A 115,343-nucleotide genomic window follows, 5' to 3' on the forward strand; every position below is an offset into this window, starting at 1 on the left:
ACTTCTGGAATCATGGCTGGGCCGGGGTGCTCAGGGGGGCCGGGGTGGTATTCTTTGCTTTCATTGGTTTTGATGCGGTATCTACTGCTGCACAGGAAACCAAGAATCCTAAAAAGAATATGCCGATCGGTATTCTTGTATCGCTGGCTGTTTGTACCTTATTATATATCCTGTTTTCTTTTGTGCTCACAGGTATTGCACCGTTCACCGACTTCCTGAAAGCAGGTGGTGAAGCTTCTGTAGCTTATGCGATTGATACTTATATGCCTGGTTATTCCTGGTTGTCGACTTTCATCACCGTGGCCATCCTGGCGGGATTTTCCTCCGTTATCCTGGTGATGTTACTGGGTCAGACAAGGGTATTTTACTCTATGAGTAACGATGGACTGGTACCGGCCGTATTTGCGAAACTGCATCCAAAATACCGTACACCTTACCGCTCACAGTGGATGTTCTTTGTTTTTGTATCCCTGTTTGCTGCGTTCATTCCGGACAATGTGGTGGGTGATATGACCAGTATCGGTACCCTGTTTGCCTTTGTGCTGGTGTGTATTGGTATTATTGTAATGCGCAAAACCAACCCGGAACTGCCACGCGCCTTTAAAACGCCGTGGGTGCCATTTGTTCCCTTGCTGGGAGCGGCTTTCTGTCTTACTATGATCATCAGCCTGGGTATTGAAAACTGGGCGCGTTTATTTGTGTGGCTGGCTATTGGCTTTGTGGTTTACTTCGGCTATAGTGTAAAACACAGTAAGGCCCGTAAAATGCTGGAATAGTTTACGGAGATTAACATTTCCGGATATCATACGAAGCGGAGAACAGAACAAAGGGGATTACCCTTGTTTTGTTCTCCGCTTTAGTTAAAATCAGGGGAATCCGCTATTCTGGTACCTGAAAATCCTTATTTTTGCGTTCTGTTTTTAAAAGTCATAATAAATATATACCACTCCAATGGGAAGAATATTTGAAGTAAGAAAATCGACCATGTTTGCCCGCTGGGATAAGATGGCGAAAGCATTTTCAAGAATAGGTAAGGAAATAGCCATCGCCGTGAAGGCCTCTGGTCCTGATCCGGATAATAACCCCGCACTTCGTCGCTGTATTCTCAATGCGAAGAGTGTTAACATGCCTAAAGACCGTGTAGACGCAGCTATCAAGCGTGCTATGGGTAAAGACAAAACCGATTATGAGGAAGTGGTGTATGAAGGCTATGCTCCCCATGGCGTGGCAGTGATGATTGATACCGCTACTGATAATACTACCCGTACCGTGGCCAACCTGCGTATGCACTTTACCAAAGGTGGCGGCAGCTTAGGCAACAGCGGCTCTGTTGGATTTTTATTTAACCGCGTAGGCGAATTCAAAATAAAGAATGCCGGCCAGGACCTGGAAGAACTGGAACTGGAACTGATTGATTTTGGTTTGGAAGAAGTGGGAGAAGATAGTGAGGGCAACATCATTATCCGTGCTGCATTCACCGAGTTTGGCAACATGGCCAAAGCGCTGGAAGAAAAAGGACTGGAAGTGATCAGCTCCGAGCTGAAACGTATTCCGACTACTACCGTGGAGCTGAATGACGAGCAGGCAAAAGAAGTGCTGGAACTGGTAGACCGTTTGGAGCAGGATGAAGATGTGCAGCAGGTTTTCCACAATCTGAAATAGGATATTAATACATATAAAAAAGGAAACGTCCGCCATTACGGTGGACGTTTTCCATTGGATACGGTTAACTTTCCAGAACCAAAAAACAGCTAAACTTTAGCGATGGTGTGTGTGCGCCCCAGGTCATCAGCGATGAACATGAGTCCCTTGCCGTGGTAGGTTTCGAGTTTTACGGCAGGGTCCTGCGCAATGTGTTTACGAAGACGGGTCAGATAAACGTCCATCACACGTGAAGCGAAGAAGTCTTCCTGTCCCCAGATAACAGACAGGATATCATCTTTCTTCAGTTTTTTGTTAGAATTTTCGCACAGAAAGCGAAGCAACTCCGCTTCTTTTGGGGCCATACGAACATGGGAGTCGGCATCTTTATGCCGGATATGATATTGTGAATAATCGAAGATCAGGTTACTGATAGTATATACCACGCGGCGCTCACTTTTCAGCAGGCGGCTGCGTTTCAGGTATACTTCCACGCGACAGATCATTTCCTGCATATTGAAGGGCTTGGTGATATAGTCATCCGCGCCTGCTTCAAATCCCTGCAGCCTGTCCTGTTCCATATAACGGGATGAAGTAAAAATGATGGGAATGTTTTCATCCATTGACCGGATATCTCCTGCAAGGGCGAAACCATCTTTTTTAGGCATCACCACATCCAGTATGCACAGGTCAAACACATGTTTCTGGAATTTTTCCCAACCTTCCTGGCCGTTTTCACAGAAGTTTACGTTGTAACCGGCGCGTTCCAGGTGTCTTTTTACCACTTTGGCAAAAAATACATCGTCCTCTACCAAAAGAATGCTTGATTGCATGTAACGTTGGTTTTAAGCGAATAAATAGATTTTAGTTGTATGCGTACCTTTTAAATAAGTGTAGCAGGTACCTTTATCCAAAAATAAATAACATAATCATAACCCTGGCCATCCATCCCATTCACTTCTGAAGGCATCATTCATTTCAACCATTCAGTTACGCGGTATACCCCAAAGCCTATTATTTTCTGTTTGCATGCTACTTACTAATAACCTGTTTATTCGCTTAACGGGTAATCCTAATTGATAATATTTTTAGGATTTCCTTCGAGGAAGGCTTTTACGTTTTCCACCGATGTATACATGAGTCGTTTCCGGGCCGCCTGGGTAGCCCAGGCAATATGTGGTGTAATAATGGTATTAGGCGCAGTGATCAGTGGATTCCCCGCAGGCGGCGGCTCTGCAGATAATACATCCAGCGCGGCACCGGCAATAATTCCTTTCTCCAGGGCATCCGCCAGATCGGCTTCACAGATCAACGGGCCACGACTGGTATTTACGAGGAAGGCGTTCTTTTTCATGGTACGCAGCAGGGCGGCATTTACAAACTCTTTATTGGCAGCATTCAGCGGGCAATGCAACGAGATAATATCCGCCTCCCGGAAGCAGGTAGCCTGGTCCACAAAAGTAACACCGGGCATCCCGTCCCGGTCAGGATGTTTATGGTGGGCAATCACCTTCATCCCAAATGCCAACGCAATACGGGCCACCGCCTGCCCTATCTGCCCGAGACCTACTATGCCCAACGTATTGCCCGCCAGCTCCGTGAGCGGCGTTTTCCAGTAACTGAAATCGATGCTGCTGCTCCACTCCCCTGCCCGCACACTTACAGCATGCAAACCGGTATGATGACATAATTCAAGGATCAGTGCAAAAGTCAGCTGCGCAACAGATGCCGTGCTGTAGGCAGGTACATTCGTTACCGGGATATGCCGGCTTCTTGCTGCATGCGTATCCACTATGTTGAATCCCGTAGCCGTCACGCCTATATATTCCAGGTGTTCCAGCTGCCGGATGGTTTCCCCGCTTACAATAGCCTTATTGGTTAATATGATATGTGCATCCTTTGATCTGGCAGCCACTTCATGTTCGGGTGTACGGTCATACAATGTAACGTTGCCCAATGCCTGTAACCCGCTCCAGTCGAGGTCGCCGGGGTTTAACGTATGCCCGTCGAGTACTACGATGTTTTTCATGGTCTTCGTTTTGCCGACAAGATACATCATACATGAAATAATCATTAACTCACCTGTAAACACTTTATACATTCAAAATATCCCTGACCTTTGCTGCGCCATAATAAGCCAATACTGCTAAGCCTGCAAACTGCTTAATGTAAGAAGCCACCATATCAGCAGATTGATGCTGTTATAGTGGCTTCGCCAATTAAAGGAAAAGCCGGCTCCTGTTAAGGCAACCGGCTTTTGTATGATTTTGAAATGCAACTATTCCTGCATCATCTCCATAATTACTTTTACTACATCTTCTGTATTGGGCTTGGAGAAATAATCCCCGTCGGAGCCATACGCCGGGCGATGGGCTTGCGCACTCATGGTGCGTGGCGATACATCCAGCCAGCGGTAGCCGCCTTGTTTTTCAATTACCTGCTGGAACATGTAAGCAGTTCCGCCACCGGGTACGTCTTCATCTATAAAGAGGATGCGGTTGGTTTTCTGCAATGATTCCACAATACTGTGATGGATGTCGAAAGGCAGTAAAGTCTGCACATCGATCAGCTCACAGGAGATGCCTGTTTCCGCCAGCGTCACCATTGCTTCTTCCACGATACGCGTCATAGAACCATACGTAACAATCGTTACGTCTGTTCCTTCATGCAGTATTTCCGGGATGCCCAGGGGTACGGTATACGTTTCCAGGTTGGCCGGTAATTTTTCTTTCAGACGGTAGCCGTTTAAAGATTCTATCACCAGGGCCGGTTCGTTGGCCTGTAACAGTGTGTTATACATGCCTGCTGCCTGTACCATATTACGTGGTACGCATACGTGCATGCCGCGCAGGGAATTGATGATCATGCCCATTGGAGATCCGCTGTGCCAGATGCCTTCCAGGCGATGGCCGCGGGTACGTACTATCAGCGGGCAATGCATAATTCCTTTGGTGCGGTATTGCAGGGAGGCCACATCATCGCTGAGTGGCTGCAGGCCGTAGAGGAGATAGTCGAGGTACTGGATTTCAGCAATGGGGCGCAGGCCGCGCAATGCCAGTCCTATTCCCTGCCCCATGATAGTCAACTCCCGGATACCGGTATCGGCTATACGTACTTTACCATGTTTCTGCTGTAATCCGGCAAAGCCCTGGTTTACGTCGCCAATCTTTCCTACATCTTCCCCGAAAGCAAATACGCGGTCGTTGTTGGTAAACAGCTGATCAAAATATTTATTCAGTATTTCGTACCCGTTTACGGTGATGCTGTCTGCTTCGTATGCGGCCGGAACTACCGGTACATTCAGGGCAGAGTTTACGCCGGTGGCGTGAAGCAGTGTATTGTACACTTCTTTTTCGCCGGCCAGGTAGGTATCATAATATTGCTGCAATGCCTGTACGGCGGCATCTGATTTCAGGTGCCGGTGTTTCAGGAGAATCATGGCGCTGGCCTTCAGAATATCGCGGCGGAGCGGCTCGCGGTTATTCTGCAGGTCGCGGATGAAGGTGTTTATCATGTTTGCATCGGCGCCTGCAATAGCAGCTACCGGTGCGGCCAGTGCGGTAAACGACTGTACCTGTTCCTTGATCGGTGATATATATTTTTCCCAGGCAGCTTTCCGGGCGTGCTGTGCTTTTACTTTTGCTTCTGCTTCAACGGCGCGCAGGGTTTCTTCCTCGCACAAAGCATTTTCAATGATCCAGGAACGCATTTTTACGTTACAGTCGAACTCCCGTTCCCAGGAAAGACGTTCCTTGCTTTTATACCGTTCGTGCGAACCACTGGTAGAGTGGCCCTGTGGTTGGGTGATTTCTTCCACATGAAACAGTGCAGGGATGTGTGTTTCGCGGATCTTGCGGATAGCCGCTTCGAACACTTCACACATGCCGGCATAATCCCAGCCTTTTACATTATATATGTCAAAGCCATTGGATTCTTCCGTTTTGCGGAAGCCTTCCAGTGCGGCGCTGATAGACCCTTTGGTAGTCTGATATTTACGGGGTACGGAAATACCATAGCCATCGTCCCATACAAATACGGCCAGTGGCACCTGTAAAACACCGGCGGCATTCATGGTTTCCCAGAAATGACCTTCCGACGTAGAGGCGTCACCGATAGTAGCGAAACAGATTTCGTTACCGTTGTTGGAAAGATTTTTATATTGACGCAAGGCTTCCACCTCACGAAACATTTTAGAGGCATAGGCAAGGCCCAGTGCGCGGGGCATTTGCCCGGCGGTAGGCGCCATGTCGGCAGCAGAGTTTTTCATCTGCGTCAGATTGAGCCAGTTGCCATCCTGATCAAGATTAGGAGTGGCATAATGGGAGTTCATCTGCCTGCCGCCTGAAAAAGGATCATTTTCCAGGTCGGGATCTGCATATAACTGCGAAAAGAATTGTTCGGGAGTGGCGATACCAGTGGCAAATGCAACAGTTTGGTCGCGGTAATAACCGGAACGGAAGTCCCCTGGCTGAAAGTATTTTGACATTGCTATCTGCGCCACTTCTTTTCCATCTCCAAAAATGCCAAACTTTGCCTTGCCTGTAAGCACTTCCTTACGGGCCAGCAGACTAACTTCCCTGCTTTCGCAGGCCAACCTGTAATCATTAAGCACTTCCTTGCGGAACTCTTCGAATGATAACCGGCTTTCTAAATTCATAGCTAGTTCGTTATTTTCTATCATGCCTCATGGTTAAAGTACAAAAGTAAGGTTAATTATACAGTTGAAAAATGCTGTGAATCTTTCATTTAAAATAATCTGATTTTTTTTAATAAGATTTTAATAAATTGTAAGGTTTATAATGCTTTTTGGCTGTAAATTTGTTCTAACCAAGAAAGATATCAATATTTTTTAACCGGTCGCTTTAAAACCATCATATGAAAATGAAAAAATTTATCTTATCCCTGTTTGCGAGCATGCTGCTGACTACAGCGCTGTGGGCCCAGACCGCTCCAGCACAGAATCCGGCAGATACAAAAGTAAAATTTGCCAAAGAAACTGTTGATTTTGGTAAAACTGAATTAAACAAGCCAGTTACTGTTGATTTCGAATTCACTAACATTTCCAAAGAACCGGTGTTGATTGAAGCTGCCCGCGCTAGCTGCGGCTGTACTACGCCTAAGTGGACGCAGGAGCCTATTTTACCTGGTAAAAAGGGTAAAGTAACCGCGAGCTACAGTGCAAACGGTTTAGGTCAGCAGAATAAAACCATCTGGGTAAAGTTCAGAGGCGTGGATCAGGACAAGGAACTGCACTTAACAGGTACAGTTGGTTCCAACAACAAGTAACTCCACACTTTAAAACATACTAAGACCTTACAGCACATGCTGTAAGGTTTTTTTGTTGCCCATCGTATCCCCTATCTTTGCAATGCAAAAGTCAAAACAATTTTATGCCTACCATTAGCCAGAGAGGTGAGCAAATGCCATCTTCTCCCATTAGAAAGCTTGTACCATTCGCCGAAGCAGCCAAGAAAAAAGGGGTGAAAGTATACCACCTGAACATCGGGCAACCAGACATCGAAACACCAAAACCCGTACTGGATGCGGTTCGCCATTCAGAATTCAAGATCCTGGAATACAGCCACAGCGCAGGTTTCGAAAGTTACCGCCGTAAGCTGGTCACTTATTACGACCGGTTTAACATTGCTGTGAACCACAACCAGATCATTGTTACCACCGGCGGTTCAGAGGCGATCATATTTGCCTTCATGGCCTGCCTGGATCCGGGAGATGAAGTAATTGTTCCGGAACCTTTTTACGCTAACTACAACGGTTTTGCCGTAGAAGCGGAAATAAAGATCAAAACCATAACGGCCAGCATCGAAACCGGCTTTGCTTTGCCGGCAATGGCCGATTTTGAAAAGGCGATTACTCCGCGCACCAAAGCTATCATGATCTGTAATCCCAATAACCCCACCGGTTATCTTTACAGCAGGGAAGAGATGGAGGTGTTGAAACAGCTTTGCCTGAAATACAACCTGTTCCTCTTCTCTGATGAGGCTTACCGGGAGTTTTGTTATACAGGAGCGCATTTTTCCGCTATGAACCTGGAAGGCATGGAAAATAATGTGATCCTGCTGGATACTATTTCTAAAAGATACAGTGCCTGCGGAGGCCGTATCGGTGCTTTTGTAACCAGGAATCAACCTGTGCTGGACGCTGTAATGAAGTTTGCCCAGGCCCGCCTGAGCCCTCCTACCTTTGCACAAATCGCTGGTGAAGCCGCTGTGGATCTGCCTGCTGATTATTTTGACGGTATCAAAGCGGAATATTTAAGCCGCCGGGATATCCTGGTAAGGATGCTGAATGAGATCCCGGGCGTATTTTGTCCGAATCCGGGTGGCGCCTTCTATGCAATGGCCAGGCTGCCCATTGATGATTCAGATAAATTCTGCCAATGGATCCTGGAATCCTTCTCTTACGAGGGCCAAACGGTTATGATGTCACCCGCAACCGGCTTTTATGCGACCCCTGGGTTAGGAAAAAATGAAGTGCGGCTGGCTTATGTATTAAATACAACAGACATTAGTCATGCAATGGTCTGCCTGGAAAAGGCATTGGAGGTATATCCCGGGAAAATTGCCAAATAATTTTTATGTCAAAACCAGGTATAAAATCCGACATGAGAGCCGTTAAATACATTACAATAAATTCTATATATGTATTTTTAAAGAAAAAAGCAATTATTTAACACTCAACGCTTGGAATTTTGATATTTTGTTTCGTATATTTGATGTAGAAATAACAACAACGACAAAATTTATTTAATTATAAAAATATTTACAGATACGATGGACTGCAAAATCTAAACTTGTTTAAGAAAAATTTAACCTGCATTATTTCTTATAACGTTTATTTGGTCCGACCTTTGAATTATTAAAACAAGAAGATTTATCAGTCTTCTGTAAAACTCAAAGATTAACTAAAACGTTTTAGCAAAATATCGTATTTTTGTATCAGTTTTTCATAACGTGGAATTTATAAAGGCAAACGGCTCTGATCACAGAGCCGTATTTTTTTGTCCTAACCTTACCTTTTCCCACCACTGACGGCGGAATCCAACAGAACAAACAAAATATTCTGAAAATATTCCCCCTCCTGTTTACCTTTTTTCGATAATATTGTTATGTAATAAAACGGGCGGAGCTACCGGCGCTTTCAGCAATGGTAATATCCGTTTGTTTTCATAACGTGGAATTTTAAAATGCAACGGTCCCGATTCCTCGGGACCGTCTTCATTTCCAGGCAGCATGGCTGCCGTATATAATTCCTTTAGTTATGCCTTATTCGCTTTAATCATCTCAAAGAAATCATCAAACAGGTAACGGCTATCAAACGGACCAGGAGTGGATTCCGGGTGATACTGCACGCTGAATGCAGGTTTATTTTTGATACGGATGCCTTCTACGGAGTGATCATTGAGGTTTACATGGGTAACTTCCACATTTTCACTGGCCGCTACTGCTTTCGCGTCTACTGCAAAGCCATGGTTCTGGGTAGTGATTTCGCACAAACCAGTTTTCAGGTTCTTTACCGGGTGGTTTAAACCGCGGTGACCATGGTGCATCTTGTAAGTTGGGATATCATTAGCGAGCGCCAGCAACTGGTGCCCGAGGCAGATACCAAACATAGGTCTTTCTGCAGCCAGGATCTTTTTCACCGTATCTACTGCGTAAGTCAGCGGAGCCGGATCACCGGGACCATTGGAAATAAAGTAGGCATGCGGTTTAAATTCCTCGCAAACCTCAAAAGTAGTGTCGGTTGGGAATACCTGCAGGTAAGCGCCTTTATCAGACAGGCATTTCAGCATATTTCTTTTCACGCCGTTGTCGAGCACTGCAATACGGATCTCCGCAGCCGGGTCGCCTACATAGTAAGCTTCCGGAGTGGTCACTTCTTTGCAGAGGGCCAGGCCTTCCATTGAAGGCACCTTTGCCAGTTCAACTTTCAGTTGATCCAGGTCCAGGATAGCAGAAGAGATAATGCAGTTCATAGCACCTTTGCTGCGGATGTGGGAAACCAGCGCGCGGGTATCTACGTCATAAATGGCTACCAGGTTATTATCGGTCAGGAACGTATCCAGTGACCCATCGGCCATTTTCCTGGAATAGTTGTACGCAATATTTTTTGCGATCAAACCATTGATCTTCACACTGCTGCTCTCTACGTCGTCCTTTTTGGTGCCGTAGTTCCCGATGTAGCAGTTGTTCATTATAAGTACCTGTCCTTTATAAGAAGGGTCCGTAAACACTTCCTGGTAACCCGTCATACCGGTATTGAAAGCTAATTCACCGGCGGCTGTGCCAATTTTCCCAAAAGCTTTTCCCTGAAAAACCGTACCGTCTTCTAACAGCAGTATGGCAGGTTGGATGGTTCTTGTCTGAGGCATTTCTGGTATCTGTCTTGTTTTATATTTTAAAAAAAACCTTCAAGGGTACAAAAATTGCCCTGAAGGTTCGGATAAAAAACCGTGCAAAGGTATGAAATGCAACAGTTAAATACAGATTTTTTTTACCAGAAAGAAAAGATGTTACTTAATTTTTACAGATTTAAGCACGCGCTGTGCCACCTGGCGGCCAATAGGGTCATCGTCGCGGTAATTAATCTGGATTTGCCAGCGGTTGCTTCCTTTGATCATTACCAGGTTACAAAATGCCAGGCGGATGCCGCCTTTATACAGATAATTCCCTTCTTCCAGCACCCCCTGCATTCCGGAAATGAGTACGGGTATTGATTTACAGTCGATATCCGTAGCGGTTTCCTTCAGTTGCATGCTGTTATGGGAGGCGGCCACAGCATCTTCCAGGCTGTTAGCTACGCTGCTGATATAACTGAACATATTTACCGCGATGCGGATACCTCCCCCATCTTCATTAGTATAGGTTTTCGCGTATTCAATCACTTTAGCTTCTTCCCCTTCCAGCGGCTGGTCGTGTACCCATAATTTTACCGGAGTACTGATTTCCAGTGCCTGACGGCCTATGGTAGCAGTGTGCCAGGTGCTGTACAAACTGGCCAGTGGTACCTTGGGATACAGAAGGGTAAACACGGCTCTTTTACCGAACAGCGTGCCGGTAATAGCTACCAGCAGGAAAACGAGTGAAAAAAAGATGACTATTTTCCTTTTACTGGCGGATTGCAGCTGGTTTTTAATCCAATATAGCGGGCCGGTCGTTTTTTTCTCTCTCAGTGAGATGCCTACTGCCTGGGTATATTCCGGGAATGTGGCCATTGGATGAAGCTTTCGCCATTCGGCGAAGCTTTGTGGCAGCTTTTTTCCGCACGCATCGCAAAAAGTAAGGTATTCAGATTTGAGTGGGTTGGGATGACCACAACTATCACAATGCAGGTATTTCATAGGGATACTCATTAAAACTGCTGTAATATTACGAAATATATGCATTTATTAGCGCATAAAAAAGGACAAAGCCTGGCTTTGTCCTTTTTCGTATCGTTTGATATAAGATTACTCAGCAGATTTTTCTTCTGTTGCAGTATCAGCAGCTTTAGTTTCAGTTGCTTCTTCTGCTTTCTTCTTAGCACCACCGGCACGACGGGTTTTCTTAGCAGCAGCTTTTTCTTCTGATTTACCGTAGATTTCGTTGAAGTCTACCAGTTCAATCAGCGCAACTTCTGCGTTATCGCCCACACGTTTACCCAGTTTAATGATACGGGTGTAACCACCAGGACGGGTAGCTATTTTCTCACTGATCGTGCTGAACAGTTCCTTGATAGCTTCTTTATCCTGCAGGTAGCTGAACACAATTCTACGGTTGTGGGTAGAATCGGTTTTGCCTCTTGTCAGCAGCGGCTCAACATACACGCGGAGGGCTTTCGCCTTTGCCAGTGTAGTGGTGATACGTTTGTGGCTGATCAGTTCGCAAGCCAGATTGGACATCAGGGCTTTACGGTGGGAAGCAGTTCTGCTTAATTTGTTTAATTTAACTCCGTGACGCATGACATTATTTGTTTTAACCCTTACACCGTGTCAGGAATTGCAAGGTACTTGTTAATTATAAAGTAGTTAAGCCAAAGCTATTGCGGATGCAACGGCTTTGGCTTAACAGATAAATACTATTCTTCTTCGAGTTTCAGTTTAGACAGATCCATACCGAAGTGCAGACCTCTTTCGCCCAATACCTGTTCAATTTCGCTGAGTGATTTCTGGCCGAAGTTTCTGAACTTCATCAGTTCTTCCTGTTCGTATTGTACCAGTTCGCTGAGGGAATTGATTTTAGCTGCTTTCAGACAGTTGAATGCACGTACGCTCAGATCGAGATCTTCGAGTGGTGTTTTCAGTATCTTACGCAGTTGCAGTGTTTGTTCGTCCACCACATCTTCTTTTTCAGTGTCTTTGGTATCAAAGCTGATGTTTTCATCAGTGATGATCATCAGGTGCTGAATGAGGATACGGGAAGCTTGTTTCACTGCTTCTTCCGGGTGGATAGTACCGTCGGTGATCACCTCCATAACGAGCTTCTCATAGTCAGTTTTCTGCTCCACACGGGTATTTTCTATGCTGTACTTTACGTTTTTGATAGGCGTAAAGATAGAGTCGATCGCGATGTAGCCGAATACTGCATCCTTGGGTTTATTTTCCTCAGCCGGAACATAACCACGGCCTTTACCGATAGTCAGTTCGATATCCAGCTTGGCAGAAGGATCCAGGGTGCAGATTAACAGCTCCGGATTCATGATCTGGAAAGCACTGGTGGCTTTTTCAATCATATCAGCGCGGAACTCTGTTTTACCCTTAATGGACAGTGTGATCTTTTCGTTCGTTACATCACTCTCTGAAATCCTCTTGAAACGAACCTGTTTCAGGTTCAGGATGATTTCAGTAACGTCTTCAGTAACACCTTTCAGTGTAGCGAACTCGTGATCGGCTCCTTCAATTTTAATACCCACAATGGCATAGCCCTCCAAAGAAGACAACAGTACGCGACGTAACGCATTACCGACAGTCACAGCATAACCTGGTTCTAATGGACGGAATTCGAATTGAGCTTCAAAGTCGGTAGACTTCTGCAATACGATCTTATCAGGTTTCTGGAAATTTAAAATTGCCATTGATATGATAGATTTATTTGTTAAATATGAGGTTAGTCCGTGACCTTTGGCCACGGACTAATTATTTATTACTTAGAGTACAATTCTACGATCAGTTGTTCCTTGATATTTTCAGGAACGCTCTCTCTCTCAGGATAAGCAATGAATACACCTTTCATTTCTTTCTCGTTCCAATCCAGCCAGCTGAACTTAGGATTTTTTCCACGGATAACGCTGGTCAGTGCAGAATTGTTTGCAGTTTTGTTTTTCAGGCTGATAACGTCTCCTGGTTTCAGTTGGAAAGAAGGAGTGTTAACAACGATACCGTTAACAGTAACGTGCTTGTGAGAAACCAGCTGACGGGCAGCAGGACGTGAAGGAGCGATACCAAGACGGAAAACGGTGTTATCCAGACGGGCTTCGAGCAGTTTGATCAATACTTCACCGGCAACACCTTTTCTGCGGGTAGCTTCATCAAACAGGTTACGGAACTGACGTTCCAGCAAACCGTAAGTGTATTTAGCTTTTTGTTTCTCTCTCAGCTGGAGTGCGTATTCGCCTAATTGTTTGCGTTTACGGTTAGCACCATGCTGACCCGGAGGGTTACTGTTCTTACTTAAATACTTGCCATTACCGAGAATGGGCTCACCAAAAATTCTGGAAATTTTGGTTTTGGGACCTGTGTACCTTGCCATGTTTTAAATATACTTTAGATTTTTTAGTTAATGATGCATGCTCTTCAAAAAATCTGAAAACCTGATCATGCATCCATTTATTTAATAATATTACAACGTCCAGATACCAAACTTCTAATGAAATCTGGTATCTGGATGCTGTAAATATATATTACTATACTCTTCTCTTCTTAGGAGGGCGGCAACCGTTGTGTGGTAAAGGCGTAACGTCTTTAATCATGTTCACTTCGATACCGGAGTTAGCGATAGCGCGGATAGCACTTTCACGACCAGCTCCAGGGCCTTTTACAAATACATCTGCTCTTTTCAGACCTGAGTCCATTGCAACTTTAGCAGCATCCTGTGCAGCCAGCTGAGCAGCATACGGAGTGTTCTTCTTAGAACCTCTGAAGCCCATTTTACCAGCAGAAGACCAGGATATAACCTGACCATGCTTGTTGGTGATGCTCACGATGATGTTGTTAAAGCTAGCAGAGATATGAACATCTCCGTAGTTATCTACCTTTACTACTCTCTTTTTATTAGCAGCAGTTTTTGTATTATTTGCTTTTGCCATAATGATTTAAATTCCAAATATGAAATTCCGCATCCCAAATTACACGACTCACGGTCATTGAAACCCCTCAGATTCGGATTTGGGATTTCAACCTGGGATTTTATTTATTATTTCTTAGTTGCTTTTTTCTTACCAGCCACTGTCTTACGTTTACCTTTACGGGTACGGCTGTTGGTACGTGTGCGCTGACCTCTTACCGGTAAGCCTTTCCTGTGACGCAAACCGCGGTAACAAGCGATATCCAGCAGACGCTTGATATTCATTTGCACTTCGGAACGCAGCTGACCTTCTACCTTAAACTCACCGTTGATAATGTTACGGATGGCAGCTTGATCATCATCATTCCAATCACGCACTTTTTTGTTTACATCAATTTCCGCCTTGTTCAGGATATATTGGGCGGTAGAACGGCCTATACCAAAGATATAGGTGAGGCCAATTTCTCCTCTTTTATTTTTAGGAAGATCTATACCGGCTATACGTGCCATATTTCTATTTTAGATTTTATGATTCTGATTAAAAAATCAAATTCCGTTAGGGGAACCGATTAACCCTGGCGTTGTTTAAAACGAGGATTCTTTTTGTTGATCACCAACAAAACACCTTTTCTACGAACTATTTTACAATCCGCACTTCTTTTTTTGATTGCAGCTCTTACCTTCATGATTAATACTTTATAAAAGGTTATGATATTTGTTAAATTATTATTCCAATCCCCTCTACGCTGTTCCCACTTATTTGTATCTGAAAATTATACGGCCTCTTGACAAATCGTATGGGCTCATCTCCACGCCAACCTTATCTCCTGGCAGAATGCGGATGTAGTGCATTCTCATTTTTCCAGAAATGGTGGCCAGGATCTCATGCCCGTTTTCCAATTTTACACGGAACATAGCGTTCGACAAGGCTTCTAATATAATTCCATCCTGTTTAATGAGTGCCTGTTTTGCCATAAAAATTTTTAGGACTGCAAAGATAGCATTTATCTTTTGAAATAGAAAAATTTCCCCTGATTATTATTAATATTGCCAGTTTTTTTACCAAAACCTGTCCTTTTTACCCTCAAAACCCCTGCTATATTAGATAAATCCAAAATCCTATACTAGTAATTTGAATTTAATTCGGGGTTGTTTTTCTCTTCTTTTTCTATATCCACATAGGTAGATAACACATCCGCCTTCCCTTTTCCAACAGCCACCGTATGTTCAAAGTGAACAGACGGGCTTCCGTCGCGGGTAGCTACTGTCCAGCCGTCTTCCAGGTACTCCACGTCTTTCGAGCGGAGATTGATCATAGGCTCGATGGCTATCACCAGTCCTTCCTTCATCACCGGACCACTACCTCTTTTACCATAGTTAGGCACCTGAGGGTCCTCATGCAGGTTCCGGCCGAGGCCATGCCCTACCAGTTCCCTTACTACGCCGTAACCGCGCTCTTTTTCGGTATATTCCTGTATTGCATAAGAGATATCACCTATCCTGTTGCCAACAATCGCTTTTTCGATGCCTTTGTACAGGGAAGCTTTGGTGGCAGTCATCAGGCGGAGTACGTTTTCGGGTACATTACCAATGGCAAAGGTGTAGGCGCTGTCGGAATGGTATCCGTTCATGTAAACCCCTACATCCACGGTGAGGATATCACCGTCTTTCAGCACATATTTATTTGGAATACCGTGTACTACTTCTTCATTTACTGAAATGCAGCAGGCATTCGGGAAACCTTTGTAATTTTTGAAGGAAGGTGTTCCACCATTTTCAACGATAAACTTATCAGCAACAGCATCCACGTCCAGTGTAGTCATCCCCGGTTTCAGGGTCCTGGCTACTTCTGCCAGGGCTGCACTGAGAATCAGGGCACTTTTACGTATCAACTCTATTTCTTCCTTCGTCTTATAGTGAATCATAACATCCTTGTTTCTGTCGCTGTTAGTGATCAGCATCAGCTTTCTGCGTATGCTTTTAACTGAAGCTAAGGACTAACTGTTCTTTATTCAAAAATAATATAGCCACCAAAGCGGGAAAGCTTCTGTGGCTATTTTATTGTTCTTGTAACACTTTTGTGTTCAATTACTTATGCGTTAGCCGGGGCAGTTCTGCCTTTGATACGGCCGGTGCTCATCAGTCCATCGTAATGGCGCATCAGGAGCTGGCTTTCAATTTGTTGCAGTGTATCCAGGATAACTCCCACCATGATCAGCAGGGATGTACCTCCGAAGAAAGTAGCAAAGTTGCTGTTCACTTTAAAGGCGGCAGCCAGGCCGGGCATGATACCCACTATTGCCAGGAAAAATGCGCCGGGCAAAGTGATACGGTCCATTACTGCACCAATATAATCAGCGGTTGCTTTACCTGGTTTGATACCCGGGATGAATCCGTTATTACGTTTCATTTCATCCGCCATTTGGGTTGGATTGAAAATGAGCGCAGTATAGAAGTAGGTGAATACAATAACGAGCACCGCGTAAATGAGGTTGTACCAGCCGTTCGTGTGATCACTGAAGATGCGGATAAAGCCGGACGCACTTTCTGAGGAAGTGGCAAAGCCTATGGCAGTTGCAGGGATGAACATGATCGCCTGGGCGAAGATGATAGGCATTACACCGGCAGCATTCACTTTCAGGGGAATGAACTGGCGTACACCACCATATTGTTTGTTACCTACGATACGTTTAGCGTAATTCACCGGTATTTTCCTGGTACCCTGAACGAGCAGGATGAGGCCCACGGTGATTAAGATAAAGATGGCAATTTCAATGAGGAACAGGATCGGTCCACCCGCTTCACCTGCAACTTTACTGGAAAATTCTGCGACTAAAGCCTGTGGCAAACGGGCAAGGATACCCATCATAATGATGATGGAGGTACCGTTACCAATTCCTTTGTCTGTGATCTTTTCACCGAGCCACATTACAAACAGGGTACCTGCAGTAAGTAAAACGGTAGTAGAGAGCCAGAAGAAAAAGGTGCCATATTCGGCAATAATAGCGCCACCTGACTGATTACGCAGATAAGCAACGTAAGCACTCGCCTGGAAACCTGTTACGATAACTGTGAGGTAACGGGTGAACTGGTTAATTTTTTTGCGGCCGCTTTCACCTTCTTTCTGCATTTTCTGGAATTGCGGAACAGCTATAGTTAATAACTGGATGGCAATGGACGCAGAGATGTAGGGCATAATACCCAATGCAAATATGGAGGCCCTTGAAAACGATCCGCCGGCAAACATGTTAACCAAACCCAGGATACCCTGATTAGAATTTTTCTCAAAGTCGGTGAGCGCATTTGCATCAATGCCGGGCAAAGCGATATAGGATCCTACGCGGTAGATGAGGACCAGGAGCAGGGTGGTCAGGATGCGGTTACGCAAATCCTCAATACTCCAGATATTCTTAATCGTTTCGATAAATTTCTTCACAGGAAGATAAAGGTTTAATAGCGCTATTAAATATGAAAAGACGCACTACTCCGTAGGCGTCTCCTCAGTCGTAAAGTCTTATACCAGTTCTACTGATCCACCTGCTGTTTCGATGGCCTGTTTAGCTTTTTCGCTGATAGCGTTAACTTTAACAGTCACCTTTGTTTTGAGTTCGCCGGTAGCGAGAATCTTAACTTTAGCTGTTCTGTTAATCAGACCGTTCATGAACAAGGTTTCCAGATTAAACTCCTGGAGGCCATATTTCTCAACTAATTGATCCAGCTGACCCAGGTTGAAGATTTTGTATTCTTCACGGTTATTATTTTTGAAACCGCGTTTTGGCATACGGCGTTGGATTGGCATCTGGCCACCTTCGAAGCCTCTTTTGCTCGCGTAACCAGCACGTTGCTGGATACCTTTGTTACCTTTTGTAGAGGTACCACCTTTACCGGAAGCCTCACCACGTCCAAGACGTTTTTCTTTATGTACAGCGCCTTGTGCAGGCTGTAATGAATGCAGATTCATAATTAATTGTTTTTACTTGCGCGGAAATTAACCGCTCGCTTTTATTCTAAAATAAAAATGGTAAAGTCACAAATGTAAAGGTAAGATTATCAACAGACAATCCCACAGCAGTGTTACTTAATTAAGCGTTAACTGTTTCTACCGTTACAAGGTGATTAACTTTACGGACCATACCCAGGATCTGAGGAGTTGCTTCTACTTCAACAGTAGCGTGCATTTTAGTCAGGCCCAGTGCCTTCAAGGTCAGTTTCTGCCTTTCCGGACGGTCTATACCACTTTTCACTTGAGTGATCTTAATCTTTGCCATAAACCCCTATCCGCTAAAAGCGGAGTAATTTAATTGTTAATGAATTATTTTCAAAATTTTCCGGAGGTACCCAGCTTTTCAGCGGGTATAAATCAACCGTTGAAAACTTTCTTCAGGGAAACGCCTCTTGTTTTGGCGATGCTGATTGGTTCGCGTAACATACCTAAAGCTTTGAAGGTAGCTTTTACCACGTTGTGTGGATTAGCAGAACCCAGAGATTTAGCCAGTACGTCGGTTACACCAACGCTTTCCAGTACTGCACGCATGGAACCTCCTGCGATCACACCGGTACCGTGAGCGGCTGGTTTGATCAACACTTTGGCGGCGCCTTCTTTAGCAAACTGATCGTGAGGAATGGTACCGTGCATAACAGGAACCTTGATCAGGTTCTTCTTAGCATCGTCTATACCTTTGGTGATAGCCTGCTGTACTTCTTTGGCTTTACCAAGACCGTGACCAACAACACCGTTTTCGTTACCTACAACTACCAGTGCGGAGAAACTGAATGTACGACCGCCTTTAGTGGTTTTAGTAACACGGTTGATCGCCACTACTTTTTCTTTCAGCTCCAGATCACCAGCCTTTACTTTATTGAATGAATTCTTTGCCATTTTATTTTATAAGAATTACTTGTTCAGAATTATAAGATTCGGACTTCGTGATTAAAACTGAAGACCGCCTTCTCTTGCTCCGTCAGCTACGCTTTTCACGCGGCCATGATATAAATAACCACTTCTGTCGAAAACGCAGGTGGTGAGACCCAGTGCCAGTGCTTTAGCAGCCAGCGCTTTACCTACCAGTACAGATTTTTCGCTTTTATTACCTGCCTGTGCTTTGATATCCTTATCACGGGAAGAAGCGGAAGCCAGGGTAGTGCCATTGGTATCGTCGATCAACTGCACATAGATATCGCTGTTGCTGCGAAATACAGATAATCTTGGTTGCTGTGCAGTACCGGAAATTTTCTTACGGATGCGGTAGCGGATTTTCTGTCTCCTGTTAACTTTTGTGCTCATTTTGAGTTTTATTTTATTACCCCGATGCTGCCGGGGTATCTGTTAAAATCAGCTAACCAGCTATAGTAGCTGATTAGCCAATTAAATATTTTACTTACCGGCTGATTTACCAGCTTTCTTACGTACCACTTCATCGCTGTAGCGAACACCTTTACCTTTGTATGGTTCTGGTTTACGCAGACCGCGGATCTTAGCGGCTACCTGACCCAGCAATTGGTTATCGATACCTTCCAGCATGATCTTAGGGTTCTGACCTTTTTCAGTCAGGGTAGCTACCTTCAGTTCTTTCGGAATTTCGAAAACGATATTGTGAGAGTAACCTAAAGCGAGATCCAGTAACTGACCGTTGTTTGCTGCTTTATAACCAACACCCACCAGTTCCAGTTGTTTTTTGAATCCTTCAGTAACACCCTGAACCATGTTAGCCAGTAAAGCGCGGTATAAACCGTGGAGTGCTTTATGACGGATCTGTTCAGTTGGGCGGATTACTGTTAAAACGCCGTCCTTCACCTCAATCTTCATTTCCCTGTCGATGTTCTTTTTCAGTTCACCTTTAGGGCCTTTTACGGTTACTTCATTGGAAGGGGAAACAGTAACTGTAACTCCGCTAGCCAATTTGATAGGACTTTTACCTATACGAGACATAACTTTAATTTAAAGTTGTTTGATATTGATGTACCGGTTATCCGTGTTCAGCGCCGTATAGAGAGCTTAATTGTCAGATAACTTAAGTGAATGACTGGTTGGGTAACAACCAGTCATTCAATATATTAATAGATGAAGCAAACTACTTCGCCACCTACATTTTGAGCTTTTGCTTCCTTATCGGTCATTACACCTTTGGAAGTAGAGATAATCGCTACGCCTAAACCGTTCTTCACGCGCTTAAACTCTTCTGGTTTAGCGTACTGACGCAGACCTGGGCGGCTGATGCGTTGTAATTCCTTGATAGCGGGTTCTTTAGAGATCGGATCGTACTTCAAAGCGATTTTGATTACGCCTTGTTTAGTATCTTCTTCAAATTTGTACTTCAGGATATAACCTTTGTCGTACAGAATTTCTGTAATGCGTTTTTTCAGCTTGGAAGCCGGAATTTCCACAATCCTGTGGGTGGCCATTTGCGCGTTCCGGATACGTGTCAGGAAGTCTGCTATTGGATCAGTAACCATTGTTGTAATAGTTTGATAAATGTTTACAATGCGATATCCAATCGTAATAAGATGGGAATCAAATAACTTTTTCGGGATTTACACCTCCGGTAGGCCGGAAGATAAACACCTTGAATTACCAGCTGGCTTTTCTAACGCCAGGGATTTTACCTGCGAGAGCCAGGTCACGGAACATGTTCCTGCAGAGGCCGAAGTGACGCATGTATCCTTTAGGACGACCGGTCAGCTGGCATCTGTTGTGCAGACGAACAGGGGAAGCATTTTTTGGAAGTTGATCCAGTGCAGCGTAGTCACCGGCAGCTTTCAGGGCAGCGCGTTTTTCTGCGAACTTAGCTACCATAGCTTCTCTTTTCCTTTGTCTGGCTTTTACGGATTCTTTTGCCATAATTATATTATCGTTTCGATTTACTGATTATCTTTTTTCATACCCTTGAACGGCATACCCATTTCCTTCAGGAGCTCGTAAGCTTCTTCGTTGGTGTTTGCAGTGGTAACGAAGGTGATATCCATACCGGACATTTTCGTTACTTTATCGATATCGATTTCAGGGAAGATGATTTGTTCGGTGATACCCATAGTGTAGTTACCACGACCGTCAAAAGCTTTTTCGTTCACACCTTTGAAGTCACGTACACGTGGGAGGGATACAGCGATCAAACGATCCAGGAAGTCGTACATATTAGTGCTGCGTAAAGTTACACGTGCACCGATAGGCATGTTCTTTCTGAGTTTGAAGTTGGAGATATCCTTTTTAGACATGGTAGCGATAGCTTTCTGACCAGCGATGCGGGTCATTTCGTCTACTGCGATGTCTACCAGTTTCTTATCACCTACTGCACCATTGATACCCTGGTTCAGGCAAATTTTTACCAGGCGAGGAACCTGCATAACACTTTTGTAGTTGAATTTCTTCATCAGTGCAGATTTAACTTCCTCGTGGTATTTAGTCTGCAGTCTCGGAGTATATTTTGTGTTTGACATTATTTAATTTCCTCCCCTGATTTTTTAGCGATACGAATTAATTTACCGTTTTCTCTCTGCCTGTTAACCCTGGTAGGTTTACCAGTTTTAGCATCCCACAGCATTACATTAGAGATGGCGATAGGAGCTTCCTGCTTAACAATACCACCTTTGGTATTCTGGGCAGTTGGCTTCGTGTGCTTGGTAATAATGTTAACGCCTTCTACAAGAATGCGGGCTTTCTCAGGATTCACTTCCAGCACTTTACGCGCTTTGGTTCTATCCTTGTCATCACCGGCAATTACCGCAACCAGGTCGCCTTTCTTAATGTTAAATTTAGGCTTAAATCTAGTTTTCATTACTTTGATTTATTTATAAACGCCAAGCGAAACAATAGTTTCGCTTGATTAATGTTTTTTCTCGTTTTGCAAACGGGCTGCAAAGATAAGAAATATTTTCGGATTTCGGGATTTTGGCTTTTTTTGATAAAAATCATAAAAATTCCAAAATCCCTGTACCGCTATATCTTTATAATACCTCAGGAGCGAGGGAGATAATTTTCATATAACCCTTGTCTCTCAGCTCACGTGCAACCGGACCGAAAATACGGGTACCGCGAGGTTCGTCTGAGTTATTGAGCAGTACAACCGCGTTATCATCGAAACGGATATAAGAACCATCTTTACGACGTAATTTGTTCTTAGTTCTTACGATTACAGCTTTGGTCACCATACCTTTCTTCACACCGCCACCTGGCATTGCGTCCTTAACGGTTACTACAATTTTATCGCCTACGCCAGCGTAGTCCTGACCGGAGTTACCTAATACGCGGATGCACAATACTTCTTTGGCACCGCTGTTATCAGCTACACTCAGTCTTGATTCTTGTTGTATCATCGAAATGAGATTTGATATTGTTTAGTCAGCGGCTGGCACCGGGGTTGCCGGCAGCAGCTTGAAACAAATAAATAATTATTTTACTTTAGCGATTACTTCTACCAGTCTCCAGCATTTGTTCTTGCTCAGAGGGCGTGTTTCCGCGATTTTCACGGTATCGCCGATGCTGCACTCGTTTTTATCGTCGTGCGCCATGAACTTGGTAGTTTTTTTCACGAATTTACCATAGATCGGGTGCTTTACCTTACGCTCCACCTTAACGGTAATGGTTTTATCCATTTTGTTGCTGGCAACCACACCAATCCTGGTTTTTCTTAATTTTCTTTCGGTCGTCATTGTTGAAAGTATTTAACCCTCCGTGAGGAGGTCATAAATTGTATTATACTAATGCTATGTCAGCAGTCCCGGTATCACCGGGACTGAAGAATCAGAAGCCCAGTTGTCTTTTACGCAGTTCGGTATTCATCCGAGCGATATCGCGTCTTACGGCGCGGATGCTCATTGGATTTTCGATTGGCGTAATTGCGTGACCAAAGGTCATTTTTTTCAAGCGGAGTTCTTCTGCAGAGATTTTCTCTTTCAGATCTTGTTCGCTCAGGCCTTTCAGTTCCAGCTTTTCTTTTGCCATTGTATTGAGTTTGATTCGGTTAGCTGCCGGGGCAGTGTTACCGGATTTTTAGTTATTGTGTACCTGTAATTAAGCTACGAAGTCGCGGCTGGTTACAAATTTTACTTTAATGGGCAGTTTCTGTGCTGCGAGTTCCATTGCTTCTTTTGCTACCTGTAAGGAAACGCCATCAGCTTCAAATAAAATTCTACCTGGCTTTACAACTGCTGCCCAATGGTCAGGAGCACCTTTACCTTTACCCATCCTCACTTCCAAAGGCTTAGCAGTGATAGGTTTGTCAGGGAATATGCGGATCCATACGTTACCTTCACGTTTCATGTGCCTTGTCAGCGCAACACGTGCAGCTTCGATCTGCCTGTCGGTGATCCACTTAGGTTCTAATGCTTTAAGACCGAAAGTACCAAAGGAGAGGGTAGCGCCTCTTTTAGCGTTCCCTTTGATGCGGCCTTTGTGCATCTTCCTGTGTTTCGTTCTTTTTGGCTGTAACATCGTCTATGTTGTTAATGTTAATAGTAATTGTTAATGTCTGCTTAACCGCCAGATACTATCTGCGGCCACCGCCACGGTGTTCTCCACCGCCTCTTCTTTCGCCACCACCGCGGTTATCTCTGCGTTCACCGTGATGTTCTCTTCTTTCGCCGCCATGACCAGTACCACGGTTATCACCTTCTTTACCGGTTAAAACGTTCGGGTTCAGATCGCGTTTACCCAGTACTTCACCTTTACAGATCCATACTTTGATACCGATTTTACCATAAACGGTTAAAGCGAACAGGGAAGCGTAATCGATGTCCATACGGAATGTATGTAAAGGCACGCGACCTTGTTTCATTTCTTCGGAGCGGGCAATTTCAGCACCACCTAAACGGCCGCTGATTTTAACCTTGATACCTTCAGCACCCATTCTCAGAGCGGTAGCAATCGCCATTTTGATAGCACGTTTGTAGTTAATACGGCTTTCAATCTGTTTTGCGATTGTTTCAGCAACGATGTTAGCATCCATTTCGGGACGACGGATCTCCAGGATGTTGATCTGTACATCTTCTTTGCCTGTCAGCTTCTTCAGCTCTTCCTTGATGCGATCAACTTCGTTACCGCCTTTACCAATGATGATACCAGGCTTAGAAGTATGAACAGTGATGATTAACTTACCTAAAGTTCTTTCGATCACAACTCTTGAGATGCCACCTTTGTTGATACGGGCATTCAGATAAGTTCTGATCTTGTTATCTTCGATCAGTTTAACAGCAAAGTCTTTTTTGCTGCCATACCAATTAGAGTCCCATCCTCTGATGATACCTAACCTGTTACCAATAGGATTTGTTTTCTGACCCATGTTCTGGTTATTTGTCTATTAGTTTAATAGTTTTGTTTCTATTTTGTTTCCGGTTTGCACTGAATTACTGTGCTTTACCGTCCACTACGATCGTCACGTGGTTACTTCTCTTGCGGATACGGTAACCCCTTCCCTGTGGAGCCGGGCGCATTCTTTTCAGGGTGCGGCCGCCATCAACAAAAACGGTTTTTACGATCAGGTTAGCATCTTCTACCCTTGCACCTTCGTTCTTCACTTTCCAGTTGGCGATAGCGGATATCAGCAACTTCTCTAAAGGTACGCTTGGGTGTTTCGGATGGAATTTCAAAATATTCAAAGCCTTTTCCACATCCAGACCACGGATTAAGTCCGCGAGCAAACGCATTTTGCGGGGAGATGTAGGATTATTATTCAGCTTAGCTACTGCTTCCATTGTTATTAATTTCTTTTATTATTTAATGTCTGACGTCTGGTGTTTGATGTTCCGGTTTGAAACGAATACTTCAAACCTCAAACCTCAGACTATAATTTACATTTTCTTGTTTACGTGTCCTCTGAAGTTACGTGTAGGTGCAAATTCGCCCAGTTTATGACCAACCATAAATTCCGTTACATAAACAGGAATAAATTTGTTGCCATTATGAACAGCGAAAGTGTGACCAACGAAATCAGGAGTGATAGTAGAACGACGGCTCCAGGTCTTGATAACAGAACGCTTGGTACCGGTATTCATCTTTTCAACTTTTGTTTCTAATTTCAGGTCTACGTAAGGACCTTTTTTTATGGAACGAGCCATGTCTTACTGATTTATGATTTTTCAAACCCGGGATCCGGTATTGCTACCGGAGCCCTGATTCAGAAATACTATAATTTTTTACCGTTTTTTCTGCTAATGATCAGCTTATCAGAACTCTTATGCGGTTTTCTGGTTTTCAGACCTTTCGCATATTTACCAGTTCTTGATCTTGGATGGCCTCCGGAAGATTTACCTTCACCACCACCCATTGGGTGATCCACAGGGTTCATAGCCACACCACGGTTGCGGGGGCGGATACCTCTCCAACGGTTAGCACCTGCTTTACCGATGGATTGCAGTGCGTGGTCGGAGTTAGAAACAGTACCTACGGTAGCTTTACAAGTATTTAATACTTTGCGGAGCTCGCCGGAAGGCATTTTCAGTACGGCATATTTTTCTTCCTTGTTGGACAGCTGTGCGTAAGCGCCGGCGCTTCTTGCGATTGCACCACCTTTACCAGGCTGCAGCTCGATGTTGTGCACAACAGTACCCAGTGGCATATTCTTCAGTGGTAAAGCGTTACCTACTTCAGGAGCTACATCGGAGCCGCTTATAACGGTACCACCAACCTGTAAGCCCTGTGGAGCAATGATATAACGTTTTTCACCGTCAGCATAGTTTACCAGTGCGATGAATGCGCTACGGTTAGGATCATATTCGATCGTTTTAACTGTAGCAGGTACATTCTCTTTATCACGTTTGAAATCAATTACACGGTATTGTTTCTTGTGACCACCACCTATGTAGCGCATGGACATTCTTCCTTGCGCATTTCTACCGCCGGTCCTTTTGATGGGCTCCAGCAGGCTTTTCTCAGGGGTATCCGATGTCAGCTCAGCGTAAGCGTTGCCTATTTTCCAGCGGGTACCGGCCGTCATTGGTTTGAACTTCTTCAGTGCCATTACTTCCTAAAAAGTTAAATGTTGTTATTAAATATAAATAGTGATCTGTATATACATCCACATCCCGGCTGTTCAGGCCGGAACGGCACTACATGTTAGCATACAGATCTATAGTTTCACCACTTGCAACGGTAATGATCGCCTTTTTGTAAGACGGTTTTTTACCTGCGATGAAACCGGCTTTAGTAAAGCGGAATTTTGCTTTACCTGGCATTACAGCAGTATTTACTTCTGCTACGGTTACGCCGTAAAATTCTTCTACTGCTTTTTTGATCTCCAGTTTGTTGGCTTTTTTGTCAACAATGAAGTAGTAGCGGTTGAATTTTTCGGTTGCTTTGTTAACCTTTTCGGATACCACCGGTTTGATTAAAACGTCAGAAAGTTTCATCTTCTTTATAGCATTAAGCTGTTGGCGTTAGCCGCAAGCTGTTATTTAATTGGTTTTGACATCCTATGCTTCCGCTTCTGCAGGCTCTTCAGTGAAGATCTTTGCAGCGCTTTCTGTGAACACGATATAATTGCTGTTCATGATGTCGTAAGTGTTTACGTCGCTCAGTACAGTACCGTCTACAGTAGGAATGTTTCTTAAAGACAGGTAAACATTGTCATTGTATTCAGGCGTGATGAACATAGTCTTTCTGCCTTCAACATTGATGTTCAGATTCTTCAGGAAGCCAACGAATTGTTTGGTTTTTGGTGTTTCGAGCTGCAGATCTTCAACAATGATGATGCTGTTTTCTTTAGCTTTTACTGACAGGGCGGAGATCTTTGCGAGATCTTTCACTTTTCTGTTCAGTTTGAAACCCCAACCGTGCGGTTTTGGTCCGAAGATGGTACCACCACCTTTATACAATGGGTTACGGATGTTACCTTTACGGGCGCCACCGGTACCTTTCTGTTTGTGCAGTTTGCGGGAAGCACCTTGTACTTCAGCTCTGGTTTTTACCTTGTGGGTACCCTGACGCTGAGCAGCCAGGTATTGTTTAACAGCCAGGTAGATTACGTGGTTGTTAGGCTCAACACCAAAGATCTCCTCAGGAAGATCAATAGTCCTTCCGGTTTTCTTACCTTCTATATTTAAAATATCGATTTGCATGTTACTTCTGGATTAAAACGATTGAACCAATGTGGCCGGGAACGGAACCACTTACCAGGATATAATTCTTTTCAGGGAATATTTTCACGATCTTCAGACCTTTCACTTTCACTCTTTCGTTACCTGTCTGGCCGGCCATACGCATACCCTTGAAAACGCGGGAAGGATAAGAGGATCCACCAACAGAACCAGGAGCCCTGCTTCTATCGTGCTGACCGTGGGTAGCTTCACCCACACCACTGAATCCGTGGCGTTTTACAACACCCTGGAAACCTTTACCTTTGGAAGTGCCTACAACGTCAATTGTTTCACCTTCTGCGAAGATTTCGCAGGTGATAGATTCACCGAGGGCTTTCTGTACATCCGGGTTGCGGAGTTCTTTTACAAAACGTTTGGGAGAGGTGCTTGCTTTCGCGAAGTGACTGCTTTCTGCTTTAGTGGTGTGTTTTTCTTTCTTCTCACCGAAAGAAACCTGAATTGCATTGTAACCATCTGACTCCAGGGTTTTTACCTGAGTTACAACGTTGGGACCCGCTTCGATAATGGTAACAGCAGTTTGCTTACCATTAGACTCGAAGATACTGGTCATACCAATCTTTTTGCCAATAATACCTTTCATTTTTTATATGATTTTACCCAGCGCCTGGGGGATTTCGTGCTATCCCCAGGATGGGCGGTTTAAATACATTTATTGGGCGGCCGCCCAGAAGGCGCGACCTATGTTTGCTTGTTAAAATTGCTATCCTGCTGGTAATCAACATGATAACCATAAATCAATAAAAGGCCGGCCTTTCGCCCGCCTTGCTGTTGTCCTATGCTTTAATTTCAACTTCCACTCCGGAAGGCAGATCGAGCTTGCTCAGCGCGTCTACAGTTCTGGAAGAAGACGTGTAAATATCCAGTAAACGTTTGTGTGTACACAGTTGGAACTGCTCGCGCGCTTTCTTATTTACGTGCGGAGAACGTAATACTGTAAATATTTTCTTCTCGGTAGGTAAAGGAATTGGACCTGTTACCACGGCACCCGTGTTACGCACGGTTTTAACGATCTTCTCAGCAGACTTGTCTACCAGGTTATGATCGTAGGACTTCAGCTTGATTCTTATTCTCTGAGACATATGCAATGAACTTCTTCTTGTTTTTTCCCAATACAATTTGGGAGGGCAAAGGTAACCCGTTTTTTCTATTTGGCAAATAAATCTCAGGAAAAAATAAAAGAAACCGGGCAAGGGGCTGGCTCCGGCGGCGAAAGAGGTGCGGTAAAATTGCTGTTACCGGGGATGACGGCTTCAGAAACCATTCATTGTGTGTATGTTAAGCCTTAAGGTAACTTCACATGCCCCGTTTTGACAAATATAGGAAAACATATTTCAAAACCAAAAAAAGGAGAATTTCTTTACAATTTTTTTCCCGGGAGATGGAAAACGGAACGGATACCTCTCAACAGTATCCGGGAACGGGGAGCCGGGGAGCGTAAAGCGATATCAGGATTATTTCTTTCCTTGTATAGCCCTGTCAGGACGGGATAGTGCATGGGGAGTGCATGCTTAGTGCATTAAGAGTGCATCAGGAGTGCATGAGGAGTGCATCAGGAGTCCATGCTAACAGTATTCATACTGCATACATAGTCCAGGGTATACGCAGGTTTGAGGCATGGGAGAAATATCAGTAAGGTAACCGCTGCCCTGGAAGGTAACTTCCCCGGTGTAAGGATCAAAAATACCAGCAGCGCGGCTGACAGGTTCCATAAATCCTTACTTCAGGAGGAAGCGGAGCCATCCCTGTCAGATGGCAATAACCCAAAAGAGAAAGGGCTGTTCCCGCTTACCTGGAACAACCCTTTCTGAATAATTGAAATGGTTTGATGACTTGTTGGTCAATCGACCCAACAATGATTAGAGTGGTAAACCACCTAATAATGACTTAACTAATCCTAAGATTAATGCCAGCAGTTGATTCAGTAAATCCATGGAAAAAGGTTTTTATAAGATACTGCCTACTCTATTACCTGGTTTTCGGCGATGCCCAGTTGTTATTCAGTTAACATGTCTAAATTAAAAGCTCTCATTCAATATCCGGCCGTTCATTTTATTCATTCCAATCCAATCGCAATTATTTGTTCATTTAGCCACCATAGCCATGTTACGCGGATACTGCCAACAAAAAAAAGAGGCTGTTCTGGTATTGAACAGCCTCCGGATGATGTTGTAAGGGAAATAGTATCATTTAAGTACGGAAAAATCCCTTACCGAAAGGAGTCCTTATTACAGGCCACCCAGCAGAGATTTCAGCAGGGCAACCAGCGTTGCCAGCAGTTGATTCAGTAAAGCCATAAGATAGTTTTTACTACGGGTGACACCTACTCTCTTTATTTGGTTTTCGGCAATCCCATGTACACTTCTTGTTTTAGTGCCTGTCGAAATTAACGGCTATTCACAGAATTCCGCTCGTTCATTTTGTTCAGTTCGGCATCCTGATATTATACTGTTCAATAGGCTGCCATGGCTCATTTACATTAAAAGAAAAAGCCCCGGCAAAACATACCGGGGCTTTTTGTTCAGAAGTTGTTAAATCAGCTTCCTGTCTGAAGCGCGATTCGTGATTCACCGGTAATAAGCATTGTATTTACATTACGGAACCATATGCAGGTACTTTCATATGTTACAACCTCGGCCGGGGTTAGTGCTAACTAACAATACAGGTTAAATGCCGCCAAGCGCAGACACCAGCAGCGCCAGCAATCCTGTCAGAAATGTGTTTAAAGCATCAAGGATCATAAGGTGTTGTTTTCATTTGTGCCTACTCTTACTTGTGATTTTCGGCAATTTCCATTAATTAATATCCTTGTGTAACAAGGTGTAAAATTTACAGTGCGCCAGCAACGGTTGCCAGGAACTTCAGCACTGCCAGGAGAATAGAGTTTACCATATCCGGAGTTTTATGGATGTAATGCTTACTCTGTTCCGGGTTTTCAGCTTCCCCCTTGTCTGCGTCTTCACAGACAACTACTAAAATAAATGGTTCCGGCTTAAAAGCCTTCGTTCAGTTAATTCATTCCTGCTTCTGCTGTTCATTTTATTCAGCGCCCTTAAAAGACAGGACTCCTTATAACAGCAGCGGCGGCAATAATCATTGCCGCCGCTGCTGTTGAATTGTATTATATACTAAATTATTTTCCTGTTTCTTCCCTGTAAATCTGTTTCGCCTTTGCTGAAGGCAGATAGATCTGGAAACCTACACCCAGATTCAGTCTGTTTGAAGTAGTAGAGCTGCCAAAACCTACTGTGAGATCGTATTTCAGCAATCCTTCCAAACCAATATTAGGGGTAATAAAATAGGAAATGCCAGGGCCTACACCTATATTAAGACCGTTAGTTGAAGCCCCGTTAGCAACATTGGTACCTGCAAAACCAACGTTTCCTTCCACGAAGAAACGGGTACGTTTGGAGAATTCCAGTTTCCTTACATTTTTATCCTCCACAAAATAACGGGCAAGTGCACCTACGCCGTAGTTTGTATTGGTACCCGGGTTGTCAGTTGTCAAACCAAAGTTTACGTAGCCTCCCAATGCAAGACCATCCCTGATAAACCAGGCCGCTTTTGGTGTGAGATCCATACTAAACTGGGTGCTTTCTTTCTGGAAATTTAAACCCAGGTTACCCAAGGTACCACCTACCATAATATTTCCTTTCTGAATCTGGGCGTTAGCAGCAGAACCAAACAATACAGCCGCAAGTGCAAGGGTTAAGAGACGAATTCTTTTCATAGTCTGATTTTTAGTTTTAACAATTTACATGTTGAATGAATAAGAAATTAGCACGCAAACGCTTTCCGTTTGCAACTAAAGCTGCTGATCAGCCGTAAAAAAATAAAGGCAGGGGATAATGGGGAGTAATCTTACCTCGTCAAACAAACATCATCACAGTTAACAATACGTATTGTATCACAAAACTACTGAAAATGAGTCTAATATGTGCGCATCTTTCAAAAAAAATCTAAAAAAACACCTTATCAGATCCCTTCAGATATTATACTTATTCGATTCATTATTACTATAACATCCAGAACTTAAATGTTGTTGTATAAAAACCTGAATCAATAGAAAAGAAAAGGGAGATCATCCAGCCGTAGTCAGTCAGGACATGCCTTTCAGCAGATCGGCGTGTGTGCAGAAAGTTCCGTTTTGTTGCAGGAAATCAAGGAATAAATCCATCTTTTGCTGCATTCTTTTCCCGGATACACGCCTGATATAACCAGGTAATTCATACGCATTGATGTCGCTCAACTCCCAGGGATGGAAGTAAAAAGAAAGGTAGGAGTCCTTCTTCAAAATTCTTTTACTGAAATGCCGGGTTACCCACAGGGGCATATTTTTTACGCTCAGCCAGAACAGGGGATACCTGAGAAAAGGAGATACGGAAGATGGAATGATCCAGGTATCCTGGTCTTTGAACACGGTTCTCGGCAGATGCCGGTTATTGTATCTTCCGGGAAGCCAGGTGGGGTTTACCGAGGCATCATACAGGTAGCCGGCGGCTTTCAGCGCCTGCATATTTACTTTACGGAGGCGCGGCATGCGAAACCCCTGTACCGGCTGACTGCTGATTTCCTGCAGAGCCAGGCGGGAACTTTCCAGGTCCGCTTCTGTAAAAGAGCTATGGTAATAGGCATGAGAGGCTATTTCATGCTTTACTGCCATTTGCCTGATCAGTTCAGGATAATGTTGTGCCCAATAAGCGGTAACGAAAAACGTAGCGCGTACATTGTATTTGTCAAATAAAGCCAGTGTGGCCTGCAACCCGCTCCTGGAAACTTCCAGTTTCTCCTGGAGGGTTACCTGCTGGCCGAATTCTTCGGGGATATCAAATTCCTCCACGTCCACACTGATCAGTATCCTGTTTCTTTGTTCCATAAAAATTTAAGCAGCCGATGAGCCGAAAACAATCCTGCAATAATTCATCATTTCTTTCATTAAAAGTTTCACCCTGAAAGATGAAAACTGGATGCCTGGCCGGCAAGATACTGCGACTGCGCCAATTTTGAGATGGGAACGTTTGCCTGCGTGGTATAAAAATTCGCTGTCGTACAGAAAGCCATTGATGCGGGTGGAGAGCAGGATATTCTTTCCATAGGCATTAAAGCCCTTTAAACCGGCCTGTGCGTCTTCTACTTTGAGGTCCAGCACTACCCGGTTCAACAGGCGGCTGATGCGGGTAATTATACGGCGTTTGCGGGGTAACTCACGGAGGTAGGCTTCTCCCCTTTCCCCGGCTACCACATCCAGGCCCTGCATTAGACGATCGTAGGCTTCTTTTACCGCCGATACGCCAAAGGGGAAATCGAGGTCCGTATACACCTGGAAAGTGTGTTGTGAGCGCTTCACGCCTTCCCTCACAGCGTATCCTTTACCGCGGTTACGGGAATAGCTGACGATAATGATGTCCGGGATAGCTGCCTCCAGCCAGCTGATATGCTGCCGGGTAAAGTTTTTTACAGAGCCGTCGTTCACCAGGATGAGCTGAACGGGTGCGGTTCCCATCAGGGTTGTTATTTCGTGGTAATGCCTGATAAGTGATTCCACCCAGGGGCCCGACGGGTTCCAGCAGGGCAGAATCAAGTCCAGACCGGGAGTTAACGTAACCATTTCTCCCGAGGTATGTACCACAGTTGTAGGAGGTGCTTGTAATAACTCTAATGACATAATTCAAAGGCTATCAGTAAATAATACCGGTTGAGATGGTTTATATGCTATACCTATGACGTCGAAAGAGAAACCTCCCCCTATCACCGGGGTTTAAATAATAAAAAAGGTCCTGTAAAACAGGACCCTGGCAGTTAGCAAAAAGTAAATTGCAGTTGTAGGTTATCGTTATTGTAAAATATCGAATATTCTTGTCATGGCAATAGCATGTTCATGTCAGTTAGTGCTGTAAAAGCAGAAAGGTTGTTCCGCTTTGGCAGAACAACCTTTCCGGTATAAAAGAAACTATGATTAAGCGTTTACTTTGCCTTTCACTTTAGCTACCACTTCTTCCGCTACGTTATTCGGAGCAGGAGCATAGTGGGAGAATTCCATGATAGAGCTTGCGCGGCCGGAAGACAGGGAACGCAGCTGAGTTACGTAACCGAACATTTCGCTCAGTGGCACTTTAGCTTTGATTACCTGAACACCATTTTTGGAGTCCATACCTTCCAGCATGCCACGACGACGGTTCAGGTCACCTGTAACATCACCCATGTATTGATCCGGGGTAAGTACTTCTACTTTCATGATTGGCTCCAGCAATACTGGTTTAGCTTTGCGGGCAGCTTCACGGAAAGCGGATTTAGCGCACAATTCAAATGACATCGCATCAGAATCCACCTGGTGGTAAGATCCGTCGAACAGACGAACTCTGAGGTTCACCAGCGGGAAGTTAGCGAGTACACCCTGGTTGAGGGATTGTTCGAAACCTTTCTGAACTGCAGGGATGAATTCTTTAGGGATGGAACCACCAAAGATATCATTGATGAACTGGAAGGATTTACCTTCGTTTTCTTTCAGCCATTCTGCGTCTGCAGGTCCGATTTCGATCTGGATATCCGCGAACTTACCACGACCACCGGTTTGTTTCTTGAATACCTCGCGGTGTTCAACTTTGGTAGTCAGTGCTTCTTTGTAAGCAACTTGCGGCGCACCCTGGTTAACTTCTACCTTGAATTCGCGACGCATACGGTCAACGATGATTTCGAGGTGAAGCTCACCCATACCAGAGAGGATAGTCTGACCGGTTTCTTCGTCAGTTTTAGCTCTCAGGGTAGGATCTTCTTCTACCAGTTTGGAGATAGCCAGACCCATTTTATCAACGTCTGCCTGAGTTTTAGGCTCGATAGCGATGTGGATAACCGGTTCAGGGAAAGTCATTGATTCCAGGATAATCGGTGATTTTTCATCACACAGGGTATCACCGGTTTTGATATCTTTAAAACCAACAGCAGCACCGATATCACCAGCTTCGATGAAATCGATCGGGTTCTGCTTGTTAGCGTGCATCTGCATGATACGGCTGATACGTTCATTTTTGCCGGTACGGGTATTGAGTACATAAGAACCCGCATCCAGGTGACCGGAATAAACCCGGAAGAACGCCAGACGACCTACGAAAGGATCGGTTGCGATTTTGAAAGCCAGTGCAGACAGCGGAGCTTTAGCATCTGGTTTACGTTCAACTTCTTCACCGGTGTCAGGGTTGGTACCTTTAACCGCTTCAACGTCCATTGGAGAAGGCAGGTAACGGCAAACCGCATCCAGCATTTTCTGAACGCCTTTGTTTTTGAAAGAGGAACCGCACATCATCGGGATGATAGCGATATCGATAGTAGCCTTACGGATAGCTTCGTGGATTTCGTCTTCAGAAATTGAATTCGGATCTTCGAAGAATTTCTCCATCAGTTTGTCATCGTATTCAGCAACTGCTTCCACGAGTTTAGCTCTCCATTCTTCTGCTTCAGCTACCATGTCTTCCGGAATAGGAATTTCCTGGTAAGTAGCACCTTTACCTTCTTCGTCCCAGATAATACCTTTCATGGTAATCAGATCTACCACACCTTTGAAGCTGTCTTCAGCTCCGATTGGTAATGTTAAAGGTACCGGGTTAGCGCCCAGCATTTCTTTAACCTGTTTAACCACGTTCAGGAAGTCTGCACCGGAACGGTCCATTTTATTAACGAAACCGATACGTGGTACACGGTAGCGGTTAGCCTGGCGCCAAACGGTTTCAGACTGAGGTTCAACACCGGATACAGCGCAGAACAATGCCACCAGACCATCCAGTACACGGAGGGAACGTTCTACCTCTACGGTAAAGTCCACGTGACCCGGGGTATCGATGATATTGAATTTATATTGTTTGGTATCAGGTAAGGCTTTACCTTGTAAGGTTGGAAAATTCCAGAAACAAGTGGTTGCCGCAGATGTGATGGTAATACCTCTCTCCTGCTCCTGTGCCATCCAGTCCATTGTAGCAGCACCCTCGTGCACTTCTCCAATTTTGTGGGATTTACCTGTATAATACAGGATACGTTCTGTGGTAGTGGTTTTACCCGCATCGATGTGCGCCGCAATACCAAAGTTCCTTTGAAATTTTAAGTCTGCCATAATATTAAAGTGACTAAATAATGCAATTTGGGGGGCAAAGGTAACTTATTTTTGACAATAAATAAAATGACCTTCTTTTCCAAATTGTTATTTCTTTTTAACAAGCGCGGGCGTTATTCACATTAAATTTAATAACGATAAATAGTTCCCCGAAAACCAGTTTTTAGATGGTAGCGACCACTTGTATATGAAATTCAACCAAACATTAAATTAGCATTTTCCGGGTGCCATAATTCTGTCATATTCGTAGTAAGTTATAAAAAGGATATACCCACTGAAGAAGAATGCTAGTGAAATAGTCCAAAAGTAGAACTGAAATCGATTTCCCTAAAAATGAAAAACAACATGAAATAAAAGTTACTCAACGCGCTTGTATAACAGGCTGATACCTTATTTACTATTGTACCCCTTCCTGTCCCGGCGCTGTAGCGGTTCCCGAACACTTATTTACTTATAACCATACATAATATGAGAACAATTGTACTCAGATGCACTCCAGCACTGTTGCTGCTGATGTGTGCCTGTATTTCGTCCTCCGCCCAGGTAGCGCTTAAACGACAGGTAGTTGCCGTCACAGGTGGTTCCGCCGTGATCCAGAACATCCAGTTCCAGTATACCGTAGGAGAGCCCATTATTTTACCTGTTACAGATGGCAGGGTGTTACTCACCCAGGGATTCCAGCAACCCGAAGATTTTTCAAAGCCGACACCCGGCGTAAACCCGGTAAAGAGCTACCTACTGTTCCCCAATCCTGCTATTACCAATACCAGAATTGTATTTGACCTGCTGTCGAAAGTCAGTGTAACGATCGAACTGATTAACCCCGCCGGTCAGGTGATACATCACCAATTCCTGGAAATGGGTCCGGGTAAAAGCACGGTGGTATTGCCTGTGAACCATTTTGCCGCAGGTATTTACACCGTGATGCTGAACGTAAGCGGGAATGTATTCTTCGAGAAACTCATTGTGCAATAACACTACACAATCACCCTTTAACAGATGACACCATGAAATACGGTTATACAATTGTACTTCTTGCAGGTATACTGACAACCAGTATGCGGCTGTCGGCACAAAAAGCAACCCAAAAGCCTCCGAATATCGGCGCCAGCTTCCTGCTGGTAAACCCCGACGCCAGGAGCAGCGGCACCGGGGATGCAGCTATCGGCTTATCGCCCGACGCCAACTCCCTGTTTTCAAACGCTGCAAAAATAGTGTTTGCGGGCGACTGGGGCGTGAGCGCCAACTACTCCCCCTGGATGTGGGAACTGAATAATAATAAGTCAAATATGGCTTATGTATCCGGCTATAAAACATGGAACGGATCGGAAGGAGTAGGACTTTCCATGAAGTACTTCAACTATGGCTCCGTTACATTCCGGGATGATAACGGCACGGTACTCCAGGACTATAATCCTAAAGAATTTGCGATAGATGGCGCCTATGCCAGGAAGCTGGGAAACCATACATCGCTGGCACTCAGCATCCGGTACGTTCGCAGCCAGCTGGGACAAGGTTCCTACAATAATATTCAGCAGAAACCCGCATCAGCAGTGGCCGGCGACATCGCCTATTATTACCAGAACAGTGTGGATAAACTGGATTTCGGTAACCGCTACTGCTTTGGCGTAAGTATTACCAACATCGGAACAAAGCTGCAATACTCAGACGATAACAACCGGAAAAGTTTTCTGCCGATGAACCTCCGTATCGGTGGCGGCTATACGTTTGTGCATACCCACGAACATGAATTTACCCTTTCGGTAGACATCAACAAGCTACTGGTACCTACCCCACCGCTGTATGCCCTCGATTCCAACGGAATGGAAACCAGCCAGATCCTGAAAGGAAAAGATCCTGACCGGGGCATAGTAGACGCTATGTTCTCTTCCTTCGGCGATGCCCCCGGCGGCTTCCATGAAGAATTAAGGGAATTCACCATTGGCTCCGGTATTGAATATGCTTACAGACAGGCATTTTTTGTACGTGCTGGGTATTTTTATGAACATCCTAATAAAGGCTACCGGCAGCATTTTTCTGCGGGGCTGGGCGTACGCGTATCAAACCTTGCGCTGGATATCGCCTATCAGCTTCCTACCGGAGAAAGCCTGATTCAGAAAAGGACCCTGAAGTTCTCGCTGGTTTATAACATTGGCGGAACGCGGGATGAAGCCATTCAACAACCGTAATTCATCTACTAAAATATCCAACATGAAAAGCGAATTTATAACACCCAATAATATGAAATCACTGATCATACTTGCATTTCTTTTGTTTGCCGGATTCATGCCCGGTGTTTTTGCACAGGAATCTGTAAAACCAGATAACACCGGCGGTAGTACCGGAAGAGTAAAGGACATGCTTTTCCCTACTTTTCAGAAAGATCTTGCTGACCTGAACCAGCGGTCAGCTATACCTCCTGCTGACCGTGCCGTTGTGTCTAAAGACAGCAAATCGCGTCTTTTCACCAAATACCAGGCGCCACGCAGCAATGCTGCTCCACAACTGCGAGCAGCTAAAAGCAGGCCGCTTCCTTCTGACAGTGCAGCAACTGCAAAACCGGATACCCAGGCTCCTAAAATTGTTCCTACACCTAACCAGGATGGCGGATCATCACCCAAAAAGAATTAAGCGCATCGTAAACTATCACAAAAATGATTATTATGAAAAAGATATGTTACCTGACCTTTCTCCTGTTGACGGTATCATTTCATATTGTATGGGCTCAAAGCGGATTAACCGGAACCAACTACCAGGCGGTAGCCCGCAATACAAATGGGACAGTACTCAGCAACCAATCCTTAACGGTGCGTTTTTCTATTTTGGGAGGTTCCGCAGCAGGACCTGTACAATACCAGGAAACACATAGTACTACCACCAATACCCTGGGATTATTCACTTTACAGATTGGTAAAGGAACTCCCTTAACAGGCACGTACAGCGGTGTTCCCTGGGCGAATGCCAATCAATTTTTAAAAGTAGAAGTATCTATAAACGGCGGCAACTTCAGTGAATTGGGTACTTCCCAGTTAATGAGCGTACCGTATGCGTTATTTGCAGCCAATGGTACTCCTGGTCCGGCCGGGGCAACAGGACCAGCCGGCCCTAAAGGCGATCCTGGTGTAGCGGGTCCTGTAGGGCCGATAGGACCAGTTGGTCCCGTGGGACCTGCCGGCGCTAAGGGAGATCCCGGTGTAGCGGGTCCGGTGGGCCCAATAGGACCAGCCGGTGCTACCGGACCACAGGGCGCCAAAGGTGATCCGGGTGTGGCCGGACCAGCTGGACCGATTGGACCTATCGGACCTGCTGGCGCCGTCGGACCGCAGGGGGCGAAAGGTGATCCGGGTGTAGCCGGTCCGGTTGGACCGATTGGACCCGCCGGTGCTACCGGACCGCAAGGTGATCCCGGCGTAGCTGGTCCGCAAGGCATTCAGGGCGTACCCGGCGCCCCTGGACCAGTTGGCCCGATGGGTCCTGCAGGTCCTGTGGGGCCAATCGGTCCGGCCGGTGATATTAACGGCGTAGCCGCGGGTGGTGATCTTTCAGGTACCTATCCCAATCCACTTATCGGGAATGGAAAGGTGACGCTGGCGAAGATTGCCCCGGGTGTGATCCCAACCACCCTGCCTCCCAACGGTCCTGCCGGCGGAGATCTTTCCGGTACTTATCCCAATCCGGTTGTAAATGCCTTACAAGGTAAACCAGTGAGTAACGTAGCCCCCGCAGCAGGACAAATCCTCAAGTTTGATGGTGCCCAATGGTTAGCAGGCGCGCCTCCGGGAGGTGGTCTCACACTGCCATTTGTAGCTACAGAAAACAATGCGGCCACGCTTTTCAGTATTACAAATGATGGCGACGGCACTTCCCTGGAAGGGGTTAACAATACCGCGACCAGCAGCATTGCAGCTGTGAGAGGCATTGTTTCCTCTGCTTCCCCCGGCGGATTTTCCAGCGCGGTAAGAGGTATCAATAACGGCACCGGTGGTTTGGGTATAGGTGTATGGGGCTCCCAGGCTGGTTCAGGCTGGGGCGTGTATGGTGTAACGCCGAACGGGCTCGGTGTATATGGCAATAGCAGCGCCGGTGGTACCGGCCTCTATGGAAACAGTAATACTGGTACCGGCTTAACAGCTACCAGTAACAACGGTATAGCCGCCAGTATTGCCATCTTCAATAATGCCAATAACAATAATGCTTTAAATGCCAGCAGCCTTGGAAATGGTACTGTGGTGAATGTAACTTCCAGCGGTAGTGGGGCAGGCGTACGTAGCAGTACCGGCGCCGGTTTTGCCATTCATGGTATTACCAGTGCGCAAACCTCAGCTGGTGTTATAGGCGATAACAACGGAGCCGGAGAGGCCGTAGTTGGAAGGACCACCAGTGACATTGCGGGGGCCGTAGTTGGACGGAACGACGGTGGTGGATATGGTGTACGCGGTTTTATTTCGACCAACACTTCAGGCACAGCAATAGGCGTATTAGGCCAGGTAGGTTTAAACAACAGTACCGGAAGAGCCGGACGTTTTGAGAATTTCAATGCCACCAATACTACCGGAAATGTGTTGGAAGTAGCGACCAATGGTAACGGTAATATCCCGGATAACACACAGGGTAATGCTTCTTCCTTCCTGGTAGACAATACCAATAGTGTGGGCGCCGCAGTAAGGGGCGAGGTAAAAACTATTTTTGGCAACTTCGGAGCGGCTGCTTTGTTTGGTGTTTCTTCCGGTACTGGTGGATTTGCGGGGTTGTTCCATGCTTCCAATGCTGCAGGAAACGGTGCTGCACTGGTAGCTATAACGGATGGAAATGGTAATGCCATTACCGCCAATGCGAGCAAAAATGGCAATGGGGTAGAAACCAATATAGACGGCGGCGGAAATGCCTTGTATGCCTGGGTACCCACCTTTGCCACTGGCAGGGCAGGCAGATTTAATATCTTTAATGAATCCAATACCAGCGATGCAGTTACCGTTACAACGGTAGGTAACGGCATTGCCGGCAACTTCAAGGTAGACAAAGTAACGGGCACATCTCCGGCAGTAAAAGGAGAAGTAAACTCCCAGTTTTCCAATTTTGGTACGGCAGGTATTTTCGGATTATCGTCTGGTACCGGTGGTTTTGGGGGGCTGTTTTATGCATCAAACCCTTCAGGAAATGCGCCGGCTATTGTGGCGCTTACCGAAGGCAGTGGTAATGGCATTACCGCTAATGCCGGCAAAAATGGTAATGGTGTAGAAGGAAGCTCTGATGGCACCGGAAACGGCGTTTATGGATGGGTCCCTAACTTTGGTACCGGCCGTGGCGCACGCTTTGCCAACTTTAATGCCGCTAACTCCAGGGAAGTGGTATTAATCAGTAATGCCGGTACCGGTACCGGTTTGTTGATCAACCATACCGGTCCTTCCGGCAATTTAGCTGTTTTTCAGAGTGCCAGTGCAAATGTGGCCCGTATCAATAAGGCCGGACGAGGTTTCTTCAATGGTGGTACACAAGCCAGTGGAGCGGATGTGGCGGAATCATTTGCCGTATCAGGCGAACGCAATACTTATGAAGCCGGGGATGTACTGGTGATTTCCACTCATACCGACCGGATGGTGGAAAAGTCATCCGAACCTTATTCTACCCTGGTAGCCGGAGTATTTGCCACTAAGCCGGGTTTGTTATTAACCGAAAAGGATATTGACGCCAATTTAGATGGTGAAGTACCTATGGGTGTGATAGGTGTAATACCAACCAAGGTTTGCAATGAGAATGGCGCTATTCGCCGTGGCGATCTGCTGGTTACTTCCAGCAGGGCTGGTTATGCGATGAAGGCGGATATTGATAAAGTAAAGCCAGGTCAGGTACTTGGCAAAGCGCTGCAGGAATTTAGCGGTGCAGAAGGCAAGATCAATGTGCTGGTGAGTGTAAAATAAGTGATTCCGAAATAGCGAAAGGCGGGCATCTGCGGATGCCCGCCTTTTTGTTTGTGGCCTTCGCCACTTAAATTGTCTTTCGCGGATTTTGTCTTGGCTCAGGATTACGCTGATTATACTGATTAGCTGGATTTTTACTTTTTGGATTTTCTTTGGATTAAGGGAGATGGAAGCGGAGGTTATCTTTCCTTTATCAACACAAAAAGGCAAACAGCTCCAAAAGGAACTGTTTGCCAAATATATTGAGTTGCCTGTGAGGGCTATAACTAGATTCTGAAGTGAGAGAAAGCTTTGTTCGCTTCTGCCATACGGTGAGTATCTTCTTTCTTCTTGAACGCTGCGCCTTCACCTTTGCTTGCTGCTACGATTTCATTCGCGAGCTTGTCAGCCATGCTTTTACCGTTTCTTTCGCCGGCGAAGCGTACTAGCCATTTGATGCTCAGGGATATCTTTCTGTCAGGACGAACTTCCGCAGGAATCTGGAAGGTAGCACCACCGATACGGCGGCTTCTAACTTCTACACCCGGAGTAACGTTGGCCAATGCTTTTCTCCAAACCTCGTAACCGTTTTCACCGGTCATCGTGCTTACCTTATCCACAGCATCGTAGAAAATTTTATAGGCAATGCTCTTTTTTCCTTGTTCCATTACGTTATTAACAAAGCGGGTTACCAGCTTGTCATTGAACCGAGGATCCGGAGCCAGAGGCAATTTCTTTGCAGCTTGCTTTCTCATTTATTGAAAATTACGACTATTTATAATTATTATTTTTTAGCCTTTTCCTTTTTAGTACCATATTTGGAACGGCTCTGCTTTCTGTCTTTCACACCTGCAGTATCCAGGGAACCGCGAACAATGTGGTAACGAACACCTGGTAAATCTTTTACCCTTCCACCACGGATCAGTACGATGGAGTGCTCCTGCAAGTTGTGACCTTCACCAGGGATATAGGCAATCACCTCAACTTTGTTGGTTAAACGCACTTTCGCTACTTTACGCAGAGCGGAGTTCGGTTTCTTAGGCGTGGTAGTGTATACACGAGTACAAACGCCACGACGCTGAGGGCAGCTATCTAATGCCCTGGACTTAGACTTAGCCCGGATAATTTCTCTTCCTTTTCTTACTAATTGTTGTATAGTAGGCATTCTTTACCTAGTTTTTTTATGTCGGTTTACAATGACATCCAAATTCCCCACATAGGGATTTTGGGACGGCAAAGGTAAAACTATATGTGTGAATAACAAAATTGTTTCGAAAATATTTTTGCCGGAATGATCTCCCGGGTAAACAGGGAAAGGTCTTATTATTTTGGTAGCAGCTCAGGATTACCAAAAACCGGATTGCAAAGGTATGATATCCGTTAGAAACTACCATAAAAAAATAGGGCCTTTTTATCGGCCCTATTCTTATCTCTATAATAATATATAAAACGCTTATTTCTTGTCTATTATGTAATTCCAATGCCGGATATCGGTGGTGCGGCCGGTGCGGATATCATCGAGCCGCTGGATTACTTCCGCCCCTACTTCATATTTGGTAGTATCCAGTTTGATCTTCGTATCCAGGTAATCAAGCTGTTCTACATAAGCCACGCTGGAGGCGGTGCCTGTACCAAATACTTCGCGGAGGGTACCATTATTATAGGCAGTTACCACCTCATCGATAGAAATTGGCCTTTCTTCAATTTTAAGTCCCATATCTGCCAGCACGTCCATTACACTGGCGCGGGTAACGCCTTCCAGGATGGTGCCCTGGGTAAGATCGGGCGTGATGGCGGTATTGCCGATAATCGCAAAAACGTTCATGGTACCGCATTCCTGCAGGTATTTATGTTCGTAGCCATCCACCCAGAGGATTTGGTCGTAGCCCTGTTTCCTTGCCTGCATGGTGGGGTACATGGTACCACCATAATTGCCGGCAGCTTTGGCGTAACCAACGCCGCCGGGGAAGGCGCGTACATATTTATCCTGCACCAGTAATTTGATGGGCTTATTGAAATAAGGACCGGAAGGTGAGTTGATGATGGCAAACTTATAGGTATCAGACGGGCGGACGCCGATAAATTCATCTGCCGCAATCATAAAGGGACGCAGGTAGAGGGAACAGCCTTCACCGGTGGGTACCCAGTTGCGGTCCAGGTCTATCAGTAAATCCAATCCGCCTACAAACAACCACTCGGGTACCTGGGGCATGCCCATTCTTTCTGCAGAGGTATTAAAACGTTTATAGTTATCATATGGCCTGAAGATCATGGGATGACCTTCGGGATCTTTATAAGCTTTGATGCCTTCAAAAATGGCCTGCCCATAATGCCAGGCAGCATTGGAAGGACTTACAGACAGGTTCTGGAAGGGCAGTATCTCCGCATTTTTCCATTCTTTACCATCAAAATCGGCCACCAGCATATGGTCGGCGTACATTTTACCAAATGCCAGGTTGTTGAAATCAACCTCACTGAGCCTGCTGTGCGTAGTTTTGGTGACTTTAATCTTCTGAAGTGCCTCTTCCTTAACTGTTGATTTATCTACCATCATGGTTAATCAATTTTATCTCAATATTTTTACATTTTAATCGCTGTGCCACCGGAGCCCTGGTGGAACCGGCAGTGCAAATAAACTGATTTTTCCCCAGAGGGGGTTTTCATATTAAACTAAACGATAATAAACATGTCGCTTGAGCAAACCGAACTTGACCCGTACTTTCTGGCTAAAATCTTTACCCAGCCAATCATTCCCGGGAAAAGCATGCCGGCTGAGGCCGTAGAAAAAGTGACGCCCAAAGTCAAATATTTAGGAGAAAATCAAAAAAACATTGCGCTCTTCATACAAAACGAAAACGAAGCGTATTTAAACGAAGAATTATTCAACCTCCTTACTAATATATTAAATGCCTGTAAACTGGGGATGCAGGATGTATCACTGATTAACGTAATCCACTACCCTTCCCTCACATTTCCCGACTGGCAGGCGGCAGTGAAGATAGAACGGAGCGTTGTATTTGGGATTGCACCGGAACAACTTGGGTTAAATGATATACCACCATATCAGCTGGTAACTGTAAACGGTACCACCTTGTTGTTTTCCGATGAACTATCCTTGATAGGCAGCGATAAAGTACTGAAGGCCAGGCTATGGGCCGGGTTAAAACAATTATTAGGCATTTAAACTTCTTTTCCAATCATATGAAATTGATATTCGCCACCAATAACCCAAACAAAGTAAAAGAGTTCCGGTCGTTACTGGGAAACCAGTTTGAGATCGTTACCCTGCTGGAAGCCGGTATTGATATAGACATTCCGGAGCCACATGATACGCTTGAAGCCAATGCCACCGAAAAGTCGGCCACCATTCACCGCATGACCGGGGAAAACTGTTTCGCTGAAGACACCGGCCTGGAAATAGCGGCGCTCAACGGTGCGCCGGGCGTTTTATCTGCCCGCTACGCCGGGGAACAGAAAGAGGCCGCCGACAACATCGCTAAAGTATTACGGGAACTGGAAGGCCAAAGCGACCGCAGTGCGCAGTTCCGCACCGTTATTTCCCTGATACTGGATGGTAAGGAACACCAGTTTGAGGGAGTGAGTAAAGGTCATATCACCACCACTGTAAAAGGGGAAAAGGGATTTGGCTATGATCCGATCTTTGTTCCGGAAGGTGAAACACGCGCCTTTGCAGAAATGGATCTCACGGAAAAGAACAAATACAGCCACCGGGCACGGGCCTTTGAGAAATTTGTGGCCTTCCTGAAACAAACAGCAAACGTTTAGCATCTCCCTAAAAAATAAATATGGCAAGAGTCAAAATAGATTTACCTGCAACATTCCCGTTCAGCGTACAAATTCCCGTAAGGATACGGGATATTAACTATGGCAACCACGTAGGCAATGACGCCATCCTGTCTATTATTCATGAAGCCAGGATACAGTTCCTCAACAGCCTCGGCTATAAAGAACTGGATCATGAGGCCGGCGATGGTTTTATTATGGCAGATGTAGCCATTGCATACAAAGGCGAAGGATTTTACGGAGATATATTTGACATCGCCATTGCGGCGGGTGAATTTAGTGCCCTGGGCTTTGAATTGTTTTATCGCATCACCACTAACCGTAACGGACAAACGATTACCATTGCAGAAGCTAAAACCGGTATGATATGCTTTGATTACAAAGCACATAAAGTAGCAAAACTGCCAGCCGATATGAAGGCACGACTGGAAACAGGAAAATAAAAACAACAGACTATGGATGAAGCAACCACCTCCACTGCAGTGGAGCAGGCGATTATAGCACGCCGCACGGTGAAACCCACCAGCATGAACGGCCGGAAGATTGCAGATGAAACGGTACAACAGCTGTTGCAGCTGGCAGATTGGGCTCCCACACACGGATATACAGAACCCTGGTACTTTGTGGTATACAGCGGCGATAAGGTACAGCAGTTTTGTGCAGATCATGCGGATATGTACAAACAGTTTACCCCGGCTGATAAATATATTCCAGGTAACTACGACAAACTGAAAACACAGGGCAACCTGGCATCGCATGTACTGGCGATTTGCATGAAACGCGGGAACAATCCGAAGATCCCGGCGCTGGAAGAAATTGCCGCGGTATCCTGCGCAGTGGAAAATATCTGGCTGGGCGCTACTGCCCTGGGTATTGCTGCCTACTGGGGTTCCGGCGGGATGACCTACCACCCTGCCATGCAGGAATATTTTGGTTTGGGAGAAGAAGACCTGGTACTGGGCTTCTTTTATATGGGCTACACAGATGAGCCTGTGCAACCGGGAAGAAGAGTGAAACCTTTTAATGAGAAGTTCAAATGGATGTAATTTTATAGGAAGATGGGGACCTGTTGATCCCCATCTTCCTATAAATTATTTCAACAGATACCCGTTAACTTCGGCTGCAAAGCTGCTGATCTGCGTAGCTACCCAATGTTCATCTTTATGTAATTCTTCTGCCATAATCCGGGCTACGGCAGGGGCTATACGCAGCGCTTCCTTTGCATCGAGGAACAACAAACGCGTGCGGCGGGCCAGAAAATCTTCAATATTGCGGGCCATTTCCTCTCTCACAGCCCATACCACCTGCGCTTTAATGATATGATATTCCCCGCTCAGCACCTCCTGCAGATCCGGCTGACGCGCGACCATCTGGTGCAGGTGCAATACATCACTGCCATAGAAATACCAGGGATCTTCCCAGTTCACCTTATCAGTAGCGCCATGTATTTTCAGGTGATGGGTAACGGAGGATGTTTCCTTCCACTTCAGCACCACTTCCAGCTTATGTATGACGTCTTCCGCCATCCTGCGGTAAGTAGTCCATTTACCACCGATTATTGTAATAAGATTTGACGCAGACACGATTATTTTATGGCTGCGGGAGATTTCCTTTGTTTTATGTCCCTCTGCTTTGGCGGCGGCAAGCGGGCGAAGACCGGCCCACACGCTGCGGACATCCGAGCGTTGCGGCGCCTTTGACAAATACTGACCGGCTGTGCGGAGTATGAAAGCAATTTCCTCCTCCAGTGCGCGGGGTTCAAGGCTGATATGATTCACCGGGGTATCGGTAGTACCCATCACTACTTTATTGTGCCAGGGCACAATAAACAGTACCCTTCCATCGCTGGTAGACGGGATCATCAGGGCGTTATGCCCGGGTAGAAATACGCTGTCGAGTACCAGGTGTACTCCCTGACTTGCCGCAATAGATTTTGGCGCAGCCGGGTTATCCATTTCCAGTACATCATCTGCAAACACACCGGTAGCATTGATGACTGCGCGGGTGTTAAGATATATTTCCTCTCCCCCGCCCAGGGTATCCTTTACCGTTAGTCCGCTGATTTTCCCAAAGCCGTCTTTTCGCAAACCGGTAACACGCATATAGTTCAGCACCGTACCGCCATTATCTGAAATGGACTGCACCAGGTTAATGGCCAGGCGTGAATCATCAAACTGTCCGTCGTGATACAACACGCCACCAGCAAGCCGGTCCTGCTTCAGGGTAGACAACCGCTCCAGGGTAGCCGATCTCGAAATATGTACGGACTTCCCCAAACTGAGCCGGCCTGCCAACCAATCGTACATTTTGAGGCCAACAGTATATTTCAGGTTCTCCCAGAAATTAAAAGTAGGAATAACGAAAGCCAGGTTACGTACCAGGTGTGGAGCATTGGCAGCCAGCAATCCACGTTCCACACTGGCTTCCCTTACCAGCGACACATTGCCCTGTGCGAGATAACGTACGCCTCCGTGTACCAGCTTCGTGCTTTTACTGGAAGTGGATTTTGCGAAATCCACCTGTTCCAGCAGCAAGGTTCTGTAACCCCGTGTTACCGCTTCCAGGGCGGCGCCAAGACCAGTAGCCCCTCCCCCGATCACGATGATATCCCAGGGTTCGAGATCCTTTCTTAATGAGGTAACAAGCATTTCTCTGTTCATAAGCTAGTTTTCATTGGTCTGCCAATCCTATACAAAATACTGAGGAATCGGATACCGGACAAATAAAGCAGCCGATTCCAGAAAACTTAACGGCCGGGAGAGTTAAAAGTTTTAAATTCAGGAACATTTAGGCATTAAAAATGTTCCTCCTAGAGATCATTCAATTTTACAGCTTCATATGTTTACCAGGATTCACCTCAATTACAGATATTTTTTTCAGCTGCTGATACTGCTGGTAGTGATGGCCGGGAGCTACAACGCCGATGCACAAAGCCGTAAGCGTAAGCCCAAAACCGATACCATTCACCTGGTAGCTGTTGACAGTGCTACCATCAGCAAGAATATCCAGGCGTTATCGAAAGATACCAACCGGGTAAGAAAGTCGGACACGTCTGTATCCATCCTGATCAACCGCATTGAGAGTTACACTTTGACGCTGAACGACCTTATGAGTTCCCTCCGCCGTGGGTTTGACACTTCACGGATCACTGCCGGCCTGCCGCTCACAGATACTTCCCTCGCGCTGATCAGGTACAATATTGCCAGTTTGGGCCGCACACCCAATATCAACGACATATATACCAACAAAGTAATGCTGGAGCAGGTGCAACGAAAGCTCACATCGTGGCAGGGCGCCCTTTTTTCCTATTACGAGAAACTGAAAAACATTAACGACACCATCCGTCTTATCCGGGGAGATACCGCCATGCGGAATATCCCTTCTGAAGATGAGCTGTATGGTTTTTACCTGGGCCAGGTGACCAACCTCGTGCTTAAATTCCGTTCCGTAGACAGCGCGAATAAGGCCAGTCTTATTAAGATAGGGCTGCTGCAAAACCAGGTGGCGAACCGGTATATTGAAGCCTCCAATCTTTACGAGGACATGGACTACCGGTTGCAACAATACGCCTCCAACATGTTTGTACGGGATTACCGCTACCTGTGGAAGCCGCACCGCGACAGTATTAACCCGCTTGAATTTTTCCCGGTACTGAAAAACTCTTTGCATAAAAGCACGAAAGTGCTCGACATCTTTTTTTCTATCCAATGGCCTATATTCTTTGTGTGGTTACTATTGGCCATATTATTTTCCTGGTGGGTACACAACAATATTAAACGCATCCGGCACAATCATCCTGAACAGGAAGGGGAAACCATTCTCCAACACGCGCGATACCTGTACCGCAACCCGGTGGCCTGTACGGTGGTACTGATTGCCACTTTATCCTCCGTACTTTCTGTACGTTATCCCATTCTTTTTACGGAAATCACCTGGGGTTTAAATGTGATAGCGCTGACCTTTATCTTTCGCACACATCTTCCTAAAACCTTATTCAAAAGCTGGTTATTACTGGCCGGCCTGCTGTTTATTTACAGTCTGAATAACCTGCTGATAGAGGTCACCTATACCGAACAATGGGGATTATTGATAGGCGCCATTCTTTCGCTACTGCTGGGCAACCGGCTGCTGAAAGAATCGTCGCTTACCACTTTTGCACAACCGAAATTTACCCGGCCGGTACTGATATTATTTATGATGATCAGCGCCTTTTCCCTGATCATGGTAATTTTTGCGCGGGTAGGCACTGCCAAAATCATGGGATCTACCGCTGTTGTGAGCACAGTAATGGCGCTTAGTTTATTTACGCTGGTAAAAATACTGATGGAAGCCGTTTATCTCCAGGTAGAGGCCAATAAAGATTCCAGCACCTTCATTTCTTTTATGGACTACCAGGAAGTACAGAAAAAACTGAGGACATTCCTCACGATCCTGGGCTTTGTAGGCTGGCTGGTAATTTTATCGCGCAGTGTTTATTTATACGATATTATTTACGAGGTTATTACCGATATCCTCTCCTCCAAACATAAGCTCGGCAATTCGGATTTTACTTTCAGCAGCGTCATCATTTTTATCCTGGTAATATGGGTGGCTACTGTGGCTTCGCAGCTGATTGCATATATGTTTGGTAACACCGGTCAAAGCGCCAATCCCAATAAGAAAACAAAATTCGGTTCCGCGCTGTTGCTACTCCGCCTGGCAGTGCTTGCCGGCGGCGTGTTGCTGGCATTTGCTGCCTCCGGTATTCCCATGGATAAGATCACTATTGTAATAGGCGCCCTGGGCGTTGGTATCGGTTTTGGTTTGCAGAACATCGTGAACAACCTGGTATCCGGTATTATCCTCGCCTTTGAAAAGCCCATAGAAGTTGGTGATGTGATAGAACTGGGACCCCGTTCCGGCGTTGTAAAAGAAATAGGCATCCGCTCCAGCAAGATCAATGCCTTCGACGGTTCAGAAGTAATTGTTCCCAACGGCGACCTCATATCCCAACAACTGATCAACTGGACCCGGAGCAACCGGAATAAACGCATAACAATTGCGCTGGGCGTTGGCTATGGAAGTAATATTGACCAGGTGACCGCTATTATCAACTCCGCCTTTACCGATCGTAAAGATGTGCTTACTGCTCCCGCTCCTTTTATACAGCTGACCGACTTCGGAGATAACGCGGTGAATTTCAAGGTCTACTTCTGGGTAGGCGACCTTGATAATGCAGGCAGGCTTCAAAATGAGGTGATGTCGTTTATTTACACCGCCCTTAATCAGGCCGGTATTGAAATCCCTTATCCACAGCGGGATTTGCATATCCGGTCGGTGGATGAGTCGTTGTTGAAAAAATGGGATAAGCCTGCTCCGGGCGATCCCCTTTAAAAAAAGTTCTAAAAAAACGTTGGATTCATTTTGAATTTTCATTTTTAAGCCGTTATCTTTGCACTCCCGTTTTGGAGCAGCAGGCGCTACTGATAGTAGTTATAGCGATCCGGATGGAGAATAAGGCGAGGTAGCTCAGGTGGTTAGAGCGTTGGATTCATAACCCAAAGGTCTCGGGTTCAACTCCCGATCTCGCTACAGATAACGAGCCGTAAATTCTTGATAAAAGAGTTTGCGGCTTTTTTGTTTGGAGAAGTGGTCGATTGATTGGCCACACTATCATTCAAACAAAACATCCATCTTCAAGCTGTTCTGCACGAGTGAATTCGAATAATTATTTTTATTCAATCCAAAAGTTGTTATCATAGTTAGAAAAATAGCTTTGCGTGTTTTTGTCTCCTCTTTAAAAATGCCAATCTTATTTCTCAACTCTTCTGCATATTTTTTGTCGATTGTAAAATTATTAATAGAGAATTTCATTTCGCAAATATTGATCACCTGATCACGCCTGTCAATCACCAGGTCAATTTGCGCACCTGTATCTGTACTGGTACTTATCCATGATGACGTTGTTGTTTGCACACCGCTGATACCTAGTGCCTTTTTTATTTCTTTAGTATGAGCAAGGCATACCTGCTCATAAGCATAGCCGCTCCAGGAACGCTGCTCCGGACTATCCAGCCCATTAATCCAACTATTTTCACCCAATATACTAGCCTTTCTTATAAACTTTAAATAGAACAGTGAGTAAAAATCAGTTAACTGATAAAGACTATTTCTTTCCTTTTTTCCGTATGAGATATATTTGCGAATAAAATCACTTTCCTCCAATTCTTTTAAAATTCTGGTGACGCCCCCGCCCGCGGAGAGCTTAGCCCCTTTGATTAACTCCCCGCGAGTTAGCCCTTTTGCTTTTTTACTCAACGTTTCGATAACCGCAATGTGTTTTTCTGCATTATCGAATAGGGATTGGTAGAGATTATCAAATTCGGAACGAAGCATTTCATCCTTCTCAAAACATAACCTATTAATATTCTGGGCGGCACTTTGCGCTACATCTACCTGTTCCAGGTAAAAGGGGATTCCCCCCATGACCATGTACAATTGTATAATCTGATACCTGTCAAATATAGCTTTCTTATATTTTAAGAAGTCTTCACACTCTTTCAATGTAAAGGACTCTAATCTAATCCGATGAGTCACCCGATTATGCAAACCACCTTTGTTATTAATGAGTTTGTTGATCATCCATCCCGCTGCCGAACCACAAACGATTAATACCACATCATTTCTCGCACTTGCCCAGGAATTCCAAAAATGTTCCAGTGCAAGTACAAAATCAGATTGTGCGGTATCAAGCCAGGGAAGTTCATCCAGGAAAATAACTTTCTTTTTCCGCTTACTGGATTCCAGCAAAATAGAGAGCTGTTGGAATGCATTGAACCAATCGGCAGGAGGTTTTCTTTCATTTGCTGACGAATCATATCTCGTCATTGCAACATGAAAATTGGCTAATTGCTGTGACAAGTTAACATTAGACATACCTGTCAGATAAAAATCAAATTTATTATCGAAAGCCTGCCTGATTAAAAAAGTCTTCCCAACCCTTCTTCTCCCATACACTGCAACAAAAGAGGAAGATTTGCTATCTTTTATTTGATTGAACAAATCAAGTTCTTTTTTACGGCCAATAAGCTTATCCATGTCATTAAATTTGGCCTTAAGTACACAAAAATAAATAGTTAAGGTCAAATTGACGAACCTAGGAGCAGCCAAATTGCATGACAATAAAATAAAATATTAATTGACATTCAATTCATTATCTCCTGTATTTCAGTTAATAATGAAATCCGTAGTTCCAACCCATCTCATTCCCCTACGAATTTTAAAAGGCTATCGGGCAGATTGGGGGTGTGGCAACTGTGGTTACCTTGCCCATGAAGATGAATCCTTTGAAAGAACATATTCAACTTGTAACACCAAAACTGAATCCAGATTAGAAGATGATGAAAAAATTTACTGGTGGTGTTCCCGTGAGGTACCATTAACTTCGGAGAAATGATGTAAATGTTCTTTTAACAGGTTAGATATTCTGCCCGTTCGGGCTACGAGGTCTTTCGTCAGTTGGTCGTGTGCATAAAATATTTCGCTTAATGTTTCATCCAACGCTTTTCCTGACAATGGTATCAACGGGGCTGAACATGAAACACAGGCAAAAAAAAGCTGCCTGCAAGAGTAATGGAACCCTTACTAAAAAAGAGGCTGTCAGTCTAAGACTGCCTCTTCTACTTACATCTGATTAATTTCAGCTAGTGACATTGAAATTATCATCGTACGCCACAACTCCCTCTGATATCCCCCCTGGAAATAACTGTACCTGGAAATACTCAGTAGGAGCATATGTCCATTCACCAAAAATTAATATATTGGAACATGAAAAAAATCATCCTGATTTCTTTTTTACTGATAGCGGCGATAGCACTGAACGCACAGCAACTGACCTACAAAAACCCCCTGGCTGTTGATTTGGGCGATCCTTATGTATTACATGTCGAGGGCGACAAATACTATATGTATGGGACCGGTGGCGCCAGGAACGGCTTCGCCGCCTATTCTTCCACCGATCTGGTTAATTGGAAAAACGAGGGCCAGGTGTATTTTCACGATAACAAAAATGGCTGGAGCGATCCAAAAGCCGCCTGGGAGGGCGCTTATTGGGCGCCGGAAGTATATGCTATAAATGGGAAATACTACATGTTTTATAGTGCCCAATGGAAAGACAATCCAACGAAGGAACTCGAAAACTTTCGCATTGGCGTTGCCGTGGCAGATAAACCAACCGGGCCATTTATCGATGTAAACAACAAACCTGTTTTTGACCCTGGCTATCCTGTCATCGATGCAAATGTGCTATTCGATCCAAGTGGAAAAGTATATCTCTATTATTCCCGTTGTTGCTACAAACATCCGGTACAGAGTGAAATAGCTGCCTGGGCAAAAAATAAAGGCTGGTTCAATGAGATCGAAGAAAGCTGGGTATATGGTGTAGAATTAAAACCAGATTTCAGTGGCGTTATCGGTGAACCGGTGCTGCTATTGCGCCCACCGGTGAGCATGAAAGATAAACAAGCCGAATGGGAAAGCCGCTCGGTTACATCCAAAGAAGTGAATCGCCGCTGGACAGAAGGTTCCTCCATCTTCAAAAAAGGAAATACCTACTACATGATGTATTCGGCGAATTACTTCGGCGGCAAAAATTATGCGGTGGGTTATGCTACTTCTAAAAGTCCTTTAGGGCCTTTTAAAAAGGCTGCTAACAACCCGGTGCTGCAAAAGAACGTTGAGCAAGGCGGTGTGGTAACAGGGACTGGCCACAATAGCATCACGTATTCACCGGATGGTAAAGAAATGTTTTGTGTATACCATGGCCGTACATTGGAAACGGGTGATAAGCGTGTCGTTTTTATCGACCGGATGAATATATTGCCTGGTGGAAAATTGGTGGTGCAGGGCCCAACAACAGCACCGCAGCCATTTCCCGGTGGAGCCAAGTAGCATTGATCTTCAGTAAATTTTTTTAGTTGTAACAAAAACAACTTGTTCACTAAGTCGCCTAAAATATAGCGTTATGGATCATCTTAAGAGAGTCTTTTTACTGGCAGGCATAGGAATGTTTTTCAGCATTCACGGGTTTTGCCAGCAACTAGCCGATGCCAGCTGGCTACTGGGAAAATGGGAACAAAAAACGAATAAAGGGACTATTTATGAAACCTGGAAAATCAGTAGTGATTCCAGCTACGCAGGGAAAAGCTACCTGTTGAAAGAAAAAGATACCGTTGTTTTAGAGACTGTTAGCCTGCTGGAAAAAGATGGCGCTTTGCTTTATATCCCAACGGTGACCAATCAGAATAATAATATGCCGGTATCTTTTAAAGTAACATTTTCTTCAGATAATAAATTAATTTTTGAGAATCCGGCGCATGATTTCCCGCAGAAAATAACCTATACACTTATTTCATCCGATTCCCTGATAGCTGAAATATCGGGGGTAATGAATAATAAACAACAGTTCCGGCAGTTTCCAATGAGAAGAGTACAATAACCCTTACCGGTAAGTCGCCCATCCCAGCCCTAAAAATCCCTTATGCTTTTCAATATGAAAAGTATCTCCTTCTTCAAACTGCGCGTATGCTGATTCCGATATATTTTTAGCCTGAAAAGGACCATTTACCTTCTGCATTAAAAAATAATACTGACGTTTAGCGAATGGCGTTTCTTTTTTAGCCAATATCATATATTCCGCATCCCCAAATTTCATCCTTTTATATTGCTGACCGCCACGATATTGACCATAGGTTTTCTGGTTTACTTCTACCCATTGGGCAGGGTTAGAAATACTGTCTACATGAATGAGATCAAAATAATATTGATCCGATCCTGCATCCCCATGATCATATGGAACGCTTGCATAATACTTGTTTGCCAAAAAATATTTCTCCACCGCAGGATTAGACGAATCAAACGCATAATTTAACGTGAGAAGGAAAGTCAGTATGTAAGAAAGTAATCCACCCCAAAAAATTCCTTTACTCATTACGGGAACAGGTTCCCGGCCAAATAAAAAACAATAAATGATGGCGGGCAGAAAAAGGCTGACGGAAAGCGATAAAAATTCTGACTGATATACGGATAAAACATGAAACAGTATAAAGCCATACAGACACGGCGTGATCAGGTCGAGCAGTAAATTATATATATTATCCGGCCTGGGTTTAATGAAATAGAAAAGCAGATGCCTTGCAACTGAAATAAGGAATAAAATTATAAGGAGATATCTGAACCTGAATGACAGGGGATCAGTGTATAGCAAATTAATACCCAATGCGAGTCTCACCATCGCAAGAAATATACCGCCAATTGAAGCCGCTCCGGTTGGATTAACAAACGCTTTATTTTTTCCGTTACTCATGTATAATACTATAATGGATTCCCTTTCGTAATACAATTTACCATTTTTGTGCAGCATTTGGTTACAAAGAAAGAGGAGCATGTTAACCATACCGGTTACATACAAAAAAGTATATAAAAAGAGTCGCTTCCGGAAAGGATATAGATTTGCCGGATAAAAAATAACGGCTTTTATGAACAAGCTACAAACTAAAAAAGAGTGGATAACAACTCCCATACTCCCCTGTTCTTCCATTGAGGAAACCCTGGCATTCTGGGAGGTACTTGGATACCGTACCACTTATAAACTGACGCGCCCTTACCAGTATGGGATCAGTGAGCGCGGTGGATATGAATTACATTTTGCCCGTGTTAAAGATATGAATACTGCTTACAGTGGTTGCCTGGTAACGGTTGCCGATGCAAGGGCAGTGTACCTGGAGTTTACCGGAAAACTGAAAGCATCGCTTGGAAAGGTGCCTCATACCGGCATTCCCAGAATTTCGAGAATGAAACCAGATGCCACACGCTTTACGTTAACAGATGTTTCCGGCAACTCCATCATCTTTGTTAGTTTTGGGGAGAAGGATGAAGAAGTGTGGCAGCGTGCAGACAACAAAAACCAAAGCATGCTGCAAAAATCTATTGCCGTTGCCGCCAGGTTCCGGGACTACAAAAATGATGATGTGGCGGCTGCGAAAACATTGGATGTCGCATTAGCCCGGCACGGGAATGAATCAAATACTGATATCGCGGAGGCATTGATACTTCGCATTGAACTGGCCGGAGCGCTGAATGAGCCCGAGCGTGCAGCAGCGTGCAGATTACAGCTGGAACTGATATCGCTTTCAAAAGAAGAGCTGAATGTTTTGAAGTTAAAACATTCAGTAGCGGTGTAGTGTCATTTCTTCCATTTTTGCGCAATCTGCATGGCGGTATCAATCATATAAGGTTCCCAGTGCTCAATTTGCCAGGCGGTATGTGCAAGCGAAGAACCCTTGAGCGATCGAATAGCCTCTTCGCAGGAGGTGGCTGATTCCAGTATATCAGAAAGTTCCAGCTGCTGATGGTGTAAAACTTCATCTTCCACAACCTCAGCTGTTACTATGGGGAATGATGGTAAAAAAGACTGGTAAGATGATATACCGGGCATGCTTTTCTTTTTTACAATATTTTCCATCTTTCCAAAATCATTGTAAAAAGTAGTTCTGCTTTCCGCGGTGGTAAGGGCATTTCCAAGTTGTTCCAGCACAACATATTTAAGATGGGGGCAACGCGCTATCGTGTTTTCCAGTAAATGAAATACTTCTGCCGGAACGGCATCATCATGTGTATCCCTCCTGATTCTCTTCACCGGGCTATTGGGAGCGTCCTCCCAGCTACCGCCGGAAATATGTATCTCCCTTACTTTATCTAACGGGTAGCGGGTAATAATTTCTTCGAACGGAATATTAAAATTGTGGATCTGGCAATAGAGGTTGTGCAGATCGAGGATGATAAAACCATTTACAGGTTCCAGGAGTTGTTCCAAAAAGGCGCCGTGACGTTTTACCTCGTCGAGCGAATAGGAAAAGGCCAGGTTCTCCAGTCCTACCGGGCATTCACATGCTTCGTAGATCCGCTTCAGTCTGTCTCTCCCAATGTCGAGTGTGGATTTCGTATAGGGAATATTCAGCGGAGCGCCGTGATGAAAGTCTTTCCCCGTCATGAAGCCAAAATGTTCCGTTACATGATCAAACCGGAATTCTTCCCTGACCCTTTTCAATTGTTTCAGCCAATCGGCTTGCTCCTGGCGCCACTTTCCTGAAAAAAGGGAAAAGAATACGCCATGACCAATCAGTCGTTGTTCATCGCTGTAGGCTGTCAGCAGTTCAAGGAACCAGGATGGGATCTCCTGCACTTTAAACAATGCGTCAAACGACCATTCAATGGCTTGCAGTCTTGATGCTTCCATTAGCGGAAGACATGCTGCCAGTATGTCGGCGTCCAGGTTGCAGGCGGCTGCTGATAGAATTTCCGGCACCTTTTGGAATTAAATGTGAATGATAAACGATGGGCTCAACCCATTCCGCAGGCAGGGCAACCATTTTCATATGGCTTTTTCACTTCTTCCTTCTTTTCCTTTGGTTTAACTGATTTATCCTTGTTACAGGAACTGGTTGTTTGAACGGTGATACCAATCAGGATGGCGCCGAGTAATGATTTTGGCAGTTTCATTTGATATTATTTAAGGGATGAAATGCTACAATATGCTTGTCAAAACAAGATTACCTGTTAAACGAAGGCGAATATGAAAAAGTTACAGGAAAACAGATCCTTAACATTGGGGAGCCGCTGTAATTATCATGAGCCTGAAGGAAGATGACAACTGCAGGAGAGGCCACTACTCCTGCAGTTGTTGCTTAAAACTTAATGGTGAGGTTAGCCGTTACGCGTGTTGGGTTTTGTGCTGCCAGCCGGTTCGACCAGTACTTTTCATTGGTAATGTTATCCACTTTTACCCCGATGCGGTAAACGGGTTTGTCGTAGAACAGGGAGCCATCCAGCACGGTGTAGGAAGGTATGGTAAAGGCGAAGGTGTTGGTGTTGGTTTGAAACGACTGGCTGCCATAGTTGCCGCCGAAAGCAAAGCCCAGTCCTTTGGCTGTGCCACGCACCAGGCGGTAGCTCACCCACAGGTTGGCTGTGGTGGCTGGTCCGGCTGAAGACGGCCGCAGTCCCTGGAATTTAGCATCCGCCTTATCCATTTTACTTTCGTTATAGGCATAGCCTGCAATGATATTTAATCCCGGAACGGGGTTAGCAATTACTTCGGCTTCAAAGCCTTTGCTGAGCTGGGTTCCATCCTGGAGAGAAAATCCGCTGTGAGCGGGATCATCATATACGGAATTGGTAACCGAAATATCGTAGTAGCTAAGCGTAGCATTTAATTTCTCATTAAAAAGATCTGCTTTAATACCACCCTCTATCTGGTTGGCCTGTTGCGGTTTAAACGTGTTGCCGCTGTAATCAGTACCCGACTGATTCTGGAATCCGTTCATATAGTTGGCAAACACGGAAACCCGGTCTTTAATGACCTGGTATACGACGCCGAATTTAGGTGATAAAGCTGTTTGGGTATAATTTCCTGTTGTAAGATCCTTACTGGGATAATAAGCACCGAGATTGTGGTAGTTATCCAGCCTCAGGCTTGCCATCACCAACAGCTGCTCCGTGATATTGATAACGTCTGAGAAATAGGCGCTGTAAGTGTTTTCGCGGTTACTGTCGAACGCCAGGAACTTTAATTTTGCGAACAATGGTGTTACATTATCCTTATTGAAATTATAGTAGGCATCACCGGGAGTTCTGTAATTGATGGCCGGCATATTCACGATGGTATCATTCCGCGAGGCGCGCAGGCTATAAAAATCCACCCCCACCACCAACCGGTTACGCATTTTACCGATATGGAAATCGCCGATAAAGTTTTGCTGGATATCTGTACCGTAGTATGGATAGGTTTGCGAGGTAACTGCCTGCCGCAGGGTGCTATCGCTTAAGATGTTCAGTTGGGTAGTGAATCCGTCGGAGCTGGAGCGGGTGCGGGAAAATACGGTTTGCGACGTCCAGCTTCCGGACAGTTTATATTTGATCTGGCCAAAAACGTTTAACTGCTGGCTGTTATAGCTCATGGTATTGTTGGCATAGGAGAGTTTATAGGGCATGCCCAGTTCCGCTACGCTATGCGCCTTTCCTTTTGTGTAAGGACTCACCCTCATGGGAGAAGTAGCTTTGTAACCGCTCATTTCCACGTCCAGCAAAATGGTGAGCCGGTCGTTTACTTTATAGGAAAAGCTGGGCGCGAGCAAATAGTTTTTGCTGAAGCCGGCATCCTGGAAGCTACGTTCGCTATGGATGGCGCCATTGAAGCGGAACAGCGCTGTTTTTTCCTCATTTACGGGAGTGTTGATATCCAGTGTGAGGCGGTTCAGGTCCCAGCTGCCACCGGAGTAAGCCACTTCTCCTTTGAAGCTGTCGAACGGCTTTTTGGTAACCCGGTTAAACAGCCCACCAAAAGAAGAAAGGGTGCTGCCAAATAATGTGGCGGAGGGGCCTTTGATCACTTCTATGCGTTCCAGGTTAGCGGGATCTACATTGGTATACACAAAACTGCCTACGCCGTTGCGTACCAGGTTGGCGGTGGTGAAGCCTCTTGATGTAGCGGAGCTTCTTCCCTGGTTGTAAACAATGGGAATGCCCGCCCCCGGAATATTTTTGAAGGCGCTATTATAATCTGTTACCAGTTGTTCTTTCATCAGCTCTTTTCCTACTACGCTGTATACCTGTGGGTTTTCGAGATTTTTTAGCGGCAGTTTGGATACATCTTCGCTTTCCTTTTTGGCAAAGCGGTTTCCCCCGGTGGCCACCACCACTTCTTCGAGGTTTTGGGAAGATGTTTTTAGTTCTATTTGCAGCAGTACGCTTTTGCCGTTTACTACAGCAACCGTTCTTCTGATGGTTTCAAATCCCACCATAGATACCTCCAGCTCGTAGTTGCCATCCGGAATATTTTTAAAGAGGAATTCGCCGCTCTGGTTGGTGATCATTCCTTTTGAAATGCCTTTCAGGATAACGGTTACGTTGGTTGCCGGGTGACCGTCTGATGTGGTGATAACGCCCTGAATGGTATTGTTGGCTCCTTCGTCCGGCACGCCAGCATATATCAAGGTAAATGGGAGTAGAAAAAGTGCTAGAAACAGGTATGCCCTTGTCATGTTGGTCTTATCGTTTACCATGCAAAGGTGCATTGAGAAAAGACCAAATTATCTACTGTATCGGGAAAACGATTTACGCAATCGGGAAATAATTATTTATGCACAGCGGCAACCGGTTGACTGGCGGGGTGCGTCAACGCAAAATACGCCACCAGCAAGGTTAGCCACGCTTATCATTCTTCAAAAGCCTTAGATCCCTGGCGGACCCAAAAGGTCCACCAGGATGACCATATAAAGCAAATCCCTGCCACTACCCATTGAAGGGCGGTGGGCAACAAGCGTCAAATTGTTTAAAGTAAGGTTTCCCGGATTACAGGTGGGCAGGTGTAAAATAACCGCGTAAAATCTTTACAGCAGTACCAATCTGGTTTTTCACCGTTTGAATGCTGGTGTTCATCTCTTCCGCTATTTCTTTATGGCTTTTCTGATCGTAGTGTCTTAAACGGAAAGCCGTAGAGGATTTAGGCGGTACTTTTTTCTTCAGTGCGATATTCACCTGGCAGTAAATTTCTTCGCTTTCCAACGGATCGTTTGGTACAAAAGCTTCATCCGGAATAACACAGGAAAATTTCCTTTCCCGCGTAATTTTGTTAAGACAGCGGTTCCGTATGCTCGCATACAGATAACTTTTCATAATACAGGAACTGTCCCGGTTCTGGTAATTAGCATCAATCTTCAGGAACAATTTCTTCTGCCAGAAGTCCAGAAAAAATTCCTGGAGAACATCTTTTGCTTTTTCTTCGTCCTTTAGCATATCTATAGCCAGCAGTAGCAGGATGCGGCTATATTTTTTGTACACACTTGTAAATGCTTCGGTACTACCATCTTTAAGCAGTTCCAGCAGGACGGCATCTTGGTTGTTATGTTGCATTCTCATTTCCTTTTTGAGAGACTGGTTTAGGAAAAATATTTCGACTTTTATTGACAATACAGGTGTTAGAAAATCAAGCTTTCTAATGGTTTACTACGGTGGTTAAAAGTGGTTTATTTTGCATTCCGTTTTTCTAAATCTGGAATAAAAGTAACGTTATAAAACATCCCGACTGGTTAATCCATTGTTAAGCACGAATGTTTTAGAAGTGGTAAGATTCAATGCCATGGCTGCTTGGCAAGGAAAAATTAACATTAATTAAAAATACAATGTAATTTCCGTGGGTGAGGCCTGAGGGAGGGCTTAACGGGCGTAGCAATAGCACCCGGAAGGACGGATTAACCGGCCCGGAAAGAAGAAGAGAAATAAGAGAGGAATTATACGGATAACTTCAGAAAATCACCGTCTATGATCAGGAGTTTAACACCAGTTGTTGAAACTGAACGGTGACTACTCAGATCATCTGTCACCACATAACTCATGCCTTCAGATAATTCAAAGTTTTCACCACTCTGCAACTCGCTTACAAAAGCACCTTGCAGGCAATGTACAATATGCCCTTTTCTGCACCAATGATCAGCCAGATAACCGGGAGAATACTCCACCATCCTTATCCGGAGCCCGGGGAACTGCAATGTTTGCCACCACGCGGTACCGTTTTCTCCTGGGTGGACTGTTTTCGGAATTAATGACCAATCGATAGCTTGAAAGGGAATATTGCTGCTCATGGTAAAATAACTTAACGTACACGGATATACGCTTCCAGGATTTCCTGGTTAACGTTGAGGCTATCAATCTTTTCTATACCACGCTGAATCAGCGTATCATGCTGTAGGCTAAGTGTGAAAGTGAAATGCATGTCTTCCCAGGCGCGGTAGCTGCAATACTGCAAGTGCTCCTCGTATTTGTCGCCCGTTAACTCATAAGTGCCTGCACCGGAATCGAAAACAGCAGTGCTGCTGTCGCTTCCTTTCGAAACATCATGCTTGAAAAACGCAAAATGACTGCCATTAAACATTTTGATCATCTCCTGACCTTTTACGGGATACGTATCAGTGGTATCTCCGTTCTTGATCATCTTACTGTATGCTAATTTCCACGTACCTATTAAAGATAACGCTGTAGCAGCTTCCGGCGCCTTTGCTTCCCCGCAGGAAACAATGGTCCATCCAATAATACCAATAATGGCGGGTAATCGCAGGTTCATAACGTTCAGATGTTTGAGTGAAAAGTTAATAAAAAGATGTTGATTTTAAAATATATGGTAAAATAAAAAGGGAACAACATAGTGATATGCTGTTCCCTTTCTTTCATAAATCTGTTACATCACCGGATTACCTGCAACTGGTCACTCCCTGCGGGCTTATGCAGTAACAGGTTATATATCTTATACTTATTGTCGGTAATGCCAGCCAGGGCCGATTCTCCCCTCAGTTCATCATCCGTGCGGATCAATCCCACTACCCTGCCGTCGCCAAAAAAGCGCAGTTCATAATGCTCCAATGGCAGCATCTCCAGGTGATAAGCCTTGATCTGGTCAAACCGGTTCCAGGTTTCTGCTGCATCAGCAGGCTTGTTCTGAAAATAAGCCTGTTCTGTTTCCAGTTCCCGGTTGTAGATCAGCTCCGCCACGGCATTCATGTTACCATCTGCCATCAGTTTGCGGTACTGGTTGTAAAAGGCCAGCACTTCTTTTGTGAGCTGCGTTTTATCTTCTTTCCGCAGATCCTGGCTCTGGCTCCATCCCTTCAGCTGGTAAGGGGTAGAAGCCTCAAAGGTGCCTTTAAATTCGAGGTAGGGTACATTATCCAGTTTTATCTCCGGCATTTTATAATAAAAGAGTTGTTTGTATTCTTTAGGCTTTTCTTTTTCTTCATCGCCATACAGCACCTTTACCTCCAGGCCGCAGTTCTTTGCCAGTAAAAACGGTTCCATTTTATCATCGTCATCTACTTTTGGGAATACCCTGATAGTAATGGTTTGCTTACCGCTTTTCAGGATATTGGGAGATATTGGCCATACAGCACCGCCCTGGTTCCCGCCGCCAAAGTCCGAATAGGCGGGCATATCGTTAACCAGTATTTCATAGGTACAATTGTAGCTGTTAAAATCCAGGATAAAACGCGGATTATAGTCGTATTTTTTTACCAGTTTATAACTGTTCAGATATTTTTCCTTTATGCCCTGATTCATGCTTTCTTTTTTTGCATTTGTTCCCTGCCCGCAGCTATGCAGGCCGATCAGTAAAATTAATGAGATGATGATTGCTGGTTTACTCATCCGTCCGATTCTTTTTTTGTTAAGTATATTTTTTTCAAAGAGATCTTTTTCTCATCGATACCGATTTCAAAAGACGCTTTGGGATTGGCTTCTACCAGTTTATTGTACTCGGCCGGTTTCTCCGGGGCGCCTTTCTTCTTCTTTACCTCTTTTGTTTTTTCCCCTACGTTCACCTTTGCCTCCACATACCCTTCAATTTTTATGCCTTCAAAAATCAAATCAAATCCTACAAATAATCCCGCGTCATCAGAACCAATCCTGGCCTGCAATCCCAGGCCGGAACTTCCTTCCAGTCCTATTCCCAGCGCCACTACTACTTTTACCTTGAATGCGGTGGCCGTTTTACTCAGATACAGTTTACATTCCAGCTTCACTGACACTGCTGCCCCTCCCTTTATCAGGTCTTCTTTCTTTTCTGATGCACCGGCTGTCCGGGTGAATACATTCCCTCCCACCGTGTTATGTTTAAAGGTGGCTTCCAGGTCTATTTTACCGGAGAGGGTTACACTGATATCCACTTTACTGTCGTCGTCTGCACATATGTACAGCAACGCGTCTACGGCCTTTAAGATGGCATAGGCAATGGGGTGCCGGCGGCAAAGCAGTTCCAGGAAATCCCACTTCAGGTCGATCCCTACCAACGGTTTGGCATCCAGCTTTACCAGCACGGTTTTGCCCGCGCCCCACAACTTGCTGTCGCCTTTTTGTGGCGGCATGGTTTCGTAGTACCACGAAGCGGCCAGCCCCAGCTTTGGAAACTGCAGCTCATAATCAAATGGCTTGCGCTGCATCCGCTGAATAAGCCCCTGGATATTTTTATCGGGGTTCCCTTTGTTTTTATTGATAAACTCGTCGGGGTCTTTCCCGTCGTCACCGGAAGTATCCGCTTTATTGGTATGGTTGCCATGAATAATATTCCTGAACTCCTTTACCAGGTTCCATCCGGCCTTCAGCACATTGTAATATTTGGCGATCATATCCTCAATAGGATCCACGCTCTCGGTATCATTATTCCATTCCACCTTGATGGAGAAATCAAATTCTTTCAGCAGCTCCACCAGCTCTGCAAACTTGCCTTTCGATTTCACCGGGGTTGGCGCCGCCTTTTTATCTTTTGGCAGTGCAAACATTTCACCCAATTCAGTACCTAACTCTTCATTGTGGCGGTCCAGCGTAGGTGTGGGCTTGCTCCAGCGGCCTTTCGCAGCCTCCCCGATCTTTTCCACGCCTTCCAGCCGGTTCATGGTAAACCGCTGCAAGGCATTCTTTATTCCTTTACCATTATTTGCTTCCGCGAATTTGGTTTTCAGCGCATCAAAATCGGCTTTGTCCATGTTAAACGCCAGGGCTGCTGTCCACTTTATATCGGGATACACCGCAAAGTCGATAACATGTTTCCAGCGACAGGTTTGTATAGTTACCGGGAAATGGTCGGCTTGTGCCGCAGGAATCCACAAATAGCCCAGGATCCGCTCAAAAAGCACATGATTGTTTTCATCAAAGAAATTATACTTGTACTGCGCATCAAATTCCAGTTCTTCATCCGATACCTTTATCACACCGGAAAAAGAAGCGTTGGTATCTCTTTTAAACTTATAGTTATTGGCCTTTATTTCAAATTTCCCCTTTGCGGCACTCTCTTTTTCTTTCTCCCGTTTCACACCGGCCTTCACGTCTTCTTTCTTATATCCTTTGGCGCCAAAGCTGCTCAGGTCTATTACATGGTCCTTATGCTTCGGTGACGCTGTACATTCATCTTCATGCGTCACCAGGCTTTGCACGCTGAGCTTGATGGTTTTCTTCGCGGTATCACTTCCTGCCACGATGTTATAGGTAAGATTTTCCGGGGGCTGAAAGTCCAGTACGTTTTCATCAAAGATGGTTTGTGTGCCGTCTTTGTCTTCCACGGTGATCATGCCATACTTACAAGGCTGGAACTTGCGCGTATTGGTAGGAATATCTCCTGCCAGCACCGGCTTATTACCGCCATACATCAGGGGAGATTCTTTTACTTTGGGATCTTCCTTTACATTAAGGAAGCACTTCGACAATGTTTTAGAGAGCTTGCCATCGCGTGTTTTTACGATGGGATATATTTCCAGTACTTCGCCTGCACCGGGCTTCCAGAGGTCATCGAGGAAAACGTCTACCACTATTTTTTGCACAAAGTTCTGGTAGGTGATGGAGCCGGTGGCCACCTTCATATCTTTCCCCGACTTATCTTTTATTACAAAATCACTTGTCTGCAGCGTCTCCCCACGGCTGGTTTCATCCGACAGCATGGGCATTATTTTTACCTGCCGGGTGAAATATTTGATGGCATCATCGGGTGTTTCTTTCCCCGGCTCCTTCTGTGCTTCTCCTGCAACCCGCTCCCAGGGTGGCAGATCATCATCCGCTGTAGCAGTATCATTGTCCATCAGAAAAATCCGTAGTTCCTGCCCGTACAAGGCGCGGGTATAAATATGCAGCTGTACACTTTCCCTGAATTTCTTAGTACCAGCGGTGATAATTTTACCGTCATTATTGGGTGTAAACTCCCGCCACTCGGCCGACATAATCGCCGGCTTTCCGCGCGCAGCAATAAAGTAGCCATGTGCCGCTGAATTGGTAGGTTCATGCCCGTCGAGGAAAGGCTCCAGCCAACCAAGTCCGCCACCTTCCACTATCTTCGGGAAATTGGGATGCACCACCGGCCCGTTCAGTGCTTCGTTCACATCCGTTTTCTTAAATGTAAGTGTGCGCAACATCGACCAGATCCAGCGGTAAGGGGTTTTATCACCTTCCGGCATTTTCATGGGAACGCTGATCTTGGCAGGCACCGGCAGTTTTTCCACCATCGTGGTAATGCGTTTCATTTCTGCCCGCACTGTTCCGGCCTCGTTTAATACGGCGGTGGAAGTTTTTACATCTACCGATCCTTTCGCTGCCGGGATGGTGACTACCAGCTTTTTATTATCAGACATGGCAACTATTTTTAAAACGGTTGTCCCTGTGGAAACCGGATCAGAAATAAATCTTCTTCTACTTTCTGTACATCCATCATGGGATTCAGGTGTGTTTGTACTTCCTTGTCAGCTTTCTCCGCATCCTTTTTTGTCATATCGGCTGTTTGCCCGTGAAAGGTGATAGCGATACAATCTTTTCCACCGGTGGCGCAGGTCGCCTTACTATCTTCCAGCAAAATATAAGCATCTCCCGGTAATACCACTTTATCATAAAAACCGCTCCAGGCCGTAACTGACGGCGTACAGGGAGTATTATTCTTTTTACTGCAACTACCAAAGGTATTGGCTTCAAAAGGCTGACCAATATCTTTGGTATTCCCCAACGGTTTCTCTGCACCGTCTTTGTCGTTGATATAATGCACCTGCTGACTCTTCACTTTCAATTTATCCGGGGCGGTACCAAACTGGCACTTACAAACGGCGCCCTGGCAAACCAGATGTTTTTCGCTCATATCTTTTTAATTTTCCCTGCGGTTGAAAAAGAAGGAAAAAAGGCTTTTCTTCTTCCCGGACAACTCCTTCTCCGGCAACAGCACTGACATTGCCGGAGCCTGCGTTTTATCCTTTTCCCGCAAATGATAGATCGTAAATGTTACTTTTTTATCCTGGTCAGGTGTGTGCTGCAAACTGCATTCTCCTGTGATGGCATTGATCGAATAATCGGTCTGGTATAATTTATAAGTGATATCCACCTGCCCTTTTGCAGGTGTGTGAATACCATGTAACTGCCGGGACAAGGGAATTTCTTTTTCCGCGGAAATGTCTTCCGCACTACGCGGGTCACTGCAACTACCTTTCTGCTGAAGCACCAAACTACCGCTGGCGGTATTGTGCTGTATGGGTTGCTGTGTAACGTTATACAGCACGGGCGCAGTATAAGGCATTACCGGCAATGCTGCAGTGAGCTGGCGTTTCATGATATCGCTGCCGGGCTGATACAGGTCGGCAAAATAAAGGGCCATAAACCAATCGCGACACAGCGACTGGTAAATATGTGGTTCGCTGCTTACTGCCAGGTCCATATATGCTATTATTTCGTCTGTAATATCGCCGGTATAATACTGTTGAATGTCCGGTTTGGCGGCAGCCCAGGCAGCAGCAATCTGTAACTGGTTGGCGATGCCGGTAAATTGCCCGGCTTCGTTCACCTTTATCTGCAATGGATACAATACTTTCCCACATTGCTCTGCAAGCTTATCAATCATTTTTTCCGGCGCCTGGTCATTCATGTACACCTGTCCTTTATTGATTTCAAACAGGAACATATTACCGGGTAATCTTTTGGAGCAGCTCACCGTTATCTCATAACTGATCGCCTGTTCCCTGCCGGCCGATTGAATAATATAGGTTACGCCGTAAGTTCTGCTGAGATGTACCGGGTTAAACCGGAAAGAACGATTACTCATAGGTATGCTACTTTTTTTTATTCCCTTCAGTAATCAGTTGCGATACCTCTTTTTTTACGCTTCCCACGTAATGCCTGATAGCTGCCGGAATGCGGCTGGTGTCGGCATCTATCTGGTACGACATAGGGGGCCTTTTATCTTTAAACCCAACTTCCACTATGACCACCGGCTGCTCTCCGCAATACAGGCAACCCCAGCTATGGGTAGTAGTACCGGCGGTTAACAACAGCGATGGGATGGAATCCAGTACAAAACGGCTTCGTTGCCATTGGCCGGAGGATAAAGTTTGCACGGACGAATCTATTTTTACGCCAGTGGTATCCAGCCAGTATCGCTCCAGTACTTCAGGCGTAACGCGATACTTCACCCGGATGCCGGTGGAGAAAACACCAAAGTGAACCCAGGCCACTGCACCGGTTCCGGGTTTTGTTTGTGCCGGTAGTATATCCATTACCGTTAGCATCAATAAAAGCGTAATCAAACTCCCGCGCATACTAGTAATTTAAAATTAAACTCCGGTCCTGTCTCATGATATCCCACTGGAACTTAAAAAAGGACCGCATATTATCTTTGGCATTGTGTGGATTCAGATTACCGTTTGTTTGCCAGGTATAATCCATGATGTTGTCGGTATGGCCCTGGTAAAAAGTGTAGGGTGGCGGCTTTAGTCCCGCCATAGGCTGGCCGGCGCTGAACGTATGCTGCAGGCCCAGCGAATGCCCCGCTTCATGCAACAGGGTACGCCGTTGATTGAGCCCTTTCAGGAATACAACGAAGGCATTTCCCCAAACAAATTCCTTTATAACGTCTCCGTCGGCGGCAGCAGCGATGCCGTTAAAATCGGCGGGTAAATCCGTGAGGAATATATAGGTGCGTTTGTTGGCATCGGCGTTAATGCGGCCGCCATTGGGTTTGTGCTGCCCGTATTTTTCATACAGCTTCATCACTTCCTCCAGGAACTGTTGCTCATTGAAGGCTGCTGCTCCGCCAAGAACATTGTTCCAATAGCTGGTAACGTCATGGTCGGTTAAAGGGAGTACGCCGGTTTCAAAAATGGTGTCGGTTTTAATTTCGGCGCGGATGAGCGCCTGGTTATATGAACCTCTTTTAAACTGGTATTCTATGTCCTTTACCATTTGCTGATCAATAGCAGGAAGACTGTTTGCCTGTGTGCCTACCTTCACCAGTATCAGCTCCATTTTGGGAATGACGTGATTATTATACACCATCAGCTTGCCCACTTCTTCCTTCTTATTGCCCAGTTTTGCAAACACTTTTATTTCTTCATGCTGTTGCAGCGGAGCATTGGCATTTACTACATTCACGGCGCCTTTCAACGTATAGTACTTAACTTTTACGCCGCCTGGCCGGAAGCGCGTTTGCTGGCCGCTTCCCATTAATGCAGCGATATTTACTTTCTGCGGGGTTATTTTCAGGTTAGGATTTTTTGATTCGAAGATAATCTCGGTACCATCGCTGACTACTTCCTCTATCTCTTCCAGTTCAAGGTCCAGCCGGGCGCCATCTTTATTCATGGAAGAACCGTATTTAAACTGTTGTGAAGTAGTATAAGGAAAAAGTGACAACCAGGCGGGGTAATAGTCAACGCCGTATGGCTTCACCGGGTTCTTTACACCTTTCAGGTATTCGCTTTTTGCGGCGGCTACGTCGCTAACCAGTGGCACTGTGCTGTTACACGGCTGGTTATTATTATCGCGTTCAATGTAAATAAGGGGATAGATATATTCGTCCCGGAGCCAGTCGAACCCATATTCCCCTTTGTAACCCGCCGGCCGCCTGAAGTGTACCAGGAACTTTTTCAGTTCCTTCTCTTTTGCTGGCGGCGCCTTATACTTGTCATAAATAATTTTCTCTGTGCTGCGCAGTTTTACCTGGCTGGCGGCATTCAAGCTGATATCGCCATTGGTGGCATAGGTAGTTGACAGCTCGGAGCTTTCAACAATCGTTTTTGCTACTGAGATCATATTTCCCATCTGTACCTGGTTGTGGGGTTAAAACATTTTCGCCTTGTCGCCGCTTTTGTTCACGATCTGCTTGGCGCTGTGCATTTCAATATTTTCTTTGGTACTGTTCATACTCACTTTCTCGGCGGTCTTCTCAATATTTTTAGCAGTGCGCTGGAGTGTATCATCCGCCACCTCTTTGATATTGGCAGCAAGCAGGCTAAAGTCCTTCACCGCAGTTTGCGACAGGTTTTTACCGGCGCTTACCTGTATATTTTCTTTTGCCGTAAAGCTGATATTTTTAGCATTGATGGTGATGTTTTCCATCGCGGCGATGTTAATACTTTGGGCACTGGTATCCATTGTAACGATGTTACCGGATTTATCGGTGATGGTGATGCTTTCTGCCCCATCGGTATCATCCAGGCGGATGATATGCCCGCTGCGGGTTTTAATGACCTTCAGGTTATTTTGCGCGTCACCGAAGCCCGTTTTCGCGTTTCCATTATACACGGTGCCAAGTACGACTGGCACTTCAGGATTACCTCCTTCAAAATCTACCCATACTTCCTCCCCGTTTTCAGGTATAAAATAGAACCCTTTCTCAGTACCTCCATGCGGGGATACCAATCGTAGCCAGGGCGTAGTTCCTTGTTGCTGCCATTGAAATTTTACCCGTACACGGCCCAGTCCTTTGGGGTCATTATTATCGGTCACCACAGCGCTTTGCGCTTCACATACCGGCGTGCGGTACAGGTCTACCTCCGGCATGGCTGCTGCGGCGGGTATGGCTTCAAAGGTATTTTTATATAATCCGTTTTCTGTGCAGTAGTGCGCGAGTTGAGTTACTACAAACTCGCCATGGTGCTCATTGGAAAGTACCGATTCATTAACGGTAATGATATCCCCGATGCGTAATGCACTTTGCTGGCTGGTGCCTTTCAGGACGGCCATTTGCGAAAGCCTTCCTTTCTTTTGTACCTGCGTATATTTATCCAGTTGCGATTTTGCAGCGGTACCAAACGATTGGTTCAGTTTATACTGCGACGTTTTTTTATACAGCCGTTCACTTACTTCTTTCAGGTGGCTCGTATATACGTCGGTGTTACCTGCGGGCACCGACAGGGTATCGTTGCTTACCGCCTGGTTTTGCCGGTAATCATAGCCATAGAAGCGGCTATTGTTGGACTTCACGGTAAGATCGAGGTTAAACCCGATCAGGTCTACCTGGTGTGTAAGCGTTGTCTTCTGCGGACGGTAATTTCCAAACACCACCTTCTCTCCATCATAAAAAAACCATTCCCCGAAACGGGCGGCGAGCCTGTCTATAAACTCGTAGGTGGTTTCTTTATATTGTACAATATATTTCAGGGCATCGGTATGCGCCGGATCTACCGCGGGCGATTTGGCGTAAGGCCCGCATCCCTTCAGGGCTTCATTCACAATAGCCGACAATGTTTTCTGCTCATAACAGGCAATATGTTCATCATCTTCCAGCAGGATAGTTACACTATGTCCTTTGATCACGCAAAATCCGTGCGTACCATCGGTTTCCTTTCCCATGCTGATACCACTCACAATACCATTAAAATTTAAAGGCTTGTATACGGCATTTGATTCAACAGGTTTTACAGAGATAGAAATTTCTTTTCCCAGGAACTCCTTACCGGCATTAAACAATCCTTTTCCGAGTTTGGTAAGCCAGTCGTACCCGATCATGATCTCAAAGCTATGATGGCCGCGGATAGTCTGATGCAAGGCAAGGGAATGAAAAGAAGTAAACTGATGATCACCAATAGTGAATGAGGTGTGCGTATACAATGACATTTCGCAGCTTTTACGGTTTTAAATATGGTTATACCTTTTTATCACCATAGAAATGATATCGGGTAACTACTTCAAAAAATTGGAATTAATATCTGCTGTTGCCATTAACGGGTTAAAACACGCAACAGGAGATTGACATGGTTACAGTCAGCAACTAATATACAACAAGTGTCACAATTTCAATCATACGCGAACAAAAAAATAACGCTGGCGATGCGATAAAATAAAAGAGCTCTGCCGTTAAATAATAAGCAGGACACCTAATGTTTATAATCAAATGTTCAACAGTGATGAAAGATTAACTTATCTAGCATGCCAACACTCACCAAACGCCAGTACTGTTATTGAAAGCAGCTTTCAGGATACAGCCGGTAATTTATCATGTAAAGTTTATGAAATAACGATTAATTTAACCCCTGCTTCTCCGTACGGAGGAAATTGCATTTTATACAACTTAAAACGGAAATAATGAATCTGAAAGGATGGATGCTTGCCTGGATAGCCATTACAGGAAGCATAGCAGCAGCGGCACAGGAATATACATTGCGTTCGCCCGACGGCAAAATAAATATACGTATAACCGTAAGGGATAGTATACAGTATTCCTTATCCTACAATGGCCAGGTATTGTTGCAGCCGGCCACTATCGGCGTGGCTACCTCTGTTAGCCCTGATGGTAACTGGAAAGTTGCCGGCACTAAAACGTCGTCGGTAACACAAACGCTTCGCCCGGTAGTAAAGCAGAAAAGTACCTTCATTGAAGATCACTACGATCAGTTGCAGCTCAATTTTAAAAACCGCACCTCCCTGCAATGGCGCGCCTACAATAATGGTATTGCATGGCGATGGCTCATTAATAACAAAGGCGCCTGGCAGGTGGTAAACGAGCAGGCCGGCTTCGCCCTCCAGGCGAAAGACAGCGCCTGGTACCCGGTTGAAAGCGGGTTCTTCTCCCATAACGAACGCCTCTATAAAAAACTGACCATAGATAGTATCCGCGGCCCGAAAAGCCTGGCCAGCCTGCCTGCACTGTTCAGCGTAAACGGCGCCAAATTACTGATCACCGAAACCGGTCTCCTTAATCACGCAGGAATGTGGCTTCAGGGAAATGGCAGCAACACACTGGAGGCCGTATTTCCCCACTACCCGATAAAGAAAAAAGTAACCTCCGACCGTGATGAAGAAGTGGAAACCAGGGAAAACTTTATTGCCAAAAAAGAAGGCGCTTCCCAATTGCCCTGGCGCATTGTGATGATAGCACCGGAAGATAAAGACCTGCTGGTAAATGAACTTCCTTATCAATTGGCGGAACCAGCTACCGGCGACTACAGCTGGGTGAAGCCCGGCAAGGCCATCTGGGACTGGTGGAACGATAATAATATTTACCAGGTGGATTTCCGGGCGGGTGTCAACACCGACACTTACAAATATTACATCGACTTTGCCGCTAAATACAAACTGGAATATGTAGTACTGGACGAAGGCTGGAGCGATACCCGCAACCTGCTGAAAACAGTACCCGACATAAATATGGAAGAATTATCGCGCTACGCGGCTTCCAAAAATGTAGGCATCATCCTGTGGACGACGTGGCTGGCACTGGATCAGCAGCTGGACGCCGCAATGGAACGCTTTGCCAAATGGAATATCAAAGGGATTAAGGTCGACTTCATGCAGCGCGATGACCAGCCAATGGTGAACTTTTATGAAAGGGTGGCCAAAGCCGCTGCTGCACATAAAATGCTGGTAGACTTCCACGGCGCGCATAAACCCGCGGGGCTCCAACGTACATACCCCAACGTAATTTCCTTTGAAGGCGTGTATGGACTGGAGCAAAGCAAAGGCGATCAAAGCAAATCCATTGCACCGGATCATAACGTTACCTTTCCCTTTATCCGTATGGCAGCAGGACCGGCGGACTATACACCCGGCGCTATGCTGAATGCACAAAAAAGAGACTGGGCACCACATTACAGCAATCCAATGAGCATCGGTACCCGTTGCCATCAACTGGCAATGTACGTGGTATATGAAAGCCCGCTGCAAATGCTGGCAGATAATCCCACGCACTATTACAAAGAACCGGAGTGTATGCAGTTCCTCGAGGCGGTTCCCAGCGTATGGGATACCACCATTGCCCTGCAGGCCAGCGTTGGCAACTATATCCTTACCGCGCGCAAGGCCGCTAACGGCGATTGGTATGTAGGCGGTATGACAAACTTCACACCACGCACCTTAACACTGGATTGTTCTTTCCTGCCGGAAGGTACCTATATCATGCATGTCTGGAAAGATGGTATCAACGCCGACAGGAACGCACAGGATTATAAAATGGAACAGATAACGGTAGATAAAAACTCGAAAGTACCGGTAGTAATGAACGTTGGCGGCGGGTGGGCCGCAAGGATCGTGAAGCAACAATAAAATAACATTGCCGGTAAACCATTTATATTCACTTTGCAATGATGAACCGTACTTTATTTTTAGCTGTCCTGGGTAGTCTGTTTACCAGTAGCGCAATCGCACAACAACCGATAGATGTACAGGCACATCGCGGGGGAATGGCCCTGATGCCGGAGAATACCATTCCCGCTATGATCAACGCCGTAAAATTAGGCGCCAGAACACTGGAACTCGACTGCATCATTACAGCAGATCAACAGGTAGTCGTATCGCACGATGCGTATATGTCGGCAGAATTTATGCGTAAGCCTGATGGCTCGGATATCTCCAAAGCCGAAGAAAAAAGCCTCGCGTTGTATAAAATGTCTTACGACAGCATCCGGAAATATGACGCCGGTACAAAACCACATCCCCGCTTTCCGCAACAGGAAAAAATGATGGTTCACCGGCCACTGCTAACAGACCTGATAGATAGTGTGGAAACGTATGTAAAAACACATCACCTCAAACCAGTGTTTTACAACATGGAAACCAAAAGCGCTCCCGATGGCGATGGCATCTATAATCCCGGACCAGCGGAATTTGTAGCCCGCGTAATGGAAGTCATCAACAGGAAAAAAATTACGGACCGCGTTATTATCCAGTCGTTCGACATCCGCACACTCCAGGAATTGCATAAAACCCATCCCGGTCAGAAAACCGCTTTGCTGATAGGTAACAAAGACAGCTTCAGCGACAACCTTGAGAAGCTGGGATTCACGCCCACCATCTATAGCCCGAACTACCTGTTGGTAACGCCGACCCTGGTAAAAGAAGCACACGATAAAAAAGTGGCGGTGATTCCCTGGACCGTAGATGACGAAAGCGAATTAAAAAAACTCATCTCCTGGGGAGTAGATGGCATTATTTCCAATGCACCTGATAAACTCATAAAACTGGTGGGCAGCTACCAGAAGTAATACTTACTTTAAAATAAAGCGCGGGCCGACAAATGATGTCGGCCCGCTCTTTACTTTTTATTCTTATCTATGCATTTTCTTTAAACTGTTCCAGCACCTGCCCGATCTGCTTCAGGTACTTCCCATAACTTTGTTTGATCCATATTTCCGTTAAGGCGGTAATCAGTAACACCAGCAAAACAAAAGCTGCAGCTAAACCCAGCGCAATTCCCCGGTGATCAGCAGCCTTTGCCAGCAAGCTGGTCATCTCGCTGCTTTTATGACTCACCATGTACATAACGCCAATGATCAGCGCAAAAGGAAGCAGTGTATAGGTGTAAGCTTTATACATTTCAATATTCAGCCTGGCCTCGTAATACAAAGCATATAGATTGTCTTTTGAGCTGAGGGTATTTGTACCAAGACTCTTATAAAAAGTATTGAACTTATAATAATATTGAACAGAGATGGCGATCACCACCAGGTACACCGCATAAAAAGGCACCACCATCACGGGATCGAGTGGAAAAATTTTAGGTGTAAACGCTATCAGTACCAGGCTGAAAAGCTGTACAAAAAATTCCATTTGCATCGCTTTACGCAGTTTTTCCACCGGCAGTTGTAAAGTTTTTAACTGGTCTACACTGGAAGGAACCACTACATTGCCGCTTTCATTATCGTTGTTCCATGCAGATTTTATATCATCAAAATTCATAACCTTGTTTTTTAATCAGTTCTTTTAATTTGTCTTTTGCCCTGCTGAGCTTAATTCTGGCATTTCCTTCGGAGATACCCAGGTTTTCACCGATCTCTTTGTGGGAATAATTTTCCAGGTGAAGAAAAACCAATGCCTTTTCCAATCTTTCCAGTTTCTGTACCGCCCTGTAAAAGTGTGCCAGTTGCAGTTCTTTTGTAGCTGTTACATTTTCTTCCATGGCCATGTGTTCCGGCATGGTGTCTGTAACAGCCATTTTTCTTTTTTCTTTTTTGAAGAATACCAGTGCGGTATTCAGCGCAACCCTGTACATCCAGGTGGAGAAGCGGCTTTGGTGCTGAAAGGAGTCGTAAGATTTCCATAGCTGGTAGATAATTTCCTGTGTCAGATCCTGCTGATCATCTTCAGCATCCATATACATCCTGGAAATCTTATGAATAATTCCTTTGTGGGCTTCAACCAGTTCAAGAAATTCTTTTTCCTTGTTTTTCAATCGGTGATAGCTTTAGTTCAAAATAGGTGTAACCGTATATCCTTTCTCTCTTAATAATTTAATCAATCCGATAGGGCCTGCAAGATGGGCGCCGCCCACTGCAAAGAAAGTGCTTTCCTGCTGCATCATTCCGGGCATTTTATCAACCCAGTTTTTGTTCCGCACTTCCAGCATCCAGTGAATGGTATTTTCATCCATCTGGTCCGGAGTAGTCATCAGGTTGTACATATTACTCAGCTCTTCTGCTTTATAGGCTGCCACCAGTTTGTTCATGTTTATACTGCTGCTGTCGAAAGCCTTTACCTGTTCAACAATTTGTTTATCGGTATAAGATTTCAGCAGGTATCCCACCTGTTCTTCTAATCCTTCCAGGTAACCGACATGCTTCTTATCTGCCTGCATTGTTTGTATAAAAGTAGTTTCATAAGATTTTAATTCCTGGCAGGGAAATGATTTCATGGCCAGCAGGGAGATAGTAGCGACCAGCTGATAGTTTTCAAATGGCGCCAAAGGCACGCCACATTTACTTTTCAGGATAGAATCCACGTCGTGGTAGTCGGCAGGAGATAATTTTTTACTCAACGGCACATCAGACGCCATGGCTTTAGCCATAATGGTGTTAATATTGGGGTCGAGGATATTGGCTTCAATGACCAGTTGCGCCGACTTACTTAATGCCTGTTTGGTTTTTTCTGTTACTTTAAAATCATTTTCACAAATCATGTGGATGGTGCCATACAAATAAGAGGGCTTCGATAATCCGTTACCGCTGACTTCCCACAATAATGATTTGTCCTGGCTGGTTGGCTGCTGTGCAACCGCTTTACCTGCAAATAAGCCTGTGATTACCAATGTAGCTGCTGCGATATTCCTGAAGATATTTTTCATATGCTTTTGATTTTCTTTTCAGAATTAGTAGGCGATGGAATCACTTCGTTACAGATTATTTCAACTTTTTTTCAAAAAATTCCTAAACCAGCCACCAGTAAGAGAAAGGTCTGCTTTGCAGCAGACCTTTTCCTGTAAAAGAGGTATCCTTATTTATCAGCGGGCAATTCGGCCCTGCGGGTAACGATGTGGTTCAGGTTATGATGGATCATTTTCTCCAGCAGGTCGTAGCCTGCATTAGGCCGGGAGTGCGCATATTCCCTTTCCAGTTTGGTGATGGGGGCCAGCCAGTATAAGTTCACCTTATCGCCATATACCTCCGGCAGCCCGATGGCGGGGCCATTATATAAGGCGGAGGATACCACTACGCTCTCGAAAGGCGCAGGTAGTTCCTCAGAGCTCACCGTATGGCCTTCTCCCAGCCAGGTAACCTGTTTCCAGGGCCTGTCGGCCATATCAGACATCAGGCCGGCCATCGCCATGATCTCTTTATCCGTAAAATCTTTGCTGCTCACTGCCATCGCCAGTTCCATCCGGCGAAACCCGGGTGCCCGGTCGCTGTACAGGAGTTCTACCCATGGCATCGGGCGGATACTAATCCCCAGGGTGAGCAGGTATACCACCTCATCTTTCTCAAATTTACCCAATGCCATCGGGGGCCATTGTCCGCCGTCGATGGCGTAGTACTTCTGGATGGGACCAAACTCGGCTTCATAGGCTTTCAGATACTGGTCCTGCAAAATGCTCCATGCCTGGCTGGTTTCGCCTTCCCAGTCTTTCCAGAAGGCAATGGCCTGGTCTACGCGCTCGTACATGGCGTTGGCGCCCCGTTTGCCCAGTGGCATCAGCCGGTCGTTTTCGCCGGCGCCGGTACAATCAGCAGCATAGGCTACCGCGTGTTCGTCATTATACAAACTCCAGCCCGGTATCACACCCAGTATTTCATTATCATATAATACCGCTGCTCCATCTCCCTCTTCCGTCCATACAATTGTTATACGCTCTTTTTCCAGCGGTTCACGGCCTTCGGGGTGGTTGCAGTAGGCTGCTTCCAACATAGGCGCCATGCCTTCTTTCATGGCTGCAACGTCTTTCGATGCGGGCGCCGGCTGCAGGTTACGTAACCAGCATGGTCGCGGCGAATACTTTGTGGTCAACAATTCCGATGGATACAGGTAAAAATAAGCCACTCTGTCGTCCTGCTCCACTACGGCATATAAAGTTCCCCTGTTATTAGGCTGGTCTATCAACATTACCGGCTCAGACATAATTATTCTTTTAAGATCGAAAAATAACACAATCCCGGCAATACTATAATTCCTGCCTCAATTGCTGTATTTTGTCAGGTATACAATTAATTTTTTATGAAAAGATATTCCACCCTGTTAATGGCACTCATGATGTTTTGTTCAGCTACACTCACTGCCAAAGAACGACAATTTTATCAGATCAAAATCTACCACCTGAAAACAAAAGCGCAGGAAACACTGGTAGATAATTACCTGGAAAAAGCATTTCTCCCGGCATTACACCATGCAGGCATCAAACAGGCCGGCGTGTTTAAACCGGTTACTGCCGATACGGCCGAAATCCGGATCTATGTATTGATCCCATTCCAGTCGCTCGAACAGTTCACCAACCTGGATAAAACCCTGCAGGCCGACAAGTCCTTCCAGGCTAACGGGAAAGACTATACGGATGCAGCCTGGAACAACGTTCCTTTTACCAGGATAGAATCCATCCTGTTACAGGCGTTTCCCGGGATGCCCGTACTGGAGGCTCCCTCATTGAAAGCTCCCAAAAGTGAGCGGGTATACGAACTACGCAGTTATGAAAGCCCTTCCGAGAAATACCACGTCAATAAAGTAAAGATGTTCAATACCGGCGACGAAATCGGCATTTTCAAAAACCTCAACTTTAATGCGGTGTTTTATGCCACTGTCATTTCCGGTTCACGCATGCCCAACCTGATGTACATGACCACTTTCAACAATAAGGAAGACCGCGATGAACACTGGAAGGCATTTAGTGCAGATCCGAAATGGAAAGCCCTGTCGGCGCTGGAAGAATACAGTCACAATGTATCTAAATCAGATATCCTGTTCCTGAGACCAACAGACTATTCAGACCTGTAATACCATGGAGTGGCAGGCATGCACCTGCCACTCCATTTATCATACTGCCACCGTAGCCCTCACTGTTCCCTATTACCGCCATGGCTTTGTTTCCAGGCCGGTAAATGCTGACCCACATTTGTCGTAAAAGTATAAATAATATTTCTACAGACAACACCTCCCCGCGCAGGCGCTTACCTGCCCCGCCCACAGATTAAAAATGTGCGCCGATAATTAAACAAAAAGGCTTAATTTAACTGCTATTACACCCACCGGCGGGAGTGAAAATGAGCCACCACACATTTTTGCTCCCGGTCAATGACACCACAATTATTTAAAATTCAAAAACTGATCCCCACATGGCTGATGAAACTCAACAGAAAGTTCAGACCGCACTAGGCGACGTCGCCGCAAGACAGCTTGCCATTGCCACCCGTACGGTCCCGCAAATGTCTACCATTACCCCCCGCTGGCTCACGCGATTAATGAGCTGGATCCCGGTAGAATCGGGCGTGTACAGGCTTAACAAAGTAAAAGATGAAAGCAATGTAACCGTGGATTGTTCCGGAAGGGATGAACGCGAACTGCCGCAAACCTTTGTGGATTACATTGATAACCCACGTGAGTACAATCTCAGTGCAGTAAATACGGTGCTGGATGTACATACCCGCGTGTCGGACCTCTACAGCAAACCTTACAACCAGATCAGCGAACAGTTGCGGCTGATCATCGAAACCATTAAGGAAAGGCAGGAAAGCGAACTGATTAACAACAAGGAATATGGTTTGCTGAACAGCGTAATAGCCTCGCAGCGTATTAAAACACGCACCGGCGCGCCTACTCCGGACGACCTGGATGAACTTATCACCAAAGTATGGAAGGAGCCCGGTTTCTTTTTACTGCATCCGCTCACCATTGCCGCCTTTGGCCGGGAATGCACCAGACGGGGTGTGCCTCCTCCCACCGTTTCCCTTTTCGGCTCTCAATTTATTACCTGGCGCGGCATTCCGCTGATACCATCCGATAAAGTGCCCATCGAAAACGGTAAATCCAAGATCATTCTTTTACGCACCGGCGAAAGCAGGCAGGGAGTAGTTGGCTTGTACCAGCCTAACTTACCGGGAGAACAGTCGCCCGGGTTATCTGTGCGCTTCATGGGCATTAACCATCAGGCCATTGCTTCCTATCTCGTATCCCTTTACTGTTCACTGGCAGTATTGGTAGACGATGCCATTGCTGTATTGGATGATGTAGAAATAGGCAAGTACCATGAATACAAATAATTTCCAACCCGATGGATTACCGGATATTGCCGCATTGGAAAAACTGGCCAACCAGTTGTTTTCCTCCCTGCAATCCGGTAATGATGCGCCCTCCGCAGGCTACGCATCTGCTGCCCCCATCCAGGACCCGTTACTGCAACAGGGAAGCGTAACGGATGTTACGCAGGCGCCCACCAGTTTACCGGATCCTCACTTTTCCGGTAACGGCGGCATTCCTGCTTCTGTGGCAGGCAGCGGTATTTCACCGGCTGCGCTCACGCATCCAACAACGGCGTATGATCCTTCTTTTGAACAGGAACTGCAACGGGCACTGAAAAGTATACCGTCATCCACCTATACATCGCAGCTGCCTTCCGCAGGCACCTCCTACTATTTCTTACCGGAAAAAGCAGCAGGTATCACCGGCGCTACCCAGCCTCCGTTGGATATCAACCGGGTGAGGGCGGACTTCCCCATATTGCAGGAACAGGTGAACGGCCGCCGGCTGATATGGCTGGATAATGCCGCTACTACGCAGAAGCCGCGGAGTGTCATTGAACGGATCAGCTATTTTTATGAACATGAAAATTCAAATATTCACCGCGCCGCTCATGAACTGGCAGCACGCGCCACAGATGCTTATGAAGGCGCCCGCGAAAAGGTAAGGGCTTTTCTGAATGCTGCCTCCGTGAATGAAATCGTATTTGTTCGCGGCGCCACGGAAGCCATTAACCTCGTCGCCAAAAGCTGGGGCGAACAATTCCTGCAGGCAGGCGATGAAATTATTCTGAGCCACCTGGAGCATCATGCTAACATTGTACCGTGGCAACAACTGGCTGCCAAAAAAGGATTGCTGATAAAAGTAATTCCTGTGGATGACGACGGGCAGATCATACTTTCTGAATACCAGAAACTGCTTGGCGCTAAAACAAAGCTGGTGTCTTTTACACAGGTGTCCAATGCACTCGGTACCGTTACACCGGCCCAACAAATAGTGGAACTCGCCCACCAGGCAGGCGCTAAAGTACTGGTAGATGGCGCCCAGGCGGTATCGCATATGCGCGCTGATGTACAGCGGCTTAATTGCGACTGGTACGTATTTTCCGGGCACAAAGTTTTTGGCCCCACCGGCATCGGCGTATTGTACGGCAAAGAGGCATTGCTGAATGAAACACAACCCTGGCAGGGTGGCGGTAATATGATCAAAGATGTAACCTTTGAACACACCCAATACCACGCCGCCCCCGGGCGCTTTGAAGCCGGTACCGGTAACATAGCCGACGCCGTAGGACTAGGCGCTGCCATTGATTACGTAAATCATATAGGCATTGATGTTATATACCAGTATGAACATTACTTGCTCGTATATGCCACACAGTTATTGAAAGACATACCTGGTTTGCGCCTGATAGGCACCGCTCCCGATAAAACAAGCGTGTTGTCTTTTGTGTTTAAAGATTTCACAACTGAACAGGTGGGTGCGGCGCTCAACCAGGAAGGAATTGCAGTAAGATCCGGCCACCATTGCGCACAGCCCATCCTTCGCAGGTTTGGCGTGGAAAGCACCGTGAGGCCATCACTGGCATTCTACAACAGTTGTGCGGATATTGATACGCTCGTAAATACTTTATTAAGATTACGAAGAAGCAGGATATAATTTTTTTTAGAAAGAAGAGATGGCTGGCAGTTTATTCATATCAAACTATTAGTCATCTCTTCGATCAAAAATATTTTTCATCTCACAGAAAATAAAAAAGAAGCGCAAGACCAATTCCATCAAACGCGCTACGGCACTACATTATACCGGATCTGTTTTTCCACGCAAAAACCTCATTGCCCTGGAACATGCGGCTGTGCTCATAAAAAACAACATTTAAATTTTGTGGTTTAAATTATTTACCTACATTTGCACTCCACAATGCGAGGTAGAGCAGAGGTAGCTCGTCGGGCTCATAACCCGAAGGTCAGTGGTTCGAATCCGCTCCTCGCTACAAAAAGTAAAAGTCCTGTACTGAAAGTGCAGGACTTTTTTTATACCGCAACAGATCGAAAATAAATAGTATTATTACAACAGGCCATCAATACCTGAAAGCAGTTTTTGTTAGCCATCAACCCAATCCCTAAACAAATTTTATTACTCAATGAAACAAAAACCATCAATGGCATTTATTGCCGCCTCCTGGGTAGCGGTATTTGCAGGTATCCTGGGCTTTATCATCGGCCTGTGGAATGCATCCACTATGCAACTGAATGAAAAAGGATATTACTTCACCGTTTTAATGTACGGCCTGTTCGCAGCGGTATCTGTCCAGAAGTGCGTGCGCGACAGGATTGAAGGTGTTCCCGTAACCGACATTTATTATGGTCTCAGCTGGGTGTCCATGTTGCTTACCATCCTGTTGCTTACTATCGGATTATGGAATGCCACCCTTGCACCAAGCGAAAAAGGATTTTACGCATTTGCATTTTTGCTGAGCGTTTTCGGCGCTATCACGGTACAGAAAAATACCCGCGATAGCCAGGCCGCGAAAGCAGGCAACAGTCCCGTTTCCGGCGATATCTAATACTTTCTTTTACAGGGAGGCCGGTTAGTCTCCCTGTTACTCCCCCCCTCTTTTTCCGGAATCTATAAATACTTTTCCTGAATCGTCTTCCACAGCAATTGCTGCGGCGGTACATTTACATTGTCACCTGTGGACATGTGCTTAAACAGGATATCAAATATTATATCTATCCTCCAATCCCTTATAATACATCTCCTGAAGTGATTAACAGTATTCCTGCTAATCACTTTTTTTTGCGCCATATTATAATATATTTGTTGATAGTTAACCTTTTTATCCATATGGGAAACAAAACCTATACTGCTACTATTGTATGTATTGCAGCAATGGTGGTTATTTTTATTACAGTGCGAACTGTGCGTAAAAGCAGCCAGCCGGAATATTTGTCAAATGACAAAGCCGGAGCAGCTGCCGCTGTTGCGCTGGATGAAGCGACAGTACAGGCCGCAGTGGCGGTAGACAGCGTTACCTATGAAATGAAGACCGCTGCAGAATTTCCGCTCAGCGTTTCCCAGCTCCGTGATGCTACTGCCTATCTGTTGCATGAACAGCTGCAACTGGACAGCCATGTGGTGAAAAAAAAGCAAACTTTTGATCTCGCACTGATGTGGCATTCATATGTACAACCGCTGTATTATGAAGGAGAATCGGAAGATCCGTATAACACAACCGCCTATACGAAAAATCACGGGTTAGAGCCCGCTATCCGGCAACTTGCCTGGACTGGCCGCGATGAGGCCCGGCTGCGTGCATCCTTCGCCAGTTATAAAAACCTGTTATACGAAATGCTGCCGTATAATACTTACCAACGTTCCCCGGCACGTTATTATGTGGAAAAATTATTACTCACTTATAGCGCACTCCAGGCAAATGAAAACGTAACGGCACAGCTGGAAAAACTCTATATTAAGATGGCCATCAGTACTGATCATGGCCCCTCAGAAAATTTCATTGGAGAGGTAAGACAGGTGTTAAGTAGCATGATTCGCGTAGATCCTTCACTGAATAACAACGACCTGGATGCACACCGGATGACCGTTTGGCTGGTTTCTTTCTGGGCCCGACGCTATAACGAAGGTAATCAGCAGGCCGTTTATGAAATCCTGAAAGAAATCAGCGATATGTACAGCCGGTGATTGATCCGGTATATCCCTTCGTTTGACCCGGATCTCAAAAAAAAATGTTAAAAATGATTTCATTTAATACAAATAAATATTACTTTTATTCCGGGCAAGAGAAAAAGTGCTGCGTTATTTGACTTGTTATTTAATAAAAGATTCACATGGATCTTTTTTTTGGAACCTATTGCTAAATCGATTTTTTAACGGAGACTATGATAGGCGTCGGGAAATCTATGCATTACACACCGCGTATGAACGAAAAAAATATAGTAATTAAAATATATTCCAGGTAAAAAAGCTAACTGAACTTGTTATTCTTATTGTTTGCTAAATCGATATACTACTGACTAAACAGTACTGTAAGGATCGTACATTTTGCTTATGCGAATATAATGGGAACCATTGCATGCCTGACCGGAAACCAGGCAGCATCTTCATTCAGGAGATATTTTTCACTATTTAAATGATAAAACCAGTATCTGAAAAATTTTAAAAATCAGCCTGTAGGCTTATTGCTAAATCGTTTTTCCTAATAAGCAACCCGGCTTTTCTTTATTAACCAACTTCAATTAACGTATATGCACAAACGATCCACGTTTTGGGCACGGACCTGCTTTGCCAGTATGGTACTGATGCTCTTCTCGCTGTTTGCCTTTTCACAAGGCAAAACCGTATCCGGAAAAGTAACGGATGCCAATGACAACACCGCAATTCCCGGTGTATCTGTTCAGATAAAAGGAACCAGCAGCGGAACCATCACCAAACCCGATGGTACCTTTACCCTGCAGGCGCCGGAAAATGCCGTGCTGATATTTACTTTTGTTGGTTACCTCCCCCAGGAAGTACCGGCATCAGCTAACGCCATGAATGTAAAACTGGCAGCTTCCGTAAAGTCGCTGCAAGACGTAGTGGTAGTGGGTTACGGTACCCAAAAAAGAAATGAAGTAACCACTTCAGTAGCTACTGTAAAGGCGGAAAACTTCAACCAGGGCGGCTCCCGCTCTCCAATGGATCTGATCCAGGGTAAAGTAGCCGGCTTATCCGTTACCAGGACCCAGGGGAATAACCCCAACAGCGGCGCTTCTATACAGATCAGGGGTATCAGCTCCATATCCGGTGATATGAAGCCGCTGATCGTTGTGGATGGTATTCCCGGAGGCAACCTCGACCTGCTGCAACAGGATGATATCGCTACTTTCGACGTTTTGAAAGACGGTTCCGCAGCTGCTATTTATGGTACCCGCGGTAACAACGGGGTAATCCTCATCACTACTAAAAAAGGTAAAGCAGGTGATCCGCAGTATACTTACTCTACCTACCTGCAACGCGAAGCTGTGGCCAAAAGACCCAGCATACTCAGCGCAGCAGAATATGTAAAAGTGGCCGGCGCCACCAACGACCAGGGCGCCGATGTGGATATGTATGATCTCCTGCTCGACAAAAACAATCTTAGTCATTACCACAACTTCGCAGCCTCCGGTGGTACTGCAAACAGCAACTACCGCGCATCCCTTTATTACAACGATGCCAATGGTATTGCCCTCGAAAACGGCCGTAAACAATACGGCGGAAGGGTGAATGTAAACCAGACCGGCTTACAGGGCATGCTCACCATGCAGTTCAACCTGGCAGGCAATTTCAGTAAAGCCAACTTAAACGGTGGAAACAGCGGTGACGGTGATAACAAAGCCGGCAACCCAGGCGCCGATTTTGAGCAGGCAGTACAACGGAATCCTACTGCGCCGATTTTTGGACCTGATGGTAAATATGTTGAAACAAACGGTTTCAATAACTACAATCCACTGGCCCGCTTACAGCAGGAATTATACGAAAGGGATCAGAAAACCTATTCAGGAGATGCACGTATAACGCTGGAGCCTATTCAGGATTTGAAATTTTCTGCCTTCGGCGCTATTGTCCGTGATGAGTATACTGACCGCCAGTATAAAATGAAGGCTTCCCGCTCTTCCATCCAGGACTTCCAGGGTGGCGGTTATGCGTATAAAGCCAATTCCGCCGCTATGGATAAAACTTTTGAAGCTACGGTAGACTATACAAAGACAATCAATTCAGACCATACATTCAATGTGCTCGGCGGCTACAGCTATCAGTACAGCACCCTGGAAAAGTATGCCATGGATAACAACGGCTTCCTCACCGATGCGTTTGAAGACTGGAACATCTCTGCAGGTAACGCCTTAAATGATCCAAAACTGCCACGCCCTACACAGAGCAGCAACAAGGTAGACAATACCCTCATTGCATTCTTCGGCAGGATAAACTATAACTACAAACAGAAATACATGTTGCAGGCTATCCTGCGCCATGAAGGTTCTTCCCGCTTCGGTGCCAACTACAAATGGGGTAACTTCCCTGCAGTATCCGCCGGATGGGTGATTTCAAAAGAAGCCTTCATGCAGGACCTCACTGTTATCAACCACCTGAAACTGCGCGCCGGCTATGGTGTTACCGGTAACCAGGGTATTCCTAACTACCAATCCCTGATCACATTGGGAACAGGGGGCGCTTACCTCCAGTATGGTAAATGGATCCAGACTTATGGCCCCAATAAAAATCCAAACCCGGACCTGAGATGGGAAAAGAAGAAAGAGTTCAACGTGGGTCTTGATTTCTCCCTGCTGAAAAACAGAATCGGCGGTTCCGTTGATGTATACAGCCGTAGAACAGAAGACCTGTTATTCAACTACACGGCACAGCTGCCCTCCAATATCCTGGATAATATCTTCACCAACGTAGGGGAGATCTCCAACAACGGGGTGGAAGTAGTGATCAATGCGGTACCGGTAAGAAGCAAAGATTTTTCCTGGAACAGTGATCTCGCCTTCAACTCCCAGCGGAATAAAATGGTGTCATTCTCCAACCAGATTTATAAAGCCACTGAACAGTTTTATGGAGATCTCCCATCTCCGGGTAATCTTGGCCAGGCCATCCGCGTAGTAGAAGGCGGTCCGCTCGGCACTTTCTATGGCTACCGCTACGCAGGTCTTACTGACGACGGCAAATGGCAGTTCTATAAAAAAGATGGCAGCAAAGCCACTACTTCTGAAATCAATCCGGACGATAAAACAGTGATCGGAAATGGTATTCCCAAGTACATGGCTTCCTGGAACAATACTTTCCGTTACAAGAACTTTGACCTGAGTATCCTCTTCCGCGGCAAATTCGGTTTCGATATCCTGAACCTGCAGGATATGTACTTCGGTAATAAAAAATGGAAACCGAATAACATGTTATCATCTGCTATCGGTAAAAATGATAAGCTGAATGACGATCCACAGTTCTCTGATTACTACCTGGAAAAAGGCGATTTCGTGAAACTGGATAACATCACCCTCGGTTATAATTTCAAACTGAAAACCAAATATATCCGCAACCTGCGCGTGTATGCGAGCGGCCGTAATATCGCTACCATCACCAAATACAGCGGTCTTGATCCCGAACTGCAGGATACTGCGCTGGATTCCGGTATAGATGGAAGAGGATTTTATCCACGCACCCGCTCCTACACTATCGGATTGAACCTTGGATTTTAAAAGCAGCAAAATTGTAACGTATGAAAAAAAATAAAGCATATATCAGCGCAGCCTTGCTGGCCCTCGGATTGAGCGCCTGTACCAAGCTCGATGAAAAACCATACAGCGAAATTATTTCAGATAATTTTTATCATAATAAAGAAGAAGTACTGTCTGCCGTACTGCGTCCGTTTACGCATGCCGGCGCATGGGCCGCTCCTACCGGTCAAACCGGCTACTGGCGCCTGCAGGAGCTTTCCGCCGATCAGCTGGCATGGCCGCAGAAAGGCAAACACGGTTATGATGGCGGCAACTGGATCCGCCTGCATAACCATACCTGGATTGCCAATGAAGACAATGCCTGGAACCCGTGGAGACTGATGTACTGGGGAATGGGGTTCTGTAACAATACACTGGTAGATCTGGCGGCTATGGACTTCACTAAAATTGGTATGACCAATGAAGACAAAGCCTCCTTTATTGCAGAAACAAAAGTGGTGCGCGCCTGGCATTACCTGAAACTGATGGACCTCTATGGTAACATTCCCATCGTAACAGAAGTAGGTACACCGGCATCTCCGGCTACCAAAACCCGCAAAGAAGTATTTGAGTTCGTTGAAAAAGAACTGAAAGAAAATGTGGAACTGCTGAAACCATTATCCGCAGACATGGTAGGCCGCGCCACCAAAGCGGGCGGCTATGCGATGCTGGTAGAGCTCTATCTCAACGCACAGGAATGGACAGGCACCCCACGCTGGGACGACTGTGTTAACTATTGCAATAAGATCATTGCAGGCGACGGCGGCTCCCTCAGCGGCGCTGTACCCGCACTGGAACCGGATATTTTCCGCGCTTTTGCCAACAACAACAATACCTCCCCGGAAGACCTATTCCAGCTCGCCTATGACCTGAGAGCCGGTAACTCCCGCTTCGGATGGCAAGGTGATTTTTGGCACTACCGTCAACGCCAGGTCTACAACGCCGACGTAGATGGAAACAATAGTATCGTTGTAGTTCCTACTGCTTATGATGCGTATAAAGACAATGACCTCCGCAAGCAAAAGTGGATGCTGATCGGACCACAGAAAAAAGATCCGGCACTACGCACCAGCGTTGCAGACAGTTTGGTACTCGGCACAGAGGAATACAATGGAAAACCGCTTGTATTTGTGAAAGAAATCCGCAGAAACACAGAAGGAGAAAGCGGCGCCGGTGGCATGACGCAGGGTGAAGAGAACAGCGGCGCACGTTTCGCAAAATATGTTCCCGGCACACAAAACGATCCTAACTACTGGGGCAACGACTTTGTATTATACCGTTTGACAGAAATTTATTTCAACAAGGCGGAAGCACTGATGAGAAAAAATAACGGCATCGCAACACAGGATGCAGTAGATCTTATCAACACCTGTAAAAAGCGTGCTTTCAAAGCGGAAGACTGGGCAGCAGAGGCTTATACCCCTACTACGCTCACCATGAATGAACTGCTTGCTGAAAGAGGCCGTGAGTTCATCTTTGAAGGTAAACGCCGTTCGGATCTGATCCGCTTTGGCAAATTTACCACCGCCACCTGGTGGGATCATCAGCCATCTGCTGATAAGTACAAGTTGTTCCCGATTCCTTTCAAACAAACAAGTATTAATCCTAACCTGGTTCAAAACCCTGGTTACTGATAAACTGGTTGGGTAAAGTAGTAAACGACTTTAACCTGGATGCGGAAAACCCAAAACGGCCGTCTCTTAATTGAGATGGCCGTTTTCAATTTAGTATCGTGATGGTCAATAGGCTAGCAGTTCGCTGATAGCAGCTGCTACTTTTGCAGGCGTGGGCAACATGGCTGCTTCCAGGCCGGTGTTAAGCGGCACTGCCGGCAAATCCAGCGCCCCCACCGTAAATACAGGAGCATCGAGGAACCGGAAGCATGTTTGCTGAATGCGTCCTGCCAATGCCTGTGCAAAAGAATTATTGAGTTGTTCTTCTGTAAGGATCAGGCATTTCCCATGTTGCTTCACCATGTCAAATACCAGTTCTTCATCCAATGGGAAAAGGGTGCGCAGGTCCACTATGGTTACCTGGCCAGGATAGGCCTTGGCAGCAGCTTTGGCCCAGTAAACGCCCATTCCGTAAGTAATTATGCAAAGCGCATTGCCCTGAGCAGTATCTTTTGGATGTGCGCGTTGTATTATATTTCCCTTCCCTAACGGCAGCAGGTAATCAGCTGCAGGTTCTATGGTCATGGCATCGAGTGTACCGGGTACTTTGCTCCAGTACAGTCCTTTATGCTCCAGCATCACTACCGGGTTGGGATCCAGGAATGCAGCTTTCATCAGTCCTTTCATATCGGCAGCATTGGAGGGATACACCACTTTGATTCCCTTAACGCTTAACAGTGTGGATTCCACACTGCCGGAATGATAAGGACCGCCACCGCCATAGGCGCCCACCGGAACGCGGATAAGGGTTTGTACGGGAAATTTACCATTGCTCAGGTAACACGACTTTGATATTTCTGTAACCAGTTGATTGAATCCAGGGTAGATATAATCGGCAAACTGTACTTCCACAATGGGTTTTACGCCTACGGCAGATAGACCTGCAGTAGCGCCAATAATGTACGCTTCCTGTATCGCGGTGTTATATACGCGGTGTGGTCCGAATTTTTCGCCCAGGGTGGCCGCTTCGCGGAACACGCCTCCCAACCTTACGCCTACATCCTGCCCAAATAAAATAGCTTCCGGATACTGCTGCATAATCTCTTCCACAGCGTGAAGGGCTGCATCTACCATTACTACTTTGGTCTTACCGGCTGGTGTGCGGGTACCACTTTCAGCTGTTACCGCAGCAGGCGCAAATACGTGCTCCTGCACCGTTTCCGGCAATGGTTCCGGGGCATGTACAGCCTTGTCAAATGCTGCCTCAATATCGGCCGCGGCAGTCTGCTCAATTTTGTCCAGCTCCTCCGGAGTAATGCCGTGTTTCAACAGCAGCGCTCTCATTTTAGGAACCGGATCATTGGCTGCATGCTTTTCCAGGTCTTCCGCGGAGCGGTACCATTCTTTTCGCACGCCGGAAGTATGATGTCCCAGCAGGGGTACATTTGCCTGTACCAGTATAGGCCGTCGTTCTTGTCTTACATAACTGATAGCGGTTTCCATCGCAGCATAGCTGGCGGTGAAGTCGCTGCCGTCTACCCGCATGCGTTCCAGGCCTTTAAACCCGGCAGCATATTCATATGCATCCATTGTTCTTACTTCTGCCGCCGTGGCGGAGATACCCCAATCGTTGTCCTGTACCAGGTAAATTACCGGCAGCTGTTTCAGAACGGCAAATTGCAGGGCTTCGCTCACCTCTCCTTCCGTTACGCTGCCATCTCCGAGTGAACAGATCACTACCGGCAATTCCCCATCCGGCCCTGTTTTCAGCAGGGGAGAATGTATTTGTTCCAGGTATTGCAGTCCCTGCGCCATGCCGGTGGTGGGGATCACCTGCATACCGGTGGCGCTGCTCTGGTGGGGTATCTGCGGTTTATCGGCCGCTCTGTTGTTAGGGTGACTGTAATAAGATCTTCCGGCGGAAAAAGGGTCTTCTCCTTTCGCCAGCAATTGGAGCATTAGTTCATAAGGGGTAAAACCGATGGCGAGCAACATGCTCTCATCCCGGTAATAGGGGCTTACAAAGTCCCACGGCCGCAATTGCAGTCCGGTGGCTATTTGTATGGCTTCATGTCCGCGGGAAGTAGAATGCACATATTTGCAGATTTGCCGGTTTGCCTCATAAATGGCGGCCATACTGCCGGCTTCACACATCAATCGCCAGGCTGTTAATAACTCCGCCCGTTCGCCGGCGTTACTACCCCTGTTGGAGGCCGGCGTTTTTAAAGTTGAAACGCTTGTGTTATCTTTAAACACAGTAAGACTGTTTTGGTGATGATGGTAATTTAAAAACAATAGTTGCCATAGCAACAGTTGCTAATGCAAATTAATTAATATGCCTGATACTTTCGTCAGTAATCCCTCTTTTTTTAAGTTGGATGCTACGCTCAAAAAATTGCGCAACTATTGGCAAAAAACGTTTGATGCCCAACAGAAGGACATTACAGTGGATCAGTGGTTGCTGATTGAGAACCTGTATAAACACAAAAAAACTACCCATAACGAGCTGGCCCGTAATACCTCAAAGGATATTACCACCATTTCCCGCATCATTGAGCTGCTGGTAAAAAAAGGGCTGGTAAAAAGGGAGGCCGATGTGTACGATCGCCGGAAGGTATATTTACAGCTCACCCCGGACGGAGTGGAAAAATATAAAGATGTAAAGTCGCTGGTATACGATATGCGTAAAATTGGCTGGAAAACGCTGACAGAAACGGATTATGCCGAGTTAACCCGGATCCTGGACACGATTTATGCAAATATTCCGTAGCGTAGGTTGTCTTTCTCAGGATTACGCTGATTTTACTGATTAGCTGGATTTTTACTTTTGGATTTTTTTTGATTTTTAGATTTAATAATAATTATGGGAGATAAGAGCGAATATATCCGCTTCTATCTCCCATAATCCTTTATAAAATCCAAAAGTAAAAATCCAGCTAATCAGCAAAATCAGCGTAATCCTGAGAAAGACAACCTACGCTATCTAACAGAGAATTCCAGCAGGCTGTCGTTTTCAATAAATGCCTCGAAGTCGTCTCCGATTTCCGTTGGTCCTACGCCGGCGGGGGTGCCTGTAAAAATGAGGTCGCCTATGTTCAGGGTAAAGAAGCGGGAAATATAGGCTACCAGGAAATCGAAGGAGAACAAAAGATCCTGTGTATTACCGGATTGCGCCAATGCCTTGTTTTTATACAGGCAGAAATTGATATCTTTTTTATCCATTTCCGGGGTAATAGGGATGAAATTACCCACCACTGCGGAATTATCGAAAGCTTTGGCTATTTCCCAGGGTAATCCTTTCGCTTTTTGCTTATCCTGCAAATCCCGGGCGGTAAAATCGATACCTACGGAGATATGATCGTAGTACTTATCTGCAAATTTTTCCTGGATATGTTTACCGTTTTTACTCACCCTGAGTACCAGTTCGCATTCGTAGTGCAGGTTGGTAGTAAATTCCGGGTAATAGAACGGGTGCCCGTTTTGCAGCAACGCATTCTTTGGTTTCATAAATAACACCGGTTCTGTGGGCACTTCATTCTTCAACTCCCTGGCATGGTCGGCATAATTCCTGCCTACGCAAATAATTTTCATAATGCGTTTGTTTTAAAGTATAAAAAAAGCAGATAGGAACCAGATGAACAAATTTATTTCACAGACGGGAAGGTCAGTTTATTACTGTCGTTCATAGTACGGGCAATGCCGATACTGGCAAAACTTTCAATGATATCCGAACATTTCCATATTTTCTCTTCTACAATCCGTTCTTCTGTATTTTTCCATTTACTGAGTACAAATTCCACCTGGCGGCCCTTGGGATAATTATTACCTACCCCGAAACGCAGGCGGGGATACTGGTTGGTACCCAGGGATTCCTGGATACTTTTCAGGCCGTTATGCCCGGCATCACTGCCGCCGGGGCGTAAGCGGAGCACATCCAGCGGAAGGGCCAGGTCGTCGAGGATCACAAGCAGGTTTTCCACGGGTATCTTTTCCTTGTCCAGCCAGTATTTGATAGCCTTACCGCTCAGGTTCATGTAAGTGGTGGGCTTAATAACAATAAACGTTTTCCCTTTCCATTTACATTCCGCCACATCAGCGAGCCGGTCGTTCCGGAAGGAGGCTTTATGCCTGGCAACAAAATCATCTACCACATCAAAACCTATATTATGACGGGTATGCCGGTATTCCTCGCCGATATTGCCTAATCCTGCTATTAAGTATTTCATACGGGTCGTTTTCGTACCTGGAGATTTCCAAAATTAAAAAGCCCCTCTAAAAGTAGAGAGGCTTTTTGGAAAAATATATCTAAAAGATTATTTCTTTTTAGCATCTTTTTCAGCAGTTGCTTCTTCCTGACGCAGCTGACGGGTCATTACCACAGAAGCGATTGGAATACGCGGAGAGTTGGTGATTTCAACACCTTCAATTTTCACGTCTTCTACACGGATGTTCGCGTTCAGTTCCAGGTTATCGATGTTAACTTCGATATTTTCAACCAGGTGCTTAGGTAAAGCTTTTACTTTCAGCGCTTTCAGTTTGCTAACCAGTTTACCGCCGGCTTTAACACCTGCAGAAGAACCAACCAGTTTAATTGGAATGGTAACAGCAACCTGTTTGTCTTCTACCAGTTCCATGAAATCGATGTGAGCAAGTGCATCAGTAACTACATCAAACTGCATATCTTTCAATACGCATCTGTAAGTTTTAGCACCCAGTTTAATTTCTGCAATCTGGAAAGCTGCAGTGTAAACCAGTGTTTTGAATGCTTTGGCAGGAGCTGAAAAATTAACAGTTTCTGCACCCCCGTAAATAACGCAAGGCACTTGTTCCTCAGAACGGATCTGGCGGGTGGCTTTTTTGCCGAATTCGCTCCTGAGTTGTCCTTCGATGGTTATTGTGTTCATTGTTTAGACAATTTATATTGATTATTAAAATACTATGTTATCAATCTCCCCGGCGGTGACTGTGAATAAACAGGCTGGTGATTGATTTGTTTTCGTGCATGTTACGGATGGCTACCGCAAAAAGCTCTGCAACAGATATCACCTTGATCTTGGAACCGGCTCCCTGTGGTTTGATAGGAATGGTATCACATACCACTATCTCCTGCAGTACTGATTTTTCGATATTTTCGTACGCATTTCCGCTGAAAACGGGATGGGTACAAAAAGCACGTACACTCCGGGCGCCTTTTTCCATTAACAGGTTGGCGGCTTTTGAAAGTGTGCCTGCAGTATCGCAGATATCATCAATGAGCACAATGTCCCTGTTTGTCACATCTCCTATCACTACCATTGATGCTATTTCATTGGCTCGTTTACGATGTTTGTCGCAAATAACCATTTCAGCATTAAAGTAAGACGCTACTTCACGTACCCTATTGGTACTTCCTACGTCAGGGGACGCAAAGGTAAGATTTTCCAGCTTTAAATTCTCTATATAAGGAATAAAAATAGCTGAACTATCAAGATGATCTACCGGGATATCAAAGAACCCCTGGATCTGAGGTGCATGCAAGTCCATGGTTATCACCCTGTTAGCCCCTGCAGAAGTAAGCAGATTGGCCACCAGTTTAGAGCCGATAGCCACGCGGGGCTTATCTTTTCTGTCCTGGCGGGCGTATCCGAAATAAGGAATTACTGCGGTGATATAGCCGGCGGAAGCCCGCTTGGCAGCATCAATCATCAACAGCAGCTCCAGCAGGTTGTCTGAAGGCGCACTGGTTCCCTGAATCAGGAAAACATAGTCACCCCGGATACTTTCCAGGAAAACAGGCTGGATTTCCCCATCGCTGAATTTCTGAATCTTTACTTTGCCAAGACCGCCATTAAGACCCTTGCCATATTTCTTGGCAATTTTCTCGGCCAAGGCCGGATTACTGTTGCCTGTGAAAATTTTTACTGAAGGTTGCATACTAGATACTAGTGGAAAAGAGGTTGCAAAACTAGGATTTTTTGGGAGTACCCGCCTGATTTTTTTTGAAATACAAATTATATAGCTGTTAAAAACCAGCTATAATTATCACATTATCATAACGTTTTAAGAGATAATAGGTCCCGAAAAATTCCTATAACGATCGGTACCGAATATAACGATTTTATAACGATCCACTGGTAAAAGGAAAAGAAAAATGTGGTTGGAAGAACAGGTGTGTCATGATAGGTTCGTATATTTGGATAAATGGAATAAGTCATGTTTGTTGATGTTAACCCGGCTCCCCACCTGGCTATTCATAAATGGCCGGATAATGAAAAGCCAAGAGAAAAACTGATCAATATAGGCCCCACTGCGCTAAGCGATGCAGAGTTACTGGCAATCCTGTTGCATACAGGGCATAAAAGCAAATCCGCCCTTGAGCTGGCAAAGGAAATCCTCCGCCTGGCCAATAACAACCTCTCCGAACTGGGAAAAATAAACGTAAAAAAGCTGCAAAAAATCCGGGGAGTGGGTTATGCCAAGGCTGTTACCATACTGGCCGCTATGGAGCTGGCCCGCAGGCGGCAAGCCGGCACCATCCATAAAAAAACAGTGATCAACAACGGATCGGATGCAGCCATGTTTTTCAAGCCCATGCTTGCAGACCAGCCCTATGAAACCTTCCATGTCCTGTTCCTCAGCCACGCCAACAAAGTGCTTCATTACCGCCACCTCAGTACCGGCGGCATCACCAGCACTGTCGTGGATCCCCGCATTATTTTCCGGGAAGCACTGGATACAGGCGCCACCAAGTTATTACTCTGCCATAACCATCCTTCCGGCAGCCTCCGCCCCAGCCAGGCCGATCTCCGGATTACCAGCCGCATAAAAGATATGGGAATGCTCTTCGATATCCAGGTAATGGATCATATCATTGTATCCGAAACCGGGTATTACAGCCTCGCGGAAGAAGGGATGATATAAATCCCGAAATGTGTTTTACTTTCGCACATATTTATTCATTTTCCATATGCTCAAAATAGGACTCTTCGGCGTAGGACATTTAGGTAAGATACACCTCTCTCAACTGGCCACTATGAAAGACGTAGAAGTGGTAGGCTTCTATGATCCCAACAATGCAAATGCAGCCAGCATCTCCGAGCAATATAATATTCAGCGGTATACAACCGCGGAAGAACTGATACAGTCGGTAGACGCCATTGATATTGTGGCGCCAACCACCCTGCACTTCAAATTATGCGAACTGGCCATCCGCAACGGCAAACACATATTCGTGGAAAAACCCATGACCAACACCATGGACGAAGCCAAAACACTGGTTAAACTGGTGGAAGAAGCGAATATAAAATTCCAGGTAGGCCACGTGGAAAGATTCAATCCCGCTTATCTCGCACTCCGGGGATATGATCTCAAACCCATGTTCATTGAAGTACACCGCCTCGCAGAATTCAATCCCCGCGGTACAGACGTAAGCGTTATCCTCGACCTGATGATCCACGACATCGACATCGTGCTGAGCATCGTGAAATCTACCGTGAGCCGCATCTCCGCCAGCGGAGTTGCTGTTATGAGCGACACCCCGGATATCGCCAACGTACGCATCGAATTCCATAATGGCTGCGTAGCCAATCTCACTTCCAGCCGTATCTCCCTGAAAAAGATGCGCAAAATGCGCCTCTTCCAGAAAGATGCTTACATCGGCATCGATTTCCTCGATAAAAAAACAGAGATCATCAAACTCAAAACACCGGAAGACGAAGGCTTGTTTACCCTGGATATTGAAACCAACAGCGGCAGAAAAACAATCGCCATCGATAACCCGGAAATAAAACAATCCAATGCCATCCGTATGGAACTGGAAATGTTCCGCGACAGCATCCTGCAAAATAAACCGGTTGCCGTAAATGCGATCGACGGCCTGCAGGCAATGGATGTAGCCCACCAGATCCTCGCAAAAATAAATAAAGGCCTGTCTGAAACGGCCTCCGCTAAATAGTTATGCTGGTAACCCGGCGCAGGTAATTATGCCGGCAGTGATACACTTACCAATCGCCGGGTTACTGCATTCGTCGTTTTTGTCAATACTGCAAAAGCAGCAGGCTTTACCGGCAGGTAACGTTATCTCCTATAACAGGCACTTTAGCTGCGCTCTTTCAGCAACACTTCTGCAATAGCAAGATCAAGCGGTTTCGTAATTTTAATATTGGACTCTTCTCCCGGCAGCAGATGCACAGGATACCCCAGCCGTTCCACTACGGTGGCTTCATCCGTAAACAACGGATCATAGGGCAGTTCAAAGGCAGGCAGGATCAACTCCGAAAGAAATGTTTGCGGCGTCTGGATAATCCTGAAACGGTCGCGGTCCACAGCAGCATTGCTGCCGCCTGATATCTCCCGGATACTGTCTTTCATATCAATCACCGGGATAGCGCTACCATGGATAAGTGCGGCTTCATAACAGGCACGGATCAACGTAGTAGATACCAGCGGGCGCACCCCATCGTGTACAAATACCACCGACGGGTGTTTTACCTGCTGCAATCCATTCTGTACAGAATGAAAGCGGGTATTTCCTCCTTTTATAATGGTGATGTCCGGCAGTTTATCAAAAGCCTGCAGGATGTGGTTGGCGAAAGTAAAATGAGCTTCAGGAAGCACCAGCACAATTTCCATATCCGGAAAGGCGGCCGAAAAAGCGGCAATAGTGTGGTACAATACAGGTTTACCGGACAGTTCCAGGAACTGTTTGGGAACAGCGCTCTGCATCCGGGTACCGGACCCGCCGGCAACTATGATAGCCACTTTTTTATATTCCATAAAAAAAGATCGGGGATTTTCTCATCCAGTTGGCTGAATAAGAAAATCCCCGAAAAGTGCTTTGTAATTAAACGATCAGCATGGCATCGCCATAGCTGAAGAAACGGTATTTCTCTTTAATCGCCTGCTGGTAAGCCTCCATGACCAGGTCATATCCTGCAAAAGCGCAGGTCATGATGAGCAGGCTGGTTTTAGGCAGGTGGAAGTTCGTTACCAATGAATTTGGAATAGCAAAATCATATGGCGGATGAATGAACGTATTCGTCCATCCTTCTGCTGCTTTCAGATGGTTTTGCGCAGTTACGGAAGATTCTACGGCACGCACAGAGGTAGTACCAATAGCGCAGATCTTGCGGTTTTCTTCTTTCGCTTTGTTTACCACTTTCACTGCGTGTTCTTCAATATGAAAATACTCCGCATCCATTTTGTGTTTGCTCAGGTCTTCCACTTCAATAGGGCGGAAAGTACCCAAACCCGTGTGCAGCGTTACTTCTGCAAACTTAACACCTTTAATTTCCAAACGTTTGATCAACTCACGGCTGAAGTGCAAACCTGCAGTAGGTGCAGCTACAGCGCCTTCGTACTTGGCATACACGGTCTGATAACGCTCTTTATCTTCGTCTTCCGGTTTGCGTTTGATATACTTAGGCAATGGCGTTTCTCCCAGCTGATCAAGCACCTGTTTGAACTCTTCATCATTACCTTCGAATAAAAAACGGATGGTACGGCCTCTTGAAGTAGTGTTATCAATTACCTCTGCTACCAACGTCTCGTCGTCGCCAAAATACAACTTGTTGCCTACGCGGATTTTACGTGCCGGGTCAACAATTACATCCCACAGGCGGTTTTGCTTGTTCAGCTCACGCAGCAGGAATACCTCAATTTTTGCTCCTGTTTTTTCTTTACGGCCATATAACCTTGCCGGAAATACCTTTGTATTGTTCACAATCATTACATCCTTGTCGTTGAAATAACCGAGGATGTCCTTGAATACTTTGTGCTCAATTTTGCCGGTATTACGATGTACCACCATTAAACGTGATTCATCTCTTGTCTTGGTAGGGTGCTGGGCGATCAGATTTAAAGGAAGATCGAATTTGAACTGTGATAGTTTCATATTACGGTATGAATAAATTTTAGAGGTGCAAAGTTATCAATTATTATCTACATCATCAAAAAATGATGTATAACGTATAATAACCAGATAATTATATATTATATTCCTTTAGGAATGGCTGCTATCAGTTGTTGCGTATACGGGTTTTCCGGATGGTTATACACCCTGTCGGCTGCGCCCTGTTCTACAATCTTTCCTTTCTGCATCACCATCATCCGGTCGCTGATAAACCTTACCACGGAAAGATCGTGTGAAATAAAAATACACGTAAAGCCCAGCTCTTCCCGTAAACGGATCAGCAGGTTCAGCACCTGCGCCTGCACACTTACATCCAGCGCAGCTACCGATTCATCACAGATGATAAAAGAGGGCTCCACCGCCAGGGCACGCGCTATCACAATCCGTTGCCGTTGACCGCCGGAAAATTCATGCGGATAACGGTTAAAATGTTCCGGCAGCAGATTCACCTTCTCCAGTAATTCCTGCACTTTTGCTTGCTGCTGCCGCTCCGTACCATACAAACCATGCACTTTCATTGGCTCCAGGATAGCGGCCCCAATGGTTTTCCGGGGATTCAACGATGCATATGGGTCCTGGAAAATCAGTTGCATATCCTTCCGCAGCGCACGCATCCCGGTGGCCGACAAACTTCGTATATCCTGTCCTTTATAAATAATACTTCCGGCGGTTGGTGCTGCAAGTCTTAGCAGCGACCGGCCCAAAGTGGTTTTACCACAACCAGACTCGCCTACCAGCCCAAGCGTTTCACCGGTGATTACCCGGAAACTCACATCGTCTACGGCTTTGGCCCATTGCAGTACTTTACCCGTGATACTTCTTTTCACGGGAAACCACGTTTTCAGCTGATGCACCTCCAGCAGAGGTGGCGCGGCTGCCAGCTGTTGCTCCCGCTGCCGCAGCGCTGCGTCGGGGATTACCAGCGACTGCATCACATCCCGGATGGCGCCTGCTTTTTCGTGTATCTGTCCCCGTGAGTCCGTCTCCATAAAATCCCGGATCACGGGCAATCTCACCAAACGTTTATCCAGCGGGGGCCGGCAAGCCAGCAGTCCCTTTGTATACGGGTGTTGCGGATGCAGGAACACCTCTTTCACAGTTCCTTCTTCCACAATATTCCCTTTATACATCACCACTACCCTTTCCGCTATTTCAGCTACCACGCCTAAATCATGGGTAATAAAAATAACGCTCATCTCCATCTGCTGTTGCAGTTCCCGGAGTAGTTCCAGTATAGCTTTTTGCACGGTAACATCCAACGCTGTAGTGGGCTCATCGGCGATGAGCAGGCGGGGATGGCAGGAGATGGCCATCGCGATCATAACCCGTTGTTTTTGTCCGCCGGAAATTTCATGGGGATAACGGTCCATGATCGCTGCAGGATCAGGGAGTTTTACCTTTTGGAAGAGGGCGATCACTTCCTCGCGGGCGGCCTTGCGGCTTATGCCGGTATGCAACCGGATAGCTTCCGCCACCTGCTCTCCGCAGGTATGCAGCGGATTCAGCGCCGTCATGGGTTCCTGAAAAATCATGGCAATTTCGTTGCCGCGGTAGCTACGCATGGTAGCATCGGGCAACTGCAGCAGGTTTACTGCTGTTTCATCCGCAGCCTGGTAAAGGATCTTTCCACCGGAGATGGTACCAGGCATATCAATGAGTCGCATGAGCGAAAGGGCAGTAACGGATTTTCCGGAACCGGATTCTCCTACTACGCCTACAATTTCACCCTTTCCTATGGAAAGGGAAATCTGATTAACAGCTGTTGTTGTTGTTTGTCCGGACCTGAATGTTACCTCCAGGTCCTGTATCTCTACCCGCGTGGAAAGCATACCCGGAAGATACAACAATTCTAAAAACGCAGGTGCTTCACGGTCTGGTGACTTTCAATCAGCTTCTGTAAGGAGTCGATGCCTACTTTAAGATGGCGTTCCACAAATTTAGTGGTCACCTTTTTGTCGCTTTCTTCCGTTTTTACGCCTTCCGGCACCATCGGCTGATCAGATACCAGCAATAAAGCACCGGTAGGGATCTTGTTAAAGAAACCAACAGAAAAGATGGTGGCTGTTTCCATATCCACTGCCATTGCTCTTATCTTTTCCAGGTATTGTTTAAATGCGGCATCATGCTCCCATACACGCCTGTTGGTGGTATAGCAGGTGCCTGTCCAGTAATCGTAACCGGAATCACGGATCGTGGTGGAAATGGCTTTTTGCAAAGCAAATGCAGGCAGTGCGGGTACTTCCGGGGGGAAATAATCGTTGCTGGTACCTTCCCCGCGGATAGCGGCGATAGGCAGTATCAGGTCTCCGATGTTATTCTTCTTTTTTAATCCGCCGCATTTTCCGAGGAATAATACTGCTTTCGGGGAGATGGCAGATAACAGGTCCATTACGGTAGCAGCACCCGGACTTCCCATACCAAAGTTGATAATGGTAATATCACCTGCCGTAGCGCATTGCATAGGCCGGCCAACGCCAACGATTTCCACGTTGTTCCATTCGGCAAACATTGTTACGTAATTACTGAAGTTGGTGAGGAGGATGTGGGAGCCAAATTGATCCAGTTTCTCACCCGTGTAGCGGGGCAGCCAGTTAGCTACAATTTCGTCTTTTGTCTTCATAGCTTTTTGACAAGCAAATATAAGGTTTTGTTCGCTAACCTCAATATTATCCTAATGTAACTATCTTCGCAACGGTATTAAATCAGTTATATCTTGATCGCGATCAGCTTCCCTCCACCCGATTTCAAAATTATGAAAGAAGGCAGCAAAGAACTCATCTTTGACCGCTTCCGTAAAAAATATGTGGTACTCACACCGGAAGAGTGGGTACGGCAAAATTTCCTGAACTACCTGGTGAAAGTGCTGAATTACCCGGCATCCCTGATAGGTATTGAAAAGGAAATTTTTCTGGGAGAGATGAAGAAGCGATTCGACATCGTGATCTACAACCGTGCAACACAACCCTGGATGCTGGTGGAATGCAAAGAAATGAATGTACCGCTCACCGAGCACACCATGCAGCAGGTGATCCGCTATAACATGGTAATTCCCGCCACCTACCTGGTGATCACCAACGGCCTGAACACCTTCTGCGGCAATTACGTGGCGGCCGAAAATAAATGGCGGTTCCTGCGCGAGTTGCCGGGGTTTGCTTAGCGCGCCTTCGGCGCGGGAAATTGTCTTGGAGCAGGATTACGCTGATTATACTGATTAGCTTGATTTTGATTTTGTTTGATTTTATAAAGGATTAAGGGAGATAGAAGCGGATATTTTCGCTTTTATCTCCCTTAACTATTATAATTAATCAAAAAAAAATCCAAAAAATCCAAATCAAGCTAATCAGTATAATCAGCGTAATCCTGCTCCAAGACAATTTCCCGCGCCGAAGGCGCGCTACGCGCATCAAGGGAAAATGCCCAGTTGCTCGTAAGCCGCACCTACTTTGTTAATGGCTACTACGTAAGCGGCTGTACGCATATCATGGATCTGCGGGTTTGCCATCATTACGTCGCGTACTTCGTGGAGTGCAGCGTGCATGGTTTCTTCCAGGCCGGAATATACCAGGTCTACTTCATCCGCACCATGGGCAATGAATTTTCTTTCTTTATCAGAAACAGTTTTGCCGGTCAGCTCTTCGATGGTTTGCAGGATATGAATGTTCATATTTTCATCGAAGCGTTTGCCCAAACGGCCGTAACGCACGTGGCTGAGGTTTTTCAGCCATTCGAAATAAGAAACGGTTACACCGCCGGCGTTCAGGAACATATCCGGCACCACGATCACGCCTTTCTTATTCAGGATTTCATCCGCTTCCGGTGTTAAAGGACCATTGGCAGCTTCACCGATGATCTTTGCTTTAACGTTGGGAGCATTGTGTTTATCAATTACATTTTCCAGGGCAGCAGGAATCAGGATTTCACAATCCAGTTCCAGGCCATCTGTATTTTTATTGAGGTTGGTAGCACCGGCGAAGTTTACGATAGAACCGGTGGCTTTTTTGTGCATCAGTACTTCATCAGGATTCATACCCTGTTCGTTATAGATGGCGCCATCCCACTCGATCAGGCAGATTACTTTGGCGCCTGCTTCATGGAAGTATTTAGCAGCGTGGTAACCCACGTTACCCATTCCCTGTACAATCACTCTTTTTCCTTCGATGCCGGTAGTAAGACCAAGGCGGTCCATGTCTTCCTTGATGTTACACAGTTCGCGTAAACCGTAGAACACACCTAAACCGGTTGCTTCTGTACGACCGCGCACACCGCCCTGTGATACAGGTTTACCGGTAACGCAACCGTAGCCGTCAATTTCTCCCGGGCGCAGGCTCATGTAAGTATCCAGGATCCAGCTCATTTCTCTTTCACCGGTACCGTAATCAGGAGCAGGAACATCTGTACCTGGTCCGATAAAGTTTTTCTTTACCAGTTCCGCAGTATAACGACGGGTAATCGCTTCCAGCTGAAAGGGCGTATAGTTGCGGGGGTTGATTTTCAAACCACCTTTGGCACCACCAAACGGCACGTTCACAATGGCGCATTTGTAGGTCATCAGGGATGCCAGGGCCATTACTTCGTCCTGGTTTACTTCATCGCTGAAGCGGATACCACCTTTGCAGGGAAGTTTATGATGTGAATGTTGTACGCGGTAAGCTTCAATCACCTGTACAGAATCGCCTATTCTCACCGGGAATTTAATCTGGTAAACGGCGTTGCAGGCCTTGATCTGCTCCAGGATACCTTTGTCCCATTTAGTGAATGCAGCTGCTTTGTCGAAGCTTTTCTCCACACTCTGGAAGAAGCTATAATGCTGATCTTGCGACATAAATTATTGTTTTGGTATAACGATTAGATTTTAAATTTTCGGGTTACTGATTTTTATCTTTTTCTTCCAGCTTACCGATCTTTCTGTCCAGATTGATAAGAAATAACACAATTCCCAGGAAGATGATCACTAAAACACCGACAATGACATAAATTTTATCGTTGCTGCGGAAGAATTCGTTGACCGCTCCTTTCTCTGTATTCTGCTGTTGTGCATTTGCCAGTACCGAAATGAATAGCAAGGCCAGGGTCAGGCAAAATGAAAACGCTCTATTGATCATTTAAAAATATTTTTAAGCTGTAATTTCCTGTAACGTACTACCAGTGTGAATATCCACACACTCAGCAGGGTCCAGCCAATAAAGGCGGGATACAACACCAGTTTCATGGAGCCATCGGTATCTTTTGACGCAAAGCCTGGTGTGGTAGCGCTTCCCGGATGCAGGGAGTCCACCATGCGGGGAATAATATAGGTTAAGGGTATCAGCAATGCAAACGCAAAAATGTTGAAAACTGCGGATATCCGTGCCCGTTTGTCGAGATCGTGTATGCTCATGCGCAGCACCAGGTAAGCCATATAGATAAGAATGGCGATGGCGGTGCACATCTGTTTGGGATCGTCTGTAAGCGTGCCGCCCCAGGTATAGGTAGCCCAGAGCGTACCTGTTGCGAAGCCCAATACGCCGAAGAAGGTACCCACTCCTGCAGCGCTGGAGGCAATCACATCTTTCTTTAAATCGTATTTCGACAGATAAAGCAGCGAGTTGATAATAGATATGGTGTACATGGTATACATACATATCCACATCGGTACGTGAAAGAACAATCCGCGGGATGATTGTCCGTTGGTTCCTATTATAGGTATTTTAACAGTGAACCCGGCGATAATTACATATAAAAGAAGCAGTATCGCTAATGCTTTCCACCAATGTCTGGCCATTTTTTAATAGCTATATTCGGGGGCAAACCTACACGTTTTAAACCTAATCACAAAGATTTTCGGGGATTTTAAGTTTATCCAACGGCAGTAATTCCCCGTTAAATATCCTTTACAGAAGTGAGCTTTTTGTTTGATATTTCTAATATCAGTCTTTCCACAAAAATGGGAAAAGGATCATTGTCAGGGCAATAACCAGTATATCCATTCCCCCGAGCAACAGGAACATTTTAGGCAGTTCCGGCTGATATACGGTTACAAAGGCAGATAAAGAGATGTTGGCCAGCAGCATCAACACCGGCATAATCAGGGGGAAACCCATCACGGCCATCAGTGCGGCATTGTGATTGGCCTGGGCGGCAATAGCCGCCAGCATAGTAAATAGCAGGGAGATACTGGTACCGCCCAGGAGCACCATCCCCACAAAATAAACGGGGTTGATAATGGGATTGCCCAGGAAAGCAATGCTGCAAACCAAAGCAATAATGCTCATGAGGGTCATTAATATCACATTGTAGATCAGCTTGGCCGCAATAAAACAGCGCGGATTCACCAGGGAATAGAAATACAGGAGCCGTCCCCTGCTTTCCTGCATAAAACTTTTAGCGACGGCATTTACTGCCACAAACAGCTGTATCACCCAGAAAAGGGCATTCCATACTTTGTCGTCCGGTCGTCCCATCATCAGGTTGATGACAAAAACAGTAGACACAATATAGAGCAGTACCCCATAAAAAGCATACTGCTGGCGTAATTCCAGCGTAAGATCCTTTTTCACAAGGGTAAGTGTCTGATGTATGGGATTGCTTTTTTTCATGATCAGGCGCAAAGATAGTTATTCACAATTAGCTTTCAGCCGTTACCCATTTTTAAGTATATTTAGCCCCTCATTAAAAAATGACATCCCCATAGCAAAGGGGCCTTGTTAAAAGCAAACTGCTGATGAAGAAAATTCTGGTTGCCAATCGGGGAGAGATTGCATTACGCATTATGCGTTCTGCACATGAAATGGGTATAAAAACAGTGGCGGTATATTCCGAAGCGGATCGATCCATGCCCTTTGTACAATATGCAGATGAAGCCGTTTGCATTGGTCCCGCACCTTCCAATCAATCTTACCTGCTGGGCGAAAAAATAATTGCCGTGGCTAAAGAAAAAGGAGCGGATGGCATTCACCCGGGATATGGTTTTTTAAGTGAAAATGCCCGTTTTGCACAGCAGGTAACGGATGCCGGTATTACTTTCATTGGTCCGTCTGCCGCTTCCATTGAGGTAATGGGCAGTAAGCTGGCTGCCAAACAGGCGGCGCAGAAATTCGGCGTCCCCATGGTTCCGGGCACAGAAACGCCTTTACGCAGTGTGGAAGAGGCCAGGGAAGTGGTAAAGAAAACAGGCTTTCCTATCCTGATCAAAGCTTCCGCCGGTGGTGGTGGTAAAGGAATGAGGGTGGTTAATGCCCCGGAAGAACTGGATGAGCAGATCAGGATGGCTAAAAGCGAAGCCCTCAGCGCCTTTGGTGACGACGCCGTATTTATAGAAAAGTATGTGGGTTCGCCACGGCATATAGAAATACAGGTATTGGGCGACCGCCACGGTAACTGTGTATATTTATTTGAAAGGGAGTGTTCTATTCAAAGACGCCACCAGAAGCTGATTGAAGAGGCGCCGTCGTCCTGCCTCACACCGGCCATCCGCGCCGCTATGGGCCAGTGTGCCGTAGATGTGGCCAAAGCCTGCAACTATTATGGCGCCGGCACCGTGGAATTCCTGGTAGATGACCAGTTGAACTTCTACTTCCTGGAAATGAATACCCGCCTGCAGGTGGAGCATCCGGTTACGGAACTGATCACCGGTCTCGACCTCGTAAAAGAACAGATTAAGGTGGCCCGGGGAGAAAAATTATCTTTCACCCAGGAAAGCCTGAAAATAAACGGCCATGCCATTGAACTGCGTATCTGCGCTGAAGATCCGGGCAATAACTTTCTGCCGGACACCGGTAAGCTGGAAACCTATATCCGTCCGCAGGGTTATGGCGTGCGGGTAGATGACGGATATGAACAAGGCATGGATATTCCCATTTACTACGATCCGATGATTGCCAAGCTCATCGCCTGGGGCAGCAACCGGGAAGAAGCCCGGCTTCGCCTGATCCGCGCCATTGAAGAATACCAGGTAAAAGGGATCAAAACCACCCTGCCTTTCGGTAAATGGGCACTGCAGCAGCCCGCCTTCATTGAAGGAGATTTTGACACCAACTTTATCAATAAATATTTTACGCCACAGTCGCTGCTTACAGACGAAGCAGACCTCAATAAACTGGCGGCAATCCTGGCTGCATACGTATGGCAGCAAAACAATATAAATTTACAGGAAGCGGCTATCAGCAATCATCCACGTGAATCGGCCTGGAAAAAAAGGAATATGTTAAGATAAGCCAAAACAGTTGTTAACTTTCGTTAAAGTGTTTCCTGAAAACCCGAAAACGCATAACTTTGCGCCAATTTTAATTATGTTACGTAACGTCATCTTACAGATCCTTCAGTTCTTTTACCAGGCACTTCCAAAGGTGGTTCCCTGGCAAACCTTCCGCTACTTAGCATGTGGCGGGGGCAATACGGTATTGGATATATGCCTGTATTATGTGTGTTATAATTTTATACTGCACCAGCAAATGGTGCACCTGGGGCCGGTTAGCATGAGCGCGCATATCGCCGCCCTCTTTATGTCAATGGCGGTTACCTTTCCTACCGGTTTCCTGCTCAGCAAATATGTAGTGTTCTCTGAATCCAATTTACGCGGACGCGTACAATTGCTCCGTTACTTCATGCTGGTAGGCATCTGTATTGTACTGAACTATTTATTAATGAAGATATTTGTGGACCACCTGCACTTGTATGCCACCGTAGGTAAGATCTGTACCACTGTGCTGGTAGTAACTTTCAGCTATCTGACCCAGAAGAAATTTACCTTTAAAGTGAAACAACAGGCATAAAGTAAAAAGGAAGGTCGCTGACCTTCCTTTTTACTTTATCATACATTTTCGTAATAGCAATGCCTGCATCTCGGTTCATACAGATCCTTCTCTCCCAGCAACAATGTTTCTTTTGATGCCGATTTACGGTAAGAGTAATTGGCAATATGACCGCACTTCACACAGATGGCGTGCAACTTAGTAATATAATCTGCTTTTGCCAGCAGGAAGGGCATCTGACCAAATGGCTTGCCTGTGAAATCCATATCCAGCCCGGCAACGATTACACGCACCCCACGAAGCGCCAGCTGATCACATACATTGGGTAACTCATCATCAAAGAACTGCGCTTCATCAATACCTACCACATCTACTTCCTGGGCCAGCAACAGGATTTGCTGGGAATTTTCTATTGGTGTGGAAATAATTTTATTGTCGTCATGCGACGTAAGGCTTCTTTCATCAAACCGGGTGTCTATGGCAGGCCCGAATATTTCTACCTTTAAATTGGCGATACGTACCCGTTTGAGCCGGCGGATCAGTTCTTCGGTTTTCCCCGAAAACATAGAGCCGCAAATTACCTCGATCCAGCCCCTCCGCCCTCCTGCAAGAGAAGGTTCAATAAACATATTATACTAATTTGATTATTAATTAATTAAAATATTCTAATTTTATGAAAATAAAATAATTCTATCACTAACCCGTTAACAATTAAGGCATGGAAAAAATTAATGCATTAATTGAAAAACTACAGGAATTAAAAAATTCCGGGGCTGAGCTTTCTGCAATTTCGTACTACGCGCAATTGCTCCAGGCAGAGGTGTTGCATGCGCGTAACAAGCTGCATCAGCAACAGGTGCAATCTACACAAGGAAATATCGCGGTGATCATGCCTGCGCAACAACCGATAACGGTACCGGCGCCGGCAGCAACTGCGCCGCAAACTACAACATTACCTTCAAATAAACCGGCGGAAGCGCCAATTGCCACCGCTGAGCCTGAAGATATCAATACCCGCGCAGCCAGGCTAAATGATACGCCTACCCGTAATACGGTAATACTTACTGAAGATATTAATGGCCGCGCCTCCAGGACAGAAGAACCTTCAGCCACCAAACCTGTGGAAATGCCTAAAGCCACGCCGATGGAAACGCCGATAGCGGCTGTGCCTCCGGCGGCCGACCTGGTACCACCCAAACCGGAACCGGTTGTCACTGCCCAACCCATTCCCACGCTGGCAATTAATCAATCTCCTGTTGAAAAAACAAAACCCGCGCAGGCTGCTACCCTGTTCGACGATATACAACCTGTAAAAAACACGCCGCCGGTGGCCACCAACGGCGAACTCCGAAAAGATCTCAACGAACTTGCCGGCAGCAACGGTACTTCACTAAACGACCGTTTGCGGCAACAACAGGTAGAAGTAGCGCAGAAACTTGGTGAGATGCCTATTAATGACCTGCGGCAGGCCATTGGTATCAATGAAAAATACCAGTTCATTCAGGAGCTGTTCCGGGGCGACCGTGACCTGTACGAACGTTCTATTAAAACCATCAATGAATGTAGTAATCTCCAGGAAGCGGATTACTGGATCCAGCGTGAAATAAAAATTATACAGGGATGGGAAGACGACCATCACCTGGTGCAGCACTTCTATTCGTTGCTCAAAAAGCGTTTCTCCTGAATATAATCTAACACCTTTTGGGTAGCTCCGGTATTGGCGGCTACATAATTTCCAGCGATGGCGGCTACTTCAGCATAGGCTACCTTGTCTGCCAGGAGCATCTCCATACAGGTGTGGAGGTTTCTGTAATTATGCACTACCAATGCGCCACCCGCGGCCACCAGCTCCACTGCTTCGAAGTATTTCCCGAATTCCGGTCCTATGATCACCGGCTTGCTGTAAACGGCCGGCTCCAGTATATTATGTATGCCGTCCTTGCCAAAGCCCCCTCCTACATAAGTGATAGCAGCATAACGATAGAGCGTAGTGAGCATGCCGATATTATCTATGATCAATACATCCCCCTGCCTGTTATTTCCTTGCTTTAGTTCAGAGAAGCGCTGCGCATCCGGAAACAAAGCCAGTATCGACTGGATATGGTGATCATCAATTTCATGGGGTGCAAGGACCAGCTTTACGTCTGTTTCTTCCTTTTCTTTCCACCAGTCGCCCAGGATTTTTTCATCGGATGGCCAGGTACTACCGGCTACGACTAATCGCTTTTCGCCGGCAAAAACGGAAATTTCAGGCAATTCCCGGTATTCATTGAGCAGGGCGGCCACCCGGTCGAACCGTGTGTCCCCGCTGATGCTGCTATTTTGCAACCCTATTCCGCGAAGTAATTGAAGTGATGCCTCATTCTGTACAAAAATATGCGTCAGGTGGCGCAGGAGCCCCCGGAACATGTTGCCATATCCCTTAAAAAATACCTGATCGGGCCGGAAAATGCCAGATACCAGCAGGGTCGGGATATTCCTTTGATGGAGGGTAGTCAGGTAATGATACCAGAATTCGTATTTTATGAAGATAGCCAGGGCGGGCTGAACAATATCTATAAAATCCCGGGCGTTGCTGCGGGTATCCAGGGGCAGGTAATAAACATGGTCCGCGCCTTTATAGTCTTTCCGGACCTCATACCCCGAAGGCGAAAAAAATGTTAACAAAATTTCATATGAGGGCCAGGCAGCGCGGATTGCCTCCAGCACCGGCCGTCCCTGCTCAAATTCCCCCAGGGAGGCGGCATGGATCCATACTACCGGACGGGAGCCGATTCCGTCCTTCCGCATACGCGATTGCCAGTTCTGCCGGCCTTCCAGCCAGCGCCGGGCTTTGGTTTTGCCTGCCAATGCGGCCAGGTGAACTCCCGCTTTATACAATTGAAGCCCTGCATTATAAATTCCTGTTGCTATCATTCGCCTGCGTACTTTTACTTAATTTTCAGCTGAATGCAAAGATAATCCCCAGCCAATCCCAAAATTTGTAAATTTGCACACTTTAAACAAAATAAAAATATACGATCATATGGTTCCTATTCAGATGGTAGACTTGAAACGCCAGTATACGAAGATTAAATCACAGGTAGATGCAGCCATCGGCGAAGTGCTGGATAGTTCCGCTTTTATTAATGGTGGCGCGGTTCAGAAGTTTAGCACTGAATTGCAGTCATACCTGGACGTAAAGCATGTGATTCCCTGTGCAAATGGTACAGACGCGCTTCAAATTGCCATGATGGCGCTCGGACTGGAACCAGGCGATGAGGTAATAACTCCCTCATTCACCTTTATAGCCACCGCGGAGGTAATCGCCCTGTTACAACTGAAACCCGTTTTTGTGGATGTAGATCCTCAAACCTACTGCGTGGATGTAGCTGCCATAGAAAAAGCAATTACCCCCAGAACCAAAGCCATCGTGCCGGTACATTTATACGGTCATGTAACGGATATGGAACCGTTGATGGCGCTGGCGGCAAAACATAAACTGTACGTGATTGAAGATAATGCCCAGGCTATTGGCGCCGATTATACTTTTAGCGACGGCACAAAGAAAAAAGCCGGTGCTATTGGTCATATTGGCTGCACTTCTTTCTTCCCTTCAAAAAATCTGGGTTGTTATGGAGATGGTGGCGCCATTTTTACAAATGATGATGAACTGGCGGCGAAGATTCGCATGGTTGCCAATCATGGCCAATCTGCCCGCTATTATCATGATGTCGTAGGCTGCAACTCCCGTCTCGATTCTGTACAGGCAGCCGTATTGCGTATTAAACTGCCATTACTGGATCAATATATTACTGCACGCCGTAAGGTGGCAGACGCATATGATGCTGCATTTGCAGATATGCCACAAATAACAACACCTTATCGCGCTCCGTACAGCTACCATGTATTTCATCAGTATACACTGCAGTTAAATGGCGCTGACAGAAATGAGCTGCAGAAATACCTGGCAGAAAAAGAGGTACCTGCAATGATATATTATCCTGTTCCTGCCCACCGCCAGAAAATGTTCGAGCATTTTGGTGGCGCGGCCTTTGATCTTCCCGTAACCGATAGTCTCACCACAAAGGTGATTTCCTTGCCAATACACACTGAAATGGATCCCGATCAATTGGAGCACATTATCCAATCCGTTAAATCATTTTTAAAATAATCACCCCGCATGAAAATTACAGTAGTAGGAACTGGTTATGTAGGTCTTGTAACCGGGACTTGTTTTGCCGAAACAGGAAATGATGTCACTTGTGTAGACATTGATGCCAACAAAGTAAAAAAGCTTTCGTCAGGTCAAATTACTATTTATGAACCTGGCCTGGAAAAATTATTTGAGCGCAACCTCAAAGAGGAACGTTTGTTCTTTACCACTAGTTTGGAAGAGGGCATTAAAGATGCTGAAGTAATTTTCCTTGCATTGCCTACCCCTCCGGGAGCAGACGGAGCTGCAGATCTTTCCTTTGTGCTGAATGTAGCAGAGCACCTGGGTAAAATCATGACTGACTACAAAGTTATCGTAGACAAAAGCACCGTACCTGTGGGTACCGCAGAAAAAGTAATCGCTGCCATCGCGAAAAATTGTAAAACCCCATTTGATGTAGTTTCCAACCCGGAATTTTTACGTGAGGGGGTGGCAGTAGACGACTTCATGAAACCAGACAGGGTGGTGATTGGCACTATGTCTGAAAGGGCACGCAAAGTAATGGGAGAATTGTATGCTCCTTTTGTGAGACAAGGAAATCCTATTCTTTTCATGGATGAAAAATCGGCAGAACTCACCAAGTATGCTGCCAATTCCTTCCTGGCCACAAAGATTTCCTTCATGAATGAAATTGCGGTATTATGTGAAAGACTCGGCGCTGATGTAGATATGGTGCGCAAGGGTATTGGTAGTGATGACCGTATTGGTAAACGCTTCCTTTTCCCGGGTATCGGATACGGCGGCAGCTGTTTCCCCAAGGATGTACAGGCATTGGTAAAGTCATCACAGGATGCACAGTACGAATTTAAGATACTGAATGCCGTAATGGATGTAAATGAAAATCAGAAGCTGTTTCTTCTTCCGAAAATAAAAAGTTTCTTTAAAAACGATCTGAAGGGCAAGCATTTTGCGCTCTGGGGACTTGCCTTCAAACCAAATACAGATGACATCAGGGAAGCACCGGCATTGTACATTATTGAAGCATTGCTGGCAGAAGGCGCCACTGTAAGTGTTTTTGATCCGGAAGCTATGGCAAATGTAAAACAGGTAGTGGGAGATAAAATCATCTACGCCGAACATCAATACACTTGCCTGGAAAACGCAGATGCGCTGATTATTGCTACAGAATGGAGTGTATTCAGGACTCCTGACTTCCATAAAATTTCGGCCAGTCTTAAAAATCAGGCTATTTTTGACGGCAGAAATCTTTTCGAAGTCTCCCGCATGAAAGAACTCGGTTACCATTACGAAAGTGTAGGACGTATACCAGCAACATTGTAATTACTTATAACAACAACATGGAAAAGAAAAAAATACTTATTGCCGGTGCAGCTGGATTTCTTGGCTCCCACCTTTGTGATCGTTTTATAAAAGAGGGTTTTCATGTAATTGGCATGGACAACCTCCTTACCGGCAATATCAAAAATATAGAACATCTTTTTCCGTTACCGGAATTTGAATACTATCACCACGATGTTACCAAGTTTGTGCATGTTCCGGGAAAACTGGATTATATACTGAACTTTGCTTCCCCGGCCAGCCCCATTGATTACCTCAAGATGCCTATCCAGACGCTGAAAGTAGGATCATTGGGAACGCATAACCTGCTGGGACTGGCAAAGGAAAAAAAAGCACGTATCCTCGTAGCTTCCACTTCTGAAGTATATGGTGATCCAAACGTACATCCGCAACCGGAAGAATACTGGGGTAATGTAAATCCCGTAGGTCCCAGGGGAGTATATGATGAAGCCAAAAGATTCCTGGAGTCTATTACCATGGCTTATCATAATTTCCACGGTGTAGACACCCGTATCATCCGTATCTTCAACACTTACGGTCCGCGTATGCGACTCAATGACGGCCGTGCACTGCCCGCATTCATGAGCCAGGCGCTGAATGGTCAGGATCTCACCGTATTTGGCGACGGCAGCCAGACCCGTTCCTTTTGTTATGTAGATGACCTCGTGGAAGGTATCTATCGTTTATTATTAAGCGACTACCACCTGCCTGTTAACATCGGCAATCCACAGGAAATCACATTGAACCAGTTTGCTGAAGAGATCATTGCATTAACAGGTTCAAAACAAAAGATTGTTTACCATCCGTTACCAAAAGACGATCCGAAACAACGTCAGCCCGATATTACCAAAGCACGTACACTGTTAGGTTGGGAACCAAAAGTAGGCAGACAGGAAGGATTAAGGATCACATATGAATATTTTAAAGAAGCCTTATTAAAATAAACTTTTCTCCGGAATGAAGCGAAAACTATTAATTACCGGTGGTGCGGGATTCATCGGTTCACATGTGGTAAGGCTATTTGTCAATAAATATCCCGACTACCAGATCGTAAATCTTGATGCTCTTACCTACGCCGGTAATCTGGAAAACCTGACAGATGTAAAAGATAAACCGAATTACATTTTTGAGAAAGGTGATATCACGGAAGAATCTTTTGTTGATGACCTTTTCACCAGGTATCAGTTCGATGGTGTGATCCACCTGGCTGCGGAAAGCCATGTAGACCGCTCCATTATGGACCCGCTGGCGTTTATCAAAACAAATGTTTTAGGTACTGCAGTATTGCTGAACAATGCACGGAAACACTGGAAAGATAACATGAACGGGAAACTTTTCTATCATGTATCCACGGACGAAGTGTATGGATCACTGGGAGAGGAAGGTTTTTTTCTTGAAACTACCGCCTACGATCCGCGTTCTCCTTACTCCGCTTCAAAAGCAAGTTCGGATCATTTTGTAATGGCCTATTATCATACTTATCACTTACCTGCTGTTATATCCAATTGTTCCAATAACTACGGTTCTCATCATTTCCCTGAAAAGCTGATACCGCTGGCTATTCACAATATCAAAAACAATAAGCCGGTACCCGTTTACGGAAAAGGGGAAAATATACGCGACTGGTTATACGTAAATGACCATGCCCGCGCAATTGACACTATTTTCCATCATGGGAAAGTGGGAGAAACCTATAATGTAGGCGGATTCAACGAATGGAAAAATATTGACCTGATTCAATTATTGTGTAAAATCATGGATAAGAAGCTGGGGCGGCCGGAAGGCGCCTCTGCGCAGCTGATTACTTTTGTAAAGGACAGGGCCGGGCATGATCTCCGCTATGCTATTGACGCTACCAAGCTCAATAAAGAACTGGGCTGGGAACCCTCTCTCCAATTTGAAGAAGGCCTGGAAAAGACGGTCGACTGGTACCTGGAGAATGAAACCTGGCTCAACAATGTTACCAGCGGAAACTACCAGCAATATTATAACGAACAATATCAAAAAAGATAGCTGCCGGCGGTTGGCTTTTATAAGCTAACCGCTCACAGCTTTTAGTTATTACACATGCCTTTTCAACAAACCGGAATACCTGACCTGTTAATTTACGAGCCAAAAGTTTTTGGCGATCACCGTGGTTACTTTTTCGAAAGCTATAACGCCAACACCTTCAGTGCAGAAGGTATTGAGTATAAATTCGTACAGGACAACCAGGCACGTTCCACCTATGGTGTGCTCCGTGGACTGCACTACCAGTTGGAGCCTTATGCACAAACAAAACTGGTAAGGGTACTGGAAGGAAGCATCATAG

Annotated in this window: 117 protein-coding genes and 2 tRNA genes (1 of these 119 running past the window's edge); 42 read left to right on the forward strand and 77 right to left on the reverse strand. The window is 45.7% G+C overall.

Annotation, left to right across the window (positions count from 1 at the left end; all coding sequences use genetic code 11):
- The coding region (locus ACLHR0_RS24005; RefSeq protein ID WP_436490075.1) for an amino acid permease at positions 1–776 on the forward strand (776 nt) is incomplete at its 5' end.
- A 175-nt stretch (positions 777–951) separates the two neighbouring features.
- On the forward strand, positions 952–1,662 hold the full coding sequence (locus ACLHR0_RS24010) for a YebC/PmpR family DNA-binding transcriptional regulator (RefSeq protein WP_370912460.1): 711 nt from the start codon (positions 952–954) through the stop codon (positions 1,660–1,662).
- Positions 1,663–1,751: 89 nt separating this feature from the next.
- Here the strand turns inward: ACLHR0_RS24010 and ACLHR0_RS24015 are convergent, their stop codons facing one another.
- The 3 genes from ACLHR0_RS24015 to ACLHR0_RS24025 all read right to left on the reverse strand — a co-directional run bounded on the left by ACLHR0_RS24015 (position 1,752) and on the right by ACLHR0_RS24025 (position 6,298).
- Positions 1,752–2,474 carry a response regulator transcription factor gene (locus ACLHR0_RS24015; RefSeq protein ID WP_429051228.1) on the reverse strand — a complete coding sequence of 241 codons (723 nt, stop codon included), beginning with the start codon at positions 2,472–2,474 and terminating at the stop codon, positions 1,752–1,754.
- Between the two features lie 239 nt (positions 2,475–2,713).
- Entirely contained in the window at positions 2,714–3,670 is a 957-nt protein-coding gene (locus ACLHR0_RS24020) for a D-2-hydroxyacid dehydrogenase (protein ID WP_436490077.1), read from the reverse strand.
- A 249-nt stretch (positions 3,671–3,919) separates the two neighbouring features.
- Entirely contained in the window at positions 3,920–6,298 is a 2,379-nt protein-coding gene (locus tag ACLHR0_RS24025; RefSeq protein ID WP_436490079.1) for an alpha-ketoacid dehydrogenase subunit alpha/beta, read from the reverse strand.
- Between the two features lie 218 nt (positions 6,299–6,516).
- On the opposite strand from ACLHR0_RS24025, the gene ACLHR0_RS24030 reads away from it, so the two are divergent.
- Together ACLHR0_RS24030 and ACLHR0_RS24035 are read left to right on the forward strand one after the other, a co-directional pair.
- Complete coding sequence (locus ACLHR0_RS24030) at positions 6,517–6,927, forward strand: DUF1573 domain-containing protein (protein WP_370912464.1); 411 nt, start codon at positions 6,517–6,519, stop codon at positions 6,925–6,927.
- Between the two features lie 104 nt (positions 6,928–7,031).
- Entirely contained in the window at positions 7,032–8,231 is a 1,200-nt protein-coding gene (locus ACLHR0_RS24035) for a pyridoxal phosphate-dependent aminotransferase (protein WP_436490081.1), read from the forward strand.
- A 686-nt stretch (positions 8,232–8,917) separates the two neighbouring features.
- Here the strand turns inward: ACLHR0_RS24035 and carA are convergent.
- The 32 genes from carA to rpsJ form a co-directional block, all read right to left on the reverse strand.
- Entirely contained in the window at positions 8,918–10,030 is a 1,113-nt protein-coding gene (carA, locus tag ACLHR0_RS24040; RefSeq protein ID WP_436490082.1) for a glutamine-hydrolyzing carbamoyl-phosphate synthase small subunit, read from the reverse strand.
- A 141-nt stretch (positions 10,031–10,171) separates the two neighbouring features.
- Positions 10,172–10,999, reverse strand: a complete 828-nt coding sequence (locus tag ACLHR0_RS24045; RefSeq protein ID WP_429062912.1) for a hypothetical protein — start codon at positions 10,997–10,999, stop codon at positions 10,172–10,174.
- Between the two features lie 108 nt (positions 11,000–11,107).
- Positions 11,108–11,599: a 50S ribosomal protein L17 gene (gene rplQ / locus ACLHR0_RS24050; protein ID WP_079470749.1), complete on the reverse strand. Its 492-nt coding sequence runs from the start codon at positions 11,597–11,599 to the stop codon at positions 11,108–11,110.
- Between the two features lie 116 nt (positions 11,600–11,715).
- Complete coding sequence (locus ACLHR0_RS24055; protein ID WP_079470750.1) at positions 11,716–12,711, reverse strand: DNA-directed RNA polymerase subunit alpha; 996 nt, start codon at positions 12,709–12,711, stop codon at positions 11,716–11,718.
- Between the two features lie 68 nt (positions 12,712–12,779).
- On the reverse strand, positions 12,780–13,385 hold the full coding sequence (gene rpsD, locus ACLHR0_RS24060) for a 30S ribosomal protein S4 (RefSeq protein ID WP_079470751.1): 606 nt from the start codon (positions 13,383–13,385) through the stop codon (positions 12,780–12,782).
- 154 nt (positions 13,386–13,539) lie between these two features.
- Complete coding sequence (gene rpsK / locus ACLHR0_RS24065) at positions 13,540–13,941, reverse strand: 30S ribosomal protein S11 (RefSeq protein WP_079470752.1); 402 nt, start codon at positions 13,939–13,941, stop codon at positions 13,540–13,542.
- Between the two features lie 107 nt (positions 13,942–14,048).
- Positions 14,049–14,429, reverse strand: coding sequence for a 30S ribosomal protein S13 (rpsM, locus tag ACLHR0_RS24070; protein ID WP_089903187.1), 381 nt, complete (start codon positions 14,427–14,429; stop codon positions 14,049–14,051).
- A 59-nt stretch (positions 14,430–14,488) separates the two neighbouring features.
- Positions 14,489–14,605 carry a 50S ribosomal protein L36 gene (gene rpmJ / locus ACLHR0_RS24075; protein WP_073083232.1) on the reverse strand — a complete coding sequence of 39 codons (117 nt, stop codon included), beginning with the start codon at positions 14,603–14,605 and terminating at the stop codon, positions 14,489–14,491.
- 70 nt (positions 14,606–14,675) lie between these two features.
- Entirely contained in the window at positions 14,676–14,894 is a 219-nt protein-coding gene (gene infA, locus ACLHR0_RS24080; protein ID WP_012789309.1) for a translation initiation factor IF-1, read from the reverse strand.
- A 149-nt stretch (positions 14,895–15,043) separates the two neighbouring features.
- Positions 15,044–15,844 carry a type I methionyl aminopeptidase gene (map, locus tag ACLHR0_RS24085; RefSeq protein WP_370912468.1) on the reverse strand — a complete coding sequence of 267 codons (801 nt, stop codon included), beginning with the start codon at positions 15,842–15,844 and terminating at the stop codon, positions 15,044–15,046.
- Between the two features lie 167 nt (positions 15,845–16,011).
- Entirely contained in the window at positions 16,012–17,355 is a 1,344-nt protein-coding gene (gene secY / locus ACLHR0_RS24090) for a preprotein translocase subunit SecY (RefSeq protein ID WP_079470755.1), read from the reverse strand.
- A 78-nt stretch (positions 17,356–17,433) separates the two neighbouring features.
- The gene (gene rplO, locus ACLHR0_RS24095) at positions 17,434–17,880 is read right to left on the reverse strand and encodes a 50S ribosomal protein L15 (RefSeq protein WP_429051242.1); all 447 of its coding nucleotides are present in this window, start codon (positions 17,878–17,880) and stop codon (positions 17,434–17,436) included.
- Positions 17,881–18,001: 121 nt separating this feature from the next.
- Positions 18,002–18,187 carry a 50S ribosomal protein L30 gene (gene rpmD, locus ACLHR0_RS24100; protein ID WP_079470757.1) on the reverse strand — a complete coding sequence of 62 codons (186 nt, stop codon included), beginning with the start codon at positions 18,185–18,187 and terminating at the stop codon, positions 18,002–18,004.
- Positions 18,188–18,279: 92 nt separating this feature from the next.
- Entirely contained in the window at positions 18,280–18,798 is a 519-nt protein-coding gene (gene rpsE, locus ACLHR0_RS24105; protein ID WP_079470758.1) for a 30S ribosomal protein S5, read from the reverse strand.
- Positions 18,799–18,849: 51 nt separating this feature from the next.
- Positions 18,850–19,203 (reverse strand): 50S ribosomal protein L18, encoded by a 354-nt coding sequence (gene rplR / locus ACLHR0_RS24110; RefSeq protein ID WP_079470759.1) that lies wholly within the window; start codon positions 19,201–19,203, stop codon positions 18,850–18,852.
- Positions 19,204–19,293: 90 nt separating this feature from the next.
- Positions 19,294–19,848 (reverse strand): 50S ribosomal protein L6, encoded by a 555-nt coding sequence (rplF, locus tag ACLHR0_RS24115; protein ID WP_079470760.1) that lies wholly within the window; start codon positions 19,846–19,848, stop codon positions 19,294–19,296.
- A gap of 125 nt (positions 19,849–19,973) precedes the next feature.
- A complete protein-coding gene (gene rpsH, locus ACLHR0_RS24120; RefSeq protein WP_089903208.1) occupies positions 19,974–20,372 on the reverse strand; it encodes a 30S ribosomal protein S8 in 399 nt (132 codons plus the stop codon).
- Between the two features lie 115 nt (positions 20,373–20,487).
- Complete coding sequence (rpsN, locus tag ACLHR0_RS24125) at positions 20,488–20,757, reverse strand: 30S ribosomal protein S14 (protein WP_079470762.1); 270 nt, start codon at positions 20,755–20,757, stop codon at positions 20,488–20,490.
- Positions 20,758–20,777: 20 nt separating this feature from the next.
- A complete protein-coding gene (rplE, locus tag ACLHR0_RS24130; protein ID WP_079470763.1) occupies positions 20,778–21,353 on the reverse strand; it encodes a 50S ribosomal protein L5 in 576 nt (191 codons plus the stop codon).
- Positions 21,353–21,691, reverse strand: coding sequence for a 50S ribosomal protein L24 (gene rplX, locus ACLHR0_RS24135; RefSeq protein WP_370912472.1), 339 nt, complete (start codon positions 21,689–21,691; stop codon positions 21,353–21,355). Before rplX ends, rplE begins: the two co-directional genes overlap by 1 nt.
- 169 nt (positions 21,692–21,860) lie before the next feature.
- Positions 21,861–22,229 (reverse strand): 50S ribosomal protein L14, encoded by a 369-nt coding sequence (gene rplN / locus ACLHR0_RS24140; RefSeq protein WP_079470765.1) that lies wholly within the window; start codon positions 22,227–22,229, stop codon positions 21,861–21,863.
- A 75-nt stretch (positions 22,230–22,304) separates the two neighbouring features.
- Positions 22,305–22,565, reverse strand: coding sequence for a 30S ribosomal protein S17 (gene rpsQ, locus ACLHR0_RS24145; protein ID WP_079470766.1), 261 nt, complete (start codon positions 22,563–22,565; stop codon positions 22,305–22,307).
- 91 nt (positions 22,566–22,656) lie between these two features.
- A complete protein-coding gene (rpmC, locus tag ACLHR0_RS24150; protein ID WP_079470767.1) occupies positions 22,657–22,857 on the reverse strand; it encodes a 50S ribosomal protein L29 in 201 nt (66 codons plus the stop codon).
- A 69-nt stretch (positions 22,858–22,926) separates the two neighbouring features.
- Entirely contained in the window at positions 22,927–23,346 is a 420-nt protein-coding gene (gene rplP, locus ACLHR0_RS24155) for a 50S ribosomal protein L16 (protein ID WP_106527847.1), read from the reverse strand.
- Between the two features lie 55 nt (positions 23,347–23,401).
- On the reverse strand, positions 23,402–24,193 hold the full coding sequence (gene rpsC, locus ACLHR0_RS24160) for a 30S ribosomal protein S3 (RefSeq protein ID WP_079470769.1): 792 nt from the start codon (positions 24,191–24,193) through the stop codon (positions 23,402–23,404).
- A gap of 64 nt (positions 24,194–24,257) precedes the next feature.
- On the reverse strand, positions 24,258–24,605 hold the full coding sequence (gene rplV / locus ACLHR0_RS24165) for a 50S ribosomal protein L22 (protein WP_079470770.1): 348 nt from the start codon (positions 24,603–24,605) through the stop codon (positions 24,258–24,260).
- Positions 24,606–24,701: 96 nt separating this feature from the next.
- Positions 24,702–24,968, reverse strand: coding sequence for a 30S ribosomal protein S19 (gene rpsS, locus ACLHR0_RS24170; RefSeq protein WP_079470771.1), 267 nt, complete (start codon positions 24,966–24,968; stop codon positions 24,702–24,704).
- Between the two features lie 68 nt (positions 24,969–25,036).
- Entirely contained in the window at positions 25,037–25,870 is an 834-nt protein-coding gene (rplB, locus tag ACLHR0_RS24175) for a 50S ribosomal protein L2 (protein WP_079470772.1), read from the reverse strand.
- An 88-nt stretch (positions 25,871–25,958) separates the two neighbouring features.
- On the reverse strand, positions 25,959–26,258 hold the full coding sequence (gene rplW / locus ACLHR0_RS24180; protein ID WP_079470773.1) for a 50S ribosomal protein L23: 300 nt from the start codon (positions 26,256–26,258) through the stop codon (positions 25,959–25,961).
- Between the two features lie 63 nt (positions 26,259–26,321).
- A complete protein-coding gene (rplD, locus tag ACLHR0_RS24185; RefSeq protein ID WP_370912473.1) occupies positions 26,322–26,966 on the reverse strand; it encodes a 50S ribosomal protein L4 in 645 nt (214 codons plus the stop codon).
- Between the two features lies 1 nt (position 26,967).
- Positions 26,968–27,585: a 50S ribosomal protein L3 gene (rplC, locus tag ACLHR0_RS24190; RefSeq protein WP_079470775.1), complete on the reverse strand. Its 618-nt coding sequence runs from the start codon at positions 27,583–27,585 to the stop codon at positions 26,968–26,970.
- A gap of 193 nt (positions 27,586–27,778) precedes the next feature.
- Positions 27,779–28,084, reverse strand: a complete 306-nt coding sequence (gene rpsJ / locus ACLHR0_RS24195) for a 30S ribosomal protein S10 (RefSeq protein WP_012789286.1) — start codon at positions 28,082–28,084, stop codon at positions 27,779–27,781.
- 528 nt (positions 28,085–28,612) lie between these two features.
- Here rpsJ and ACLHR0_RS24200 point away from each other — a divergent pair.
- On the forward strand, positions 28,613–28,813 hold the full coding sequence (locus ACLHR0_RS24200; RefSeq protein ID WP_436490094.1) for a hypothetical protein: 201 nt from the start codon (positions 28,613–28,615) through the stop codon (positions 28,811–28,813).
- A 198-nt stretch (positions 28,814–29,011) separates the two neighbouring features.
- Positions 29,012–29,293: a hypothetical protein gene (locus ACLHR0_RS24205; RefSeq protein WP_436490096.1), complete on the forward strand. Its 282-nt coding sequence runs from the start codon at positions 29,012–29,014 to the stop codon at positions 29,291–29,293.
- Between the two features lie 842 nt (positions 29,294–30,135).
- Here ACLHR0_RS24205 and ACLHR0_RS24210 read toward each other — a convergent pair.
- The 4 genes from ACLHR0_RS24210 to fusA form a co-directional block, all read right to left on the reverse strand.
- Complete coding sequence (locus ACLHR0_RS24210) at positions 30,136–30,732, reverse strand: hypothetical protein (RefSeq protein ID WP_370912475.1); 597 nt, start codon at positions 30,730–30,732, stop codon at positions 30,136–30,138.
- Positions 30,733–31,101: 369 nt separating this feature from the next.
- On the reverse strand, positions 31,102–31,878 hold the full coding sequence (locus ACLHR0_RS24215) for a polysaccharide deacetylase family protein (protein ID WP_429062906.1): 777 nt from the start codon (positions 31,876–31,878) through the stop codon (positions 31,102–31,104).
- A gap of 6 nt (positions 31,879–31,884) precedes the next feature.
- A complete protein-coding gene (locus tag ACLHR0_RS24220; RefSeq protein ID WP_429051257.1) occupies positions 31,885–32,667 on the reverse strand; it encodes a glycosyltransferase in 783 nt (260 codons plus the stop codon).
- Between the two features lie 291 nt (positions 32,668–32,958).
- Entirely contained in the window at positions 32,959–35,103 is a 2,145-nt protein-coding gene (gene fusA, locus ACLHR0_RS24225) for an elongation factor G (protein WP_370912478.1), read from the reverse strand.
- Positions 35,104–35,571: 468 nt separating this feature from the next.
- Here fusA and ACLHR0_RS24230 point away from each other — a divergent pair, with 468 nt between their 5' ends.
- The 4 genes from ACLHR0_RS24230 to ACLHR0_RS24245 are packed head-to-tail and all read left to right on the forward strand — an operon-like array spanning position 35,572 to position 41,021.
- Positions 35,572–36,078, forward strand: coding sequence for a T9SS type A sorting domain-containing protein (locus ACLHR0_RS24230; protein WP_436490099.1), 507 nt, complete (start codon positions 35,572–35,574; stop codon positions 36,076–36,078).
- Between the two features lie 32 nt (positions 36,079–36,110).
- On the forward strand, positions 36,111–37,292 hold the full coding sequence (gene porV / locus ACLHR0_RS24235; protein WP_436490101.1) for a type IX secretion system outer membrane channel protein PorV: 1,182 nt from the start codon (positions 36,111–36,113) through the stop codon (positions 37,290–37,292).
- Positions 37,293–37,314: 22 nt separating this feature from the next.
- On the forward strand, positions 37,315–37,734 hold the full coding sequence (locus tag ACLHR0_RS24240) for a hypothetical protein (protein WP_436490102.1): 420 nt from the start codon (positions 37,315–37,317) through the stop codon (positions 37,732–37,734).
- 32 nt (positions 37,735–37,766) lie between these two features.
- Positions 37,767–41,021, forward strand: a complete 3,255-nt coding sequence (locus ACLHR0_RS24245; protein WP_436490104.1) for a hypothetical protein — start codon at positions 37,767–37,769, stop codon at positions 41,019–41,021.
- A 266-nt stretch (positions 41,022–41,287) separates the two neighbouring features.
- Here ACLHR0_RS24245 and rpsG read toward each other — a convergent pair whose 3' ends face one another.
- The 3 genes from rpsG to ACLHR0_RS24260 all read right to left on the reverse strand — a co-directional run bounded on the left by rpsG (position 41,288) and on the right by ACLHR0_RS24260 (position 43,554).
- Complete coding sequence (gene rpsG, locus ACLHR0_RS24250) at positions 41,288–41,755, reverse strand: 30S ribosomal protein S7 (RefSeq protein WP_079470783.1); 468 nt, start codon at positions 41,753–41,755, stop codon at positions 41,288–41,290.
- A 29-nt stretch (positions 41,756–41,784) separates the two neighbouring features.
- Complete coding sequence (gene rpsL, locus ACLHR0_RS24255) at positions 41,785–42,165, reverse strand: 30S ribosomal protein S12 (RefSeq protein WP_012789278.1); 381 nt, start codon at positions 42,163–42,165, stop codon at positions 41,785–41,787.
- A 288-nt stretch (positions 42,166–42,453) separates the two neighbouring features.
- Positions 42,454–43,554: a branched-chain amino acid aminotransferase gene (locus tag ACLHR0_RS24260; RefSeq protein WP_370912483.1), complete on the reverse strand. Its 1,101-nt coding sequence runs from the start codon at positions 43,552–43,554 to the stop codon at positions 42,454–42,456.
- A 132-nt stretch (positions 43,555–43,686) separates the two neighbouring features.
- Between ACLHR0_RS24260 and ACLHR0_RS24265 the strand changes: the two genes are divergently transcribed.
- Genes ACLHR0_RS24265 through ACLHR0_RS24280 form a run of 4 tightly spaced genes read left to right on the forward strand, consistent with a single transcriptional unit; the run spans position 43,687 to position 45,850 of the window.
- On the forward strand, positions 43,687–44,184 hold the full coding sequence (locus ACLHR0_RS24265; protein ID WP_436490106.1) for a hypothetical protein: 498 nt from the start codon (positions 43,687–43,689) through the stop codon (positions 44,182–44,184).
- A 17-nt stretch (positions 44,185–44,201) separates the two neighbouring features.
- On the forward strand, positions 44,202–44,786 hold the full coding sequence (gene rdgB / locus ACLHR0_RS24270) for an RdgB/HAM1 family non-canonical purine NTP pyrophosphatase (protein WP_436490108.1): 585 nt from the start codon (positions 44,202–44,204) through the stop codon (positions 44,784–44,786).
- 20 nt (positions 44,787–44,806) lie between these two features.
- On the forward strand, positions 44,807–45,247 hold the full coding sequence (locus tag ACLHR0_RS24275) for an acyl-CoA thioesterase (protein ID WP_370912486.1): 441 nt from the start codon (positions 44,807–44,809) through the stop codon (positions 45,245–45,247).
- A 12-nt stretch (positions 45,248–45,259) separates the two neighbouring features.
- Positions 45,260–45,850, forward strand: a complete 591-nt coding sequence (locus ACLHR0_RS24280; RefSeq protein WP_429051268.1) for a nitroreductase family protein — start codon at positions 45,260–45,262, stop codon at positions 45,848–45,850.
- A gap of 45 nt (positions 45,851–45,895) precedes the next feature.
- Here the strand turns inward: ACLHR0_RS24280 and ACLHR0_RS24285 are convergent, their stop codons facing one another.
- Complete coding sequence (locus ACLHR0_RS24285; RefSeq protein ID WP_436490111.1) at positions 45,896–47,464, reverse strand: glycerol-3-phosphate dehydrogenase/oxidase; 1,569 nt, start codon at positions 47,462–47,464, stop codon at positions 45,896–45,898.
- A 178-nt stretch (positions 47,465–47,642) separates the two neighbouring features.
- On the opposite strand from ACLHR0_RS24285, the gene ACLHR0_RS24290 reads away from it, so the two are divergent.
- Positions 47,643–50,177, forward strand: coding sequence for a mechanosensitive ion channel family protein (locus tag ACLHR0_RS24290; RefSeq protein WP_436490112.1), 2,535 nt, complete (start codon positions 47,643–47,645; stop codon positions 50,175–50,177).
- A gap of 124 nt (positions 50,178–50,301) precedes the next feature.
- Positions 50,302–50,375, forward strand: a tRNA-Met gene (locus ACLHR0_RS24295).
- An 81-nt stretch (positions 50,376–50,456) separates the two neighbouring features.
- Here the strand turns inward: ACLHR0_RS24295 and ACLHR0_RS24300 are convergent.
- A complete protein-coding gene (locus ACLHR0_RS24300; protein WP_436490114.1) occupies positions 50,457–51,881 on the reverse strand; it encodes an AAA family ATPase in 1,425 nt (474 codons plus the stop codon).
- A 729-nt stretch (positions 51,882–52,610) separates the two neighbouring features.
- Between ACLHR0_RS24300 and ACLHR0_RS24305 the strand changes: the two genes are divergently transcribed.
- Both ACLHR0_RS24305 and ACLHR0_RS24310 read left to right on the forward strand, forming a co-directional pair.
- The gene (locus tag ACLHR0_RS24305) at positions 52,611–53,732 is read left to right on the forward strand and encodes a glycoside hydrolase family 43 protein (protein ID WP_436490116.1); all 1,122 of its coding nucleotides are present in this window, start codon (positions 52,611–52,613) and stop codon (positions 53,730–53,732) included.
- Positions 53,733–53,805: 73 nt separating this feature from the next.
- Positions 53,806–54,279, forward strand: a complete 474-nt coding sequence (locus tag ACLHR0_RS24310) for a DUF6265 family protein (RefSeq protein ID WP_436490118.1) — start codon at positions 53,806–53,808, stop codon at positions 54,277–54,279.
- Positions 54,280–54,282: 3 nt separating this feature from the next.
- Here ACLHR0_RS24310 and ACLHR0_RS24315 read toward each other — a convergent pair whose 3' ends face one another.
- Positions 54,283–55,146: a hypothetical protein gene (locus ACLHR0_RS24315; protein ID WP_436490120.1), complete on the reverse strand. Its 864-nt coding sequence runs from the start codon at positions 55,144–55,146 to the stop codon at positions 54,283–54,285.
- 172 nt (positions 55,147–55,318) lie between these two features.
- On the opposite strand from ACLHR0_RS24315, the gene ACLHR0_RS24320 reads away from it, so the two are divergent.
- A complete protein-coding gene (locus tag ACLHR0_RS24320; protein ID WP_436490121.1) occupies positions 55,319–56,023 on the forward strand; it encodes a hypothetical protein in 705 nt (234 codons plus the stop codon).
- Positions 56,024–56,025: 2 nt separating this feature from the next.
- On the opposite strand, the gene ACLHR0_RS24325 is transcribed toward ACLHR0_RS24320, so the two are convergent.
- The 13 genes from ACLHR0_RS24325 to ACLHR0_RS24385 form a co-directional block, all read right to left on the reverse strand.
- Positions 56,026–57,147, reverse strand: a complete 1,122-nt coding sequence (locus ACLHR0_RS24325) for a multinuclear nonheme iron-dependent oxidase (protein WP_436490123.1) — start codon at positions 57,145–57,147, stop codon at positions 56,026–56,028.
- A 35-nt stretch (positions 57,148–57,182) separates the two neighbouring features.
- Positions 57,183–57,341 (reverse strand): chryseobasin-related MNIO class RiPP peptide, encoded by a 159-nt coding sequence (locus ACLHR0_RS24330; RefSeq protein ID WP_370912502.1) that lies wholly within the window; start codon positions 57,339–57,341, stop codon positions 57,183–57,185.
- A gap of 185 nt (positions 57,342–57,526) precedes the next feature.
- On the reverse strand, positions 57,527–59,833 hold the full coding sequence (locus ACLHR0_RS24335; protein WP_436490126.1) for a TonB-dependent siderophore receptor: 2,307 nt from the start codon (positions 59,831–59,833) through the stop codon (positions 57,527–57,529).
- Positions 59,834–60,191: 358 nt separating this feature from the next.
- The gene (locus tag ACLHR0_RS24340) at positions 60,192–60,752 is read right to left on the reverse strand and encodes an RNA polymerase sigma factor (protein WP_436490127.1); all 561 of its coding nucleotides are present in this window, start codon (positions 60,750–60,752) and stop codon (positions 60,192–60,194) included.
- 377 nt (positions 60,753–61,129) lie between these two features.
- Positions 61,130–61,480, reverse strand: coding sequence for a DHCW motif cupin fold protein (locus tag ACLHR0_RS24345; protein WP_429051304.1), 351 nt, complete (start codon positions 61,478–61,480; stop codon positions 61,130–61,132).
- An 11-nt stretch (positions 61,481–61,491) separates the two neighbouring features.
- On the reverse strand, positions 61,492–61,959 hold the full coding sequence (locus ACLHR0_RS24350) for a hypothetical protein (protein WP_436490128.1): 468 nt from the start codon (positions 61,957–61,959) through the stop codon (positions 61,492–61,494).
- Between the two features lie 119 nt (positions 61,960–62,078).
- Positions 62,079–63,032, reverse strand: a complete 954-nt coding sequence (locus tag ACLHR0_RS24355) for a hypothetical protein (protein WP_436490130.1) — start codon at positions 63,030–63,032, stop codon at positions 62,079–62,081.
- On the reverse strand, positions 63,029–65,998 hold the full coding sequence (locus tag ACLHR0_RS24360; protein ID WP_436490132.1) for a hypothetical protein: 2,970 nt from the start codon (positions 65,996–65,998) through the stop codon (positions 63,029–63,031). Before ACLHR0_RS24360 ends, ACLHR0_RS24355 begins: the two co-directional genes overlap by 4 nt.
- A gap of 11 nt (positions 65,999–66,009) precedes the next feature.
- A complete protein-coding gene (locus ACLHR0_RS24365; protein WP_429051315.1) occupies positions 66,010–66,492 on the reverse strand; it encodes a DUF4280 domain-containing protein in 483 nt (160 codons plus the stop codon).
- Between the two features lie 6 nt (positions 66,493–66,498).
- The gene (locus tag ACLHR0_RS24370) at positions 66,499–67,446 is read right to left on the reverse strand and encodes a hypothetical protein (RefSeq protein WP_436490133.1); all 948 of its coding nucleotides are present in this window, start codon (positions 67,444–67,446) and stop codon (positions 66,499–66,501) included.
- Positions 67,447–67,453: 7 nt separating this feature from the next.
- Entirely contained in the window at positions 67,454–67,939 is a 486-nt protein-coding gene (locus tag ACLHR0_RS24375) for a hypothetical protein (protein ID WP_436490135.1), read from the reverse strand.
- Position 67,940: 1 nt separating this feature from the next.
- The gene (locus tag ACLHR0_RS24380) at positions 67,941–69,440 is read right to left on the reverse strand and encodes a zinc-dependent metalloprotease (RefSeq protein WP_436490137.1); all 1,500 of its coding nucleotides are present in this window, start codon (positions 69,438–69,440) and stop codon (positions 67,941–67,943) included.
- Between the two features lie 18 nt (positions 69,441–69,458).
- Positions 69,459–71,237: a type VI secretion system Vgr family protein gene (locus ACLHR0_RS24385; RefSeq protein ID WP_436490138.1), complete on the reverse strand. Its 1,779-nt coding sequence runs from the start codon at positions 71,235–71,237 to the stop codon at positions 69,459–69,461.
- A gap of 468 nt (positions 71,238–71,705) precedes the next feature.
- Between ACLHR0_RS24385 and ACLHR0_RS24390 the strand changes: the two genes are divergently transcribed.
- Both ACLHR0_RS24390 and ACLHR0_RS24395 read left to right on the forward strand, forming a co-directional pair.
- Entirely contained in the window at positions 71,706–73,661 is a 1,956-nt protein-coding gene (locus ACLHR0_RS24390; protein ID WP_436490140.1) for a glycoside hydrolase family 97 protein, read from the forward strand.
- A 38-nt stretch (positions 73,662–73,699) separates the two neighbouring features.
- Entirely contained in the window at positions 73,700–74,599 is a 900-nt protein-coding gene (locus tag ACLHR0_RS24395) for a glycerophosphodiester phosphodiesterase family protein (RefSeq protein WP_436490142.1), read from the forward strand.
- Positions 74,600–74,666: 67 nt separating this feature from the next.
- Here the strand turns inward: ACLHR0_RS24395 and ACLHR0_RS24400 are convergent, their stop codons facing one another.
- The 4 genes from ACLHR0_RS24400 to ACLHR0_RS24415 all read right to left on the reverse strand — a co-directional run bounded on the left by ACLHR0_RS24400 (position 74,667) and on the right by ACLHR0_RS24415 (position 77,942).
- Positions 74,667–75,293, reverse strand: a complete 627-nt coding sequence (locus tag ACLHR0_RS24400; protein ID WP_370912515.1) for a hypothetical protein — start codon at positions 75,291–75,293, stop codon at positions 74,667–74,669.
- Entirely contained in the window at positions 75,283–75,786 is a 504-nt protein-coding gene (locus tag ACLHR0_RS24405) for an RNA polymerase sigma factor (RefSeq protein WP_436490145.1), read from the reverse strand. Before ACLHR0_RS24405 ends, ACLHR0_RS24400 begins: the two co-directional genes overlap by 11 nt.
- Before the next feature lie 12 nt (positions 75,787–75,798).
- A complete protein-coding gene (locus ACLHR0_RS24410; RefSeq protein WP_436490147.1) occupies positions 75,799–76,674 on the reverse strand; it encodes a TraB/GumN family protein in 876 nt (291 codons plus the stop codon).
- 149 nt (positions 76,675–76,823) lie between these two features.
- A complete protein-coding gene (locus ACLHR0_RS24415; RefSeq protein WP_436490149.1) occupies positions 76,824–77,942 on the reverse strand; it encodes a suppressor of fused domain protein in 1,119 nt (372 codons plus the stop codon).
- A gap of 96 nt (positions 77,943–78,038) precedes the next feature.
- On the opposite strand from ACLHR0_RS24415, the gene ACLHR0_RS24420 reads away from it, so the two are divergent.
- The 9 genes from ACLHR0_RS24420 (at position 78,039) to ACLHR0_RS24460 (ending at position 88,941) form a co-directional block, all read left to right on the forward strand.
- Complete coding sequence (locus tag ACLHR0_RS24420) at positions 78,039–78,809, forward strand: NIPSNAP family protein (RefSeq protein WP_429062864.1); 771 nt, start codon at positions 78,039–78,041, stop codon at positions 78,807–78,809.
- A gap of 4 nt (positions 78,810–78,813) precedes the next feature.
- Positions 78,814–78,936, forward strand: coding sequence for a hypothetical protein (locus ACLHR0_RS24425; protein ID WP_429051342.1), 123 nt, complete (start codon positions 78,814–78,816; stop codon positions 78,934–78,936).
- A gap of 211 nt (positions 78,937–79,147) precedes the next feature.
- Positions 79,148–80,071, forward strand: coding sequence for a family 2A encapsulin nanocompartment shell protein (locus tag ACLHR0_RS24430; RefSeq protein ID WP_429051343.1), 924 nt, complete (start codon positions 79,148–79,150; stop codon positions 80,069–80,071).
- Positions 80,058–81,707, forward strand: a complete 1,650-nt coding sequence (locus tag ACLHR0_RS24435; protein ID WP_436490151.1) for a family 2A encapsulin nanocompartment cargo protein cysteine desulfurase — start codon at positions 80,058–80,060, stop codon at positions 81,705–81,707. The genes ACLHR0_RS24430 and ACLHR0_RS24435 overlap by 14 nt, the downstream gene beginning before the upstream one ends.
- A 262-nt stretch (positions 81,708–81,969) precedes the next feature.
- Positions 81,970–82,041 (forward strand) — tRNA-Met (locus ACLHR0_RS24440).
- 150 nt (positions 82,042–82,191) lie between these two features.
- Entirely contained in the window at positions 82,192–82,614 is a 423-nt protein-coding gene (gene yiaA / locus ACLHR0_RS24445) for an inner membrane protein YiaA (RefSeq protein WP_429051345.1), read from the forward strand.
- 281 nt (positions 82,615–82,895) lie between these two features.
- Complete coding sequence (locus tag ACLHR0_RS24450; RefSeq protein ID WP_436490153.1) at positions 82,896–83,750, forward strand: hypothetical protein; 855 nt, start codon at positions 82,896–82,898, stop codon at positions 83,748–83,750.
- Between the two features lie 563 nt (positions 83,751–84,313).
- A complete protein-coding gene (locus ACLHR0_RS24455) occupies positions 84,314–87,289 on the forward strand; it encodes a SusC/RagA family TonB-linked outer membrane protein (protein ID WP_436490155.1) in 2,976 nt (991 codons plus the stop codon).
- 20 nt (positions 87,290–87,309) lie between these two features.
- A complete protein-coding gene (locus ACLHR0_RS24460; RefSeq protein ID WP_436490157.1) occupies positions 87,310–88,941 on the forward strand; it encodes a RagB/SusD family nutrient uptake outer membrane protein in 1,632 nt (543 codons plus the stop codon).
- Between the two features lie 105 nt (positions 88,942–89,046).
- Here ACLHR0_RS24460 and ACLHR0_RS24465 read toward each other — a convergent pair whose 3' ends face one another.
- The gene (locus ACLHR0_RS24465; RefSeq protein WP_436490159.1) at positions 89,047–91,176 is read right to left on the reverse strand and encodes an alpha-ketoacid dehydrogenase subunit alpha/beta; all 2,130 of its coding nucleotides are present in this window, start codon (positions 91,174–91,176) and stop codon (positions 89,047–89,049) included.
- 79 nt (positions 91,177–91,255) lie between these two features.
- Between ACLHR0_RS24465 and ACLHR0_RS24470 the strand changes: the two genes are divergently transcribed.
- Positions 91,256–91,690 (forward strand): MarR family winged helix-turn-helix transcriptional regulator, encoded by a 435-nt coding sequence (locus tag ACLHR0_RS24470; protein WP_370912527.1) that lies wholly within the window; start codon positions 91,256–91,258, stop codon positions 91,688–91,690.
- Positions 91,691–91,899: 209 nt separating this feature from the next.
- On the opposite strand, the gene ACLHR0_RS24475 is transcribed toward ACLHR0_RS24470, so the two are convergent.
- The 4 genes from ACLHR0_RS24475 to ACLHR0_RS24490 form a co-directional block, all read right to left on the reverse strand.
- A complete protein-coding gene (locus ACLHR0_RS24475) occupies positions 91,900–92,511 on the reverse strand; it encodes a fumarylacetoacetate hydrolase family protein (RefSeq protein ID WP_370912528.1) in 612 nt (203 codons plus the stop codon).
- Between the two features lie 53 nt (positions 92,512–92,564).
- Positions 92,565–93,146, reverse strand: a complete 582-nt coding sequence (gene pth / locus ACLHR0_RS24480) for an aminoacyl-tRNA hydrolase (RefSeq protein ID WP_370912529.1) — start codon at positions 93,144–93,146, stop codon at positions 92,565–92,567.
- Between the two features lie 87 nt (positions 93,147–93,233).
- Positions 93,234–93,824 carry a 50S ribosomal protein L25 gene (locus ACLHR0_RS24485; protein WP_370912530.1) on the reverse strand — a complete coding sequence of 197 codons (591 nt, stop codon included), beginning with the start codon at positions 93,822–93,824 and terminating at the stop codon, positions 93,234–93,236.
- Positions 93,825–93,864: 40 nt separating this feature from the next.
- The gene (locus tag ACLHR0_RS24490) at positions 93,865–94,833 is read right to left on the reverse strand and encodes a ribose-phosphate pyrophosphokinase (protein WP_079470848.1); all 969 of its coding nucleotides are present in this window, start codon (positions 94,831–94,833) and stop codon (positions 93,865–93,867) included.
- A gap of 279 nt (positions 94,834–95,112) precedes the next feature.
- On the opposite strand from ACLHR0_RS24490, the gene radC reads away from it, so the two are divergent.
- Positions 95,113–95,820, forward strand: coding sequence for a RadC family protein (radC, locus tag ACLHR0_RS24495; RefSeq protein WP_429051358.1), 708 nt, complete (start codon positions 95,113–95,115; stop codon positions 95,818–95,820).
- A 46-nt stretch (positions 95,821–95,866) separates the two neighbouring features.
- Positions 95,867–96,853 (forward strand): Gfo/Idh/MocA family protein, encoded by a 987-nt coding sequence (locus ACLHR0_RS24500; RefSeq protein WP_429051360.1) that lies wholly within the window; start codon positions 95,867–95,869, stop codon positions 96,851–96,853.
- A gap of 143 nt (positions 96,854–96,996) precedes the next feature.
- On the opposite strand, the gene ACLHR0_RS24505 is transcribed toward ACLHR0_RS24500, so the two are convergent.
- From ACLHR0_RS24505 to ACLHR0_RS24520, 4 genes are all read right to left on the reverse strand, one after another.
- Positions 96,997–97,674, reverse strand: coding sequence for a 2-C-methyl-D-erythritol 4-phosphate cytidylyltransferase (locus ACLHR0_RS24505; RefSeq protein WP_436490165.1), 678 nt, complete (start codon positions 97,672–97,674; stop codon positions 96,997–96,999).
- Between the two features lie 67 nt (positions 97,675–97,741).
- The gene (queA, locus tag ACLHR0_RS24510) at positions 97,742–98,791 is read right to left on the reverse strand and encodes a tRNA preQ1(34) S-adenosylmethionine ribosyltransferase-isomerase QueA (RefSeq protein ID WP_370912534.1); all 1,050 of its coding nucleotides are present in this window, start codon (positions 98,789–98,791) and stop codon (positions 97,742–97,744) included.
- 98 nt (positions 98,792–98,889) lie between these two features.
- Positions 98,890–100,638, reverse strand: a complete 1,749-nt coding sequence (locus ACLHR0_RS24515) for an ABC transporter ATP-binding protein (protein WP_436490168.1) — start codon at positions 100,636–100,638, stop codon at positions 98,890–98,892.
- 20 nt (positions 100,639–100,658) lie between these two features.
- Complete coding sequence (locus ACLHR0_RS24520) at positions 100,659–101,429, reverse strand: AMP nucleosidase (RefSeq protein WP_370912536.1); 771 nt, start codon at positions 101,427–101,429, stop codon at positions 100,659–100,661.
- Positions 101,430–101,522: 93 nt separating this feature from the next.
- Between ACLHR0_RS24520 and ACLHR0_RS24525 the strand changes: the two genes are divergently transcribed.
- Entirely contained in the window at positions 101,523–101,966 is a 444-nt protein-coding gene (locus ACLHR0_RS24525) for a type I restriction enzyme HsdR N-terminal domain-containing protein (RefSeq protein ID WP_370912537.1), read from the forward strand.
- A gap of 246 nt (positions 101,967–102,212) precedes the next feature.
- Here the strand turns inward: ACLHR0_RS24525 and ACLHR0_RS24530 are convergent, their stop codons facing one another.
- The 4 genes from ACLHR0_RS24530 to ACLHR0_RS24545 all read right to left on the reverse strand — a co-directional run bounded on the left by ACLHR0_RS24530 (position 102,213) and on the right by ACLHR0_RS24545 (position 105,384).
- A complete protein-coding gene (locus tag ACLHR0_RS24530) occupies positions 102,213–103,631 on the reverse strand; it encodes a Glu/Leu/Phe/Val family dehydrogenase (protein WP_079470855.1) in 1,419 nt (472 codons plus the stop codon).
- Between the two features lie 43 nt (positions 103,632–103,674).
- Entirely contained in the window at positions 103,675–103,911 is a 237-nt protein-coding gene (locus tag ACLHR0_RS24535) for a CcmD family protein (RefSeq protein ID WP_370912538.1), read from the reverse strand.
- Positions 103,908–104,570: a cytochrome c biogenesis protein CcsA gene (ccsA, locus tag ACLHR0_RS24540; protein ID WP_370912539.1), complete on the reverse strand. Its 663-nt coding sequence runs from the start codon at positions 104,568–104,570 to the stop codon at positions 103,908–103,910. Before ccsA ends, ACLHR0_RS24535 begins: the two co-directional genes overlap by 4 nt.
- 145 nt (positions 104,571–104,715) lie before the next feature.
- The gene (locus tag ACLHR0_RS24545) at positions 104,716–105,384 is read right to left on the reverse strand and encodes a heme exporter protein CcmB (RefSeq protein ID WP_370912540.1); all 669 of its coding nucleotides are present in this window, start codon (positions 105,382–105,384) and stop codon (positions 104,716–104,718) included.
- Positions 105,385–105,509: 125 nt separating this feature from the next.
- Here ACLHR0_RS24545 and accC point away from each other — a divergent pair, with 125 nt between their 5' ends.
- Positions 105,510–107,000: an acetyl-CoA carboxylase biotin carboxylase subunit gene (gene accC, locus ACLHR0_RS24550; protein WP_429051371.1), complete on the forward strand. Its 1,491-nt coding sequence runs from the start codon at positions 105,510–105,512 to the stop codon at positions 106,998–107,000.
- 76 nt (positions 107,001–107,076) lie between these two features.
- Positions 107,077–107,559 (forward strand): GtrA family protein, encoded by a 483-nt coding sequence (locus tag ACLHR0_RS24555; RefSeq protein WP_436490171.1) that lies wholly within the window; start codon positions 107,077–107,079, stop codon positions 107,557–107,559.
- A gap of 38 nt (positions 107,560–107,597) precedes the next feature.
- On the opposite strand, the gene ACLHR0_RS24560 is transcribed toward ACLHR0_RS24555, so the two are convergent.
- Positions 107,598–108,167: a thymidine kinase gene (locus ACLHR0_RS24560; RefSeq protein ID WP_370912543.1), complete on the reverse strand. Its 570-nt coding sequence runs from the start codon at positions 108,165–108,167 to the stop codon at positions 107,598–107,600.
- A gap of 89 nt (positions 108,168–108,256) precedes the next feature.
- Between ACLHR0_RS24560 and ACLHR0_RS24565 the strand changes: the two genes are divergently transcribed.
- Positions 108,257–109,222, forward strand: a complete 966-nt coding sequence (locus ACLHR0_RS24565) for a hypothetical protein (protein ID WP_436490173.1) — start codon at positions 108,257–108,259, stop codon at positions 109,220–109,222.
- Here ACLHR0_RS24565 and ACLHR0_RS24570 read toward each other — a convergent pair.
- Entirely contained in the window at positions 109,192–110,454 is a 1,263-nt protein-coding gene (locus ACLHR0_RS24570) for a 3-deoxy-D-manno-octulosonic acid transferase (RefSeq protein ID WP_436490175.1), read from the reverse strand. The two genes, ACLHR0_RS24565 and ACLHR0_RS24570, sit on opposite strands and share 31 nt — an antisense overlap.
- A 109-nt stretch (positions 110,455–110,563) precedes the next feature.
- Here ACLHR0_RS24570 and ACLHR0_RS24575 point away from each other — a divergent pair, with 109 nt between their 5' ends.
- The 5 genes in view from ACLHR0_RS24575 to rfbC are tightly spaced (at most 54 nt apart) and all read left to right on the forward strand, a layout consistent with a single transcriptional unit that may run on beyond the window.
- Positions 110,564–111,691, forward strand: coding sequence for a DegT/DnrJ/EryC1/StrS family aminotransferase (locus ACLHR0_RS24575; RefSeq protein ID WP_429051381.1), 1,128 nt, complete (start codon positions 110,564–110,566; stop codon positions 111,689–111,691).
- Between the two features lie 9 nt (positions 111,692–111,700).
- Positions 111,701–113,014 carry a UDP-glucose dehydrogenase family protein gene (locus ACLHR0_RS24580; RefSeq protein ID WP_429051384.1) on the forward strand — a complete coding sequence of 438 codons (1,314 nt, stop codon included), beginning with the start codon at positions 111,701–111,703 and terminating at the stop codon, positions 113,012–113,014.
- Between the two features lie 17 nt (positions 113,015–113,031).
- The gene (locus tag ACLHR0_RS24585; RefSeq protein ID WP_370912548.1) at positions 113,032–113,976 is read left to right on the forward strand and encodes a UDP-glucuronic acid decarboxylase family protein; all 945 of its coding nucleotides are present in this window, start codon (positions 113,032–113,034) and stop codon (positions 113,974–113,976) included.
- A gap of 13 nt (positions 113,977–113,989) precedes the next feature.
- The gene (gene rfbB / locus ACLHR0_RS24590) at positions 113,990–115,045 is read left to right on the forward strand and encodes a dTDP-glucose 4,6-dehydratase (RefSeq protein WP_436490178.1); all 1,056 of its coding nucleotides are present in this window, start codon (positions 113,990–113,992) and stop codon (positions 115,043–115,045) included.
- A 54-nt stretch (positions 115,046–115,099) separates the two neighbouring features.
- Positions 115,100–115,343: the start of a dTDP-4-dehydrorhamnose 3,5-epimerase gene (gene rfbC, locus ACLHR0_RS24595; protein ID WP_436490180.1), read on the forward strand. The gene runs 317 nt beyond the window's last position; only the first 244 of its 561 coding nucleotides appear in the window; the start codon lies at positions 115,100–115,102; its stop codon lies beyond the right edge, outside the window.

It is taken from the genome of Chitinophaga sp. ARDCPP14 (assembly GCF_051362515.1).
Lineage (GTDB): Bacteria > Bacteroidota > Bacteroidia > Chitinophagales > Chitinophagaceae > Chitinophaga.

Bases quoted from the DNA above. Each gene is read 5' to 3' on its own strand.
- ACLHR0_RS24430 (WP_429051343.1), top strand. From the start codon at position 79,148: ATGGCTGATGAAACTCAACAGAAAGTTCAGACCGCACTAGGCGACGTC.
- ACLHR0_RS24045 (WP_429062912.1), bottom strand. From the start codon at position 10,999: ATGAAATACCTGCATTGTGATAGTTGTGGTCATCCCAACCCACTCAAA.
- ACLHR0_RS24360 (WP_436490132.1), bottom strand. From the start codon at position 65,998: ATGTCTGATAATAAAAAGCTGGTAGTCACCATCCCGGCAGCGAAAGGA.
- ccsA (WP_370912539.1), bottom strand. From the start codon at position 104,570: ATGGCCAGACATTGGTGGAAAGCATTAGCGATACTGCTTCTTTTATAT.
- ACLHR0_RS24320 (WP_436490121.1), top strand. From the start codon at position 55,319: ATGAACAAGCTACAAACTAAAAAAGAGTGGATAACAACTCCCATACTC.
- ACLHR0_RS24305 (WP_436490116.1), top strand. From the start codon at position 52,611: ATGAAAAAAATCATCCTGATTTCTTTTTTACTGATAGCGGCGATAGCA.
- ACLHR0_RS24530 (WP_079470855.1), bottom strand. From the start codon at position 103,631: ATGTCGCAAGATCAGCATTATAGCTTCTTCCAGAGTGTGGAGAAAAGC.
- ACLHR0_RS24460 (WP_436490157.1), top strand. From the start codon at position 87,310: ATGAAAAAAAATAAAGCATATATCAGCGCAGCCTTGCTGGCCCTCGGA.
- ACLHR0_RS24310 (WP_436490118.1), top strand. From the start codon at position 53,806: ATGGATCATCTTAAGAGAGTCTTTTTACTGGCAGGCATAGGAATGTTT.
- rpsN (WP_079470762.1), bottom strand. From the start codon at position 20,757: ATGGCAAAAGAATCCGTAAAAGCCAGACAAAGGAAAAGAGAAGCTATG.
- ACLHR0_RS24545 (WP_370912540.1), bottom strand. From the start codon at position 105,384: ATGAAAAAAAGCAATCCCATACATCAGACACTTACCCTTGTGAAAAAG.
- ACLHR0_RS24505 (WP_436490165.1), bottom strand. From the start codon at position 97,674: ATGGAATATAAAAAAGTGGCTATCATAGTTGCCGGCGGGTCCGGTACC.
- ACLHR0_RS24025 (WP_436490079.1), bottom strand. From the start codon at position 6,298: ATGAATTTAGAAAGCCGGTTATCATTCGAAGAGTTCCGCAAGGAAGTG.
- ACLHR0_RS24485 (WP_370912530.1), bottom strand. From the start codon at position 93,824: ATGAACACAATAACCATCGAAGGACAACTCAGGAGCGAATTCGGCAAA.
- ACLHR0_RS24275 (WP_370912486.1), top strand. From the start codon at position 44,807: ATGGCAAGAGTCAAAATAGATTTACCTGCAACATTCCCGTTCAGCGTA.
- ACLHR0_RS24575 (WP_429051381.1), top strand. From the start codon at position 110,564: ATGGTTCCTATTCAGATGGTAGACTTGAAACGCCAGTATACGAAGATT.
- ACLHR0_RS24015 (WP_429051228.1), bottom strand. From the start codon at position 2,474: ATGCAATCAAGCATTCTTTTGGTAGAGGACGATGTATTTTTTGCCAAA.
- ACLHR0_RS24055 (WP_079470750.1), bottom strand. From the start codon at position 12,711: ATGGCAATTTTAAATTTCCAGAAACCTGATAAGATCGTATTGCAGAAG.
- map (WP_370912468.1), bottom strand. From the start codon at position 15,844: ATGATTCACTATAAGACGAAGGAAGAAATAGAGTTGATACGTAAAAGT.
- ACLHR0_RS24345 (WP_429051304.1), bottom strand. From the start codon at position 61,480: ATGAGCAGCAATATTCCCTTTCAAGCTATCGATTGGTCATTAATTCCG.
- ACLHR0_RS24010 (WP_370912460.1), top strand. From the start codon at position 952: ATGGGAAGAATATTTGAAGTAAGAAAATCGACCATGTTTGCCCGCTGG.
- rplF (WP_079470760.1), bottom strand. From the start codon at position 19,848: ATGTCTCGTATAGGTAAAAGTCCTATCAAATTGGCTAGCGGAGTTACA.
- rpmD (WP_079470757.1), bottom strand. From the start codon at position 18,187: ATGGCAAAGATTAAGATCACTCAAGTGAAAAGTGGTATAGACCGTCCG.
- rplO (WP_429051242.1), bottom strand. From the start codon at position 17,880: ATGAATCTGCATTCATTACAGCCTGCACAAGGCGCTGTACATAAAGAA.
- rpsJ (WP_012789286.1), bottom strand. From the start codon at position 28,084: ATGTCTCAGAGAATAAGAATCAAGCTGAAGTCCTACGATCATAACCTG.
- ACLHR0_RS24585 (WP_370912548.1), top strand. From the start codon at position 113,032: ATGGAAAAGAAAAAAATACTTATTGCCGGTGCAGCTGGATTTCTTGGC.
- ACLHR0_RS24565 (WP_436490173.1), top strand. From the start codon at position 108,257: ATGGAAAAAATTAATGCATTAATTGAAAAACTACAGGAATTAAAAAAT.
- ACLHR0_RS24415 (WP_436490149.1), bottom strand. From the start codon at position 77,942: ATGTCTGAGCCGGTAATGTTGATAGACCAGCCTAATAACAGGGGAACT.
- rpsQ (WP_079470766.1), bottom strand. From the start codon at position 22,565: ATGACGACCGAAAGAAAATTAAGAAAAACCAGGATTGGTGTGGTTGCC.
- rplR (WP_079470759.1), bottom strand. From the start codon at position 19,203: ATGAGCACAAAAGTTAACAGGAGACAGAAAATCCGCTACCGCATCCGT.
- ACLHR0_RS24395 (WP_436490142.1), top strand. From the start codon at position 73,700: ATGATGAACCGTACTTTATTTTTAGCTGTCCTGGGTAGTCTGTTTACC.
- rplV (WP_079470770.1), bottom strand. From the start codon at position 24,605: ATGGAAGCAGTAGCTAAGCTGAATAATAATCCTACATCTCCCCGCAAA.
- ACLHR0_RS24030 (WP_370912464.1), top strand. From the start codon at position 6,517: ATGAAAATGAAAAAATTTATCTTATCCCTGTTTGCGAGCATGCTGCTG.
- rplB (WP_079470772.1), bottom strand. From the start codon at position 25,870: ATGGCACTGAAGAAGTTCAAACCAATGACGGCCGGTACCCGCTGGAAA.
- infA (WP_012789309.1), bottom strand. From the start codon at position 14,894: ATGGCAAAACAGGCACTCATTAAACAGGATGGAATTATATTAGAAGCC.
- rplW (WP_079470773.1), bottom strand. From the start codon at position 26,258: ATGAAACTTTCTGACGTTTTAATCAAACCGGTGGTATCCGAAAAGGTT.
- ACLHR0_RS24355 (WP_436490130.1), bottom strand. From the start codon at position 63,032: ATGAGTAAACCAGCAATCATCATCTCATTAATTTTACTGATCGGCCTG.
- yiaA (WP_429051345.1), top strand. From the start codon at position 82,192: ATGAAACAAAAACCATCAATGGCATTTATTGCCGCCTCCTGGGTAGCG.
- ACLHR0_RS24230 (WP_436490099.1), top strand. From the start codon at position 35,572: ATGAGAACAATTGTACTCAGATGCACTCCAGCACTGTTGCTGCTGATG.
- ACLHR0_RS24210 (WP_370912475.1), bottom strand. From the start codon at position 30,732: ATGAAAAGAATTCGTCTCTTAACCCTTGCACTTGCGGCTGTATTGTTT.
- rpsK (WP_079470752.1), bottom strand. From the start codon at position 13,941: ATGGCAAAAGCAAATAATACAAAAACTGCTGCTAATAAAAAGAGAGTA.
- ACLHR0_RS24390 (WP_436490140.1), top strand. From the start codon at position 71,706: ATGAATCTGAAAGGATGGATGCTTGCCTGGATAGCCATTACAGGAAGC.
- ACLHR0_RS24385 (WP_436490138.1), bottom strand. From the start codon at position 71,237: ATGTCATTGTATACGCACACCTCATTCACTATTGGTGATCATCAGTTT.
- ACLHR0_RS24330 (WP_370912502.1), bottom strand. From the start codon at position 57,341: ATGAAACTGCCAAAATCATTACTCGGCGCCATCCTGATTGGTATCACC.
- ACLHR0_RS24490 (WP_079470848.1), bottom strand. From the start codon at position 94,833: ATGCAACCTTCAGTAAAAATTTTCACAGGCAACAGTAATCCGGCCTTG.
- ACLHR0_RS24260 (WP_370912483.1), bottom strand. From the start codon at position 43,554: ATGATGGTAGATAAATCAACAGTTAAGGAAGAGGCACTTCAGAAGATT.
- radC (WP_429051358.1), top strand. From the start codon at position 95,113: ATGTTTGTTGATGTTAACCCGGCTCCCCACCTGGCTATTCATAAATGG.
- ACLHR0_RS24340 (WP_436490127.1), bottom strand. From the start codon at position 60,752: ATGCAACATAACAACCAAGATGCCGTCCTGCTGGAACTGCTTAAAGAT.
- ACLHR0_RS24425 (WP_429051342.1), top strand. From the start codon at position 78,814: ATGGAGTGGCAGGCATGCACCTGCCACTCCATTTATCATACTGCCACC.
- ACLHR0_RS24315 (WP_436490120.1), bottom strand. From the start codon at position 55,146: ATGAGTAACGGAAAAAATAAAGCGTTTGTTAATCCAACCGGAGCGGCT.
- ACLHR0_RS24215 (WP_429062906.1), bottom strand. From the start codon at position 31,878: ATGGAACAAAGAAACAGGATACTGATCAGTGTGGACGTGGAGGAATTT.
- fusA (WP_370912478.1), bottom strand. From the start codon at position 35,103: ATGGCAGACTTAAAATTTCAAAGGAACTTTGGTATTGCGGCGCACATC.
- ACLHR0_RS24435 (WP_436490151.1), top strand. From the start codon at position 80,058: ATGAATACAAATAATTTCCAACCCGATGGATTACCGGATATTGCCGCA.
- rplD (WP_370912473.1), bottom strand. From the start codon at position 26,966: ATGCAAATCGATATTTTAAATATAGAAGGTAAGAAAACCGGAAGGACT.
- queA (WP_370912534.1), bottom strand. From the start codon at position 98,791: ATGAAACTATCACAGTTCAAATTCGATCTTCCTTTAAATCTGATCGCC.
- ACLHR0_RS24470 (WP_370912527.1), top strand. From the start codon at position 91,256: ATGCCTGATACTTTCGTCAGTAATCCCTCTTTTTTTAAGTTGGATGCT.
- ACLHR0_RS24535 (WP_370912538.1), bottom strand. From the start codon at position 103,911: ATGATCAATAGAGCGTTTTCATTTTGCCTGACCCTGGCCTTGCTATTC.
- ACLHR0_RS24245 (WP_436490104.1), top strand. From the start codon at position 37,767: ATGAAAAAGATATGTTACCTGACCTTTCTCCTGTTGACGGTATCATTT.
- ACLHR0_RS24240 (WP_436490102.1), top strand. From the start codon at position 37,315: ATGAAAAGCGAATTTATAACACCCAATAATATGAAATCACTGATCATA.
- accC (WP_429051371.1), top strand. From the start codon at position 105,510: ATGAAGAAAATTCTGGTTGCCAATCGGGGAGAGATTGCATTACGCATT.
- ACLHR0_RS24035 (WP_436490081.1), top strand. From the start codon at position 7,032: ATGCCTACCATTAGCCAGAGAGGTGAGCAAATGCCATCTTCTCCCATT.
- rplE (WP_079470763.1), bottom strand. From the start codon at position 21,353: ATGTCAAACACAAAATATACTCCGAGACTGCAGACTAAATACCACGAG.
- rpmC (WP_079470767.1), bottom strand. From the start codon at position 22,857: ATGGCAAAAGAAAAGCTGGAACTGAAAGGCCTGAGCGAACAAGATCTG.
- ACLHR0_RS24475 (WP_370912528.1), bottom strand. From the start codon at position 92,511: ATGAAAATTATTTGCGTAGGCAGGAATTATGCCGACCATGCCAGGGAG.
- ACLHR0_RS24205 (WP_436490096.1), top strand. From the start codon at position 29,012: ATGTCTAAATTAAAAGCTCTCATTCAATATCCGGCCGTTCATTTTATT.
- pth (WP_370912529.1), bottom strand. From the start codon at position 93,146: ATGAAATACTTAATAGCAGGATTAGGCAATATCGGCGAGGAATACCGG.
- rpsS (WP_079470771.1), bottom strand. From the start codon at position 24,968: ATGGCTCGTTCCATAAAAAAAGGTCCTTACGTAGACCTGAAATTAGAA.
- ACLHR0_RS24560 (WP_370912543.1), bottom strand. From the start codon at position 108,167: ATGTTTATTGAACCTTCTCTTGCAGGAGGGCGGAGGGGCTGGATCGAG.
- rplN (WP_079470765.1), bottom strand. From the start codon at position 22,229: ATGATACAACAAGAATCAAGACTGAGTGTAGCTGATAACAGCGGTGCC.
- ACLHR0_RS24380 (WP_436490137.1), bottom strand. From the start codon at position 69,440: ATGGGAAATATGATCTCAGTAGCAAAAACGATTGTTGAAAGCTCCGAG.
- ACLHR0_RS24300 (WP_436490114.1), bottom strand. From the start codon at position 51,881: ATGGATAAGCTTATTGGCCGTAAAAAAGAACTTGATTTGTTCAATCAA.
- ACLHR0_RS24290 (WP_436490112.1), top strand. From the start codon at position 47,643: ATGTTTACCAGGATTCACCTCAATTACAGATATTTTTTTCAGCTGCTG.
- ACLHR0_RS24365 (WP_429051315.1), bottom strand. From the start codon at position 66,492: ATGAGCGAAAAACATCTGGTTTGCCAGGGCGCCGTTTGTAAGTGCCAG.
- ACLHR0_RS24420 (WP_429062864.1), top strand. From the start codon at position 78,039: ATGAAAAGATATTCCACCCTGTTAATGGCACTCATGATGTTTTGTTCA.
- rpmJ (WP_073083232.1), bottom strand. From the start codon at position 14,605: ATGAAGGTAAGAGCTGCAATCAAAAAAAGAAGTGCGGATTGTAAAATA.
- rplC (WP_079470775.1), bottom strand. From the start codon at position 27,585: ATGAAAGGTATTATTGGCAAAAAGATTGGTATGACCAGTATCTTCGAG.
- rplX (WP_370912472.1), bottom strand. From the start codon at position 21,691: ATGAAAACTAGATTTAAGCCTAAATTTAACATTAAGAAAGGCGACCTG.
- ACLHR0_RS24455 (WP_436490155.1), top strand. From the start codon at position 84,314: ATGCACAAACGATCCACGTTTTGGGCACGGACCTGCTTTGCCAGTATG.
- ACLHR0_RS24375 (WP_436490135.1), bottom strand. From the start codon at position 67,939: ATGCGCGGGAGTTTGATTACGCTTTTATTGATGCTAACGGTAATGGAT.
- ACLHR0_RS24580 (WP_429051384.1), top strand. From the start codon at position 111,701: ATGAAAATTACAGTAGTAGGAACTGGTTATGTAGGTCTTGTAACCGGG.
- ACLHR0_RS24555 (WP_436490171.1), top strand. From the start codon at position 107,077: ATGTTACGTAACGTCATCTTACAGATCCTTCAGTTCTTTTACCAGGCA.
- ACLHR0_RS24410 (WP_436490147.1), bottom strand. From the start codon at position 76,674: ATGAAAAATATCTTCAGGAATATCGCAGCAGCTACATTGGTAATCACA.
- ACLHR0_RS24220 (WP_429051257.1), bottom strand. From the start codon at position 32,667: ATGTCATTAGAGTTATTACAAGCACCTCCTACAACTGTGGTACATACC.
- ACLHR0_RS24515 (WP_436490168.1), bottom strand. From the start codon at position 100,638: ATGCTTTCCACGCGGGTAGAGATACAGGACCTGGAGGTAACATTCAGG.
- ACLHR0_RS24265 (WP_436490106.1), top strand. From the start codon at position 43,687: ATGTCGCTTGAGCAAACCGAACTTGACCCGTACTTTCTGGCTAAAATC.
- rpsH (WP_089903208.1), bottom strand. From the start codon at position 20,372: ATGGTTACTGATCCAATAGCAGACTTCCTGACACGTATCCGGAACGCG.
- rpsE (WP_079470758.1), bottom strand. From the start codon at position 18,798: ATGGCAAAGAATTCATTCAATAAAGTAAAGGCTGGTGATCTGGAGCTG.
- ACLHR0_RS24020 (WP_436490077.1), bottom strand. From the start codon at position 3,670: ATGAAAAACATCGTAGTACTCGACGGGCATACGTTAAACCCCGGCGAC.
- rplQ (WP_079470749.1), bottom strand. From the start codon at position 11,599: ATGCGTCACGGAGTTAAATTAAACAAATTAAGCAGAACTGCTTCCCAC.
- ACLHR0_RS24280 (WP_429051268.1), top strand. From the start codon at position 45,260: ATGGATGAAGCAACCACCTCCACTGCAGTGGAGCAGGCGATTATAGCA.
- rpsC (WP_079470769.1), bottom strand. From the start codon at position 24,193: ATGGGTCAGAAAACAAATCCTATTGGTAACAGGTTAGGTATCATCAGA.
- ACLHR0_RS24400 (WP_370912515.1), bottom strand. From the start codon at position 75,293: ATGAATTTTGATGATATAAAATCTGCATGGAACAACGATAATGAAAGC.
- ACLHR0_RS24500 (WP_429051360.1), top strand. From the start codon at position 95,867: ATGCTCAAAATAGGACTCTTCGGCGTAGGACATTTAGGTAAGATACAC.
- ACLHR0_RS24370 (WP_436490133.1), bottom strand. From the start codon at position 67,446: ATGAGTAATCGTTCTTTCCGGTTTAACCCGGTACATCTCAGCAGAACT.
- ACLHR0_RS24450 (WP_436490153.1), top strand. From the start codon at position 82,896: ATGGGAAACAAAACCTATACTGCTACTATTGTATGTATTGCAGCAATG.
- rpsL (WP_012789278.1), bottom strand. From the start codon at position 42,165: ATGCCTACTATACAACAATTAGTAAGAAAAGGAAGAGAAATTATCCGG.
- rpsG (WP_079470783.1), bottom strand. From the start codon at position 41,755: ATGAGAAAGCAAGCTGCAAAGAAATTGCCTCTGGCTCCGGATCCTCGG.
- ACLHR0_RS24520 (WP_370912536.1), bottom strand. From the start codon at position 101,429: ATGAAGACAAAAGACGAAATTGTAGCTAACTGGCTGCCCCGCTACACG.
- ACLHR0_RS24350 (WP_436490128.1), bottom strand. From the start codon at position 61,959: ATGAACCTGCGATTACCCGCCATTATTGGTATTATTGGATGGACCATT.
- porV (WP_436490101.1), top strand. From the start codon at position 36,111: ATGAAATACGGTTATACAATTGTACTTCTTGCAGGTATACTGACAACC.
- rfbB (WP_436490178.1), top strand. From the start codon at position 113,990: ATGAAGCGAAAACTATTAATTACCGGTGGTGCGGGATTCATCGGTTCA.
- rpsD (WP_079470751.1), bottom strand. From the start codon at position 13,385: ATGGCAAGGTACACAGGTCCCAAAACCAAAATTTCCAGAATTTTTGGT.
- carA (WP_436490082.1), bottom strand. From the start codon at position 10,030: ATGCCTCAGACAAGAACCATCCAACCTGCCATACTGCTGTTAGAAGAC.
- rplP (WP_106527847.1), bottom strand. From the start codon at position 23,346: ATGTTACAGCCAAAAAGAACGAAACACAGGAAGATGCACAAAGGCCGC.
- ACLHR0_RS24570 (WP_436490175.1), bottom strand. From the start codon at position 110,454: ATGATAGCAACAGGAATTTATAATGCAGGGCTTCAATTGTATAAAGCG.
- ACLHR0_RS24285 (WP_436490111.1), bottom strand. From the start codon at position 47,464: ATGAACAGAGAAATGCTTGTTACCTCATTAAGAAAGGATCTCGAACCC.
- rdgB (WP_436490108.1), top strand. From the start codon at position 44,202: ATGAAATTGATATTCGCCACCAATAACCCAAACAAAGTAAAAGAGTTC.
- rpsM (WP_089903187.1), bottom strand. From the start codon at position 14,429: ATGGCACGTATAGCCGGTATAGATCTTCCTAAAAATAAAAGAGGAGAA.